Here is an 84,010-nt window from a genome sequence, read left to right on the forward strand (position 1 = left end):
AATGGCGCCGGGCGTACCCCGCCGGGCGCCTCGTCTGTGAGAGAAAATCAGGCTCCTGTGACAAGGTGTTCCGCGTCTGCGCCGCCGAACGGCATCGGGTTGCCGAAAAGGCCGAGCAGTCCGGTCACCCAGAGTTGCCGGTGAGCGAACCGGCTGGGCCGGGTCACGATCAGCTTGACCTCACTGACGGCAGCGAGCTGGAACGCAGCGACGAGCGCGCTGATGCCCACGGAGTCGATGAAGGTCACGCTCTGCATGTTGAGCTCAATGCGCTCGGGTAGCCGGCCCTCGGTGAGCTGGGCGGCCACGGCTTCGCGGATCTCGTACGCGTTCTCAACGTCGATCTCACCGCTCGGTGCGACTTCCACCACGCCGTTGGCAAGCGTCGACATCGTTATCGACAGCGTCACGCCACTTCCCTCCACCCGCCCGGAACCGCTCCGAGCGTCTGCTCCTTGTGTGCGCGGGCCGCGACGCAGCGTAGTGCATGACGCGCACTGCCCAACGCCGGGGGCTGCCGGAGCCACCCCCGAAAGGTTCGGTGAAACTGCCCGAAAGGTTAGGCGCCGAACCTGTCAGTCACCTGAGTGACCCGTGTGAACCGCGTCAAGACTACCCACCTCTGTCCAGTCGATTAGCCGAACGTGATGGCGTCCACACCGGACACGTTTGCCGAATAATGCGCCTGGGCAGGGGTAATGGCAACAGGTGAAGAGAGGGTGACCGAGATGTTCTCGAGCAGGAGCAAGGCCGAACGTACGACGGCGCAGGCCTGGGACTACTTGTCGTCGGCCATGACCGCGGCCGGGGACACCGCCCAGGAGCTGGGCGGGCACACCGCCGACGCCGCGGCCCGGTTCGCCGACCAGGCCGGCCGGATCGCCGACCGGGCCGGCCGGCGCGGGGAAAACCTCGGGAAACGCGGTCAGAAACTGGCCGGAAAGGCCCAGAAGCGGGGCCGCAAGCTGGCCAAGAAGGCCAACAAGCGCGGAACCGCCCTGGCCGGCGTCGCAAGTGACAAGGCCGACGTGGCCTGGAGCCGGGCGAACGCGGCGGCCGACGCGCTGGCCGGGCGCAAGCGGCGCCCGTGGGGCCTGCTCCTCGGGGCGGGCCTGCTCGGCGGGGCGGTCGGCTTCGCGGCCGCCGGGGCGATGCGGGCCGCGAAGGAGCGCGAGGCCGAGACCCACGAGCTGGAGATGGCCGGCAACACGGTGATCGTGACCCCCTCGTACGACGAGTGACCCGCTCGGGCCGCCGGACGGAGCCCTTGGCCGCCCGGTGGCCCGACCGACGCGGGCCCGGCGACTTGCGCAGCTCATCGTCAATTCGGCCGAGGAGCGGAAAGTGCCACCGCTCATCCCCCGATAGGGACACAGCTCTGTACAGTTGAGCGTCGTTCGCTTGCCACCCGATCAGATAAGGTCCGTCGGTGCTCACTGCGGGACAGCTCCTCGGCAACCGGTATCGGTTGGACGAGCGCATCGCCACCGGCGGGATGGGTGATGTGTGGAAGGGCACCGATGTCGTGCTCGGCCGCGTCATCGCCGTGAAGGTGCTGCGCACCGCCATGCTGTCCGACCCCGAATTCGCCGCCCGGTTCTACGGCGAGGCCCGCATGATGGCCGCCTTCCGGCACCCGGGAGTGGTCGAGGTCTACGACTACGCGAGCGCCGACGACACCGACGACGAGCAGGTGGCCTACCTCGTCATGGCGTACGTGGAGGGCGAGCCGCTCTCCAACCGGGTCAAGCAGGGCCCGATGGGCGTCACCGAGACCATGACGATCGTCGCCCAGGCGGCCGACGCGCTGCACGCCGCCCACGAGGCCGGCACGGTGCACCGCGACGTGAAGCCGGGCAACCTGATCGTCAAGCCGACCGGCGCGGTCGTGCTGGTCGACTTCGGCGTCGCCCGGTCGGCCGCGGTGACCAGCGTGACCCAGGCCAACGCGATCGTCGGCACCGCCCTCTACATGGCCCCCGAGCAGGTCGCCAAGGGCAACGTCTCGCCGGCCACCGACATCTACGCGCTCGGCGCGGTCGCCTACCACTGCCTGGCCGGGCACCCGCCGTTCGACGGCGACAACGCGCTCCAGGTCGCGCTGCGCCACCTCGAGGACGAGCCCGAGCCGCTGCCCGCCCACGTGCCGCCGCAGGTCCGGGAGCTGATCGCCCGGGCCATGGCCAAGCAGCCGACCGACCGGTTCCACAGCGCGGAGGAGTTCGCCGAGGCGGCGGTCGCCGCGGCCGGCCCGCTCGACTGGAAAAAGCTGACCGGCACCTCGCTGAACGCGCCGATGAGCCCGGCCGGCATCAGCGGAACCCGGCTGACCACCCCGATGAGCCCGGCCCCGGCACCCCCGACCCGGCCGGTGTCGCTCCCCCGTGAGCTGCTGGTGCCGGCCTCGGCGCCGCAGCAGGCGGCCTACACCACCTCGGCCTCGCTCAACCGGCGGCCGCCGCGCAGCCAGACCGCGCTGCTGATCGGCGTGATCGCGATGATCGTGCTGGCCGGTGGCCTCGCGCTGGCGATCGCCCTGCGCCCGGGCAACAAGCAGGATCCGAGCTCGAGCACGCCCACCACCACCCCGTCGGCCACGCCCGGCGACTCCGCCCCGGCGGGGCCGTCCCTGCCGGTCGTGCCGCCGCCGGAGACGACGAGGGCGCACAACACGCCCAACGGGCAGAGCCAGCGGCCGAGCCGCTCGGCCTCGGCGAGCGCGTCGTCGAGCAAGCCGACCACGACGCCGCCGACGACCGCGCCGACCACCGCACCCACGACCGCGCCGACCACCGCACCCACCACGGCCCCGACCACCGACCCGACCACGCCGCCGGCGGTCAACAACGCGCCTTGACCCTGACACGGTGTCAGAGCGGAAGGTGAACACACCATGTTCACTATCGGAGACTTCGCCGGCCTCGGCCGGGTGTCGGTGCGGATGCTGCGTCACTACGACGCCATCGGCCTGATCCGCCCCGCCCACGTCGACCCGCACAGCGGCTACCGCTACTACACCGCGGCCCAGCTGCGGGTGCTCAACCGGGTGATCGCCCTCAAGGATCTCGGCTTCACCCTCCAGCAGGTGAAATCGATGATCGAGGACAAGGTCGAGCCGGGCGAGCTGCGGGGCATGCTGCGGCTGCGGCGGGCCGAACTGGCCGCCCAGGTCGAACGGGACGCCGCCCGCCTGGCCCAGGTCGACGCACGTCTCCGCCTGATCGAGACGGAAGGCCACATGGACACCGGAGACGTCATCCTCAAGAACGTGCCGGCGCTGCGGGTCGTCGAGCTGTCGGCGACCGCCGCCAGCTACGACGACGCCGCGTCGATCTCGGAGAACCTGAGCCCGCTCTACCCGCGGCTGATGGAGCTCATGAAGCAGCACGGCATCGCGATGACCGGGGCGCCGATCGGATACTACGAGCCGGCGCCGACCGGGCCCGGCGACGAGACGATCTCGGTGCACGCGGCGTTCCCGGTGGTGTCCGGCACCGGATCGGAGGGCCTCGGCTTCGACGTGATCGACCTGCCGCCGCTCGGCCCGGCCGCGACGGCGCTGCACATGGGCAGCATGATGGAGGCGATGGGTACGGTCCAGAAGATCGCGAACTGGATCGACGACAACGGCTACCGGCCGGTCGGGCCCGGCTTCGCCCGCGAGATCTACCTCGAGTGCCCGCCCGGCGACTTCGACCGGTGGATCACCGAGCTGCAGGTGCCGGTGAAAGCACCCGAAAACTAACCTCAGGTCGGCATCCGGGCGGCCGATCAAAGCGGTGCTGCAACCGAGCCGCTACCCGCGGAGGCCTCCTCGCGATGACCACCCAGATCCCGTACGACTCCGGGTCGGCGCAGCCGATGCCCGAATACCCCGCGTCCCCGCCGTGGGCCGAGCCCGCACCACCGGCCGCCCCGGAGCCGCCACCGTGGGACGGCGCCCCGCCCACCCGGCACGGCGCTCTGATGGTGCCCTACCCCGAGCTGATGCACGGCGCGGGACGGCCGGCCCCGCCGACCTGGCTGCCGGTGGCGCTGGTCAGCCTGTTCCTGGCGCTGGCCGGCGGGATCGCCACGTCGGCACTGGCCACCGACCACCTCGGACTGATGTGGGGGGTGCTGGCCGGCGCCTGCGGTGGTGCCCTCGGGCTGCTCGGCGCGCCGATGGCGGCGCGGCGGGCCCGCCGGGCGAGGCGGCACGGCAACCCGCGCTATCCGTACTGGCTGGCCTTCGGGCTGACGCTGGTCGCGGCCGCGGTGCCCGGGCTGTACGCGGTCGGAGTGACCGCCGGCATCGTGCAGTCGCAGGTGGTCGAGCCACGGGTGCAGCACACGATCGAGCAGAGCCTGGTGCACAGCGGACGCGTCGAGGTGTCGGACGGGGCCACCGTCGAGAGCGCCGAGTGCCTGCCGATCGGGGCGCGGCGTACCAACGACGGGTTGCGGGAGTACACGTGCTCGATCGCGCTGAGCTCCGGACGGCCCGGGACACTGCGGGTGACGGCGGACCGTAAGGGCAACTGGACATCGATCGGCGCAAAGTAGACGGGGCAGCGGGCCGGACGGATATCGAGGTAATCTCACGCGCCCGAAAACATGCTTCCACGAGGTGAGACGTGTCCCAGCCGCAGCCGCCCGCCGTGCCCCCCACCTACGGGCCGCCGCCCGGTTACGGGCAGCAGCCCGCCTACGCCCCACAGCCCGCCTACGCCCCACAGCCCGCCTACGCCCCGCCGCCCGGCTACGGGCAGCAGCCGGGCTACCCGACGTCGCCCGCGCCGGCCTACCCGGCGCAGAACTTCGGCGGCCAGCCCGCCACCGCCCCGGCCTATCCGGCTCCGGCCGGCTACGGCGGCGAGCTGCCGATGGTCTCGTGCCGGTTCTGCGGCAGCGTCCCGGCCGTCTCGATGACCTTCCGTGGCCACCAGGGCATGATCGTGATGATGCGGTTCCTGCGGATGGAGGGCCCGTTCTGCCGCGACTGCGGCCTCGGCACCTTCCGCCACATGACCTCGCGCACCCTGGTCCAGGGGTGGTATGGCTATGGCTCGTTCATCGCCACGCCGATCACCGTCCTGGTCAACCTGATCAAGCGGGGCAAGGTGGCCCGGCTGCCGGCGCCGCAGCCCAACCCGTTCGGGCCGAGCCGCCCGCCGATGAACCCGGGGCCGCGACTCCTGGCCCGCCCGATGACCTGGCTCGGCCTCTGCATCCCGATCGTCGTGCTCGGCATCTTCATCGCCGCGATCGCGAACAGCAACGGCTGACCGCCGTCGCGAGCGACAGCAGCCCCCGAGCCGCCGTCGCGAGCGACAGCAGCCCCTGAGCCGCCGTCGCGAGCGACAACAGCCCCTGAGCCGCCGTCGCGAGCGACAACAACCGCTGAGCCGCCGCCACGGCAACAACTGGACCGCCGTCGCGAGCGACAACAACCGCTGAGCCGCCGTCGCGCGCGAACGGCGGGGGCTGAAGCGGCCTACATCGAGCTCGGCAGTTCGATGCCGAGCAGTGTGAGCCCCCGTTCGAGGGTCCGGGCGGTCCGGTCGGCCAGCGCCAGCCGGCTCGCCCGGGTCGCCCCTTCCGACCGCAGCACCGGACAGTTCTCGTAGAACACCGAGAACGCCGCCGCCAGGTCGTGCAGATAGGCGGCCAGCCGGTGCGGTTCCCGCCGGTCGCCCGACGCCCGCACCGCCGGCTCGAAGCCGAGCAGGGCCAGCGCGAGCGCCCGCTCCGCCGGTTCCCCCAGCACGACCGGGCCGCCCGTCGCCGCGTCGTCGCCCGCCCGCTGGAACATCGACCGGATCCGGGCGTACGCGTACTGCAGGTAGGGCCCGGTGTTGCCGGTCGACGCCAGCATCCGGTCCCAGTCGAAGACGTAGTCGCTGCGCCGGTCCGACGAGAGATCGGCGTATTTGATCGCGGCCGTCCCGACCGCGTGCGACGACGCCCGCGCGTCGGCCTCGTCGAGCAGGCCGCTGAGCTTGACCGACGCCCCGGCCCGGGTCCGCAACATCTTGCCGTCGGTGCCGAGGACCGATCCGAAGTCGACGTGCTCGGCCGGCACCTCCGGTGTCAGCCAGCCGGCCATCCGGGCGACCGCGAACACCATCGCGAAGTGGGTGCTCTGCGGGGTGCCGACCACGTACAGCAGCCGGTCCGCCTTTAGTTCCCGCACCCGGTAGCGCACCGCGGCGAGGTCGGTCGCGGCGTACCCGAAACCGCCGTCACTCTTACGCACCAGAAGCGGCAGGGGCTCGCCCTCACGACCGGCGAAGCCGGGCGGGAAGGCGCAGAGGGCGCCCTCGCTCTCCACCAGCAGGCCCTTGGCGCCGAGTTCGTCGAGCACCGACGGCAGCTGGTCCTGATAGAAGCTCTCGCCGACGAAGTCGTCCGGCCGGAGCGTGACACCCAGCCGGCGATAGGCGTCCATGAACGCCTCCTCGGACTGGGCGACCAGCCGCTGCCACAGTTCCCGCGAGAGCGGGTCGCCGCCCTGCAGCGCGACCACCCGCCGCCGGGCCCGCCGCTGAAAGTCCTCATCGGAGTCGAACCGCGCCCGGGCCTGCCGGTAGAGCCGGGTCAGGTCGCCCAACGAGTGGCCCGAGCCCTCGCCGGTGTCGACCAGATATTCGATCAGCATGCCGAACTGGGTGCCCCAGTCACCGAGGTGGTTGACCCGGACGACGTCGTGGCCCTGCCATTCGAGGATCCGGGCCAGCGCGTCACCGATGATCGTCGACCTCAGGTTGCCGACGTGCATCTCCTTGGCCACGTTGGGCCCCGAGTAGTCGAGCACGATCCGTTCGCCGCCGGCCGGGGGCGGCTCGGGAAAACCGGCCGCCGCCGAAGCCAGGAAGTCGTCGTCGACGGTCAGGTTGAGGAAACCCGGGCCCGAGACCGAGATCGCGGCCAGGCCGGACAGATCGGCGGCGGCCACCACCTCGGCCGCCACCTCTCTCGGCGGCCTCCGGAGCGCGTGTGCCAGCGCGAGCACCGCGTTGGACTGGAAATCGGCGTGCTGGGACGCGCGGATCACCGGGTCGGCCGGCCGGCCGGCGACCACGGTCAGAGCAGCGGACAGCCGAGCGGCGAGGAGCGCTTCGAGATTCATGACCATTCCCGTCGATTTTCAGGACGGGTCGTCGGTCGATGTCACGAGCGGGCACCGGCGGAATCGACCCGCCGGTGGAGGTGCAGCAGTCAGCGGCGGTCGTCGGGCCGCCGGCGTCGCTCGCTGAAGAACTGCATGGCGCAGACTGTAACTCATGTCGTGGGAACCAGAGGACGCCGGCGCGTTCCCGCTGCCGTCCGGCCGGCTGATCCGCGGACGCGGCCTGCGCGACCCGATGCCGTCCGGGCACGCGCCGACGTTCGGGGTCTACCTGCTCGGCACGGAGCCGCCCGAGTTCGGTTGGACGAGCCGGTGGATTCGCTGGCCCGACTTCCGGTTACCGGTCGATCCGGCGTACGCCCGAAAGGTTTTGATCGAAGCGTGGCGGCGCAGCGAGAGCGAGCGGGTCGAGATCGCCTGCGGCGGCGGCCGCGGGCGCACCGGAACCGCCCTGGCCTGCATCGCCGTGCTCGACGGCGTGCCGGCCTCCTCGGCGGTGGAGTTCGTGCGCGAGCATTACCATCCGCGCGCGGTCGAGACACCGTGGCAGCGCCGATTCGTGCGGCGTTTCGCGGCGAACGGAAACTAGGGCAACGATCAGAAGCGGCCATTAATCTGGACCCGGACGCCAGTGCCGACCCTGGGGGCATCATGATCGTCGTCGAGCGCACGTTCACCGTCGGGACGACCCCCGAGTCGGCGCTCGCCTACCTCATGGACTTCGGCAACACCCAGGAATGGGACCGGGCCGCCCAGCACACCGTCCGCAGCGGCTCGGGCCCGCTCCAGCCCGGAGCGACGTGGCGGCAGGCCTGCCGCATCCTCGGCATCACCGCCGAGCTGACCTGGACCCTGATCGAGGCGACCGGCGAACGACTCGTCTTCCACGGCCGCAACGAGGGCGCCACCTGCGTCGACACCGTCTTCGTGCGACCGGCGCCGGGCGGCACCGAGGTGACCTACCGGGTCGAACTGGAGATGCACGGCCTGGCCAAGCTGGCCACCCCGGTCATGAAAATCGAGTTCGAGAAGCTCGGCACGGAAAGCGCGGCCGGTCTCAGCCAGGCGCTCAACCGGCTCTCCGCGCCGGCCTGGCGGCCGTCGGCGATTCCCCCTCCGGCGCCGGCTTAGCGGGCCACCAGCATGTGGGCGTACGCGGCGGGGACCTCCACGTCGCGTCCGGCCCGTCCGGCGAGCGCCAGTCCGCGACCGGCCGCCGCGGCGGTCCGGGCATGTTGCCCGCCCAGCCAGAGCGTCTCGGCCAGGGCGAGTGCGGCCGGGCCGACGAACGGCGATTCGCCCGTCCGGTAGGCCCATTCGGCGGCGAGCGTCGCGTCCTCCAGCGCGCCCGGCTCGCCGCGGCGGCCCCGCAGCTGGGCGCGCACCGACCGGGCCGGGACCAGGGCCGGCTCCGGCCGTGGCCAGCAGCCGGCGGGGCCGATCGCGTCGTCGCGGAAGGTGAACACCAGCCGGGCCCGGCGACCCGGCCGCCGGCGACGCTCTCGGCGTCGGGCCGTTCGAGAAGCTCCATTCGGGACGACGCTGGGCCGGGTTCGCGACAGTCACCAGCAGCTTTTGGACAGTCGGGTGGGTTAGGGTTCGGCCCGTGTCGGTGATGACTGTCGCCTCCGAGCGAACCCATGCGCGCCGTGGCCTGGTTGCCTGGCTGTCGACCGTGCTGGTGGCGCTGACCTGCGCGGCCGCCGCCGCGGCGGGTGCGGCCTGGGTGGGCTGGCGGGCGGCCGGGCCGCTGCCGTCCGACGTGCGGGCGCGGGAGATCGTGGCTCCGCTGGGGTCGGGGGTGCCGGTGCGGCTGGGCGATCGCGACGACGCGCTGTTCGGCTATTCCGGCGGCGGTTCGCTGCGCTGGCTGCTCGGCGACGACCGCTTCCGCGGTGGATATGTCGACGTCTCGCTCGGTTCGACCACGTCGGAGCAGGTGCAGGCCGCGATGAAGGGCGACGGCTGGCAGGTCGACGCCGACGACCAGTTCGGCGTGAGCGCCCGCAAGGGCCCGGTCGCGGCGCTGCTCTACCAGCAGGGTGAGTCGGTGACGATCGAGCTGGTGCGGGCGCGGCCGGGGCCGGTGCGCCCGCTCGAGCTGGCCGGCTGGGTGGCCGGGCTGCTCCTCGGGTGGGCGGCCGCCCGGCGGTTGATCGCGGCCCGGCGGGCGGCGTGGATCGTCGGGGCCGGTTCGGCGGTGCTGCTGTTGCCGGCCACCGTGCTGACGACCGGGCAGCTGTTCTCCGAGGCCGTGCTGCCGCCGACGATCACGCCACCCGCGTTGTGGGGCGACTACGCGTCTTCCGTGGTGCACCCCCTGGCCCTGGTCGGAGCCCTGCTCGGGGTGCTGGCCCTACTGGTCACGCTGCTGCCCTCGCCGGACAAAAGCGCGTCACCCGGCAAAAGCGCGTCACCCGGCAAAAGCGCGTCACCCGGCAAAAGCGCGTCACCGGGCCGAGACCCGTCATCGGCCGAAGCAGCTCAGGACGGCGGCGCCGGCGAGGTCGGTCGATAGGGTTCGCAGGTGGGCCGCCGGCCGGTCGCCGGTGAAGAGCCGCCGCCCGGAGCCGACGACGCTCGGGAAGGTCAGCAGCCGATACTCGTCGATCAGATCGTGATCCGCCAGCGTCTGCACGACGCCGAGGCTGCCGGGGACGACCACGTCGCGCTGCTCGTTCTTCACGGCGTCGGCCAGGTCGCCGTCGAGCAGCCGTGAATTGGGCCAGGCCGACGTGTCGGTCAGGGTGCGCGAGGCCACCAGCTTGGGCACGGCGTTCATCCGCCGGGAGAACGGGTCGTCGCGGTTGGGCCAGAGCCGCGAGAACAGCTCCCACGTGGTGCGGCCGAGCAGCATGACGCCGTCGTCCAGCAGGGGGCCGAGGCGGAACTTGTCGCCGGCGACCGATTCGGGGCCGTGCCGGAAGGCCCAGCCGCCGGCCGGGGTGCCCCCGGAGCCGTCCGGGTCCTCGACGACGCCGTCCAGGGTGATGAACTCGATGACGATGACGCTCACGATGTTTCCCTTCGGTCGATGCTCACCGGTACATACCGGCCGCGGCGGCCGAACTCATCGCGGCGGCAGCGCGAAAATCTCGAAGACCTTCGGGTCGGCGAAGACCACGTTGTGCGCGACGCGGCCTCCGACGATCTCCAGCACCTGCAGCGAGTGCGGCCGATGGGCACCATCGGCTTCCGGGGCGTACGCGGCGAGCGCCGGCTGCCCGTTCGCGGAAACCGGCCTCGTCAGCCAGCCCGGGCCGCGCATCCGGAACACCCGCTCCATGAACTGGCCGTAGTGGCGGCGGCCCTGGTACCAGAGCGCAACCGGCGGCATCTCCATGATCGCGTCGTCGGTGAGCAGCTTGACCAGGGCCGGAACGTCGGCCGCCTCGAACGCCCGCGCGTACTGCTGGACGGTCTTGCGGACCTGCGGGTCGTCCGGTTCGGCGATCTCGCCCGGGTCGCCGACACCGGTGAGGGCGGCCTTGGCTCGCTGCAGGGCGCTGTTGACCGCCGGGACCGTGGTGTCGAGCTGGGTGGCGACCTCGGCGGCGCTGAAGTCGAGCACCTGCCGCAGCACGAGCACGGCCCGCTGGCGCGCCGACAGGTTCTGCATCGCCGCGACCAGGGCCAGCCGCAGGTCGGCCCGGGCCTCGACCTCGACCCGGCCGTCGGGGAACGGCTGCAGCCACGGAATGTCGAACGCCGGGGTCAGCGGCGCTCCCGGATCGTCGCTCCGCTCGACCAGGCCGGACGGCAGTGGCCGTTTCGCGGCGCGTTCGAGCGCGGTCAGGCAGACGTTGGTGGCGATGCGGTAGAGCCACGTGCGGATGGAGGCGCGGGTCTCGTCGTATCGGTCGCGGGCCTTCCACGCGCGCAGCATCGTCTCCTGCGCGAGGTCTTCCGCCTCGTGGAAGGAGCCCAGCATGCGGTAGCAGTAGGCGATCAGCTCGCCGCGGTAGGGCTCCAGGTTCACGCGTCCAGTGTCCCGCTCGCCCTGGCTACTGTCCCGCGCCGTACGGGAAAAGGCCCTTGATCGTCACCGGAAGGTGACCGCTGGTTTTGATCTTGCCTTGGAGGACCGCGGCGAGCGCGGTGACCGAGACCGGCTGGTAGTCGTAGGCCGCCAGGTACGCCGGGGCCGACGGGAACGACGCGATGTCGTAGGGGCCGCCGACCGAGGCGACCACGATCGGCTTGCCGGTGGCCAGCAGTGCGTTGACCAGCTTCTGCTGGGTGGTGTCGCCCCACGCGTTGTAGGTCGTCACGACCGTGACGTCGGCGGCCCGGGCGGCGGTCACCGCCTGCGCGATCACCGCGTCGCTCGGCGAACCGGTGTAGAAGCGGGTCGCGCCCAGCGCGGCCGCCAGGTTGGTCGTGGTGCTGACGCCCCAGCCGGTGACCAGCACCTTCTGGTCCGGCCGCAGCGGAAGGCCGGCGCCCCGGAGCGTGGTGATCGAGCGGGCGGCGATGTCGGCCATCGTCGCGAGATGAGCCGGAGTTCCGACCACCGGCGAGGACGGGACCATCGGGTCGTGCGTCTTCGTGGCCAGGATCCGGCGGACCGACTGGTCGATGCGGGACTCGCTGATCGTGCCGTTGCCGACCGCGTCGATCAGGGCCTGGATCGCGCCGGGCACGTCGCGCGGCATCAGCAACTGGTCGACGCCGGCGTTCACCGCGTCGACCGCGATCTCCGCGTTGGTGTAGTCGTTCAGTGCCGCCGCGTCGAGCGCGTCCGTGATCACGACGCCGTTGTAGTGCAACTGGTTACGCAGCAGCCCGGTGATGATCGGCTTGGAGAGGCTGGCCGGCGCCCCGGACGGGTCGAGCGACGGTGCCACGATGTGCGCGGCCATGATGCTGGTCGTGCCGGCCGCGATCGCGGCCACGAACGGTGGCACGTGGGTTTTGACAATTTCGGCGCGGCTCTGGGAGGTGACCGCGACCCCGTTGTCGGTGTTGACCGTGGTGTCGCCCAGCCCCGGGAAGTGTTTGGCCTGGGTGCCGATGCCGGCCGCGCGGTAACCACCGATCGCGGCGGCCGAGTTGAGCGCGACCGGGACCGTACGGTCGCCGAACGAGCGCACACCGTCGGCGGCGTTCTGCGGGTTGGTGTTGACGTCGACGACCGGCGCGTCGACCTCGGTGATCCCCAGGGCGCGCAACTCGGCGCCGCTCACCTGGGCCGCCCGGTACGCGTTGCGCGGGTCGAAGGTGGCGCCGATCGCCATGTTGCCCGGGCCGACCGCGAGCGGCGCGCCGATGCGGTTGACCACGCCACCCTCCTGGTCGGTGCTGATCTGCAGCGGAACACCGGTGTCGGCGAGCGCGGCCGTCTGCAGCCCGTTGGAGAGGCCGGCGATCTGGGCCGGATCGGCGAGGTTGTCGCTCCAGGTGAAGTAGATGACGCCGCCCAGATGGTATTTGGCGACGGCCTGGGCGGGGGTGGTCACGTCGGAGCCGAACTTCGCCTGGTTGGCCGCGGCGTCGGCGGCGCTCACGCTGGTCGCATTGGTGCCATAGACGTACGAGACGACCATCTGGCCCACCTTTTCGGCCAGGGTCATGCCTTTCAGTCCGTCGGCGTGCGCCGCTGTCGGCCCGGTCAGGACCAGCGTCGCTGCCAGCGTCCCCGTCAACCACCGTCGCATGTGAGAGGCCCTCCTCGTTCCGGTTGCCCGCCCACCGTACCGCCCATTGACACCGGTCACTGGGCGGTACGGGGTTCGTACCTAACTCGCCGGCGTGACCGTCCAGTCCGGGTGACCGGGCATCGGCGGCGTGGTGGTGCCGTAGAGCCAGGCGTTCAGGAACGGGCGCAGGTCCTGGTGGGCGACCCGCGAAGCGAGCGCGATGTAGTCCTGGGTGGAGGCCGACTTACCGCGGTAGATCGAGACCCAGTCCCGCTCGACCTGCTGGAACTTCGCGGCGCCGATCTTCTGCTGGAGGGCGTAGAGCGCCAGCGCGCCACCGTCGTAGACGTTCTGGTTGAACACGTCCCACACCGAGTCGGAGTCGAGCGGGGCGGCCACCGGGCCGAACGCGGCGCGGTACTTGTCGCCGTTCGCGTAGACGTGCTTGAAGTACGCCTCGCGGTCGGCGTAGCCCCGCTCGTACTGGCTGAAGGTGCCGCTCTGCTCGGAGTAGAGAAGTTCGTACCAGGTGGCGTGGCCCTCGTTCTGCCAGACGTCACTCCACGACTTGGGTGCGACGCTGTCGCCGAACCACTGGTGGGCCAGCTCGTGCACCATCACCGGGCCGAGCACGTATTCGGGCGCCGCGAACAGGCCGGTGTCGTAGAGCGACAAGGTCTGCGTCTCGAGCGCGAAGCCGAGATTGGCGTCGATGACCAGGGAGCCGTAGTCCTCGAACGGGTACTGCCCGACCTGCTTCTCCATCCAGGTGATGTGGTCGCGCTCCTGGGCGGCGAGGGGGAACAGCGTCGACGCGAGCCGGCGCGGGACGACGTCACGGATCGCCGTACGGCCGACCGAGGGGAGCGTCCGCACGGCGAAGTCGCCGACCGCCACCTGCACGAGTTCGCTGGCCATCGGCTTCGACTCGCGGTAGGTGTCGCTGACGTACCCGTTGCGGACCCGGTTCTGGACCCGGACGCCATTGGCCGTGCCGGTCCAGCCGACCGGCTCGGTCAGCGTGATCGTGTACGTCGCCTTGTCGCTCGGGTGGTCGTTGCTCGGGAACAGCAGGTGCGACTCATTGGGCTGCCCGGCCAGCACCGTTCCGTCCTGAGTGGTCACGAAGCCGACCGGCGAGTCGGCGTTGGCCTCGATCGGGGTGGCCTGGAAGCCGCTGACCGTGACCCGGAAGTGGTGCCCCCGGGGCAGGTAGCGGCTCGGGGTGATCACGAGTTCGTCGCCGCTGCGGGTGAACGTGGCCCGGTGGCCGTCGACGTCGACCCGCGCGACCGAGTCGCCACCGAAGTCAAGGTCGAAGCGGGAGAGGCTCTGGGTCGCGACGGCGGTGATGGTGACGTCACCGGAGACCGCCTGCTTGGGGTCCTTGGCCGCGTAGCGCAGGCTCAGATCGTAATTTCGCACGTCGTATCCGCCGTTGCCGAGCAGCGGGTAGAGGCGGTCGCCGAGGCCGGCCGATCCGGGCGACGGCCGGGATCCGCCGGCGTACGCGGGTGCGCCGACTCCGGCCACGGCGACCACCGCGGCGGCGCCGACGATCAGGAGACGGTTACCTATGGAAGCGCTCATGACACCGGACGCTACGCCCGTGCATCGAGCGATTTAAAGATCCCGCTTTCCATTGTAGATGTGAGAGCTTACTCTCGAAACATGTCTCTCACGAATCCGCTCGGCGACATCCCGATCTCCGACCCCCAGGCGATGCGGGCGCTGGCCCATCCCGTACGCCTCGCGGCCCTCTCGTTCCTGCAGCGCAACGGGCCCGCCACCGCGACCATGCTCGCGCCCGAGGTGGGCGCCACCCCCTCGGTCACCAGCTGGCACCTGCGGCACCTGGCGACCTTCGGCCTGGTCACCGACGCCGACCCGGACGAGGTGCCGGGCGACAAGCGGCAGCGCTGGTGGAAGGCGGCGGCCCGCGGCTTCCGGATCGAACCGGGCGAGGGACCGGAGTACGAGGCGGCCTACGAGGTGCTCGGGCGGCAGTTGATCGAGACCGCGCGGGAGCAGGTCGACACCTGGCTGCGGGACACCGCGCCGCGGCTCTCCCCCGAGTGGCGGCAGGCGGCGAGCGTGTCCAACACCGGCGTCTGGCTCACCGCCGACGAGCTGCGGGACCTCGACGAACAGATCGACGAGCTGCTCGGGCCGTACGTCATGAGAGCGGAAGCGGACCGCCCGGCCGGCGCCGCGCCGGTCCGGGTCCTCCGGCACTTCCTGCCGTCATGAACGACTTCCGCAAGCTCTGGACCGGCGATCTGATCTCGCAGTTCGGCGACCGCGTCAGCGAACTGGCGCTGCCGCTGATCGCGGTCGCCACGCTGGCCGCGAGCCCGGCCCAGGTCGGCCTGCTCACCGCCGCGGTCTGGGCACCCAACCTGCTCGGCGTGCTGGCCGGCGCGTGGGTCGACCGGCGTCCCCACCGCCGGTCGATCATGATCGGTGCCGACCTGCTGCGGGCGGCGGCGCTGTTCAGCCTGCCGATCGCCCACTGGTTCGGGGTGATCACATTGACCCAGCTGTTCGCGGTGGCACTGCTCTCCGGGGCCGGCCAGGTCCTGTCGATGGCCGCCTACCAGTCGTTCTTCGTCACGCTGGTGCCGCCCTCGCGGTACGTCGAGGCCAACAGCAAGCTCAACATCAGCCGTTCGGCGTCGTTCTCGGCCGGCCCCGCGATCGGTGGCTATCTGATCCAGCTGCTGACCGCGCCGGTCGCGGTGATCGTCGACGCGTTCTCGTTCCTCGCCTCGGCCCTGTTCCTGTCCCGCATCCCGTCTTCTTCGACCCCGGTCCACGCCTCGGCCGGCGGCGTCCGGCACGGCGTGCGCTACGTCTTCGAACACCCCTATCTGCGGGCCGCGCTCGCCTGCGTGACCACGCTCAACTTCTTCACGTTCATCGCACAGGCGCTGGCGGTGCTGTTCGCCAGCCGCACGCTCGGCCTGCCGGCCGGCGTCATCGGCCTCGCCTTCGGCCTCGGGGCGCTCGGCGGTCTGGCCGGGGCCGCGGTCGCGCCGCGGCTCGCCCAGAGGTACGGCGTGGGCCGCCTCGTTCTCCTCGGCTCGATCCTGTTCCCCGCCCCGATCGCGATCATGGCCCTGGCCACCGGCCCGCACTGGCTGGAGGCGACGATCATCGCGGCCGGCGAGGCGCTCAGCGCGGCCGGCGTCATGATCTTCGACATCAACCTGAACTCGATACAGACCGCGGTGACCGCCGACCACATGCGCAGCCGGGTGTCCGGCGTCTTCAGCACGATCAACTACGGCTCGCGCCCGCTCGGGGCGGTGATCGGCGGCCTGCTCGGCTCGTGGATCGGGGTGCGGCCGACGTTGCTGCTGGCGGCGGCCGGCGGCGCCCTGTGCTGTCTGTGGCTGTTTCCGTCGCCGATCCCGCGCATTCGGAGCCTTTCGGAGGTCGGCTCGCCGCCGGTGCTCGTTCACAATGAGGCGTGACCGCCGGGGTAATCGATCTCGACGCCGCGCCGCGCGTGGCCGCGGCCCGGCGCCCCCTGGCTCCGCTGCTGCTCAGCCTGGTGCTGGTGCTGTTGCTGGGGGCGTCCGCGCCGCTACGGCAACCAGACCCGGCGGCCACCGTCCCGGCGACGTTCCTGGACGACATGTTCATCGACGGCACCCGGCTGTTCGTGGTCGGGCCCGGCGGTCTGCTGCGGATCTTCCGGCTGCCCGACGCGCATCCGCTCGGACAGATGCGGATCGGCTCCCCGGGGTCGATCAGCGGGGTGCGGCAGGTCGGCGACGTCCTGCTGGTCATGGCCAGCGGACCCCGCGTGACCACGGCCTTCGACGCCGGGTCGGGGCAGGAACTGTGGTCGTCCGGGGCCGATCTGGTCGCGGCCACGGCCGACACCGTGGTGCTGACCGACGACCTGGCGATCTGGGCGGTCGACGCCCACAACGGGAGCGTCGGCTGGCGGGTCGACCAGCCGACCCTCGGTTCGCGTTACCTGGTGACCGCCGGACTGGACAGCATGACCAGTTACGACGGGCAGACCGGCTCGCCGATCTCCTCCCGGAAGATCCACCTGTCCGGAATCATCTACAGCTACATCTCCGAGGACCGCTTCGTGATCGGCGATTCGTCGGGTCTGTCGGCCTACCGGCTGCCCGCACTGACACCGCTGTGGCACGTGCCGGCCGACCCCCGGGAAGACCGGCTCGAACCCGGTTGCGTCCAGGTCCTCTGCTCCTACCTCGGCGTCCAGGGCGTCACCGTCCGCGACCCGGCGACCGGGCGCACGCTGCTGGAGCAGTTCCCGATGGGCGGCGCTCACCCCGCTCGGCCAGGACCTGGTCGGAACGACCACTCACACCCCGCTCGACTCCGCACACCTGTTCCTGCTCGACCCGGCCACCGGCGACCCTCGCGGCGACTTCGGCGACTGGCGCGCGGTCATCGGCCCCGGCGGCACCCTCCGGTACGCCCTCCACCCGGCCGCCACCCCGAACGACTACTGGTTCGGCGAACTCGACCCGGCCCACGCATCGGTCCGCATCCTCGGCCAGGCCCCCCGCGTCTCCGGCCACTGCGACGTGAGCGCGGGCGCACTGATCTACCACCGCATCGACGGCTCCATCGCGGTCTGGCGCTTCAGCTGACCCGGTTCCGAGCCCCGGGCGGCGCTACCCCTGGTCGGGCTCGGCGTGCCGGTCTGTTTCGACCGGCGGCGGGCCCGGCGAGGGCTCGGTCGAGTCGGCTGGGTGGGTGCTGCCGCGGTGGTGTTTCTTGACGAAGGTGTAGCCGGGCGCGAGCGGCATCTCGGCGATCTGCTCGTGCAGGCTGACCTGCCGCTCCGACGGCTGGGCGCCGGCCGGGAGGCGGCGCACGAAGCCGCTCACCCAGTGCTCGCGGCGTTCGGCGCCGGCATCGTCGTCGAGGAGGTCGAAGTCGGGGTCGCCCGGGTAGGGGGCCGGCTCGACCATCGGGGCGTAGAACAGCATCTCGGCCGTCTTCTGGCCGGGAACGGCCGGATAGCTCGCGTAGCCCGACGAGTCGACGCTGCCGTCGACCCGGGTCAGGAAGCCCTCGCGGATCAGCTGGTCGAGCGCGTTCTTCAGCAGGAACGTGCCCTTCGCTCCGCGGCCCAGACCGCAGTGTTTCGGCAGCTCCGAGTCTGCGAGCACCGCGCTGCCGTCCTCGAAGACCCGGCCCACCCGGCGGACCGAGCGCAGCACCTGCCCCCGGTTGGATTTTCCCGGGTCGAACGAGCGGGTCACCACCCGCGGGTCGTACTCGTGGTAGTAGGCCACGCCGTCGACCCGGACCGGTTCGTCGAGTGCGGCCGTGCGGACCACGATCTCGTCCTTGGCCGCCTGCCAGGACACCGTGACCAGGGCGCCGGGGCGGAGGTCGGGCGGCCAGACCAGCCCGGTGAACTGCCACTCCACGTCCTGCCGGAGCTCGGCGTCGAAGACCTGGGTGGTCGCGTTCAGCCCGAATTCGCGGTGTTCGAGAACCACCTTGACCTGGTCACTCTCGCGGAGGAACTCCACGCACTCCTCCGGTACGGCGCACACCCCACCGTCGAGGTCGGCCTGCCAGAGAGCGAACCGCCGAGTCCCCTTCCGCATCCGACGAAGATACCCGCCCGTTCAGGACGATGATCGGCAGTAGATTGGCGCGGTGACGTTCCGTGGCTGGCCGAGCGAGGCCCTCGAGTTCTACGAGGGGCTGACCGCCGACAACTCGAAGTCGTACTGGACGGCACACCTGCCGGTCTATGAGAACCAGGTGCGCGCGCCGATGGAGGAACTGCTGGCGCGGCTGGAGCCCGAGTTCGGGCCGGGCAGGATCTTCCGGCCCTATCGGGACGTGCGGTTCAGCAAGGACAAGTCGCCGTACAAGAACCACCTGGCGGCGTCGCTCCCGGAGGCCGGCTACGTCCAGTTGTCGCAGGACGGGCTGGCGGTGGGCGCGGGGATGTATCAGATGTCCCCCGAGCAGTTGGACCGCTATCGCCGCGCGGTCGCCTCCGACGCGACCGGAACCGTGCTCGCGGGGATCATCGCGAAGATCGAGAAGGCGGGGATCGGGGTGCTCGGGCGGGACACGCTGAAGACCGTGCCCCGCGGCTACCCGAAGGATCATCCGCGCATCGATCTGCTCCGGCACAAGGGCCTGGTGTGCTGGAAGGAGTGGCCGCCGGCGGCCTGGCTGGGCACGGCGGCGGCCGCGGACCGCGTCGTCACCGTGCTGCGGGCGGCCCGCCCGCTGCGGGAGTGGTTCGCCGACCACGTGGGCCCGGCCTAGGCCGAGTGCACCAAGGGCTTGTGGCCGGGCCCTCCGACGTGTACCTCTGTCCGATGCCGGACAGAGGTACACAAGGGAGGGCCACATTGAACCCGTCACGCATCCGGAGCCGTACTGGCCAGCGAGCGAGCGTAATCAACGTGCGTCTATCGCCAGCTCCGCCGTCGCGGCTTGCTGGCGTCGTAGGCGCATCGCTACGGTGTGTGGAACGCGCGCCCCGCGCTGTAGCGATGTTCGGAGACGACTGAGCCCAACCGTCCAACCGCCTGAGGGACCGCATGGTCACTGAGAACGTGACAGATCCGCTTGAGAAGGCCCTCGGCGGACCGGCCCACGCCGCCCTCCTGGACTGGGCATCACAGCAACGGCGCACCGTTCGGCTGACCAATCCTCCGTGGATGGCGCACGGCTACACCGGCGCCATGCTCGCCGCGGTCGTCGTCACCACTCCCGGCCAGTCCGATCGTCAGGTGATCGTGAAGGCCTGTCCGGCCGGCCAGTACGCCGACGAGACCGGAGCCCACCAGGAGGCGCAGGCGCACTCCAGCCGTGATTTCTTCCAACGGCACCTCGTCGGCCAGGCCTACGATCCCTATCCGATTCCGGGCGGCGGCCGCCTGATGTTCCAGGACATCGCCGGCGCCAGCCTCGACCTCGCGCCGCTGTCCGGGGTGCCGGACGAGCGCTTGCCCGCCGCGTGCCGGAGCGTGATCGACTCGATCGTCCGGAGTTGGAACCCCACCCTGGTCAGGTCCGTGCAGACAACCGTCGGCGACTATCTGACGCGGGAGTTCACTCGCACACTCAGCGCGGGTGTTTCGCCCGAGTCGCTGGCGACCTCCCTGGGCCTGCTGGGCCCCGGGTTCCGCTACCTGAGGGACGAGACGCCCCGGGGACCGGTCGACACACCGAATCCGCTGTTCATGATGTCCGACGAGAAGCTGGGCGCCGGGATGCGTATCGACGCGGTCGTCGGCCTCGCCCACGGCGACCTGCACACCGAGAACGTCCTGATTCCCAAGGCCTACGGCGAGTACGGGATCGACGAGTTCCGGCTGGTCGACCTGTCCAGCTTCGAGCCTGGGGCCCCGGTGACGCGAGATCCGGTCACCTTGATGATGTCCGTGGTCGCACCCACGATCTCCGAGCTGCGGTCGGACGAGCAGGAGGCCCTGCTGTCGTTCGTGCTCGAGCCCTGGAAGCCGCCCGCGCGCCTGAGCGCGCTCTTCGCGCAGACGCTGGAGACCATTCATCGCACGGGCAACGAGGCCATCAAGTCGATGAACCTCGGCGACTGGCGCTCGCAATACCTGTTGTCGGTGATCGCGACGGCACTGCAGTTCACCGCCTTCACGAGCATCGGCGACGAGGGCCGCTGGTGGTTCTTCCGGCTGGCCGGCCGCGCCGGCGGGGAGTTCCTCCGCCACCTCGGCGTCTACGACCCACAGGACGCCGTGACGATCCGCCGGCCCGTCTCGTGGCCGCCCGCGGTCGCCGCGCTGGCGGCGCCCACCTTCGACCTGGACGAGGCCGGCTACGAGTCGCTGGTGACCCTCCTCGGAAACCTGCCGCCGGATCAGCTCCGGCACGCTTACACGGAGATGGCGACCACCTCGGAGCCGACCACTCAGCCGAACTGGCGGGACCCGCGGGCCGTCATTCTGGCCGTGGACCGGGACGCGGAGCCGTGGGCCGGAATCGACCCGCTTCTCGTCTACGCCGAGCGGCTGGCCCACGCGCTGGGCGGCGGCGCCGGACTGCGGCTCCACGGCTGGGTCACCGAGTGCGGCCGGCTGCACTATCCGGAGGAGCACCTCCGGGGCCTCTGCGCGGCCGTGAGCAGGCATTTCTCCGATGATATCGCGGTGTCGCCGGCCGGTTCGATGAGAGAATCGACCTCCGATTCCTCCAGCTCTCGGGATCTAAGTACGATTTCTTCCGGAAATGACCTTTTGCCAGGAGGCTCCACCGTGTTGGCCACATCGGTTTCCGCACCGTCGTCCGAGACGGCTGCGGCCGTGCCACGTCCGATCCGCGGTGGTCTGCCGCCCAAAAATCCGGACTTCACCGGTCGCGAGGCGCTCCTGGCACGGCTGGAGCTCACCCTCCGGGCCTCCAAGTCGATCTCCGTCGTGCCGCAGGCCCTGCACGGCCTGGGCGGCGTCGGAAAGACCCAGCTGGCGACCGAGTTCGCCTACCGGCACCTGGATGAATATCCCGTTGTGTGGTGGATGACCGCCGAGACGCCGGGCCAGGTCCGGACCTCGCTCGCTCAGCTGGCGCAACGCCTGGGCACGCCGGTCGAGTCGGATATCCGGGTGACCACCGCGCTGGTCCTCGAGGCCTTGTCGACCAGCGGTTTCCCCTGGCTGCTGGTCTACGACAATGTGGAGAGTCCAGAGATCCTGAGCGATCTCGTACCGTCCACCGGCACCGGACACGTCATCATCACCTCGCGCAACACCGCGGCCTGGTCCACGCGCGGCGAGGCGATCGAGGTCGACGTGTTCGAGCGGGCCGAGTCGATCCAGCTGCTCCAGCGCCACGGCCGGAGCATCGCCGAGACCGATGCCGACCGGCTGGCCGACAAACTCGGCGACCTTCCGCTGGCTCTCGAGCAGGCGGCCATCTGGCACGCCACCACCGGCATGCCGATCGCGGAATACCTGGAACTGTTCGATGCCAACGTCCGCGACCTGATGGACGAGGGTAAGCCGGTCGATTACCCGCACACGATCTATGCCTTTCTGAAGCTGGCCGTCCATCGCCTTCGCGACGAGTTCCCGGCCGCCGCGGAACTACTCGAACTGTTCGCCTACCTCGGCCCGGAACCGGTCTCGGTGACCCTGCTGCGAGCCGGCCGGAGTGGTGGCCTCAGCGAAGCACTCACCCGCGCACTGGACCGTCCGATCGATCTCAACCGGGCGATCCGGGAGGTCCGTCGCTTCGGCCTGGCGCGCGTCGACAAAGGCCAGCGCGTTCAGGTGCACCGGCTGATCCAGCGCGTACTGAGGGAAGAACTGATCACCGACCGTGCCCAGCAGAGTCGCCGGAACGTTCAGCGGCTGTTGGCGGCGGCCAATCCGGGCTATCCCGACGAGCAGATCAACTGGCCGGTGCACAACGAGATCGCCCCGCACGTCGAGGCCGCTCAACTCGTGGACGCCGACGACGACGGCGCGCGCATGGTCGTCGTCGACCAGATCCGGTATTTCTTCGTCATCGGTGACTACGAGTCGAGCCGGCACCTGGGTGAGATGGTCGTCGACAAGTGGCGGAGGGCGGCGGCCGCGGGGACTCTCGATCGCGACGACGAGCTGACCCTGATCGCGCAACGCCACCTCGCCAACGCCTACCGGCTGCTGGGGCAGACCTCCCAGGCCCGGCAGCTCGACACCGACACCTTCGAGCGGCTGCGCGACAATCCGCTGTTCGGCGAGGACCACGAGCACACGCTCTACACCGCCAACAACCTCGGCGTAGACCTTCGCCTGGAAGGTCAACTCATCGACGCTCTGCAGGTGGAGAAGGAGAACGCCGCCCGGCACCTCGAGGTCCGCGGCGAGGACGACGAATCGACGCTGCGCGCGCAGAACAACCTCGCGGTCAGCCTGCGCCACCTCGGCCGCTTCACCGAATCCCGGCCGATGTCCGAGGAGATTCTCCGACGGCAGCGCAAGGAGATCGGCGAGAGCGACCCCCGAATCCTGCTCTCGATCACCAACCTGGCCTGGGACAACTTCGGCCTCGGCCGGTACCGCCAGGCGCTCGAGATGATGCGCACGGCGTTGCCGCAGTTCCGCGACCTCCTCGGCCCACGCCACCGCGACCTGTTGGTGGCGACGCGGACCCTGACCATGGCGTTACGCAAGAGCGGCTTCTACGCCGAGGCCCGGGACAACGCCCGCCAGAACTACCGCGACCACTTCACCCGCTTCGGGCCGGCGCACGAGCACACCCTGGCCGCCAAGAGCAGCTACGCACTGGCTCTGCGCCGCTGTGCCTCCTCGCCGTCCGAGGTCAACGAGGCGCGCACGATGCTGCGTGAGGCCACCGACGTCTATCGCGATGTGTTCTCCGACCTTCACCCGTTGACCCTGGCCGCGAGGGTCAACCTCGCGGTCGCGTTACGCGCGGCCGGCGACCGCAACGAGGCCCGGCTGATCGACGAGGGCAGCCTGGCCCGGCTCACCAGCCAACTCGGTGACGAGCATCCCTACACTCTCGCGGCCGCGACGAATCTCGCCGAGGACCTGCGGCTCGCCGGCCAGCTCCAGGAGGCCTCCGAGCTGTCCTGGTCGACCTACCGTCTCGCCGTCGACTCGCTGGGCGCCGACCACCCGGACACGCTCGCGAGCGCGATCAACGCGGCGCTCAACAAGATCCAGTCGGGCGAGGACAGTGGTCAGACACTGTTCGACGAGTCGATCAAAATGATGTCGGCGGTCCTCGGCACGGATCATCCGGCCACCTTGGACGCGGTTCGGGGGCAGCGATCCGAATGCGACATCGAGGCGCCGCCATGCTGACCTATCCGGTGGGCCGAATCCCGTACTGATCCACCCAGGCCGCCTTCTGCCCGGCGAGCCGGGCCACCGCTTCGGCCGCGACCTCGGGGCGTACGTACGTCTCGAGGAGCGCCCGGTGGCGCTCCCGCAGCATCACGACGAACCGCCGGCCCTGCTCGGTGAGGCCGGCGGATCGGAGCAGCGCCTCCAGAACCTCGCCGACCTGAAGGCGGCACAACGCGAACTCAGCGGCGGCCCGGGCGTGCCAGGTTTCCTCGGCCATCAGCGCTCGCCAGGTCTCGGCGACGGTCAGGAACGCGAAAGATCCGTGAAGGGTGCCGCCGAGCGGGCGCGGATCGCGGCGCCACGGTGCGAAGAAGAGCTCCGGCGACTCCGGGTCGTACAGGCGGCCGAAGCCGAGCACGCCGTTGAGCAAGGTGTGGCTCCACTCGTGAACCAGCGTGATCGCTCCGTCGGCCGCGTTCATCGGCATCGTCGTGGCAAGCGCGCCGAGAGCATCGACGCAGCTGACGCTGGCGCCGTCGCCGTTCGGTGCCGGGGCGAGCGGAACAAGCACCCGGAGGCCCTGTCCGACCTGTTCCGCCAGTTCGGGTGTGAACCGGGTGAGCAGCGCCCAGGACTCGGTGAACAGATCGCGCCACCGTGCGAAGTCGGCGGCGGACAGCGCCTCAGCGAGGGGCTTGCGAAAGCAATCCCGGTCCGGGTGCTGGTCATCGACGAGGAGCCGCAGGCCGGCGAGGGCCATCTCCCGCACCGGGGTCCAGTTCGGACCGCGCTCCGCCGGGAGACGTAACCGCGTGCCGTCCACCTCGGCCACGAGGCCGTCGGCGACATCCAGAACCACCTCGGCCTGGGCAGGCACGGTCAGCGCACCCATGGTCGGCAGATGGAGACGCCCGCCGGAGGCCCGCACGACAAGGCGTGTCCGCACGCCCGTGCGCACGGCGGCCACCGCGGCCAGGGGAACGAGCCGGCTCTCGGCGCTGCCCGCAGCGTCCGGACGGTCCAGAAGCCGCGCCACCCAGGGCCCGAACCATCCGGCCCGCAGCAGGCCCGCCACCTCGCGCTCATCGCGTCGCTGAGCCTCTCGAAGAACCGCCAGCGCTTCGACGATCCGGGAATCGCGAGCACCGGCCCGCTCCAGCGCGTGAGCCGCCAACAGCCGGTTCCGGCTGTCGTCGGCCGCGTACAGCACCCGGATCACCTCGGGCCGGACCCGGCCCCATGCGATTTCCCCGAGCTGGCCGGACGACAAACGGTGGCGCCCCACCCCCGCCGTCATCGCAGGAAGCTGCTCCAGCCGGACACGGTGCCCGCTCTCCAACTCCGCTCCTCGAGGAGCCGGCCGAGCGACGCGGTCAGCTCAGGATCCGAATCCTCGAGCAACAACTCGAGCAGGCTTCGATCGGTGACGTCCGCCGCAACCGACTCCGACGGTTCCAACGGAAGGGCCTGCTGCTCCCGGGGGCCTTGGTCGTGCACGGAATCCTCCTTGTGGATGCGCTCGCCCGGCGGCATCCGAATGGAAGCAGTGGATATCACTCCGTACTGTAACCATCACCATGCGTCTATGGCGACGGCAGCGGCGGGGATCCCGGCCCCTCCCGCGCGATCGAGTGGGCGAGTTCGCCGACCTCACGCTGGAAGTCGACCCGATCCTGCCTGCGGAATCGTTGGAAGAACCACGCGGGCACGCGGGCCTGGGTGCGTCGCGTGACAAAGATGACGTCCTGCACCTGGCGAGCCATGATCATCAGGTCGTCGCTCGGGCCCGGCCGGCGCAGAGAATCCCTGATCCGCGCCCGGACCAGGCTCAGCACCCGGGATCGGGTGGCGGTCGTGTCCCGCTGCCGGCGGTAAATGTCGGAAGCCATGAGCAGCGCGCCGAGCGCCGGCAGATACCAGATCAGCAGAAGGCGCCCCAGGGACAAATCCAGCAGCACACCCACGGCAATGCCGGCCAGCGACCAGCCGACCACGACCGCCAGCAGCCCGGACGCATACCGCCGGCGGATGCGAACGCCCCAGTTGAGGTTCTGCATCTGGCACGCCAGCACGTCGAACGGCGACGGAAGATCGCGGTAGTCACCGATCTCGTAGTAGTCGGTGACCATGTCCTCCGGACCGCGATAGCGCCGCGCGAGACCGCTGACCTCGGCGGCCGACGGCTGATCACCAGCGAGGACCGTGTTCCACTCCATCCGGAACAGGGTCACGTCGAACAGCTCCTGCATGGTGGCGGCGCGCAGCACCCCCTGCTGGATCCACACCGACACGCCCAGCCCGTGCAGAAGAGCCCACCCGGCGCCGACCGCGGCGACGGTGGAAGCGGCGGACGGCACCACCGCGCCGACCACCGAGCTGAGCGCGACCAGCGCCGAGACCAGCAGCCGGCCGGCTTCCAGCCGCTGCACCCGGGCATGCGCCGCGGACATGGCACGGATCAGCGAGAGGATCTCGGCCGAGTTCTGCCGATCGGCGATGACGGACATCGGCACCTCCGGCCACCGAACGCGTTCATCTCTACCTTCGGTGACATCTCCCCCCAAGACAAGTCACCGAGGTCAGGCCGGAACCCGTTCGGGGAACCGGTGCCGCACGAACGCCGCGGCCACCGCCCCACAGCCCACGATCACCGAGCCGGTCAGCAGTGCCGAGCTGTAGCCGTCGCGCAGCAGAGGGGCCACCACCAGGGGCCCCGCTATCTGGCCGACGGCGTACGCGGTGGTCAGGACCGGGGCCGAGCGGGCCACGCGCAGATGCGTGCCGACGGCCAGCGCGAGCGTGACCGCCCCCAGGAAGGTGCCTCCGAAGAGGACCGCCGACACCAGCGCGGCGAGGACGCTGCCCGAGAACACCGGCAGGGCTATGCCGATCGCCTGCGCGATCAGCACCGCCAGCAGCAGAGTGGGCCGCGACCGGCGGCGGCCGAGATGGGCCCACAACGCCGCCGAGGGCACGGCGGCCACCCCGACCACCACCCAGGCGCCGGCACCGAGCGCGCCCGGCGCCCGCTGGTCGATCGCCGCCACCAGGAACGTCCCCGCGATGATGTAACCGACACCCTCGAGCGTGTAGCAGACCACCAGCGCGACGAACCACCTCGACCGCCCGTCCGACGCGGTCGACGCGGTCGGCCTCCCGGGCGTCAAGGGCCAGGAAAGCGCGGCGAAAACCGAAGCCAGCGCGGCCGCGGCGAACCACGCCGACTGCCAGCTCCCGGAAGAGCGCAGCATCAGCGCTCCGGACAGGGCGATGCCCAGGCCGATCCCGCCGAACGCCCAGCCCACCAGGTGCGCGCGGAACTCGGCCAGCACAGCCTGAGCGGCGATCACGAAGACCACGGCGCTGGCCACCCCGGCGATCAGGCGGAGGGTCAACCAGGCACCCGCGTACGGGAAAACCGGCATGAGCGCAAGCGTGCTGACCAGGGTGACCAGAGACCCGCGAAGCGCCATCCTGGATCCCGTCAGAGCGGGCAGCGCGATCCCGGCCGCCGCGCCGAGCAGATAGCCGGCGTAGTTCGCCGTGGCGAGCGCCGCGCCGAGATGTGGGCTGAGCCCGGCCTGGGCCTGCATGAGAGGGAGGATCGGAGTGAAGACGAAGCGGCCGACGCCCATTCCGGCGGCCAGCGCGGCCGCGACGGCCAGCAGTTTCGGCATGCTCCCGAGCCTGCGCCGCATAGTGGCGACCATCCACGACCGGCTTCCTCCCGACTGGAAGGCGCCGGCTCTCAGGGCCCTAAGCTGGGCGAATGGAGCTTCGGCAGGTGCGCTACTTCGTCGCGGTGGCGGAGGAGCTCAGCTTCACCAGGGCGGCCACCCGGCTGTGCATCGCCGGGCCGTCGCTGTCGCAGCAGATCAAAGCACTCGAACGCGACCTGGGCACGCGGCTGTTCGACCGCGACCGGCGGACGGTCACGCTGACCGCGGCCGGCACGATGCTCCTCCCCCGGGCCCGGGCGCTGCTCGATCAGGCCGACGAGCTCCGGCGCACGGCCGCCGGTCTGGCCAGATCCGAGCCGGTGCGCCTCGGCTATGTGAACTGGAAGCCGCCCGATCTCGAACAGCGCGCCGCCGGCACGGCCCAGCTCCTGGTCGACGCCTGGGTGATGCCGTCGCACGCGCAGGCCGCCCGGGTCGCCGACGGCAGCATCGACCTGGCCATCTGTTGGGTGCCGGCCACGGCGATCGGCGATGGGTCACTGCGGGCGCGCCTGCTCGGCGCCGACCTGCTGTACGCGGTGAGCACCGGCCCGCAGACCACCCCCGTCCCGGCCCGCGACACCATCGTGCTGATCGACGCCGACGAGACCTCGTGGTCGTCCTGGAATCGCTACGCGCACGAGATGGCGGCCGAGACCGGCGCCCGCCCGGTGTCCATCTCGGACGGCGGCGTGACCGGCCCGGCATTCTTCGAGCACGTACGCCGCCTCGGCCGTCCCGTGGTCAACTGCCCGAAGGGCCAGACCACGCCGGTGCCGCCCGACCTGGTGGCCCGGCCGATCGAGAAGCCGTCGCCCTACTGGACGTGGTCGCTGGTGTCCCGGCGCGACGAGCAGCGGCCGGTCGTGCACGCGGTCGTGGAGGCCCTCACCCGCGACGTGGGCGAGCGCGGCCGCACGCACCTGGGCCTCGACGACCCGGACGCCTGGCTACCGGCCGACGACCCCTATCGCCGCTGGACTGCTTTGGGGTGGGGGTCTGTGTCTGATCCACTGTGAGTCTTGCGGGCGATCGTCTCGGAGCAAGTTTCGGTTCGGCGTCACTATGCTTCACCCGTGGTGAACTGGGGCCGTTCTGCAGCCGTAGTTTTGGGCTTGGTGGCGGCCGTGTCAGGGGTTGTCCAAACCTGGGACATCCTCGACCGACGGCTCAGAGATAGACCCCCGCGCGAACCACTTTCCGACGGGGCCCGACGCCGCCGGCGTACAAACATGTTCACCGCATCCGCCGCTGTACTCGTGATCCTTGTCGGAGTTGCGGTGGTTGGGGTCGCCTACTCCCACCAACCGGCCTGGCTATGGCACTTCATTGAGGCTCACCAGGACAAGCATGCTTGAGCTACCGCCCTTGATCACAAAAGGTGTCTAGAGGTGTCGACGAAGTCGGCGTATCAGTGGCGGCCGGCCTGGTTCGCCAGCGGCACGCAGGCGTTGGCCTCGCGTGGCCCGGCCGCACGATGCTGCCGAACACCGAGAAACGACTGCGGGCGTTGTTCGGCGAACACGGCCCGAACCGGGCCGTTGTCGACCAGCGGGCCCGGATCGGTGTCCCCCTTGGTATTGGCGACGGGCCGCAGGGGTAGGTGATGTCCCGGGTGCTCCGATCCACTCTGGATCGTGCCCGAGCCGTTTTCGGGAAGGTGGCCATACCGAACAGTCACAGCATCGTGCCCGACTTCACCCGCGCGGATGCCGGCCTGGTGCTGGTCACCGAATGGCACACCAGCGGAGCTGACCAGCAGCGCCGTGCGGCCGCCGCGGCGCTCGACGCGTGGCGGGACGACGGTGGGTGGCCCGCCGGTCTGCTGGCCGACTGCAGCCTGCCGGGCGAGGACGAGAGCACCGTCCTGCATTACGCCCAGTGGTCGAGCGAACCGCGGCGGGTGGAGCGTGTGGACGCGGCCGTACCCGGCATCGAGCATCGCGAGGTCACCGCGTATCGCCGCTACCGCAGCACCACCCCGACGACTGCTGCGTCGACCACCGGCTGCCTCGTCACCCTGACGGTCGACTTCGACGCCGCGCACACGCGGTAGCGGTTCTTCGAGGTCCTCGCGCTAGACGCCCCGGCTCCGCAGCACGCGCCGCATCAGGTCGGCGCGGCCCAGCAGGCTTTTGCGGACCACCGGGGCCGACTCGTCGGACGCCTTCACGGCCCGGTCGATGAAGGCCTCGTCGATCGCGTACTGCGGGAAGAGGCGGCCCGTGTAGTGCATCGCCGAGATCATGCCGCGCTTGTCGAGGTCGCCCAGGAGGGCGATGTAGCGGTCGCCGTAGCCCGCCAGCACCGCGTCCTGGCCGGGCCGCCAGAACGACTGGCTCACCGAGTTGAGCAGGCCGATCGGCACCTCGCGGTCGTCGGCCATCGCCCGCCACGCGTCGGCCTTGCGGTCGGCGTCGGGGGCGGCCGCGCGCATCGCGACGGCCCGGAACTTGGCGTCGGGGTCGGGGTCGACGGCGAGCAGGCGCTGGGCCTCGTCGTCGGTGTCGGCGCCCAGTTCGGACGCGCGCACCAGGATGCGCCACCGCAGGTCGACGTCGTCGCCGGCCTGCGCGCGGATCTCGTCGAGTTCGGTCGCCGAGGCGCCGATCGAGGCGAGCATGCGCAGCGCGACCCGCCTGCGGTCGGCGTTGCCGAGCATCGCGCGGGCCACCCCGGCGACCTCGGCCAGCAGGGCCGGCCGCTCCCGGTCGGACGCCCACAGCTCGGCCGCCTCGTGGGCCAGCTTCAGATAGGGCTGGACCAGCGCCTCCGAGGTCTCGACGGCGAGCACCCGGCCGATGAGGCCGACCAGTTCGGCCGCGGTCGCCTCGCCGGTGGTCAGCATGTCGCGCACGTCGGCGACCGCCACGCCGCGCGAGATCACGTCGGGCAGGCCGGGCGCGGCCCGCAGGAACCGTTCTTTGCCGACGACATCGGGACGGGTCGTGGCGAAGGTCAGGTCGCGGTCGTTGACCAGGTAGAAGTCGGCGTCGGTGGGCAGTTCCACCCGTGTGGTCGGCGCGGCCACCTCGACGGTGACCGACGCCGTACGCTCGAGCCCCGCACCCCGCGTGCGGAAGGCACTCACCGCGAGCACCTGCGGCCTCGGCGGGCCGTCGGGCCCGGCGCCGGTGAGCACCAGGCCGTCGCCGTCGGCCGCCAGCGTGAGCCGGTCGGTGCCGGCGGTCTCCAGCCAGCCCGAACGCCACGCCTCGAGGTCGCGACCGCTCGACTCGGCCAGCGCGTCGATCAGGTCCTGCAGCGTCGTGTTGCCCCACCGGTGCCGCGCGAAGTAGGCCTTCATGCCGGCGACGAACTCGCTCTCGCCGACGTAGGTCATGAGCTGGTGCAGCACCGACGCGCCCTTGGGATAGGTGATCGCGTCGAAGATGGACGCCGCCTCGGCGACGTCGCGCACGGGGAGCCGGATGGGGTGCGACACCGGGCCGCGGTCGGCCAGGTAGGCCCGCAGCTTCTCCTCGATCAGGAAGGTCGCCCAGGCGTCGGTGTACGCGGTGGACCGTTCGGCCGCCCAGTAGCAGGCGAACTCGGCGAACGCCTCGTTGAGCCAGAGGTCGTCCCACCAGGTCATCGTCACCATGTTGCCGAACCACATGTGCGCCATCTCGTGCAGCAGGACGCCGGCGGTGCTCTCCCGTTCGGCGGCCGTCGGCGGGGTGCGGGTCAGCACGGTGTCGGTCCAGGTGACGCAGCCGAAGTTCTCCATCGCGCCGCCGAACTCGGGCATGAAGACCTGGTCGTATTTGGCCTGCGGGAACGGCAGCCCGAACACCTCACCGAAGAAGCCCAGTCCCTGCTCGGTGACGGTGAACAGTTCGTCGGCGTCCCGGTCGAGCACGTCGGCGAGCGACCGGCGGGCGAAGAGGCCGAGGTCGTAGTTTCTGGTCTGCCGCCTCACCTCGCGCAGCGGGCCCGCGTTGACGACCGTGTTGTACGGCGACAGGCGCGGCGTGTCGGGGAAGGTCCACCGGCCGTCTTCCCGCTCCGGGTTGCCGCTGTTGCTGACGACGATCCAGTCGCCGGGGGCGGTGACGACGAAACGGTGCGGCGCCTTGAGATCGGGCTGGTCGAAGCAGGCCCACACGTGGTGCGCCTGGTCGGGCTCGAAGGTCGTCCACAGATAGACGGCGCCGTCGGCCGGGTCGACCGCCCGGTGCACGCCCTCGCCTTCGGTGGTCTCGTCCTGAACCGACTCGACGCGCAGGACGTTGCGCTCCTCGAGCGCCGGGAGCACGATCCGCCCCTCGGCGGCGGCCGGCAGGGGCACACCGTTCAGCGTCGCCGAAAGCACGCGGGCTCCGCAGTCGACGAAGGTTTCCGCTCCCGGCTCCCGGCACGTGAACGTCACCGTGGCGACGCAGCGGACCTCGGGCCCGCTCGGCAGGGCGGTGAGGTCGACCTCTATGTCGTACCGTTCCACCGCAATGAGCCCAGCCCGCCGGCGCGCCTCATCCTGCGTAAGACTGCGAGTGATCACCGCATCCTCCTCAACGAGGTCCGTCCCGCGCTCGATCGTAAGCCTTCCTACCGATCGATCCGACCCCGTCCGGTTCCTGATTTCCCGCCCGTTTTGGGAAGCCCGCGCGGTCAGCGGGTGGGCGGCCGGCCGCCCCACCCTGAAGTGCCGTTACTTCGCGGTGAGGAACTCGTGCGGGGCGAGCGGGCGGTTGACGATGCGGAGGTCGCCGATCCAGCCGTGGAAGACCTGGTCGACGGCGCCGGCGTATTCGTGGCCGCCGAGGCGCCCACCGGCTCCTGCGGGTCGGTGTTCCGGCCCTGCTTACCGGCCTGGCCGGCCGAGCCCCGGCGCGAGATCACCGACATCCAGCCGTTGTTGCCGGCGTCCCAGTCGAGGGGGAACTTCACGAACGCCTCGACGGTGTAGCCGCGGGTGAACGTCTCCTTGTTCAGGACCGCCGCGGCGGCTGTCGTCAGGTAGGCACCGTGCAGCGGGTTCCGGCCGCCGGCGAAGCGCAGGCTGCCGTGGCCGGGCTGGTCCGGGTGGTGGTCGTTCGACCAGGTCAGCGCGTCGGCGGCGGAGCCCGGCACCACCGCCGGTGACAGGTCGTTGCCGTGGCCGGACCGGTCGCGTACGGACTGGGAGGAAGCGAACGGCGTGCCGTTCGCACCGCCCTGGTCGAACCGCCAGTACGCCAGCGTGCCCGGGACGAGCACCGACGCGGCCCGGGCGGGACGGCCGGACCGGCACCGGGATGAAGCCCGAGAAGCGCGCCGAGAAGTCGATCGGTATCGAGAAGTCGTCGACCGGCGTGGTCAGGCGGGATTCCTGGGCGGCGAGGGTGTTCCGCGACGCCGGCGGCTGGGCGAGGATCCACGGCGCCAGCGTCTCCACGTCGATCGTGTTGCGCGCCAGGTCGAAGTGGTAGAGCCGCAGCATCGCCCCGCCGCCGAAGTAGCGGTTCTGGTAGTTGGCGATGTGCAGGTGCACGTCGTGGCCGGCCGCGTTCTGCCGGGTCATGCGGCCGGGCGGCCAGTAGTGGCCGGGGCGGCCGCCGGTTTGAATGCCGCGGCGCCGGCGCCGCCAGCGCGGCCGACTTCAGAAATCCGCGCCGGCTCGGTCCAGAGGATTCGTGATCACTCATGGGTTCGGAAACTAGGAGCCCGATCTCCATCCACAGCAAACCGGCTATGAACGCCCGCGGACAAACGCCGTGCGCAGCCGGTATCTCTCCCCGTGGTAGCTGATCGTCGACGTGAAGATCGGCCGGTCGGCGTCGTTCAGGGCGACCTGGTCCATCCGCAAGATCGGCTCACCGGGCGACATGTCCAGCAAATCGGATAGATCGGCGTCGGCGGCGCGCGCCTCGATCGAACATTCCGCCCGCGCCAACTCGATCCCGGCGTCGAGCACCTGCTGATAGAGCGATGCCGTCGCGAAGTCGGCGTCGACTATGCCCGGCACCAGGTCGAGCGCGACCGTCGAGTGGTCGACCGCGATCGCGACGTCGTCGAGCAACCGCACGCGGCCGAGCCTGAACACGCGGGTGCCCGGCGCGACTCCCAGCTTCTCCGCCTCGTCGAGACCGGCCGGCGAGACCTCCTTGCGCAGCACCGTGGAGCTGGCACTCAGGCCCATCCGACGGGCCGTCTCGGTGAACGACTCGAGCCGGTTCGGCCAGTCCCGCCGCCGGGCGGGCAACGAAGCCGCGCCGGCCACATACCACCCGCGCCCGTGCGACGACTTGAGGACGCCGTCGTCGACCAGCTTGGTCAGCGCCCGCCGGAGGGTCACCCGGCTGATGTTGAGCTGCTGGCAGAGGTCACGCTCGGCGGGCAGGCGCATGCCGGGGCGCAGCCGCCCCTCGCGGACGTCGGCCATGATGGCGTCGACCGCCTGCATCCACAGCGGCGATGGGTCGTCGGGGCTGAGGTCGGTCACTGGTCATCCAATCGCACCGGCTCCCACACGCCGGACTTCATCGAGCGGTAACAAGCATCGAGGATGCAGTTCACCACATGTCCATCGTGGAAGGTCTCGAGGGGCGGCACGCCCTTGATGAAGCAGTCGACGAAGTGCCTCATCTCCTGGGAGAAGCCGTACGCCCGGGCCTCCTCGGGCACCGGGTAGACCCAGCCGGTGTCCGCGTCCGCCTTCTCGACCAGGTAACCGGCCGAGTTCTGGATGAAGCCCCAGACCGGCGTCGACGAGGTGTCGGTGACGAGCCGGCCCTCGGTGCCGACGATCTCGTGGCGCAGCTGCATGCCGCCCTTCTCGATCCACGACGACTCGACGGTGGCCATCCGGCCGTCGGCGAACTTCAGCATCGCGACCGCGGTGTCCTCGCCGGTGGTCTTGTCGGCGTGGGCGAGCGTCGCGCCCCACGCGAAGACCTCGGTGATCGGGGTGTCCTTGCCGAACAGGTGCCGGGCCGACTCGACGGTGTGGCAGCCCATGTCGAGCAGCGCGCCGCCGCCGGCCGTCTCGGCGTCCCAGAAGTGCGGGGCGTGCGGGCCGGAGTGCGCCTCGCGGGCCCGCATGGTCAGGACGCGGCCGATCGCCCCGGACGCGATCATCTGGTGGGCCTTGGCCAGGTTGGGCGAGAAGACCGAGCTCTCGGCGTAGCCGTGCCAGACGCCGGCTTCCTCGGCGATGCGGAGGATCTCCCGGCTCTCGGCGCCGGTGCGGGCCAGCGGTTTGGTGCAGACGATCGCTTTGCCGGCGGCGGCCGCGATCCGTACGGCCTCGACGTGCACCTCGTTCGGAAGTCCGATCACGACCATGTCGACGGCCGGGTCGGCGCAGAGGGCGGCCATGTCGTCGTACTGCCGGGCGATCGGGCCCCACTTGTCGGCGAGTTCCTTGGCCCGGGCGAGGTCGCGCGAGTAGTTGGCCACGATCGTCGCGTCGCGCGTGTCGCGCAGGGCGTCGGCATAGGTGTCGCCGATGAAGCCCGATCCGAGCAGTCCGATACCGATCACGTCAGCGTCCTCTCCCAGTGAACGGACCAGAGAATACCACTTATACCTCTCGACGGTAACTGGTATTCATTGGTAACGTGCGGTCTATGAGTGAAGACCTGGGCGTACAGCTGTTCAGCGTGCGCGAACACCTCGGCGCCGAACTCGGAGACACGCTTTCCAAGATCGCCGCTATCGGATACACGCACATCGAGCCGTACGACATCCTCACCGACCCGGACGCGCTGGCCCGCGCGATGGCCGAGAGCGGGCTCAAGGCCTCGGCCACCCACGCGAGCATCCAGGGCCCGCGCCGGGACGACATCATCGCGAGCGCCCGGAAGCTGGGCATCGGAACGGTCATCGTCCCCTGGGTCGAGCCGGCCACCTACGACGACGAGAAACAGGTCGAGAAGCTGGCCGCCGACATCAACGACGCGGCCGCGAAAGCCGCCCAGCACGGCCTCCGCGTCGGCTACCACAACCACGACTTCGAGTTCGCCAGCGGGATGTACCAGGCCTTCGCCGAGAGGCTCGACGACCGCGTCATCCTCGAACTCGACTGCTTCTGGTCGAGCGTCGGCGGCACCGATCCCCTGGTCCAGGCCCCGGCCCTGGGCGAACGCCTGCGCTACCTGCACGTCGCGGCGGGGCCGCCCGAGCCCGGCAAGCCGCCGCTGAAGGGCGGCCCGATCCGGCTGCCCGAGATCATCGCCGCGACGAGGGCGAGCGTGGAACTGGTCGTGGTCGAGGTCGTCACCGAACGGGACGTCTGGGAAGTGCTGCGCGAGAACTACGAGTATTTCCAGGGGGTGCTGGCATGAGCGGCGGCCGTTTCCGCGTCGGCCTGATCGGCGCCGGCAACATCTCCGACGAATACCTGACCAGTCTCGGCTCGTACCCGGACATCGACGTGATCGGCGTGGCCGACCTCGATATCGCCCGGGCCGAGAGTCAGGCGGCGAAATACGACCTTCCGTTCGCGGGCCCGGTCGGCGATCTTCTGGCCAGGGAAGAGCTGGAACTGGTCGTCAACCTGACCATTCCGGCCGCCCACGCCGAGGTGTCGATGGCCGCGGTGGCGGCCGGCAAGCACGTGTGGACCGAGAAGCCGATCACGGTCGACCGCGCGTCGGCCGAGAAACTGCTCCAGGCGGCGACCGAGCACAACGTCACGGTCGGCGGCGCCCCGGACACCATCCTCGGCGACGGCATCCAGACCTCGCACCGGCTGCTCGCCGGCGGCCGCATCGGCGAGGCGCACACCCTGCTCACGCTGATGCAGGGGCCGGGGCCGGACGCCTGGCACCCGCGGCCGCAGTTCCTGTTCGCCCGGGGCGCCGGCCCGCTGTTCGACATCGGGCCCTACTACGTCGCCACGATGGCGATGATGCTCGGGCCGATCGAGTCGGTGCAGGCTCTCGGGCATACGTCACGCTCCACGCGTACGGTCATGGCCGGCCCCGACGCGGGGGCGACGTTCCCGGTCGAGGTCCCCACGCACGTCTCGGTTCTGACCCGGTTCGCGTCCGGGGTCGCCGGCACCTCGATCTACAGTTTCGAATCGCCGGTGCGCCGCCAGACGTTCGAGATCTCCGGCACCGACGGCACGCTGCTGGTGCCGGTCAGCGGCTTCGACGGCCCGAGCGAGATCATGCCGATGACGGGCGACGATCCGGAGTGGGAACGCGTCGAGCGCGACGGCGAATCGCGGGCGCGGGGCGTCGGCGTACTGGAGATGGCCCGGGCCCTCCGGGCCGGGCGGACGCCGCGGGCCAGCGGTGCCCTCGCCTACCACGTGCTCGACACCATGCTGGCGATCGAGGAGTCGGTCGAGTCGGGCGCTCCGGTCGCGGTGCGCAGCCGCTTCGAGCCGGTGGCACCCCTGGCCGCGACCTGGAGTTCGACCGCGGCGACCCTGTCGTGAAGGGCTACATCCCCTGGGTCTCGGCCCGCGCGACGCAGGCCCTGCGGCTGCAGGTGGCGGTCAAAGACTGCACGGCGCAGATCCTGGCCTGGCAGGACGCCGGCGAACTGCGCGGGCCCGGCCCGCTCTTCGTCGGCATCGGCAACAGCCTGGCCGCGGCCGGCGCGGCGGTGTGGACGCTGCGGGAACGCGGCATCGAGGCGTGGCGGGCCGGCGCCGGCGACTTTCCGGTGCCGTTCCCGCCCTCGGCCCATCCGGTGGTCGGGATCTCGCAGAGCGGACGGTCGACGGAGACGCTGGCCGTGCTGTCCGCGGTGCCGTCGCCCCAGCGACTGGCCGTGGTCAACGCCGGCGGCTCACCCCTGTCGGCCCTGGCCTCCCGGTCGCTGCACCTGGGCGATGTTCCGGACAGCTACGCCTCGACCATCGGCTACACGGCCACGGTGGCGGCGCTCGGCCTGCTCGCCGACGCCTGGGACGGCGGTCGCATCGACCCGGGCTGGGCCTCGCTGCCGTTCGTCGCCGAGGATCTCCGCGAGGTGGTCGCGGGCCTGGGCGCCGACGCGGCCTACGCCGACGTCGTCGCCGCGGCCCCTTCGGTGGGCTCGGCCGAGTGCGGCGCGTTGCTCCTGCGGGAGGTCGCGCGCCTTTCCGGTACGCCGATGACCACTCGTTCCTACCTCCACGGGGCGATGGAGTCGGCCGGCCCGGGATGGCACATCCTGCTCGGTGACGACCGCGAGATCCAGGTCGCCCGCACGCTGTCGGAGAGCGGCCGCAAGGTCCTGCTGATCACCACCGCCGTGGTCGCCGGCGCCCCGAACCTGTGGACCGTCCGCATCCCGTCGCTACCGGCCGGTCAGCGGGCGGTCGTCGAGTCGATCGTGCTGCAGTCGCTCGCCGAGGCGGCGGCCGCGGCCCGCGGCATCGACATCGAGGAGTTCGTCTTCCATCACGAGGACACCAAGGTCGCAGCTCAGTAGGTGTTAATCTCGGGCCCGTGCTCTTCGGCCGGGGCGATCAACTGGACCTTCTGGCGGGCATGGTCGACGGCGTGCGCGCGGGCCGGGGCCGAGCCGTCGTCGTCCGCGGTGCGGCCGGCGTCGGCAAGTCCGCCCTGTTGACCGCCGCCCGCGCGCACGCCGACACGGCCGGGGTGCAGATCCTGTCGTGCGCCGGGGTGCGCTCCGAGACGCATCTTCCGTTCGCCGGTCTGCTGCAGTTGTTGCGCCCGGTGCTCGGGGCGGCCGACCGGCTGGGCACGCTGCGGGGCACCGCGCTGCTCGGCGGCCTCGGGCTGCGCGAGGTGACGGTCACCGAGCCGCTGGTGCTCGCGACCGCGGTGGTCGACCTGATCGTGGCGGTGGCCGGCGACCGGCCGGCGCTGGTCGTCGCCGACGACGTCCAGTGGCTCGACCGGTCGTCGGTCGACGTGCTCGGTTTCCTCGCGCGCCGGCTGGGCGACCAGCCGGTGGGCCTGATCGCCGCGGTCCGCGACGACGACGACGTCATGTCGGCCGCCGACCTCCCCGAACTCCGGCTCGGACCGCTGTCGGCGCCCGACGCCGAGGCGCTGCTCACCGGCCGGTTCCCCGACCTGCCGGCCGACGTCCGCGACCGGGTGCTCGACGAGGCCGACGGCAACCCGCTGGCGCTGCTGGAACTGCCGCTCGCCATCGCGTCGGCCGGCTCCCTGCCGCACGGTCTTCCCCGGGTGCTGCCGCTGACCGACCGGCTCGAGCGGGCGTTCGCCGCCCGGGCCGGTGAGCTGCCGCCGGCCGCCCGGGCGGCGCTGCTCACCGCGGCCCTCGACGACGGCGACCAGATCGGCGAGATCCTGGCCGCCGCCTCGGTCGTCCACGGCGAGCCGGTGACGATGGCCGAGGTCGGCCTGATCGTCCGGGCCGGGCTGATGGACGCCGACGAGGCCACGCTGTCGTTGCGGTTCCGGCACCCGCTGGTCCGCTCGGCCGTCCACCAGACCGCGGGCATCGCCGAGCGCCACGCGGTGCACACCACCCTGGCGGGGCTGCTGGCCGGCAACCCCGACCGGGCCGCCTGGCACCGCGCCGCGTGCAGCGTCGCCCCCGACGAAGGGGTCGCGCTGGCCCTCGAGCAGGCCGCTGGCCGGGCCCGGGCCCGGGGCGCGCTGGCGACCGCGGTCACGGCACTGGAACGGGCCGTACGCCTCACGCCCGACCGGCAGCGCGCCGGCGGCCGGCTGCTGATGGCGGCCGACACCGAGTTCGAGGGCGGCCGCAACGTCGCCGCCCTCCGGCTGGTCGACGAGGCCGAACGCCATCCGCTCGGCGTCATCGACCGCAACCGCGTGCGCTGGCTGCGCGAGGTCTACGGCGACGACGCCTGGACCGGCACCGACAGCATCTACCTGTTCGCCGACACGGCCGAGCGGATGTGGCGCGACGGCGACCCCGAGCGCGCGGTCAGCGCCCTGGTCCTGGTCTCGATCCGCTGCTACTGGACGGCGGCCGACCCGGCCGCGAGCGCGCGGGTGGCCGCGGTCGCCGCCGACATCGGCGACCAGGTGGACGACGTCCGCATCCCGGCGGTCCTGGGGCTGGCAGCGCCGGTCGACCACGGCGTCGAGGTCCGGGCCCGCATGCGCCGGCTCGCCGATCAGGGGCTCTCGGCGCGCGACAGCTGCCTGCTGGCCGCCGCGGCGACCGCCGTGGGTGACCCCGCGCTCGCCACCCGCATGCTCGACGACGTGGTGAGCGGCCTGCGGGACGAGGGCCGCGCCGGCCGCCTGACCGAGGCGCTGGTCCAGCAGACCTGGGCCGACGTGCTGATCGGGGCCAGCGCCAAGGCACTCCCCGCGGCCCGCGACGCCGCCCAGGGCGCCGTCCTGGTCGGGCGGCCCCGCTGGGGAGCCGCCGCCGACGCCGCCCACGCCGTCTGTCTGGCCCGCGCCGGTGACCTCGCGGGCGCGGCCGCGATGGCCGACCGGGCCGAGCGATACTTCTCGTCCACCGGGGCCTCGCCGATGCTCGCGCTGGTCCAGCTGGTCCAGCTGGTCCAGCTGGCCCGCGGCGCCGCCTCGCTGGCCGCCGGACGACCGGCCGAGGCGCTGACCCACCTGCTGCGGATCAGCGACCCGTCGGACGTCGCCCACAACCCGCACCTGACGGAGTGGGGCCTGGTCGACCTGGTCGAGGCGGCGGTGCTGGGCAACCGCCCGCAGGCCGTGTCGGAGGTCATCGCGTCGCTGACCGCCCAGGTCGCGGTGTCCGGTTCGCCGATGCTCCGGGCCGGGCTGGCCTTCGCCCGGCGCGTACTCGACCAGGACTTCGCCGATCTGGAGTTCTCCGGGCCGCCCTCCTTCGGACCCAGCGATCTCTGTCTGGCCGACTGGCCCCTCACCCGGGCCCGGCTGCTGCTGGCCGCGAGCACGTGGCACCGGCGGCAGCGACGCGTGGCGGCCGCCCGCGACGCCCGGTCCGCCGCCGAGCAGATCTTCACCGCGCTCGGCGCCACGGCCTTTCTGTCCCCGGCCCGGCCCCGGCGCGCCGGCGACCTCACCGACCAGGAGCTGCAGGTCGCCGAACTGGCGGCGGCCGGCCACTCCAACCGGGCGATCGGCGAGCGGCTGTTCATGTCCCCCCGCACGGTCAGCACCCACCTCTACCGGGTGTTTCCCAAGCTGGGCGTCACGTCCCGCGCCGACCTGACGGCCGCCCTGTCCGATGACGTAGATGACGCGGCCCGATGACGTAGTACCGGCGGGTAGTGACGGATTCGCCGGATCCCCGGTCGGCCGCAGGATGTCGGACAGTCACGCCACCCGGAGGCGCCCCCGCGGGCGGCATGACGGATCGCCCCGCCGGACCCCTGGAAGCCCCCCGCTCGGGGCACGGCGGGGCGACATCGACCGCGGCGCGTGAGGGGGCTTGACGTGGATCCGCCGATCCCGGAGTCGATCCGCGAGCAGCTGGGACATCCCGTCCTGGTTCGCCGGCTGGACAGCAGTCCGCGTTCCGAGGTGTTCCTCCTGGAGTTCGGCGGCCGGCCCGCGATCGTCAAGCACATCACCAGCGGTCCCGACCGCACCGAGAGATATCAAATCGAGGTGGCTGCCCTGCGGCTCGCCGGCCGGGTCGAGCCCCGGCCCGTAGCCGCCCTGCTGGCGACCGACGCGACCGCTCGCGTGCTGGTCCTCGAGTATCTCGGGGGTGCCCGGGCGGCCACCGAGCCGTGGGCGGTGCGGTATGCGACCGCGCTCGCCCGGCTGCACAGCACTCCTCTGTCGGCGGGAGGCGCCGAGATTCCCCGCTATCGTGGCCCCGGGCCCGACGATGTGGAGGCGTTTCTGCGCCTTGCCCGCCGACTGGGCGTCACCGTTCCGCCGTCCGCGGAGACCGAGCTGATGGCCGCGCTGGAGCGGCTGGCCGACAGCGGGGACGAGGTGCTGCTGCATGGCGATCCCTGCCCGGACAACGCCGTGGCGACCGACGAGGGCATCCGCTTCGTCGACCTCGAAGGAGCGCGACGAGGACCGGGCGTGCTGGAGCTGGCCTACCTGCGCATCGGGTTTCCGACCTGCTGGTGCGTCAAAGCGCTCCCTTGCGCGCAGCTCACCGCCGCCGAGAACGCCTACCGCGACACGCGGCGGTCTCCCGCGAGCGGCATCGAAGACGCATGCGTCAGCTGGCTGATCCAAGGGGACGCTCTCGTCGAGCGGGCCCGCCGCCGCGGCGCCGACCATCTGGCACAGTTGCCGAGCCGGGACTGGGAATGGGGCACCGCCACCGCCCGCGAACGGCTGCTCCACCGGCTGAGCGTGGTCGCCGCTCTGGCCGGCGACCACGGCCCCCTCGCGGCGACAGCCACCTTGACGAGCGAGATGGAATCCGCGGTCAAGCGGCAATGGCCGCGCCTGTCCGCCCTTCCGGCAACCAACGACGATCCACTGACTGATCCCGGTCTCAGGCCCAATCACTGCGCATGATGAGCTGGCCGACCTCGGTGAACTGGCTGCGGGTCAAGCCTTGGATGGCGACGTCGGCGCCGGCGTTGCGGGCGATCGCCAGCTCCTCGGGGACGGCGACCCGGTGCACCACGACGAGGTTCCGGTCGGGGACTCCGAGCAGGAACTGGCCGAAGTTGCCGATCGACATGAAGGCCTGGCCCTGAGGTAGCCGCGGCAGCCACCACTGATAGCCATGGTTCTTCGCGTACGGCGTCAGGCTCTGGTCCAGCCACTCCCGCGGGACCAAGCCGCGTCCTCCCTCCAGCACGAGCAGCCCGATCCGGGCCAGGTCGCGGCCGGAGAGGAACAGGTGGTGGGCCAGGTGCCGGGAGATCTCCGGGCGGCCGAGCAGGCGTTGGCGGGCGGGGTCGAAGTCCTGGAACCCGAGCGGCTCGGCCAGAGCCTGGGCGACCGCGTCGAACACACGCCGGCCGGTCTTCAGCTCGTAGATCGTGCCGAGGGCGTTGGCGTCCCACGCGGTGTAGTGGAACTCGGTGCCGGGCTCGACCGTGCCCCGTTCCGGAAGTAGCACCTCGAGGCCGGTCGGGCTCGCGGCCGGGTGGTAGACGCCGGAGCGACCGGTCAGCAGGTCCTGGACGGTGGCTCGGCGCTCGCGCGGCAGCAGGCCCTGGACGTGTCCGTCCCCTCCGCGCTGGTTGCGCCGGCCTCCCCGGCCGACGCGAGCAGCACGGTGCGGAGCGGCCCGGGCGGGGCATCGAGGGCGGTGAGCGCCTTGACGGCGAGGAGGAGGTCAGCCGGCCAGGCGGTCGAAGGCGGCCGCCAGCTTCTCGTCGATCTTCTGGCGGGACGGGTCGGCGTCGTAGTGGGCGATGATGTCGTGGGCCGCCCGGGCGAACGGAATCCGCGGCGTGAAGCCCGGGACCAGCCGCTTGAGCTTGGTCGTGTCGTAGATGACGGTGTGGCCGAAGTCGTGGGTCAGCACCGGGTTCCAGCCCGGCACCTCGGCCTCGACGGTCTCGCTCGCCCGGTGTACGAGCTTCGGCGACCGCACACCGGCCGCGGCGGCCAGCGCCAGGTGGATCTGGTCCCAGGTCAGCAGCTCGTCGGAGCAGACGTTGACGCTCTCGCCGATCGTGTGGGGGTTGGCCAGCAGCGGCACGAAGGCGCGGGCGAAGTCGGCGCTGTGGGTGAGGTTCCACAGCGAGGTGCCGTCGCCGTGCACGACGACCGGCTTGCCCTGGCGCATGCGGTCGATGGCGGTCCAGCCGGGCAGGACCGGGATGACGGTGTCGTCGTAGACGTGGGTCGGGCGGACGATCGTCATCGGCAGGCCGCGCGAACGGTGGGCCGCCTCCAGCTCGAGCTCGCACGCCACCTTGCCGCTCGGATAGGGCCAGGCGAGGTTGGACCGCGGCGTCGACTCGGTGATCGGCAGGAGCGCGGCCGGGCGGGCGAAGATCGAGCAGGTGCTGATGAAGACGTACTGGCCGGCGGCGGCGTCCAGATGCAGGTCAGCCGGGGAGTAGCCGACCCAGTTGACCACGCTGTCGTAGCCGTCGAGATCGGCGACATCACGCGCGGCGGCCTGGATGTGGCGGACGCCCTCGGGAACGGAACGGGCGGTCCGGGTCACCACGGTGACATCGAGACCCTGGCGTACGGCCTCGGCCGCGCACGCCGAGCCGATCATGCCGGCGCCGCCGAGGAAGAGAACGCGGATCACCTGGCACCTCGCGAGAAGCCGTTGGAGGTCAGGTAGGAGTAGCTCTCCCGGAGCGCCTCGATCATGTCCATCTTGGAGCGGTCCAGCTCGACGATGTGCCAGTCGATCGTGTCGGAGGCGTTCAGGGCCGACGCGATGTCGAGCGTCCCCTGGCCGACCGGAACCATCCAGTCGTCCTCCTGGCTGATCGCCGGACCGTCCTTGACGTGCAGGAACTTGACGCGTGAGCCCAGGGAGCGGATCACCGACGCGGGGTCGGCGCCGCCCATCCGGGCCCAGTACATGTCCAGCTCGATCACGACCGACGGGTCGAGCAGGTCGAGCAGGAGGGAGTACGCCGAGCGCCCGCCGAAGGTGTTGGCGAACTCGGCGTAGTGGTTGTGGTAGCCGACGGTCATGCCGTACGCACGGGCATTCGCGACGCCCTCATTGATCCGCTCCACGCCGCGTTCCATCGCCGACGGGCTGTCGAACTCCTCCCGCTCGAGGCTCCACACCAGCGTCGAGGCGCCGAGGGCCGCGTTCTCGTCGAGGATCGCGGAAGCCGAAGGACCGGCCGGGAACGGGGCGTGCGCGCTGCACACCGTCATGCCCAGCGAGTCGAGCAGCGCGCGGACCGCCAGCGGGTCGCGCCCGTGCAGGCCGAGGGGCTCCACGGCCAGGTAGCCGAGCCCCGCGATCTTCTCCAGGACGCCTTCGAAGTCGGCGGCCGCCACCTCGTGGAAGGTCCACAGTTGAGCTGCGATACCGGGAAGCACTATTTACCCCTTATAAGCCCATTGAAACGCCTGGCGGACCAGCGTGCGGAACGCCGGCTGACCCCAGGCCCGCATGTCGTGCCCGAGCGCCAGGTAACACACCCGCCCGGAGCCGACCGTGCGGGCATAGAGCACCGGAATGACGGCGCCGTCCGAGACGCGCCGGCGGGTGGCCAGCACGTCCACGGAGGCGTCGGCGAACTCGAACTCGTAGTACTCGTCGAAGAGCGTGAAGTCCTCGACGCCCCGGGTGATCGGATGGTCGCCGCCGATCAGAACCTCGAAGGTCCCCTCGTGGTGATCCGGCCCGTGGGACAGATACCGGTTGCCGAGCAGCTCGAAGAGAGGCTGGTCGTCGGGGCCGAGCACGTTGCTGCAGTGGATCGCCACCAGGCCCTTCCCGCCGGCCACCGCGGCGGCCAGCGCCTCCTGCTGGGCGGTCGAGGAGAGACCGCCCGAGGTGTAGAGCAGGTAGACGTCGGCACCGGCCGTACGGGGCGCCGGGCCGGCGAAGCGGCCCATGCCCATCGCCGCGGTGGTCGCGAAGCCGGCTTCCAGGCCCAGGGTCTGGAAGACCGACGCCGCGTTGAGCAGGTCGTGATGGATGTCGTCACCGCTGACGATCACCATCGCGGTCCCGGTGGCTGCGCTCATGTGTTCAGTTCCCGCTCGTCGGCTTGAGGTTGAGGGCGACGACCTCGCTCGGCGCGGCCGTCCAGTACGGGTCGGCGTCGGTCGGGAACCCGGTCACCTTGGTCGCGTTCCAGTCGCCGTACTGCTGGTAGTACGAGAGCACGATCCACGGGATGCCGTCGATGAAACGGCCCTCGAGTCCCGAGATGGCGGCGTCGCGCTGCGCGTCCGTGGTCGCCGACAGGTAGTCGGCGAAGAACTGGGCGGTCTGCGGGTCGTTCCAGCGCTCGATGTTCTCCATGGTCTGGTCGACCTTGCCCACCGGCTGGTAGTACTTCGGGTTCATCCAGGCGTCGTAGAGCTGGTAGGGCGTCTGGAACTCGTTGATCGGGTAGCCGATGGTCGCCTGGTACTGCCCCTTCTGGGTCAACGGGTTGATCGCGTCGACCGAGACACCGTTGATGTCGACCTTGATGCCGGCCTGCTTGAGGTTGGCCTGGATGACCTGGGCCGCGGCCACCTGCTCGGTGAACGCCGACGGGATCGTGATGGTGAACGAGAGCGTCTTGCCGCCCTTGGTGAAGTAGCCGCCGGAGCCCTTGGTGTAGCCGTCCGCGGTCAGCGTCTGCTGAGCGTCGGCCACGCTGTAGGAGTAGGTCGACGCCTTGTGCTCGGCCGCGATCGCGTCGTCGAACAGCGGCAGCGGCAGGCCGCCGGCGAAGGTCGCCGCCGGGCGGTTGGCCGAATCGGCCACCTGCTTGCGGTCGATGCCTAGGCTGACCGCCTTGCGCACCTGAAGGTCGTTGAACGGCGCGCTGGCGTTGTTGGTGATCAGGCCGTCGGCGCCGATGATCGGCCAGAAGTGCTGGAACTGCTTGCCCTTGGCGGTGAAGGTCTGGTCGACGTTGGCGATGTACGTGCTCGACCAGTCGATGTCGCCCTGCACGAGCGCGTTCGTGACCGCGGTGTTGTCCTTGTAGACGACGTACCGCAGGCCGCCGATGCCCGGCTTCCCGGGTTGCCAGTAGCCGGGGTTCTTGTCGATCTCGTAGCCCTGCGGCGTGAAGCTGGTCTTGTTGAGGACGAACGGGCCGGTGCCGACCGGGTCGGGGTCCTGATATTTGGTCGGGTCGCCGACCGTGCTCCAGATGTGCTGCGGCACGATCTCGAGGTTGACCAGCTGGGTGAAGCTGGGCCGGCCGTTCTGCGCGAAGTGCATGACCACGGTGTCGTCGCCCTGGGCCTCGATCGAGTCGAAGTCGATGCCGACCAGGTTGAGCGCCGGGTACTGCTTGAGCAGGTTGTAGGTGAATACGACGTCGGCGCTGGTGAACGGCTTCCCGTCGGACCATTTGACGCCCGGCTGCAGCTGCAGGGTGAGCGACTTGCTGTCGGCCGACCAGGTCCACGACTTGGCCAGCCAGGGCTTGAACGAGTTGGCCGTGATCTTGTTGATCTGCACGAGCGGCTCGTAGATCTCGAACTGGGAGCCGACGGCGTACGCGGTGACCGGCAGGAACGGGTTGAACACCCGCTGGACCGGGTCGCCGGTGCTGGCCACGTTGAGCACCAGGCCGGACTTGTTGGTGGTCGGGGCGTCGTCGCTGCAGGCCGCGACGAGTGAGGTGGCGAGGGCGGCGACGCCGGCTATTGCGACGGCACGCACGGTCTTCAGTCGCATCGGGGGGTCCTATTCCTTGGAGGAGGAGTGCAGCCAGCAGCGGGCCCATTGACCCGCGCCGAGATCGAATCGGGGTGGCGCCTCGGTCGAACAGCGAGGCATCGCGAAGGGGCAGCGCGGATGGAAGCGGCAGCCGGTCGGCGGCGAGATCAGGCTGGGCGGCTGCCCGTTGTCCTTGATCCGGTCGGCCGGCGCCTTGCCCGGGTCGGGCGCGGAGTCGATAAGCAGCTTGGTGTAGGGGTGGGCCGGTTTCTGGGTGACCGCCTCGGCCGGGCCGCCCTCGACGAGTTCGCCGGCGTACATGACCGAGGCCGTGGAGGCGAAGTAGCGGGCCGACGCGATGTCGTGGGTGATGTAGAGCAGCGCCAGATCGCGCTCGGTGACCAGGCGTTCGAGCAGGTTGAGCACGCCCAGGCGGATCGAGACGTCGAGCATGGACACCGGTTCGTCGGCCAGCAGCACGGTCGGCGAGGCGGCCAGCGCACGGGCGATCGAGATGCGCTGCCGCTGCCCGCCCGACAGCTCGTGCGGATATTTGGCGGTGAACTGGCGCGGCGGGGTCAGCCGCACCTCCTCGAGCAGCGCGCCGACCCGGGCGTCCAATTCGGACGCGGGCAGCTTGCCGTGGTGGATGGTGACGGCCCGCCGCAGCGCGTATTCGATGGTGTGGACCGGATTGAACGAGCCGAACGGGTCCTGCAGGATCAGCTGCACGTCCCCGACGTACTTGCGGAGTTGGCGCCCGTTGCGCACCTCGACCGGTTTGCCGTCGAGCTTGATCTGGCCGGACGTGGGCTTGTAGAGCTGAGCCATCAGCCGGGCGATGGTCGACTTGCCGGAGCCGCTCTCGCCGATGACCGCGGTGATCTTTCCCCGGTGCAGCGTCAGGTCGACGTGGCTGACCGCGTGCACCTCACGACGCCCGGGGTGGGTGAGACGGCGAGCCAGCGGGAACGTCTTGCTGACGTCGACCATCTCGAGTGCGGCGGTCATCGTTCCCCCTCGTAGAGGTGGCAGGCGGTCTGGGTGGGGCCGAGCGGCAGGAGCAACGGGCGGGTCGACAGGCACGAGGGCATCGCGTGCGGACAGCGCGGATGGAACTCGCAGCCCGAGGGCAGCGCCTGCAGGTCGGGCGGCGAGCCGACGATGCCGGTGAGCTCGCGCTTCGGCCCGGACAGCGTCGGGAACGACCCGAGCAGGCCCTGGCTGTAGGGATGGGTGGGCCGCTCGTAGAAGTCCTGCGCCGCGGCCAGCTCGACGACCCGGCCGGCATACATGATCGCGATGTCGTCGGCCAGCTCGATGAGCATCGACAGGTCGTGGGTGATGAAGATGACCGAGAAGCCGAGCCGCTTCTGCAGCTCCATGATCTTCTCGACGATCTGCCGCTGGATGACCACGTCGAGGGCGGTGGTCGGCTCGTCCATCACGATGATGTCCGGGTCGAGGGCGAGCGCGATCGCGATCATCACCCGTTGCCGCATGCCGCCGGAGAGCTCGTGCGGATAGGCCGACGCCCGGTCGAAGGAGATGCCGACCAGCGACATCAGCTCGCGCACCCGCTCCTGCCGCTCGCTGTCACTCATGCTCGGCCGGTGCGCGGCGAGCGCGTCCTCGATCTGCGCCCCGACCTTGAGGATCGGGTTGAGCGCGTTCATCGCCGACTGGAAGACGATAGACAACTCCTCCCAGCGGAACGCGGTCAGCTCCTTCTCCGACATCGTCAGGATGTCGCGGGTGGCGCCGTCGGCCCCGGTGTAGAGCAGCTCGCCCGAGGCGACCGAAGCCGCGCCGGAGTGCAGCCGGGTGATCGCGTAGGCCAGCGTCGACTTGCCCGAGCCGCTCTCCCCCGCGATACCGAGGACCTTGCCCCGCCGCAGCGTGAGCGACACGTCGTTGACCGCGCGCACGGTCCGGTCACCCGACCGGTAGTCCACGCTCAGATCACGGATCTCAAGAACCACGTCCGACCTGGGTCCGGCCGCATCGGCCGCCGCCGGCTTCGCGCCGGGAGACGCCTTTCTCGTACGCGCCGGCTTCCTCAACGACCGCTTCGTCGCGATCCCGGCGGAACGAAGACGCGGGTTGATGAACTCGTCGATGCCGAAATTCATCATCGAGAGCCCGGTCCCGACCAGCGCGATCGCCAGTCCGGACGGCACGAACCACCACCACGCGCCGAAGCTCAGGGCGGAACTGTTCTGGGCCCAGTAGAGGATCACGCCCCAGGACCAGTCGGTGACGTCGGTCAGCCCGAGGAAGGCCAGCGAGGCCTGGGTGAGGATCGCGCCGATCACGGTCGAGAGGAACGTGGCGGCGACGATCGCGGTCTGGTTGGGCAGGATCTCGCGGAACACGATGCGGACCGTGCTCTCGCCGGTGGCCCGGGCCGCCTCGACGAAGTCGCGGCGGCGCAGCGAGAGTGTCTGGGCTCTCAGCACGCGGGCGCCCCAGGCCCAGGCGGTCAGCGAGATGACGATGACGATCGCCAGCTCGCCCGCGTCGGGCAGCGTGCCGGCCAGGATGACCACCAGCGGCAGACCGGGGATGACCAGGAAGATGTTGGTGATCAGCGAGAGGATCTCGTCGGTGATACCGCCGATGTAGCCCGCGAGCAGCCCGATGACCAGCGAGAGCACGGTCGCGACGACGCCGGCCGCGAAGCCGACCAGCATCGACGTGCGGGTGCCGTAGATCATCTCGGCGAAGACGTCCTGGCCGGTGTGGGTCGTGCCGAGCCAGTGGTGGACCGACGGGCCGGCCAGCACGTCGTAGCTGACCGCGGACGGGTCGGTGCTGATGACCAGCGGGCCGATCAGGGCCACCAGCGCGAAGAACAACACGATCGCGGTGCCGGCGATGACCTTGCCGGAGCGGAAGCCGCGCAGCCACTTGGCCCGCCTGGATTCGCCCGAGTCGGGGGCGTGCTCGGCCGGGTCGAGGGTCGCCTCGGTTGCCAGGGTCGTCATCTAGGCCCTCCGGATCCGCGGGTCGAGGACCACGTACACCAGGTCCGCGATCAGGTTGGCGCCGAGCACGGCGACGGTGATGATGAAGAAGACGCCCTGCATGAGCGGGTAGTCCTGGGCGCCGATGGCCTGGAAGAGCGTGTAGCCGAGGCCCGGGTAGTTGAAGACGACCTCGGTGATGATCGAGCCGCCGACGATGAAGCCGAGCGAGAGCGCGAAGCCGGCCAGCGAGGGCAGCACCGCGTTGCGGCCGGCGTACGTGTTCATGACCCGCCGCCGCGACAGCCCCTTGGCCCGGGCCAGCAGGACGTAGTCCTCGGCCAGCGTCGTGATCATCATGTTGCGCATGCCGAGCAGCCAGTAGCCGATCGACGAGACCACGATCGTCAGCGCGGGCAGCAGGGCGTGCAGGAAGACCGAGTGCATGAACGGGTAGTTCCAGCCCATGCTCAGCCCGGGCCGGTAGCCGCCGGCGAGCGGGAACCAGTGCAGCTCGACCGCGAACAGGTAGACCACGATGAGGCCGAACCAGAAGTAGGGCACCGAGGTGAGGAACGTGGTGACCGGGATCAGGCTGTCGACCCAGGTGCCGCGCTTCCAGCCGGCCAGGGTGCCGAGGCCGATGCCGATGATGAAGCTGAGCACCGTGCAGACGCCGATCAGCCCGAGCGTCCACCACAGGCCCTGGCCCATGATCGTGGTGACCTTGGCCGGGTAGTTGCTGAACGAGATGCCGAAGTCGCCGTGCAGCAGGCGCCCCCAGTAGTCCAGGTATTGCCGCCACAGGCCGTCGTCGGTGTCGCCGTAGAGCTTGCGGAGCGCGAAGACCGCGTTCGGGTCGAGCTTGCCCTGGAAGCGCTGGAGCATCCGGGACACCGGGTCGCCCGGGATCAGCCGGGGCAACAGGAAGTTGAGGCTCAGCGCGGCGAACGCGGTGAGCAGGTAGAAGAACACCCGGCGCAGCAGAACCATCATGGCCGAACCGCCATACCCTTAGGCGCCATACCTGTAGAAATCACTGCATACCAATCGTGGAACCACAGGTTACCGGAGTTAACCGGCCCGCAACAGTGTTTCCCGTGTTCAACCCCGCAAATTTCGGAGACCATCTGGTTCTTGAGGTATCGTGAGGCGCTATGCGATTCAGCCACGTGACAGGCCCCCGCTCCTCCGAGATCGTCGAAGCCGAGATCGCGCCCCCGGGCCCCGGCCAGGTGCTGGTCGACGTGCTCGCGTGCGGCGTGTGCACGTCCGACCGCACCACCTGGGCGGCCCGGGCCACCTCCGAAAACCCGATCCGCCTCGGCCACGAGATGGTCGGCCGCATCGCCGCGGTCGGCGACCAACACTCCGGCTGGGCGGCCGGCGACGTCGTCACCGGGCTCGGCGGCGACGGCTTCGCCACCCAGGCCCTGCTCGACAGCCAGACGATCCTGCCGGTGCCGGCCGGCCTGCCGCCCGAGCTGTGCCTCGGCGAGCCGCTGGCCGTGCTGGTCGAGGCGCTCGGCCGCAGCAACGTGCGGCCGGGCGACCGGGTCGCGATCGTCGGGCTCGGCTTCATGGGCCAGGCGCTGGTCCAACTGACCCGCGCACTGCTGCCCTCCGAGATCATCGGCATCGACCCCAGCCCGTACGCCCGGGAGCGCGGCCTGGCCGCGGGCTGCACCCAGGTCCTCGCCCCGGGTGAGGTGCCCGCGGAGGCGATAGCCGACGTGGTTCTGGAGGCCTCGGGGGCCGACGCCGCGCTGGCGACCTCGGCCCGGCTGGTGCGGCAGCACGGCACGCTGTCCGTGATCGGGTACCACCACTCCGGCGAGGCCAGGCTCGACATGGACCTCTGGTACAAGGGCGTCACCGTGGTCAACGGCTTCTCGCCCCAGCGGCCCCGGGTGATCGCCGCGATGCGCCTCGGGCTGCGCGAGATCGCCGACCGGCAGTTCAGCTTCGCGCCGCTGATCACCCACCGCTTCGGGCTCGACGGCGTCGACGAGGCGTTCCGGCTGATGGAGGCCGCCCCGCCGGAGTTCGTGAAGTCGATCATTGTGCCGTGACCGCGGCCGCCTGCCCCGCTCATCGTCGCGTCGCTCATGGCGCCGGGACCTCGGTGGCGGCCAGCGCGAGCGCGCCGAGTACCGGAGGCCGGTCGAGGAAGTGGACCGTGCTCTCCGGGTGCCGGGTCGCGACCGCGTGGGCGAAGACATCGCGCAGCAGCGGCTGGGCCAGGATCACCGTGCCGCCGGCGACGATGTCGCGGCCGGCGACGCCCCGGGCGATCAGGCGGTCGACCAGCGTGGCCAGCTCGGCGCCGGCCCGGCGGACCACGTCACCGGCCAGCACCGAGCCCTCGTCGGCGGCCCGGAAGATCTCCTCGGCGTGGCTGCCGACCCAGGCCGTCGAGTCGGCCGTGCTGACCTTGAGGGCCAGCTCGGGACCGCCCTCGACCTGCACGCTGTCGAGCAGCCGGCGGCCCAGCTGATCAAGACGCTCGCCCCGGTCCATCGCGCCGAGGACGGCCCGCGCGGCTTCGCGTACGAGACCGGCCGCGCTCCCCTCGTCGCCGAGCACCCAGCCCCAGCCGCCCGCGGTGACCAGCCGCCCGCCGGCCCGGGCGACCGCGATCGAGCCGGTGCCGGCGATGACCCCGATGCCGTCGGCGAGGCCGAGCGCCCGGGTCAGCAGCTCAGCATCGTTAACCACCCGAACCGGGCCGGTGAAGATCTTGGACAGCTCGGCGGCGAAGAAGTCGCACAGCTCGGTGCTGTCGCAGCCGTGCGCGCCCACGCCGAGGGACCAGCCGAGGGCCTCGTCGCCCAGCCAGTCACGCACCAGGCCGCTCAGGCCGATCGCGTTGGACGCGTGCGAATGAGTGCGCCAACTTGGCGTTTCCACCGTCAGCTCGCGCTCGATGGTGCCGCCGTCGGCCAGCACGAACTGTGTCTTGGTGCCGCCGATGTCGACGCCCAGAGTCTTCCTAGGGTCCATGCCGCGCGCCCCTCCGTTGTAGCTTGGTTCGGAAGGTTAACGAACTCTCGACGGGCACACAATGGTCGGCGGCGTTACTATGCTTCGCACTTGGGCCCTCGGCCCGGGAAGAGGAGAACGATGAGACGACGCCCCGACGCCGCGGACTACGACCTGGCCACCAGCTCGCGGGCCGTGTTCAGCACGCTGGCCTCCATCGGCCCGGCCACGCGTCCGCAGCTGGGCGAGGCGCTCGCGCTGTCCAAGCCGACGATGTCGGCCGCCATCGCCGAGCTGGCCGACCACGGCCTGGTCACCCACCAGGGCGCGGTCCGCGGCACGACCGGGCGCAGCGCGCAGCTCTACTCGATCGCCCCCTCGGCCGGCCACGTGCTCGGCGTCGAGGCCGGCTCGACCCGCATCCGGGTGAGCGCCCACGCCCTCGACGGCCACCAGATCGCGACCGCCGAGCGGCGGCTCTCCAGCCGGGCCCGCCGGGTCACCGAGGCCGTGCTCAGCGCGGTCACCAGCGCCGGCGAGGAGGTGCGGGCCGCGGTCGGCGAGGCGAGCGGTCCGCTGCGCCAGGTCGTCATCGCCGCGCCCACGCTGCCGTCCGAGGGCCGCGCCAAGGAGCTCCGGCCGGACGGGCTCGACATGCTCGACAAGGCGCTGCCCCTGCCGCCCGAGGTGCCGGTCTCGATCGAGAACAACGTGAACTGCGCGGCCATGGCCGAGCACCGGGTCGGCGCCGCGCGCGGCCACGACGACTTCGTCTATCTGCAGGTCGGCGTGAAGATCGGGCTCGGCGTGGTGATCGGCGGCCAGTTGATGCGCGGCTTCCACGGCGCGGCCGGTGAGATCGCCATGCTGCCGTTCCCGTGGGCGCCGGGCGGCCCGTCGCCGCACCGCGCGGGCCTGGAGGAATACCTGGGTTCGACCGCGCTGATGTCCCGCGGCTCGGCCGAGTGGCCGGACGGCCGCGGACCGGCCCCGCGCACCCCCGAGGCCCTGTTCGAGGCCGCGGCCAGCGGCAATGAGGTCGCCCGCAAGATGGTCGACGCCCACGCGCAGGACATCGGCCGGGTGGTCGCGGCCGTGCTCAGCGTCGTCGATCCGGGCCTGGTCGTGCTCGGCGGCGGCGTCGGCCAGAACCAGTTGCTGCTGCCCGAGGTGCGGCGGGCGGTCGAGGAACTGGCCTGGCCGGTCGACGTCACGATCGGCGCGCTCGGCGACCACGCGACCATCCAGGGCGCGGTGCACACCGCGATCACGAGGGCTCTCGACCGGATGATCTGAGCACTGCCGACCCGGGCCACCACGGGCCGCCGGAGTGTCAGGCCCGCGACCAGCGGCGCCGCCGGCGGGTCCACGAGAAGCCGACCAGGCCGCCGACCGCGGCGAGGATGCCGCCGGCCGCGGTCCAGATCCAGCGCGACGAGAACTCCGGCAGGGCGAACGTGTCGCGGTCCGGTTCCGCCGAGACAGTCGGTGAGGGCTGGTCGGTCACCACCGCGCCGGGCCGGTTGATCTGCGTCAGCGGCGCTGAGAGTTTGCCCTGGTCGTCGCCGGTGGACCCGGTCGGGGCGGCCAGCGACAGCTCGACCCGCACCGGCAGCCCGAGGTCCTTCTCGGGCAGCTCGGTCGACGAGAGCCGGACGAAATACTGGCCGGGCAGCGGGTCCTGATCGGACGGTTCGGCCCACGACCGCACCTGGCGCAGGCGGCAGCCCAGCGTCACCTCGGTGGCGTCGGCCGCGGCGACCGGGCTCTGGTCGCCGGCCACGCACGGCTGCCGGCGGCGCAGCCCGTCGAAGACCTCGACGATCCACGACTCGGGCCCGCTGCGGTCGGCCGCCTGCGGCAGCGTCACCTTGGCGGTCAGCTCGGGCTGCTGCCCGGCCTCGGCGGTGAACGACCAGTACAGGTAGTCGCCGGTGACCGCGGCGACCTGGGCCGGTTGTCCGGGCGTCAGCGGCACCGCGGTGAGGAAAGTGGTTCCGGCGCTACCGGCCGGGACCGCCAGCAGAACGGCGGCAAGGGCGGTGAACATCAGTTCTCCCTCCAGGTGGCGACCCACCAGCGGGTCAGCCAGCCGGCCAGGACGCCGGCGATCAGTCCGGCGACGGTGAGCACGAGCAGCAGGAGCCAGCCGCGGCCGAGGCCGGGCGCGTCGGGTACGTCCGAGGCGGCGACGGTGTCGACGCTGAGCTCGATCGGCATGCCCGGGGCCGCGCCGGACGTGGCCGAAGCGAACGAATTGCTCACGATCAGGCACACCGTCGGCGACGCGCCGGTCCCGGCGCCGGACTGAGCGGCCGCTGTCTCCCCCGACCACCGCAGGCCCGAGGAGACCACATCGGACCGGCCGCTGCCGGCGTCCAGACCCCGGACCAACTCCCGGCCGTCGTCGGTCACGGCGTTCAGGAGTACGCCGTAATCCCGGTTGACCGGCCGGTCCAGTGCGACGCTGACCGACGCCCGCAGTTCCTGGCCGGGCTGCAGTGGAACCCGGTAGTAGCGGTGCTCGCCGATCTTCTCGCGGTCGCTGTAGACGCCCGGGGTGAGCTGGGGCGCCTTGTCGCACGACTCCGCGCCGGCGACGGTGGCCGGGACGACCGGCGGCGGCAGGGCGGCCCGGCCGACCAGCTGTTGCACGCGGCCGGAGAGCTCCTGCTCGCTGTCGGCCGACGCGAACGTCCCCCCGGTCGCGGTCGAGATGCAGACCAGCTGCTTGCGGGTCTTCTCGTCCGGGGTCAGGCCGAGCGTGTCGATGACCAGCCGGGTGCCCTGGGCGGCCAGGTCGCGGGCGACCTCGCACGGGTCGGGCGGCGTGCAGGTGTCCTCGCCGTCGGTGATCAGCACGATCCGCCGGGCCGACCCGCCCTCGCCGAGGTCGTCGGCCGCCTTGCGCAGCGCCAGCCCGATCGGGGTGAACCCGTGCGGTTTGAGCGTCGCGATGGCGTCCTTGGCCTGCTGCGCGTCGACCGGTCCGACCGGAACGATCTGCTGGGTGTCGGTGCAGCCCAGCTTCTTGTCGTCGTTCGAGTATCTGGCGCCGAGCACCCGGATGCCGAGCTGGGTGGTCTCCCCCAGGCCGTCGACGACCTCACCGAACGCCTTCTTGGCCACCGAGATGCGGGTCGCGCCGTCGATGTCGGCGGCCGCCATCGAGCCGCTCACGTCGAGGACCAGTTCGACCTTGGGCGGGTTCCCGGTGTCGTCGGCCTGCGCCGGCGCCCCGAACAGCACGGATATCCCGATCAATCCGGAAGTCACCACTATGGACAGTCTTTTGTGGATCACGCGGCAAGATCATAAAGCCTAGCGGAGTGACCAGGGCCCGGTCAGGAGGCGATCGCACCAGCGCTGGAAGGGCTCGCGATCGCCCCGGCCCCACAGGATGCGGTTGCTGAGGATCACCACGCCGTAGCCGCGCGCGGGCTCGATCCAGATGCGGTTGCCGACGAACCCGGAATGGCCGAAGCTGCCCGGGCCGGGATGCGGTCCGCCGAGCCCGCGGGTCGGGGCGAGCCACCAGCCCAGGCCGTAGCGCTCGCCGTCCGGGCCGGCCGACCAGCATTCGGTCGCCCGGGACGGGGTGTTCAGCCACGACCGGGCGGCCCGGGTCACCAGGTCGAGCGTGCCGAAGGCACCGGCGTGACCCGACGATCCGCCCATCGCCCAGGCGTTCTCGTCGTGCACTTCGCCGACGATGAGGCGATTACGGACCGGGCACTGTTCGGTGGGGACGGCCGGGCCTTCGGGCACGCCGAAACGCAGGTGCGTCCGCCGTTGGGCGAGAGCGCCTATCGGCGTACGGGAAAGGTCCTGGACCAAGGCTCCGAGAAGGAGAAAGCCGATGTCGCTGTAGACGGCGGCCGGCCGTTTCTCGATTCCGGTGTTCAGCGCCGCCTCGACAATGGTGTCGTAGCCGGTGAGGTGCTCGAAGAAACGGACGGTCGCCGGGAGTCCGGCCCGATGGCTGAGCAGATCGGCGATCGTCGCCGCGCCGATCGGGCGGCCGGCCGCGCGATTCCAGACGTCGCCCAGCCGAACCGACGGATCGGGGAACATGTCGAGCACCTCGGGCAGCGTGACCAGCACTTTCGTGAGACTGGCGAGATCCCACCAGGCGTCGCGGCCCGCGCCGCGAACGGTTGCCGCGAGCACCCCGCGCCGGTCGAAAACGCTGATCGCGACGGCCGGAACCGGCGCCTCTTCGGCGAGTTCCGCCAATGCCGCCTTCATGGCAGCGCCTGGTGCAGAGCCCGCATCGACACGATCGCCGAGCGCATCTCCTGCAGGTAGCGGTCGGGATTGGTGGCGCCCGGCGCGAACGGCACCGTCACCCGCGAAGGGTCGACGCCGATCGTGTCGATCCCGCAGCCGTGACGCAGGCCGAGAATGCGAATCGCATCACCATGCTGGAACGGCACGTAGATCGGCGTGGTCACGACGAGAATCCGGTCGGTCGCGCGCAGGCGCATCCGCCCGGCCCAGAATTCGTAGGTATCGGCGGTGTTGGCGCGCCGGATCGCGGGTTCGCTCGACGGCGCGGCGAGCACGTGAATCTCCGGCTGCCCGGGCCACCGATAGGTGCGCACATCCCATTCACCCTCCAGACCCTCCCGCTCGACCGGCCGGGTCAGGTCGAAGCCGGCGCGCACGCCCACGTCCATGGCGTCGACCTCGAAGGCCGCCCCGCCCAGGCCGGGCAGCTCCCTCTCGGCGTGGGTGAGCGGCCGGAAACTGCCCAGAGCAGCCACCTCGCCCACCTTCACCGCCCCCGAAAGCGCCAGCTCGGCGGCGTATCGCGACCGCTGCAGGCAGGCCCGCCCGAGCCCGCCGAGCACCAGCATGTGGTCGTATTCCGAATGAGGCGGCGGGGCCGCCTCGACGAGCCGCAGGGCGGTCGCCGCGGCGACGATCAACTCGGTGCGCCCGGCGTCGAAGGCCGGCGCGGTCACCTGGTCGCGCTCCACCCGGCCATGGCGCCGGAAATCCCAATGCACACCCGAGAAGGCGTCGAGCCAGGCCAGGAGGTCACCGACGCCGGCGTCGGGCAAGCTTTCCCCGTACGCCGCGACCAGCGCTTTCATCGGCTCGGAGGCGACCCAGCGGTGAATCTGGTCGTCGAGCCGGCCGGGCCGGAACCCGGGCTCGCAGGCGGGCAGAGCCACCGGCGGGAACGTCACCACGCCCCGGATCCTAGGGCGATCGGCCACCCCGGCCGGCGGGTAAGGTGTCCAGCGGTAGTCGACAGGGTCGGAGGAACAGCGGTGCACCTGCAGGAACTCACGGGCCGGCGGGTCGCCGTCTGGGGAACGGGCCGCGAGGGCATCGCCGCCGCCGAGGCCATCCACCCGCACCGGCCGAGCCGCCTGATCGCCGTGCAGGACAAGGCGACCTTCCTGGCCACCGACTGGACCGGCCGCCTCGCCGAGATCGCCCCGCTGTTCACCGACGCGGACGCGCACCGCGAACTCCAGTCGATCGACGTGATCGTCCGCTCGCCCGGGATCGCCCAGGTCCACCCGTGGATCGTCGAGCACCGCGCCCGCGGTGGCATCGTCACCGGCGGCACCTCCCTCTGGATGGCCGATCACGCGTCGCGCACCGTCGGCGTCACCGGCAGCAAGGGCAAGAGCACCACCACGACCCTGATCCACCAGCTGCTCGCGTCGGCCGGGCGCCCGAGCACACTCGGCGGCAACATCGGCATCGCCGCGCTGTCCCTGCCCGAGTCGGAGCACTACGTGCTCGAGCTCAGCGCCTACCAGTGCGCCGACCTCGACGACTCGCCCCGGGTGGTCGCGCTGACCTCGCTGTTCCCCGAGCACCTCGACTGGGCGGGCAGCGAGGAGCGCTACTACCACGACAAGCTCAACGTGGCGATGCACGGCGCCTCGGCGATCGTCTACAACGCCCAGGACTCCCGGCTGATCGCCCGGCTCCCGGCCGACCTGCCGCTGATCCCGGCCAACTCGCCGGAGTCGTTCCACGTCGCCGACGGCTGGGTCTTCCGGGGCGGCGAGCGGCTGTTCGAGCGCTCGCTGCTCAAGCTGCTCGGCCGGCACAACGAGGCCAACCTGTGCATCGCCCTCGCCGCCGTCGAGGCGTCCGGCATCGACGTCGTCTCGTCGCTGCCCGGCATCGTCGCGGGCGTCGCCGCCTACGAAGCACTCGATCAGCGACTCACCCCGCTCCGCGACCCGTCCGGCCTGACCTTCGTCGACGACTCGCTGTCGACGATCCCGCAGTCGGCCATCTACGCCATCGAGGCCTACGCCGGCCGCCCCCTCACGGTCATCCTGGGCGGCGAGAACCGTGGCGTCGACTACGGCCCGCTGCGCGCCTTCTTCGAGGAGAAAAAGGTCGAGGCCACGCTGATCGGCATCCCCGACAGCGGCAAACTCATCCTCGACACCCTGCAGGGCCTGCCCGGCGTCCGCACGATCCTCGCCGAGGACCTCCCGGCCGCCGTCCGGCTGAGCCGCGAAACCACCCCGGCCGGCGGCGTGGTCCTGCTTTCCCCGGCCGCCCCGAGCTACGGCCGCTTCGACAACTGGCAGCACCGCTCCCGAGTCTTCCGCGAGGCGATCGAGGCGACCGCGCCCTGAGCGGCCGCCGCAAGCCCTGACCCCGGTCGCAAGCCCTGACCCCGGCTGCAAGCCCTGACCCCGGCCGCGGGCGCTGAGATCGGCCCGGGGCCATAGATCACATGACCGGCGGGTAGGACTGACCAATCGTCCAAAGTGTCTAGCTTTTTGTCTCGTTCTGTGAGCGCCACCTCGACGATCCGTGGATCATCCAGAACCCTGGGTCCGCCGCACTCACCGCGAGATCAGGGACGATCCGATGACCGATTACGTTCCCGGCACGAACCCGCCCGAATCCGCGCCAAACGTCCACCGGCCGGCCCGTCGTCGCCGCGCCTGGCCCTACCTGGCCGTCATTGTCGTCGTCGGCGCCGCACTGGCCGCGGTGTTCATCTGGCCCCACATGAAGGGCAACGACCCCGCGACCCCGGCCGCGGCGGCCGGCGCCACGGTCTTCACCCTCAACGGCACCCTGGCCCTCGGGCCCGGCCAGTTCGTGCCGGTCGACGGCACCAGTTGCGCCGGCACCGCCGCCTACAAGGACCTCACCGTGGGCGCCACGGTCACGATCACCGACGGCGTCGGCGGTGTGCTCGGCGCCGGCAAGATCGAATCGCTGGACCTCAACGGCGGCGGCGAGACCGGCACGTGCGACCTGAAGTTCGCGGTGCCCGGCATCCCGACCGGCAAGGGGTCCTACGGCATCGAGGTCGCCCACCGCGGCATCACCAAGTACGACGAGTCCAAGGTGCGGCTCGGCCAGCTCCAGCTCTCGGTCAGCTGAACGCCGCGCCGATGCGGGTGATCGTCGACTGCGACCCGGGCCACGACGACGCCCTGGCCCTGCTGCTGGCCCTGGGCGACCCCCGGCTGGAGCTGCTCGGGGTCACCACGGTCGCCGGCAACCAGACGGTCGACAAGACGACGCGGAACGCGCTGAGGATCCTCGCATCGGCCGGTGCCACCGGCGTACCGGTGGCGGCCGGTTGTGACCGGCCGCTCGCCGGCCCGCTCTCCGTGGCCGAAGACATCCATGGGTTTTCCGGCCTCGACGGGCCCGACCTCGACATTCCGACCGCCGAACCCGCGAACGTCCACGCGGTCGAGCTGATCCGCCGGCTCGTCATGGCCGGACGCGAGCCGGTGACCCTGATCGCCACCGGCCCGCTGACCAACGTCGCGCTGCTCCTGCGCACCCACCCCGAGGTCGTCCCCGGCCTGGACCGCATCGTCTTCATGGGCGGCTCCACCGACCGCGGCAACACGACCCCGTACGGCGAGTTCAACATCGTCACCGACCCGGAGGCCGCCGACATCGTGCTCCGGGCCGGCCTCCCGACCACGATGATCGGCCTGAACGTCACCCACCAGGCCCTGGCCACCCCCGAGGTCATCGCCGGTTTCCGCGCCCTCGGCACCCGCCTGGGCACCGTCTGCGCCGAGCTGATGACCTTCTTCGCGGGCACCTACCGCCAGGTCTTCGGCTTCCCCCACCCACCGGTCCACGACCCGGTCGCCGTGGCCGCCGTCATCGACCCCGCCATCGTCGAGACCGTCCACGCCCCGGTCGCGGTCGAGCTGATAGGCGCACACACCCGCGGCGCCACGGTCGTCGACCTGCACCGCCGCACCGCCCGGCCCCCGAACGCGGACGTCGCCGTGGGCCTCGACGTGGACGCCTTCTGGCGCCTGCTCACGACCGCGGTCGCCCGAATCGGCTGATGGAGTCGCCGGGTGCCCGGCCCGCACGCCGCTCGGCGCCGCGACGGCCCCGACCGCGATGTCCGAATCCCGCCAGCACCGGCGCCGGCCGCGCCGCACAGTTGGACCATGAGCGCGTACACGACCATCACCAGCCCGCTGGGTGACCTGCTCCTGGTGGGCGACGGGACCGCCCTGACCTCGCTGTCCATGCCGGGTCAGCGGAACGCCCCGGCCGTCCGGCCCGGCTGGCGCCGGGACGCGACACCGTTCGCCGAGGTCATCCGCCAGCTCGCCCTGCAACCGGCCCTCCTCCAGCCATGATCACCGACGACCTCAACGCCTACGGCCACGCGCTGACCGGCCCGATCCTCACTCCCGCCGAGTGCGGCGAGATCATCGCCCGGTACGACGTCCCGGCCCAGTTCCGCTCGACCGTGGACATGGCCCGCCACCGGTTCGGCGCCGGCCAGTACCGCTACTTCACCCACGACCTGCCCGACCGGGTGCGAATTCTGCGCGAGACGTTCTATCCCCAGCTGCTGCCGGTCGCCCGCGACTGGGCGGCCAAGCTCGGCCGGCCGGCCCCGTGGCCCGACGACCTGCGGGAGTGGCTGCGGATGTGCCACGAGGCCGGGCAGTCCAAGTCGGCCCAGATCCTGCTGCGCTACGGGCCCGGCGACTGGAACGCCCTCCACCGCGACGTCTTCGGCGACATGCTCTTCCCGCTGCAGGTGGTCATCGGCCTGAACGCGCCCGGCACCGACTTCACCGGCGGCGAATTCCTGATGACGGAGCAGCGCCCCCGGGCCCAGTCCCGCGGCTACGCCGCCACCCTGCCGCAGGGCCACGCCCTGATCTTCACGACCCGGGACCGTCCGGTGCAGACCAAGCGAGGCTGGTCCAACGCCCCCATGCGGCATGGCGTGAGCACCGTGCGCTCCGGCCACCGCCACACTCTGGGCCTCGTCTTCCATGACGCCGCTTGAGGAGTCCGGCGCGCTCGCCAACCTCCCGGGTGGCGGGACGATTGCTCACGAGCTGTCGAGCCACGCCTTGCCGCCGGCCCAGTTCATCGACGCCAACATCGGATTCACCGTGTTACTGCGGACCGCCGCGGCCGCGGCCAGTTCGTGGAAGGCTGCCCGCACTGCGCCCGGCCGTTCGATCCACGGGAAGTGCGCGGCGCCCTCGATCCGGCGGCGCCGGACGTGGCCGCCCTGGAACCGCGGCTCGTCCCAGAGCCGCTGGGCGACGATCCGGTCCTCCGCCCCGCTGACGATCAGTGTCGGCGTCGCGGCCGGCCACCACCGCAGCCGATACGTACGGTCGAAGTTCCGCGCCGACCAGTCGACCGCGGCGGTGTTGTACGGCATCCGGGCGAGCAGTTCCGCACCGGCGGCCACACCGGCGGCGGTGAAGTTCCACGGCGCGGACGCCACCGCGACCCGCCCGAGGTTCACGTCGGTCGGGTCGGCCTCATAGGCGGCGGTGGCCGCCTCGACCTCCGGCAGCGGGTGTTCCGCGGTCATCCGTTCGAAGTCGGCCAGCCATCCGGCGTCGGGCGCCGAGCTGACCAGGACGAGCCCGGCCAGCCGGGGTTCCAGCTCGGGCACGGACAGCAGGTACATGCCGCCGGTGGAATGTCCGACGAAGACCGCGCGGGGCAGTGCCTCCGCGGCCTCGACGAGTACGCCCGGCCAGCCCGCGAAAGCGTCGTCACCGGCGGCGGCGTTGGAGCCGTCGCCGGGCAGGTCGACCAGCCACGTCACGCCGGGCACGTCGATCGCTTCGGCCAAGCCCCGCAAGCTCTCCGACCCGATGCCGAGCCACCGGGCAGCAACAGCCAGTTGAGGTCGCCGGGCCGCTCGGCCACCGGCCGCAGCCGCACCCCGGACGCGGTCCGGAACTCACGTGTCGTCACGACGTGGCATGTTTCCCGCCGCCGAGGCCGCACGCCAGGCATTTCCGGGGCGGCATGCCCCGGATCCATTGATCCGGCCCGTTTGACGGCGATTGGTAGCGTCGCGGCCCGACATGATGATCATGGGGGAAACATCGATGTACTGGACCCGGCTTGTCCTGACCGGCTCGGCCGTCGCGGCGGTGATCGCGATGTCGGGTTGCGACCCGCAACCCGGCGCGGAGGGTTCCACAACCTCGGCGGCGCCGGCCACGTCAAGGGCCGCCGCCTCGGCGGCCCCGGTGGCCTCGAGCGCCGCCCCGGCCGACGACGCGGCCACCACCAAAGCCTGCGGCGAGATGAAGAACGACATCAAAGACAACGCGGCCAAGATTGCCAAAGCGAAGAAGATCGGTCCGCCGGTCGGGAACGTCGCGGTCAGTGCCCAGTGGGCCGCCGGCTCGGCCGCCGTCATCGCGCACTCCATCGGCACGGCCGAGACGGTCAGCACGGCCGCCGACGAGGTTCAGAAAGAAATGATGAATCTGAGCGAGCAATACAACAAGTCCGCCAGTGCCAAGCCCAGCGAGAAGAAGCTGGAAGCCGCCATCAAGGGTCTGAACACCGCCTGCGCGGCGGCCTGACCGGGTCTGATCGGCCGGACGGCTCCTGTGGCGGGCGCCGATCCGGTAGAAAAATCTCTCGTAGGAGCTGTCGATAACGCCGTGCCCGATCGTCGTCACGGTGAAGGCGGCCAAACGGCAGCTACCCGACGTGAGGGAGACCCATCATGCGTTACCTGTTGCTGATCTACAGCGAGGAACCCACCGCGGCGCCCGACCCGGCCGAGGCCGAGACGGTGATGAACGAGTACTGGGCATACAGCAACGCGATCAACGAGGCCGGGGCCAGCAAGGGCGGGGAGGCGTTGCAGGACAGCAAGACGGCCACCACCGTACGGGTCAAGGACGGCGAGCGCGTGGTCACCGACGGGCCGTTCGCCGAGACCCGGGAGGTTCTCGGCGGCTACTACCTGATCGATGTGCCGGACCTGGACGCGGCGATCGACTGGGCGGCGAAGTGCCCGGGCGCGAAGTACGGGTCGATCGAAGTGCGCCCGATCATGGAGTTCGACAGCGCGTCCTGACGTTGGGGGTCACCGATGGGTACGGCGGCCGACTCGGTCGAGGCGGTCTTCCGCGAGGAGTGGGGGCGCCTGCTGGCCACGCTCGTGCGTACCCTCGGTGACCTCGACCTCGCCGAGGAGGTCGCCGCGGACGCCGTCGCCGCGGCGTTGCAGCGGTGGCCTCGCGACGGGGTGCCCAGCCGTCCGGCGGCGTGGCTGCTGACCACGGCCCGCCACCGGGCGGTCGACCTGCTGCGCCGCGACAAGGTGCTGGCGGCGAAGCTGGCCCTGCTGCAGGTCGAGGCCGACCGCTACGAGCCGCCACCGCCGGAGCCCACCGACCCGGACGACGTACCGGATGAGCGGCTGTACCTCTTCTTCACCTGCTGCCACCCGTCGCTGGTGCTCGAGGCGCAGACCGCGCTGACCTTGAATTGCCTCGGTGGTCTCACCACCTCGGAGGTCGCCCGCGCGTTCCTCACCCCGCAGGCCACGATGGCCCAACGGCTCGTGCGGGCAAAACGCAAGATCCGCGAGGCGCGGATCCCCTTCCGGGTACCCCGGGTCCATGAGCTTCCCGTACGCCTGCCGGCGGTGCTCCGGGTGATCTATCTGATCTTCACCGAGGGGTACGCGGCGACGAGCGGCGCTGCCCTGATGCGCCCCGAACTGGCCGACGAGGCGGTGCGGCTGGCCCGGATCCTGCACCGCCTCATGCCGCAGCAGCGGGAAGTAGCCGGCCTGCTCGCCCTCATGCTGCTCATCGACGCCCGCCGGGACGCGCGGGTGGACGTCCGCGGCGACCTGGTGCTGCTCGACGACCAGGACCGCTCCCGGTGGGATGCCGGCAAGATCGAGGAGGGGCGCCGGCTGGTGGTCGGCGCGCTGACCGGTGGCCGGCCCGGACCGTACGCGCTGCAGGCCGCCATCGCGGCCGTGCACGACGAGGCGGCGACCGTGGCGACCACCGACTGGCCGCAGATCGTCGCCCTGTACGACGTGCTCCGCACGGTGGCCCCCTCCCCGCTGGTCGAGCTCAACCAGGCGGTGGCGGTCGCCATGGTCGACGGGCCGGCGGCCGGGCTCGCGCGGCTGGACGCCTTGACGGCGGACCGGCGGCTGGCCGGATATCACCTGCTTCCGGCGGCCCGTGGTGACCTGCTTCGGCGGCTGGGCCGGACGGCGGAGGCCGCGGACGCGTACCGGCAGGCGCTCGATCTCGCCGGCAACGGGCCGGAGCGGGCGTTTCTGCACCGCCGCCTGCGCGAGACCGGCCCGCCGGACGCCGATTGACGGGGCCCGGGAACGCGTACGGTAAATCGGCGTAACCAGCGACGGCGCGTCAGCGCGTCGCCGGGCTCAGCCCGAAGGTCACCCGGTAGTCGCAGCCGCCCTTGCAGGACATCGTGGCGGAGTCGTCGAAGGCGTACGAGTACGCGAACGGCTCGGCCTTCTTGAAGACCTGCGTGTAGTCCACCGGCCAGCGCGACGGCACGCATTTCTCCCGCCCGGCCCAGGAGCCCCGGCAGCAGGTCGCGTCGGTATCGAACGCCGCGCACGGGTTCTTGCAGGCCACGACCGTCCCGCCGCGGGTCACCCGCATCGCGGCCGGGCAGGTGATCGGGCGGGTGCAGCCGGCGGACGAGCAACCGCGGCTGCTCAACGGGTCCTTGGTCGCGGTGTGGAAGACATTGATCCACATGGGCAGGTTCGCCCCGTCGACCATGCTCACGTCGTAGAAGTCGAGACCCGACCAGGCGTCCAGCGCGAGTTCGGCCAGGGTGGTCGGGGCCGGGTCGGGCTGCACGCATGCTTCCGAGTCGGCGCAGTATCCGGACTGGCACACGTTGCGGCCGCTGCCGTCGGTGTGGCATCCGGTACGCGCCCAGATCCGGCCGCCCCACCCCTTCGGCAGGAGCACGCTGGTGGACGCTCCGGGGGCGAGCTTCCATCGGGTCCGCGGGACCGGATGTTCTTTCTGCTGGGTGACCGCCACCCACAGGGTCTGCTGGGTGGCGTTGACGATGAGAACGGTGTGACGTCCGGCGGTGTGTGCCGGCTTGGCCGGGGCCGTTGGGTGCGAGGCTTTCGCCGTCGGCTTGCCCGTGGCCGACGCGCTGACGTGGGGAGCGGCCGAAGCGGGGGCCGAGGCCGGGCCCGGGGCCGCGGTACTGGCCTCGATGCTTGGTGCGGGCCCCGCGCTCGCCCTCTGGTCGGCGCCGCCCGAGCAGCCGGCCAGCGCCGCGACCAGCAGCCCGCCCGCCACCAGAGCCGATGCCCGCCCGCGCCCACGAAGCGAACCTGCCATCCCGCACTTCCTCTCGGCCGCGGGCGCCCCACGACGCCACACCCACGGGAGAGCGCCGCCCACTTCGCGGATAACAGAAACCCGCGCCGGCTCACACGGTGGTCAGGGCCGGCGCTGCTGCGATCTCGGCATCCAACGGCGGGCCACGGCGTCGACCTCATCGCGGTTCAGCGGCGGCCCGAGGTCGTCCGCATCGGGGGAACGGCGTAGCCCGTCGATGAGGAGTTGGAGGTAGCGGGCGTACGCGTCGGGGCGCACGGTGTGGCTGTGGTGGGCGACCTCGCTGACCATCATCAGCAGCAGGGGCAGGTCTTCGATGGTGACATCGGGCCGCAGCGAGCCCTCGCGGTGGGCGCGGTCGATGACCTGCCGGATGGCCGGCTCGATGCGGTCGCGGGCCCGGGCCTTGTGCCGGGCGTGGAAGTCGGCCCCGAGGACGAGGTCGCGCAGGCCACGGTCGGCGGCCTGCATCTCGGCCGCGCGGCGCAGGAACTCGACGAGACCCTCCCAGCCGGTCGGTGCGGCCAGAGCGTCCTCGGCCGCGCGTACGTGCTCCTCGAACCGCTCGTCCAGGGCGACCTCGAGCAGGGCCTCCTTGGTCGGGAAGCGGCGGTACACCGTGCCGATGCCGACGCCGGCGTGATGGGCGACGTCGTCGAGCGAGGCGTTCAGGCCCCGCGCCGCGAACACCTCGCGGGCGGCCGCGATGATGCGCTCGCGGTTGAGTTGCGCGTCGCGGCGCAGCGGTCGCTCGTCGTTCACGTTCACCCCACCCGGAGTTAATAATTGGAGAAGATACCTCAACTTATGTGATCTCCCCAACAGCGGGTAGCTGGAATCCGCCCCCGGTCCCGGGCGTTCGATGTGGAGGACACACCTCCGCTTATGTTTCGAAACGGTTTCCAAAAATCGAGGGACTCATGACGACGACCGCAGAACCGCAGCTCACACCGGTCGCGCCACCGGCCGGCCAGAAGGACACCGGCCGCTGGTGGGCGCTGGTGGTGCTGGCCCTGGCCCAGCTCATGGTCGTGCTGGACGCCACCGTGGTGAACATCGCGCTGCCGACCGCCCAGCATGACCTCGGCTTCTCCGACTCCGGCCGGCAGTGGGTCGTCACCGGCTACGCCCTCGCGTTCGGCAGCCTCCTGCTGCTCGGCGGCCGGCTCTCCGACCTCATCGGCCGCAAGAAGATGTTCCTGATCGGCCTGGTCGGCTTCGCGCTGGCCTCGGCGCTCGGCGGGGCCGCCAACGGCATCGAGATGCTGATCGCCGCCCGGGCGCTGCAGGGCGCGTTCGGTGCCGTGCTGGCCCCGGCCGCGCTGTCGCTGCTGTCGATCACCTTCACCGAGCCGGCCGAGCGCGGCAAGGCATTCGCGATCTTCGGCGCCATCTCCGGCGCCGGCGGCGCGGTCGGCCTGCTGCTCGGCGGGGTGCTGACCGAGTACGCCTCCTGGCGCTGGTGCCTCTACATCAACCTGATCTTCGCCGTGGCCGGTGTCGTCGGCGGCCTCCTCAAGCTCAACGACGAGCGCGTCGCCAACCGCGACCGGCTCGACTGGCCCGGCATCGTCACCGCCGTCCTCGGCCTGGTCTCCCTGGTCTACGGCCTCGGTAACGCCGAGGCGGACGGGTGGCACAGCCCCAAGACGTACGGCTTCGTCCTCGCCGGCGTGATCATCCTGGCCGTCTTCACCACGATCGAACGCCGGGTCGCGCACCCGCTGCTGCCCCTGCGCGTGGTGCTCGACCGCAACCGCGGCGGCGCGTACGCGTCGATGGCGATCGCCGGCATCGGCATGTTCGGCCTCTTCCTCTTCCTCACCTACTACGTGACCAGCATCCTCGGCTTCACCCCGGTCCAGTCCGGCCTGGCCTTCCTGCCCATGCTGGCCACCGTCATCGTCTGCGCCACCACGCTCGGCGCCCGGCTGACCCCGCGCTTCGGCCCCCGCCCGATGGTCACCGCGGGCGCCCTGATCGGCGCCGCCGGCATGGTCTACATGACCCGCCTCGGCCTGCACTCCACGTACGCCGCCGACGTGCTGCCCGCCCTGATCATCATCGGCTTCGGCATGGGCCTGATCTTCGCGCCGGTCCAGAACGCGGCCACCTCGGGCGTCAAGCACCACGACGCCGGCGTCGCCTCGGCCACACTCAACACGGCCCAGCAGATCGGTGGCTCCATCGGCACCGCCCTGCTCAGCTCGTTCGCGGCAAGCGCGGCGACCAGCTACCTGCACGGCAAGGTCCCGAACGCGCAGACCGTCGCGCTGGCCTCCCTGCACAGCTACCACACCGTGTTCTGGTGCTCGGCCGGCTTCTTCGTCCTCTGCGCGCTCGTCGGCGCGCTGGTCTTCCGCAGCGGCCCGCTCGCCGTCGACCCGGACTCCGAGCCGGTCCTCACCCACTGAATGCCGAAACTATGGGACCGGCCGACTTCCTGTCGGCCGGTCCTTTTGCCGTGCCGGCCGGGCACGGCGGGCCAGCTCTTGACCGGATCGGCATCGAAGCGCTTCGATGACCACGGCGACACTCGTCGCCGGGCGCGGACTGGAGACACCGCCGGTTCCAGCGCTCGAGACCGTACGGGAGGAAGGTCCATGAATTCGACAGTAAGGAAGGCCGGGCTCGCATTCTTTGCCGCCACCCTGGCCTTCGCCGGAGCCGTGTACGGCGTGACCAGGCCCGCCTCGGCCGCCGTCACACCCCAGCTGACCGCTCCTCAGCTGGTTGCCGACATGGGTGCCGGCTGGAATCTGGGAAACCAGCTGGAGGCCAACGCCAACGGAATCCCCAGCGAAACGGCGTGGGGCAACCCGGTCGTCACGCAGGCCCTCATCGACCGCGTGAAGGCGGCGGGCTTCAAGACGATCCGCATCCCGGTCTCCTACCTGGGGAACATCGGGGCCGGCCCGAACTACACGATCGATCCGGCCTGGCTGACAAGAATCGCCGAAGTCGTCAACTACGCCTACAACCAGGGCCTCTACGTGCTGATCAACATGCATGGCGACGGCTACAAGTCCGTCACCGGCTCCTGGCTGATCTGCGATTCGTCCGACCAGACGACGATCAGGAACAAGTACCAGAAGGTCTGGCAACAGGTAGCGACGAAATTCCAGAGCTACAACGAGCACCTGATCTTCGAATCCATGAACGAGGAGTTCGACGGGCAGTACGGCAATCCGACCTCGGCGTGCTATTCGAACATCAACGCCTACAACCAGATCTTCGTGGACACCGTCCGAAAGACCGGCGGCACCAACACCTCGCGCTGGCTGCTCGTCCCCGGCTGGAACACCAACATCGAGTACACCGCGGGCAACTACGGCTTCGTGCTACCCACCGACCAGTACCGGTCCGCCTCCATCCCCGGTAGCGAACAGCGGATCATGATCTCCGTTCACTACTACGACCCGTGGGACTTCACGGGCCAGGAGGACGGGAACATCACGCAGTGGGGATCGGCCGCGACCAATACGGCAAAGAAGTCGACCTGGGGACAGGAAGACTACATGGACACCATGCTGAAGAAGATGTACGACGCCTTCGTCGTACGCGGATATCCCGTTTTCGTCGGTGAATACGGCTCGATCGACAAGACGTCCTTCGACTCGGCGAACAACACGTACCGCACGAACTTCGCACGCGCCCTGGTGTCCACCGCCAAGAAATACGGTGCGGCCACCGCGTACTGGGACAACGGCTTCAACGGCCAGTACGGCTTCGGCCTCTTCGACCGCAGCTCCGCCACGGTGACCCAGCCGGGCATCATCAGCGCCATTGTCAACGCCGCCGCCGGCGGTGCCGGCCCGCCGACCACCACACCCACCACGCCGCCGACCACGGCACCGACGACAAGCCCTGGTGGGGGCGGGACCTGCCGGGTCAACAACACGGTCAGCGCGTGGAACACCGGACTGACCAACAACATCACCATCACCAACACGGGCACCGCCGCCATCAACGGCTGGACCCTGACCTTCACGCTGGCCTCCGGACAGACGATCGTCTCCGGCTGGAGCGCCACCTACTCCCCGACCAGCGGCACAGTGACCGCGACCAACGCCGGCTACAACGGCGCCCTGCCGCCGGGAGGCTCGGCCACCATCGGATATCAGGCCAGCCACACCGGCAACGCGGCCGCCCCGACCGGCTTCAAACTCAACGGCACCACCTGCAGCTGACCCACCAACGACGGGCCGAGGCCGCTCACCGGCCCCGGCCCGTCGTGCCTAACCTTCCGCGCTTCCGACGTTGTCGGCATCGGCCACGACGTCCGGCTGCAGGACGCGTCCGCCGGCCAGCCTGCAACACAAGCGGCTGCTTGAGTCGCGGCGCCCGCCACAACCCCGGCCGACACCGCGGCCGCGTCCTCGGCCAGCCGTTCACCCAGCCGGTTCTGCCGTTCCGCAGGCACCACCCGCCGCGCGGCACGCTCGGCCCAGAACTTCCGGAAAATAGTCGGTATTTTCGGTTGCGCCCTTGCTCGCACAGACTCCGAGCCAGGATACCCATCGGTCACGATGGATCTCGAACCGGCATCACTCCGCTACGAGCTGCAGAAACCTAGTAGAGCGCGGTCATCGGCGAGACGTAAGTACCGAAGTATCTCCGGAAGTTGTTGACACCCGGACATCGCTCGGCAACACTTTTGTCATCGACAGGGCTCAATAGATTCGGGCGGATCCGCCGGCTCCCACGTGTGGTGCGCCGTGGTCGTCGACCATGGCCGCCGGCACCGGCCGACCGGGCCGCATCACCGAGCCGGGCTTCCCGGCCGTCTTCATCAAGGAGGGCACCCGCACATGGACGACACTTCCACCCGTCCGGCGAGCCGGAGACGTCTGGGCGCCAGGCTGTTGCATGCCGGTGTGGCGCTGGCCGTGGGCGCAGCCGCCGTGGCGATGGCGAGCCCCGCGCTGGCGGCGACGCAGATCTGCTCGAACCAGACCGGGAACAACAGCGGCTACTACTACCAGATGTGGTCCAACGGCCAAGGGTCGGCCTGCATCACCCTGAACTCGGGCAACAGCTACTCAACCTCGTGGAACGGCATCGGAGACTTCGTCGCCGGCGCCGGCTGGGGCACCGGCAGCAACAACGCGGTGACCTACACCGGCAGCCTCAACGCATCCGGCGGCACAGCGCTGATGTCGCTCTACGGCTGGACGACCAACCCGCTGGTCGAGTATTACGTGATCGAGAACTACGTCGGCTCGCCGCCCACCCAGGGCACCAACATGGGCACGATGACCAGCGACGGCAGCACGTACACCATCATCGAGCACCAGCAGGTCAACCAGCCCTGCATCACCGGCAACTCGTGCACCTTCAACCAGTACATCGCGATCCGCAACTCCCGCCGCAGCAGCGGAACCATCACGTTCTCCAACTTCGTGAACGCCTGGGCCAGCCACGGCATGAACCTCGGCTCACGCAATTACGAGATCATGGCGACCGAGGCCTGGGGCGGCGGCAGCGGCAACTCCAGCGTCACCCTCAACTCCGGCGGCAGCAGCGGCGGCGGCGGTGGCGGTGGCGGCGGTGGTGGCGGCGGCGGTAGCTGCACCGCGACACTGTCGGCCGGCCAGCAGTGGAGCGATCGCTACAACCTCAACGTGAGCGTCAGCGGATCCAGCACCTGGACGGTCACCATGAGCGTCCCCTCGCCGGAAAAGGTCCTCTCCACCTGGAACATCAACGCCACCTACCCGAGCGCCCAGCAACTCGTCGCAAAACCCAACGGAAGCGGCAACAACTGGGGAGCGACCATCCAAACCAACGGCACCTGGACGTGGCCCACCGTCTCCTGCAGTCCCAGCTGATCCCGGTCCACAAACACCATCAGCGGCGCGGCGTCCCCTGGGCGCCGCGTCGCGCTGCCGCCCGCCCTGAACAGCCAGCCCTCGACACCGCGCTCGACGATCTCCGCCAGGCGCTTATCGGGCTGATCGAGGAGTTCGGCGTTCCTCGGGAGCTTTCGGTCACGCTGGCTGCCTAATGGCTCCGCTTCCTTCCGTCTCCGGAGCGCGTGTCGTTCGCGCCTTGGAAGGCACGGCTTCAAGGTAGCGAGGGTCAGCGAAAGCCATCACATCATGCGCCATCCGGACGGGCGCGGCACGACTGTCCCGGTGCACGGCGACCCCGACATCGCCAAGGGCACTTTGCGAGGCATCCTCAGCGATGTCGGCATGACAATCGGTCAGCTCGCGCCCCGACCTCGACGGGCTGCAACATCAAAAGCAGCACCTCCCGACGGTTCGTGCATCGTGGTGGGCGAAATTCGAAGCGCAGCTCGGGCGAGGTGAGCGGCACGGCGCTTCGTCGAAGTCCTCGGTAAGGGCGCTGCCGACATCCGTACGGGCGCTGCCGGCGAGGCGCACTACATCAGCCAGCTCGTCGTCCACGACCTCGCACAGTCGCGGAGCCGCCCGCACCACGCTGCGGCGGCGTACTGCTTTCGACGGTTGGGCACCGCCACGCGAGCTGTGTACCGAAATCGACGTGCCCATTGTCGACGGGACGAAGTCCACCCACGCGCGGCTCATCCCGTACGGAAAGGGGGCGCAACCAGCGACGGCCCGTCACCGACCCGCTCAGGGTGACCACCGTAACGTGGGGTCTGGGGGTCGCCCTCAGGCTGGTTGGGTGGACCGAATGTCGCACCATGCGAACCGCTTCAATCTTGTCGCCGGCGGTCCGCTGCCCGCAGCCGTGGCAGGCACGAGCGTCAGGCGCTTGTTGCCCGGGTAAACCGTTTGCCACGCGCCGAAACGCTGGTTTTCATGGGCCGGCCGGCCGCGGTACGGCTACGACCTTGACCAGCTGATCCAGTCCGACGAAGTCGCCGGGGTTGGTGGTGTACAGCGGCAGCCGATTCGCGGCCGCGACCGAGGCGATCATGAGATCCGCGACGCGGCGACGCGGTGTTCGTCCGGCGGCCAGGACCGCCGCGCATACCATGCCGTAGGTCCGGGCCGCCTCGGCGTCGAACGGCAGCGGATCGAAGGTCGCCTCGGTGTGCTGCAGCACGCTGGTCCGCCGGGCCCGCTCCACAGGATCGTCAGTGTGATGGGGGCCAGCGGATAGTTCGGCCAGAATGACCGCGCTGACAACCATCTCGTCGGGCAGCAGGGCCGGATCGAGGGCGGCCAGATGAACGACGATATTTGTGTCGATCAGACCGCGCGTGGCTTCACCAGTCACGATCGAAAGGATCCTGCTCGACGGCGGCGTCAAGATCAGCGCGCAACCGGTCGGGATCGACGACCGCGGCCGTGGCGAAGGCGGCCATCACCTGCTCGCGAGGCACGTAGGTGCGCCGCCGCAGCGGGATCAGCCGACCGATCGGGGTCCCGTTCCGCGTGATCGTGTAGGACTCGCCGCGTTCGACCCCGCGCATGATGGCTCCAGAGTCGTTACGCAGCTCCCGCTGAGTAATCTCATGACGCATAGGATCGACCATAAGTGCAGCTTAGCGGCGTGTGCTACGAAGTGCTACGCAGGTCGGCCCTGACGTTGGCACGTCGACCCGAGCCATACGGCGAAGGCGATGCCCGGGAGTGTTCGTCGCGTACTGGAAGAGCGCGAGCCGAGACGGCCCGGCGCCGGACCGCCCAGCGCGCCCACCGTAACGTGGGGTCTGGGGGGTCGCCCCAGGAAGATACGGTGGGGCGAACGTTGCACCATGCGAACCGCGTCGTAGCCGTTGCCCGCGTTGACCTGCCGAGGAAAGTGATACGGGCGCACAGGCGCTCACGCACCCGTTGAACCATTGCTTCAGTCGCGGCGGCGTCGATCCAGCAGTGAAGCTATCTCCAGCTCGAAGGGAAATGGCTCCGCGGAGGCGAGCGCCTCGCCGGGCGTGGCGACCGCAACCCGGGCGTAGTGGTCACCGGCCAGTTTCTCCAGGTGCAGTTCCACCGAGTCCTGCGGCTGCTCGACCCGCAGATACCATCCAATCCCGGCCGCCGCGTACAGCTGAGGCTTGAGAAGGCGATCCGTCCCGGCATTGCTCGGCGATACCACCTCGATGACGAGCTTCACCTCGGCGGCCTCAACCGCGTTTCCGATGTCGTCGGTGTCGGCGACAACCACGTCGGGCTGGAGTACGCGTCCGCTCACCAGCCGGAGATTGACGTCCTGCAGCACCAGCAGACCCGCTCGCTCCGCCGAGTCGTAGAGTCCCTTTGCAAGCAAGAACGCGATGTGTTGATGGCGCTTGCTCGGCGCGGGGCTCACCCACAGGCTCCCATCGATCAGCTCGATTCGGTTCGCGGTCTCACCGAGCGAGAAGTACTCCTCCTCGGTCCACGGCTCTGGGTGCTCTAGCGCTGACACGCTCATCGGATCGCCTCACCTCTCGGCGGATGCTGTCGTAAGCGTGCCATGTCAAGCCCCGCACCTGCGACACCAACCGCCGCAGCACGCCTACCGACCGGGCGGCCCAATCTTGATGTCTATTGTCGTATAGCAAGACGTCATGCGACTACCTTAGCAGCAAGCGGCTACGGTGATTTGGCCGAGCCTTCTGCCACCGAATTCGACGCCCTCGCCATGCGGCCAGACGAGTCCGCCGATGCCATCGAGGACGAACCGGCCACTTCGTCACTCGCCACGGCCGTCGGATCGGGGATAACTGGCCTGCGCGATCATCAGCGGCCCCAGCCGGAACGCACGGCAACGTTGGCGAATCCCTCGCGTCAGCGAGAAGCGCGAGCAGCGACAGCGCCGGACCGCCCAGCGCGCCCCCGTAACGTGGGGTCTGGGGGTCGCCCCTGGCTAGTACGGTTGGCCGAACGTTGCACCATGCGAACCGCTCGGTCACGGTCGCCGGCAGTCCGATGCTGAGCCGTTTGACCAGCTCGCGGAGCGGATGGGCCGCCTCCGACGTCGCTCCGCAGTCGGCAGCGGAGCTTATGGCATAGATAACGATCATTTTCTTGCGCAGAATCGCCATCATGAGCGACCAAGCCGCCGCAGTGCGGGACTACGATTTATTCACGCTTGAAGCGACCGCGGACCCCAACGGCTTTCTCCATCGAGTTCGCGCGGAGAGCCCGCTCTCGTGGCTGCCCCAACTCGACGCCTACCTTCTGACCCGGTACGCGGACATCAACGCGGCACTTCGGAGCAGCCGGATGGAGAGCGCCGACATGTCCCGGACCCTCAATCGCCTGACGCCGGCCGAGCAGGAGGAACTGGCCCCGGTCCGACGCTCCATCGAGATGTGGATGGGGCACACCGTCCCGGCCGACCACCTCCGTTTCCAAAAGCTGCTCAAACGCTATTTCACTCCGGGGATGGTCGACCGGCTCCGGCCGCGGGTACGCGCTTTCACCGACGAGCTCCTCGACGTCGTCGCCTCGAAGGGCCAGATGGACGTGGTACGCGACCTGGCCTACCCGCTGCCCGCGAACGTGATCGCCGAGCTGCTCGGGATGCCGGTCAGCGACCGCGAGCAACTCCAGGCCTGGTCGCGGGGCATCCTCCCGATCTTCGGCAACGGCGACCTCGTGCAGTTGCGCGAGGCGCAGCGCAGCATGGTCGAAATGCACGAGTACTTGCGGCTCATCGCGGCCGAACGCCGCCGCACCCCCCGCGAGGACGTATTGAGCATGTTCATGGCCGCCGAAGCCGAGGGGATAGTCACCGAGGACGAGGCGGTCGCCAACTGCGTGCTGCTGCTCTTCGCCGGCCACGAGACCACGGCCAACCTCATCGCCAACGGCCTTGTCCTGCTCTTCGGCAACCCCGACCAGTTGGCCCTGCTTCGTGCCGATCCCGATCTGACGCCACTCGCCGTCGAGGAGATGCTGCGCTGCGACGGACCGGCCGGCGTCGTCGGCCGGGTCGCCTGTGAAGCCGTGGAACTGGCCGGCCAGACCGTACCGGCCGGAAAGCACGTCTATCTCGCGCTGATGGCCGCAAATCGCGATCCGGACGTCTTTCCCGACCCGGACGTCTTCGACATCACGCGCGAACGGAACCGGCATCTGAGCTTCGGCATGGGCGCCTACTACTGCCTGGGGGCGGCGCTGGCGCGGATGGAGACCGACGAATGCCTACGAATACTGTTGGATCGCTGCCCGAACCTCCGGCCCGCATACGAGACACCGGACTGGCTGCCGACCGCACCGATCGGCCACCGGCTCGGCTCCCTACCGGTGACCTTCTGATCAACAAGACCGGGCGCCGACGGCGCGGTAAAGGTCCGAGGAAGGTGCGGCGGCCCGCGTCCCCGGACGGTGGTTGGCCATCCCGTGTTCGGGCCTTCGGCCATCGGTCGGGCGGGGGAAATTGTTAGCATTCGATGGTGATCTCCGTCGCCCAGCTGTACCGGTTCCCGTTGAAATCGATGCTTGGCGAGCGGCTGGACACCGTCGAGGTTACCGGCGACGGGCTGGCCGGCGACCGAGCCTTCGCGGTGACCGATGGGACAGGTCGCATCGGCAGCGTCAAGCATCCGCGCAAGTGGGGACCGTTGCTGCACTGCCGGGCGCGTACCACCGGGCCCGGCGCGGCGGCTGTCACGCTGCCCGACGGCGGCACCTACGACGCCCGCGACCCCGAACTGGCCGACCAACTGTCGAAGCTGCTCGATCGGCGGGTGTCGGTGCGCGACACGCCTCCCGACGGCCTGGTGCTTGAGCGCCCCATTCCGGGGTTCGACGGTACGGCCGGCGACGGCCCGATCACCACGGATGAGACGGGCACGGCGTTTACCACCGGCCGGTCGAACGGCTTCTTCGACTTCGCGACGGTGCATGCGGTCACCACCGCGTCGTTGGGGAGCCTGGGCCGGGCGTACCCGGGCGGCAACTTCGATGCCCGCCGGTTCCGCCCCAACCTGGTCATCGACATGCCGGAGGACGGCTTCCCCGAAGACGGCTGGGCGGGGCGGCAGATCGCCGTCGGGGGCGATGTTGGAGGGCATCATCCCGACGCCGCGGTGCGTGATACCCACCCTCACGCACGACGGGTTACCGGCCGATCCGAACATCCTGCGCACCGTGGCTCGCGAGCACCGGGTGTCAGCGGTCGGGCGGATGGCATGCCTGGGCATCTACCTCAAGGTGGTGTCGCCGGGCCCGGTCTCGCTCGGCGACACCGTGTCGCTGCGGTAACACCCCCGGCCCGGCCGGAGGGCGGTCAGGGTTCAAGGCCGGTGACTGCCTGGCCGGTGGCGACGTCGAACGGGACGGAAGCCTGGTCGTGAGCGATCAACCAGGTGCCGTCGAGCTTCCGGAAGCAGAAGGTGCCGCGGACCCACATGCCGGCGGTGGCCGTGCCGTTGCCGAGCCTCCCACTGAGCCGGCCGAAACAATGGCCGAACGCCACCTCATCCCCCACGGTGAGAGCCAGGTCGCGCACCTCGTAGCTCACCTCCTGGAAGAATGTGAACACTCGGGCCCAGTTCTCCATCTTCGCCTCGATCCCCACGTGCTGGAGCGGCGGCTCGACGTCGAAGGAAACCACGTCCGGCGCATAGGCTCGCCGCAGCGCCTCGAGATCCTTGGCGGCGATTCCGTCGACCATCCCCTCGATCTGCCGCCGGATTTCGGCCTCGTCGACCTCGCGTTGGTTAGGCATTGACCCCGTCCTTCCTGCGTTGTGGCGGTTACCAGTACGACGACGCAACACCGGCGAATGTCAGGTGATCGGCCGGAGCCGGGGCGGAAAGGTCTGACCCGAGGGTGTGTCCTAGACCGTTGACGGAAATCGGTGCTGGTAGCGATACGTGCGCTTGGTGGGCGCGAACCGCCTCGCCGTCGTCACAGCTGCCGCCCGACCGGGGCGTTTGGCAGCTCACGGCCGTTCGAAGGCGGCCGAGCCGCGCCCACCGCGCGGCGCCCACGATCTAATCATCGCGCCCCGCGCCGCCGAAACCGGCCGGACCGTCCTAACCCGCGACGTCAAAACTGGCTTCGCCGGACTGCTGGGCGTCCTCGCCATCGACACTCCCTGAGCGAGCGCCGACGCCGCGCGACTGATCGCGTACAAGAGAGGCGCAACCAGCGACGGCCCGTCACCGACCCGCCGAGCGCCACCACCGTAACGTGGGGTCTGGGGGGTCGCCCCCAGGCAAGCATGGTGGGCCGAACGTTGCACCATACGAACCGCTTCACCGTCGTCGCCGGCATGCCGATGTTGACCCCTTCGTCAAACTCGCGGCGCGCACGAACGGCTCCACGACCCCTGGTCGGGCGCTGTACGGCGGATCACCAAGCTGACTCAGCGCATGGATTGTGCCGGTATCTCGCGGCTGGAAGGTAACCCCGTCATGACTTGTTGGACTGAAGCCGAAAGATCGACAAACTTCACGGCCCCCACTCCGTTGGGTAACGTTGCGACCACTCTACGAGTCGCAGTGAGGGTGGCATGGCATCAGGCTCGCGATCGGACAACCTTCAGCGAGACATAGCGGCGCAAAGGCGAGCCGCCGAGCAGGCGGCACGACAACAAGCGCGCGAGCAAGCTTTGGCCTTAGAGCAGAGCCGCAAGGACCAAGCCGCACAGATGACGACGGCCGCTTCCGCTCGAGTAAGCGAATTGACCGGCATACTCGCCAGATCACTCGCTTCGCCGCCGCCGCATGTAAGTCTCGACCGACTTATGAGAGCACCGGTGACGGTGCCGCTCGAACTGGGCTCCGACGCGCACCCTGAACCCGCTCCACGTTGGCAGGATTTCGAGCCCGCGCCGCCGGGACCTGTCGGTCGTCTGTTCGGCGGTGAGGCACGGTATGCGAGAGAACGAGAGGCAGCGGAACGGACGTACGTCGCAGCAGGCGAGAGACATCAAACCGCCGAGTTGGCCAGGCAACGCCGTGTCGCCGCGGCTAGAACTGCGCATAGGCAGCGACAAGGTGAAGTTGATGCCGAAGTCGCTAGATACAACAGCAGTATCGCTGCATTCGCATCAGCCGTGAACAACGGCGATCGGCATGCAGTCAGCCGGTACTTTCAGATAATGATCGACCAGGTCGCTGATCCGGAAGGATTTCCCCGCCAGCGCCTGGCCGGCTACGTTCCCGAGTCCACGCTATTGGCCCTTGAGTGGCGCCTTCCCACACCGGACATCGTGCCGGCGAAAAAGATCTTCAGGTGGGTTAAGGCTCGAAACGAGATCGACGCCACGGCGCGCCCAGCCGCTGAGACGAGGGCGATCTATCAGACCCTGGTCGCACAGCTGGCAATCCGTGCCATACGATCAATTTTCGCAACAGAGCACTCAGGTCTTGTCAGCACCGTTGTCTTCAATGGCATCGTTGACGCAATTGACCGTACCTCTGGACAACCGGTCCAGCCTTGCCTGATCACGTTGCGGGCCACACGAGAACAGTTCGAAGGTCTCGTACTGGAGCAACTGGACCCGGTAGCTTGCATTCGCAAATATTTTGCCGCCGACGTTTCTCGCAACCCCGAAGAATTGGAGCCCGTCACGCCGGTCATGGAATTCAAGATGGCTGACCCGCGCATCATCGATCCAGTAGACATAATGAGCGGACTGGACAAGAGGCCGAACCTTCTTGAACTTACTTCCAAAGAATTCGAGTATTTTGTCCACAATCTCTTCGATCGGATGGGCTTCGACACCAAGCTTTTCAGGGCCGACGGGGACGGCGGCGTCGACTGCGTCGCCTACGATCCGGCCCCTATCCGCGGTGGAAAGTATGTCATTCAGGCCAAGCTGTACCGAAAGACCGTGCCCCCGACCGCCGTGCGCGACCTGTACGGAACGATGCAGCATGAAGGCGCCAAGAGCGGCATTCTGATCACCACAAGCGGCTATGGCCCGAGCAGTTACGAATTTGCCAACGGCAAGCCCCTCCAACTCATTGACGGCAGCGGGCTATTGGCGATCTGTCAGGAGTACAACATTCCTGCACGTATAGTCCGTAACTCCGGAAAATAGGAGATACGTCTCAGATCCTGCCGACCGCGCCGCCTGCCTCCGGGCACGCGCGGTTTCATTCAAAGACCGTTGCCCTCGCGGCCGACTGCCGTTCCGCTGGACGCCGAGCCGCTAGGCCACGACAGGCCGCGTACACGGAATGCGCGACCAGTAACGGCCCGGCACTGACCCGCCCAACGCGCCCACCGTAACGTGGGGCCTGGGGGAGGCCTGGGGGTCCGCCCCCAGGGCAGTACGGGTGGGCCGAACGTTGCAGCATGCGAACCGCTATGGCGGCCTAGTCGGGGATGCCATGCCGGGGCGTTCACCAGTTCACGTCGCATACGGCGGCCCATGACTGGTCGCTGACAGCTCACCTGCGCTAGCATTGCTATCAGTCGTGAAAGGCGAGGAGGCGAGGCAATGGCGGCCCTGAGCATCAGAGAACTTGACGACTCCGTCAAGGAGAAGCTCCGCCTGCGTGCCGCCCGGCACGGCCGTTCCATGGAGGCCGAGATCCGTCTCATCCTCACCGAGGCCGCCACCGAGGACGAGCGTCCGCGGAACGACCTTTTCAGCGCGCTCACCGAGCGGTTCGCGCAGCTCCGTGGCGTGGACCTGGACGTTCCGGCCCGCACCATGCCACCCCGCGCGGCGGACTTCAACGAGTGATGATCGTTCTCGACACCAACGTCGTTTCTGAGCTCATGCGCGCCGCGCCAGAGCCAGCAGTGCTCGCCTGGCTACAGCAGACTTCCAGCACCGGGCTGTACACCACGGCGGTAACCGTCGCGGAGATCCGCTATGGCATCGCACGGTTACCGGAGGGTCGACGCCGGCAGACGCTGCATCAGGCCGCCAACGAGATCTTTGCCGCGTTCCCACGACAGGTCTTGCCCTTCGACCTCGCCGCAGCCACCGCGTATGCGGACGTGGTCGCGGACCGCGAAAGCGATGGCTACCCGATCAGCGGATTCGACGCCCAGATCGCCGCGATCTGCCGCTCTCAGGCGGCGACCCTCGCAACGCGGAACACGAAAGACTTCACTGGCATCGGGATCTCCATCATCGATCCGTGGCAGGAAACAACCGCCTGAATCCGCGCCAACCACGGCTCGGCGTAGCCGGCAGACGGGCGCAACCAGTCACCCGCGCTCCCGTCCTGTTGGGTGTCCTTCTGGGTGGGCCGAACACCGCCCGGAGCGACCGCCGCATCGTCGTTTTCGGCGCTCCGTTGGCCATTCGTTGGACCAGCTCGCGCGCCCGCTGCAGCGGCAACAAGGGCTAACCGGCCGGCGACGAATGCCCCCGCGGATAGGTCACACCCGGCGTACGACCGACCCTTCGTCTTCGGTCGTCCGTTGTCTGTCCATTTGACCAGCCCGCGCGCCGGTAGCAACGGCAACAAAGGCAACCCAGGGCCAATCCCTCGGTCGCCCGGACACGCCACACACAGATCTTGAAAATGACTCGGGTTTAAGGTTGCCAGGATCAGCGGCGCCACACATCAAGCGTCGCCCGACGTTCGCAGCACCACCGTCACGAGGTGGTCCAGTTGACGTCGGTGCGCGAAATCGATGAGCCCGAGCCGCCGTGCATCCACGGCCTGGGGACTTCAGGTCGGGCAAAACGGCTTGCACGCAGCCGCCACAGTGGACCTGTGAGCCGACGAACAGCCGTTACACCCATGAGTTGGCGCGACCGACTGTGGCAGATTCTGACCACGCTACTGTCCGGAGCGGCCGGCAACGTGCTTACCAATATATGGAGCAACGACTATCGCTACAGAAGTCTGTTTTTGTTTCTCATCCTCGGACTGGTAACTGCAACGACCAAGTGGATGCGCCAGTTGCCGCCGCGGGCCCCGATCGTTCGCTACTTCCGCATAGGTTCGCTTTCCTGCGCGCTGGGCTGCGCTGTTGTCGCCGCCACCAGCCCAGCTGTGTGGGTTGGTCCCGCAGCAATCGCCGCTGCCTGCCTGGTTGGCGTGGCAGTAGTTATTCTTACAGATCTTCGAGAATTCACTAGAACGCTGTTCGGCGCCGCACTTACGGGCCTTGTGATAACTATGCTTCAGGAGGGATTCCATTCTCTACAGGAAGAGAGGCGGATTGCGGGGATCCAGGCGTTGGTCTTGGCCGCAGTGGGCTCCATTTCGTGTCTTGCGATCATGCGTGACAGCCGAACGCTTCGGCGCTCAGCCCTTGGGCTGATGCGGGCCTGCTTCGCAATAATGGGGTTTGTACTACTATTTGCGCGTGAACCGATAGGAAGCTTCGGTTTTGCAGTTGGCGCCGCTATAGCGCACAGCTTTCACGGCCGGGCACCAAAAGACGAGGGCACGAGTTGGGATGTGGTTCCGGGCGTGTTGACCGCAGCTCCTTCGATGCGGAAATCCCACCGATTCCGTCAATTCGTCGATCGGCGCGTGGCGACCTCGATTGGGCTGGGCTTATTCAGCATTTTGATGAGCGTCTTCGCATTCGTCGCAGAAAAAGCTCTGATCGGGTTCATCTTCGCGGTGGGAGGACTTGCATGTCTCGTACGAAGCGCGCAAATGGCTCCTCACGGGAATTGGTGGCCCGCAGTGCAACGACGCTTACTAGCGTTAACGAGGGATAGTCACTCGGCGCCGCCGGCCCCCGCGAAGGAAGAGCCGACGACTCGTCGCTTGGTTCCGGTGGCGTCCAACAGCGGCGGGAAGACAAATCGGGCGCGAAATAACACGCGATCTAGTACTAGACGACGAAGAAGCCCCCGTCGCTGAGGCAGATCGATGAAGTTGAGATGCACTTCAGCCAAGGCTCCGGAACTTCGACGCGGGTCGTCACCGCGTACGGCAAAGGCACGGCCCACGGCGGCCCGTCAGCGAACCGCCCAGGGGCGCCCACCGCAACGTGGGGTCTGGGGGTCGCTCCCAGGTAGGTGGAGTGGAGCCGAGGTTACGGCATACGAACTCTTTGATCATGGCGCAGGGCTGTGACCTGGAGCTTCCTCTGGTTGGTGACCTTCCGTCTGCGCTGCCGCCGCGCGGGCATGTTCGAGGTGTTGCTCCTGGCGCCAGCTGACGATCATGTCGGTGAGCAGCGAGACGAATGCGGCTCGCTGCTCAGGGGTCATGGCGGTGATCTTCGGGGTGGTCAGGGTGAGCTCGGTCAGAGGCGGCCGGCCGGGGCTGCGCCGTTGCGGGTCGGGTTCGGCCACATGTCGTTTATATGGTGCTTAGCCGGGGTCGCGGGGCGTTTCGCGAGATCAGGAGGGTGGCGCGCTTGCGCAGCAACCGTCCTGACAGTGGTCGGCTGGTGCCGCCGCGCTCCTTTGAGATGGGGTGCAGCAGGTGTCGCCGCGCCAGGCTTCGCGGCCTTCCTTGACGGCAACCGCGGCGATGACCAGGGCCGCAGCCGGGTCGGCCCAGCTCCAGCCGAAGAGGATGTTGACGGCGAGGCCGGCGAGCAGGACCGCGGACAGGTAGGTGCAGAGCAGGGTCTGTTTGGAGTCGGCGACGGCGGTACGGGAGCCGAGTTCGCGGCCGGTTCGGCGCTGCGCCCAGGACAGGGCGGGCATGACCGCCAGCGAGGCCGCGGCCAAGACGAGACCGACGCTCGAGTGCCGGGCTTCGCCGCCACCGAGCAGAGCGCGTACGGATTCGACCGTGACGTAGGCGGCGAGCGCGAAGAACGAGAAGGCGATGATCCGCAGCGCGATCTTCTCTCGCGCCTCGGGGTCGTGGGCGGCGAACTGCCAGGCGACGGCTGCGGCGGACGAGATCTCGATGATCGAGTCGAGGCCGAACCCGAGGAGCGCGGTCGAGTTGGCGGCGGCGCCGGAGCTGATCGCGACGACGGCCTCAATCGCGTTGTAGGTGATGGTGGCGGCGACCAGCAGCCGGATCCGGCGGGCGAGGAGCGTGCGGCGCTGCGCGGTCGGGCCGGATGGGGTGAGGGAGATCAGGGGCAGGCTCATCAGCAGCAGTCCTTGTCGGCGGCGTCGGGGCAGGCGGTCGGGTCGACGGCCAGGACGAGACCGAGCAGGTCGTCGAGGGCGTGCCGGATACGGACATCGGCTAGTTCGTAGCGGGTCCGCCGGCCCAGCCGCGCGGGGACGAACACCCCGCAGCCGCCCCCGCACCAGGGCGGGGTGGAGAGGTACAGCCA

79 protein-coding genes and 1 pseudogene are annotated in these 84,010 nt (G+C 70.1%); 40 read left to right on the top strand and 40 right to left on the bottom strand.

Annotated features, from left to right (window positions below):
* Positions 1–47: 47 nt before the first annotated feature.
* Complete coding sequence (locus AB0M88_RS16885; RefSeq protein WP_364102148.1) at positions 48–410, bottom strand: STAS domain-containing protein; 363 nt, start codon at positions 408–410, stop codon at positions 48–50.
* 318 nt (positions 411–728) lie between these two features.
* Between AB0M88_RS16885 and AB0M88_RS16890 the strand changes: the two genes are divergently transcribed.
* From AB0M88_RS16890 to AB0M88_RS16910, 5 genes are all read left to right on the top strand, one after another.
* Positions 729–1,241, top strand: a complete 513-nt coding sequence (locus AB0M88_RS16890) for a hypothetical protein (RefSeq protein ID WP_364102151.1) — start codon at positions 729–731, stop codon at positions 1,239–1,241.
* 188 nt (positions 1,242–1,429) lie between these two features.
* Complete coding sequence (locus AB0M88_RS16895; protein WP_364102154.1) at positions 1,430–2,857, top strand: serine/threonine-protein kinase; 1,428 nt, start codon at positions 1,430–1,432, stop codon at positions 2,855–2,857.
* A gap of 36 nt (positions 2,858–2,893) precedes the next feature.
* Positions 2,894–3,745, top strand: coding sequence for a MerR family transcriptional regulator (locus AB0M88_RS16900; RefSeq protein WP_364102157.1), 852 nt, complete (start codon positions 2,894–2,896; stop codon positions 3,743–3,745).
* 74 nt (positions 3,746–3,819) lie between these two features.
* Positions 3,820–4,545 (top strand): hypothetical protein, encoded by a 726-nt coding sequence (locus AB0M88_RS16905; RefSeq protein WP_364102160.1) that lies wholly within the window; start codon positions 3,820–3,822, stop codon positions 4,543–4,545.
* Positions 4,546–4,616: 71 nt separating this feature from the next.
* Complete coding sequence (locus tag AB0M88_RS16910; RefSeq protein WP_364102162.1) at positions 4,617–5,267, top strand: hypothetical protein; 651 nt, start codon at positions 4,617–4,619, stop codon at positions 5,265–5,267.
* Between the two features lie 209 nt (positions 5,268–5,476).
* Here AB0M88_RS16910 and argS read toward each other — a convergent pair whose 3' ends face one another.
* Positions 5,477–7,111, bottom strand: a complete 1,635-nt coding sequence (gene argS / locus AB0M88_RS16915; RefSeq protein ID WP_364102165.1) for an arginine--tRNA ligase — start codon at positions 7,109–7,111, stop codon at positions 5,477–5,479.
* Positions 7,112–7,265: 154 nt separating this feature from the next.
* Here argS and AB0M88_RS16920 point away from each other — a divergent pair, with 154 nt between their 5' ends.
* Both AB0M88_RS16920 and AB0M88_RS16925 read left to right on the top strand, forming a co-directional pair.
* The gene (locus AB0M88_RS16920; protein WP_364102168.1) at positions 7,266–7,700 is read left to right on the top strand and encodes a protein phosphatase; all 435 of its coding nucleotides are present in this window, start codon (positions 7,266–7,268) and stop codon (positions 7,698–7,700) included.
* A 62-nt stretch (positions 7,701–7,762) separates the two neighbouring features.
* Positions 7,763–8,242, top strand: coding sequence for an SRPBCC family protein (locus AB0M88_RS16925; protein WP_364102171.1), 480 nt, complete (start codon positions 7,763–7,765; stop codon positions 8,240–8,242).
* Here the strand turns inward: AB0M88_RS16925 and AB0M88_RS16930 are convergent.
* Positions 8,239–8,577 carry a hypothetical protein gene (locus AB0M88_RS16930; RefSeq protein WP_364102174.1) on the bottom strand — a complete coding sequence of 113 codons (339 nt, stop codon included), beginning with the start codon at positions 8,575–8,577 and terminating at the stop codon, positions 8,239–8,241. The genes AB0M88_RS16925 and AB0M88_RS16930 overlap by 4 nt on opposite strands.
* 140 nt (positions 8,578–8,717) lie before the next feature.
* Here AB0M88_RS16930 and AB0M88_RS16935 point away from each other — a divergent pair, with 140 nt between their 5' ends.
* Entirely contained in the window at positions 8,718–9,629 is a 912-nt protein-coding gene (locus AB0M88_RS16935; protein ID WP_364102177.1) for a hypothetical protein, read from the top strand.
* Here the strand turns inward: AB0M88_RS16935 and AB0M88_RS16940 are convergent.
* The 4 genes from AB0M88_RS16940 to AB0M88_RS16955 form a co-directional block, all read right to left on the bottom strand.
* The gene (locus tag AB0M88_RS16940; protein ID WP_364102180.1) at positions 9,579–10,127 is read right to left on the bottom strand and encodes a dihydrofolate reductase family protein; all 549 of its coding nucleotides are present in this window, start codon (positions 10,125–10,127) and stop codon (positions 9,579–9,581) included. The two genes, AB0M88_RS16935 and AB0M88_RS16940, sit on opposite strands and share 51 nt — an antisense overlap.
* Positions 10,128–10,181: 54 nt before the next feature.
* The gene (locus AB0M88_RS16945) at positions 10,182–11,090 is read right to left on the bottom strand and encodes a sigma-70 family RNA polymerase sigma factor (protein ID WP_364102183.1); all 909 of its coding nucleotides are present in this window, start codon (positions 11,088–11,090) and stop codon (positions 10,182–10,184) included.
* A 25-nt stretch (positions 11,091–11,115) separates the two neighbouring features.
* Positions 11,116–12,768 (bottom strand): glycoside hydrolase family 3 N-terminal domain-containing protein, encoded by a 1,653-nt coding sequence (locus tag AB0M88_RS16950; protein ID WP_364102186.1) that lies wholly within the window; start codon positions 12,766–12,768, stop codon positions 11,116–11,118.
* A gap of 81 nt (positions 12,769–12,849) precedes the next feature.
* The gene (locus tag AB0M88_RS16955) at positions 12,850–14,340 is read right to left on the bottom strand and encodes a M1 family metallopeptidase (RefSeq protein WP_364102189.1); all 1,491 of its coding nucleotides are present in this window, start codon (positions 14,338–14,340) and stop codon (positions 12,850–12,852) included.
* A gap of 81 nt (positions 14,341–14,421) precedes the next feature.
* On the opposite strand from AB0M88_RS16955, the gene AB0M88_RS16960 reads away from it, so the two are divergent.
* The 3 genes from AB0M88_RS16960 to AB0M88_RS16970 are packed head-to-tail and all read left to right on the top strand — an operon-like array spanning position 14,422 to position 17,521.
* On the top strand, positions 14,422–15,000 hold the full coding sequence (locus AB0M88_RS16960) for an ArsR family transcriptional regulator (protein ID WP_364102192.1): 579 nt from the start codon (positions 14,422–14,424) through the stop codon (positions 14,998–15,000).
* The gene (locus tag AB0M88_RS16965) at positions 14,997–16,226 is read left to right on the top strand and encodes an MFS transporter (RefSeq protein ID WP_364102195.1); all 1,230 of its coding nucleotides are present in this window, start codon (positions 14,997–14,999) and stop codon (positions 16,224–16,226) included. The genes AB0M88_RS16960 and AB0M88_RS16965 overlap by 4 nt, the downstream gene beginning before the upstream one ends.
* A complete protein-coding gene (locus tag AB0M88_RS16970) occupies positions 16,223–17,521 on the top strand; it encodes a hypothetical protein (protein WP_364102198.1) in 1,299 nt (432 codons plus the stop codon). Before AB0M88_RS16965 ends, AB0M88_RS16970 begins: the two co-directional genes overlap by 4 nt.
* Here AB0M88_RS16970 and AB0M88_RS16975 read toward each other — a convergent pair.
* The gene (locus AB0M88_RS16975) at positions 17,415–18,362 is read right to left on the bottom strand and encodes a hypothetical protein (protein ID WP_364102201.1); all 948 of its coding nucleotides are present in this window, start codon (positions 18,360–18,362) and stop codon (positions 17,415–17,417) included. The genes AB0M88_RS16970 and AB0M88_RS16975 overlap by 107 nt on opposite strands.
* A 52-nt stretch (positions 18,363–18,414) precedes the next feature.
* Between AB0M88_RS16975 and AB0M88_RS16980 the strand changes: the two genes are divergently transcribed.
* Positions 18,415–19,041 (top strand): DUF2461 domain-containing protein, encoded by a 627-nt coding sequence (locus AB0M88_RS16980; RefSeq protein WP_364102204.1) that lies wholly within the window; start codon positions 18,415–18,417, stop codon positions 19,039–19,041.
* Between the two features lie 293 nt (positions 19,042–19,334).
* The gene (gene fxsT, locus AB0M88_RS16985) at positions 19,335–23,570 is read left to right on the top strand and encodes an FxSxx-COOH system tetratricopeptide repeat protein (RefSeq protein WP_364102207.1); all 4,236 of its coding nucleotides are present in this window, start codon (positions 19,335–19,337) and stop codon (positions 23,568–23,570) included.
* Between the two features lies 1 nt (position 23,571).
* Here fxsT and AB0M88_RS16990 read toward each other — a convergent pair whose 3' ends face one another.
* From AB0M88_RS16990 to AB0M88_RS17005, 4 genes are all read right to left on the bottom strand, one after another.
* Positions 23,572–24,852: an HEXXH motif-containing putative peptide modification protein gene (locus AB0M88_RS16990; RefSeq protein WP_364102210.1), complete on the bottom strand. Its 1,281-nt coding sequence runs from the start codon at positions 24,850–24,852 to the stop codon at positions 23,572–23,574.
* Complete coding sequence (locus AB0M88_RS16995) at positions 24,849–25,052, bottom strand: hypothetical protein (RefSeq protein WP_364102213.1); 204 nt, start codon at positions 25,050–25,052, stop codon at positions 24,849–24,851. Before AB0M88_RS16995 ends, AB0M88_RS16990 begins: the two co-directional genes overlap by 4 nt.
* An 86-nt stretch (positions 25,053–25,138) precedes the next feature.
* Entirely contained in the window at positions 25,139–26,062 is a 924-nt protein-coding gene (locus AB0M88_RS17000) for an S-4TM family putative pore-forming effector (RefSeq protein ID WP_364102216.1), read from the bottom strand.
* 72 nt (positions 26,063–26,134) lie between these two features.
* Entirely contained in the window at positions 26,135–27,232 is a 1,098-nt protein-coding gene (locus AB0M88_RS17005; RefSeq protein WP_364102219.1) for a YbfB/YjiJ family MFS transporter, read from the bottom strand.
* A gap of 92 nt (positions 27,233–27,324) precedes the next feature.
* On the opposite strand from AB0M88_RS17005, the gene AB0M88_RS17010 reads away from it, so the two are divergent.
* On the top strand, positions 27,325–28,293 hold the full coding sequence (locus AB0M88_RS17010) for a LysR family transcriptional regulator (RefSeq protein WP_364102222.1): 969 nt from the start codon (positions 27,325–27,327) through the stop codon (positions 28,291–28,293).
* A gap of 641 nt (positions 28,294–28,934) precedes the next feature.
* On the top strand, positions 28,935–29,330 hold the full coding sequence (locus AB0M88_RS17015; RefSeq protein ID WP_364102225.1) for a hypothetical protein: 396 nt from the start codon (positions 28,935–28,937) through the stop codon (positions 29,328–29,330).
* Between the two features lie 21 nt (positions 29,331–29,351).
* On the opposite strand, the gene pepN is transcribed toward AB0M88_RS17015, so the two are convergent.
* Positions 29,352–31,775: an aminopeptidase N gene (gene pepN / locus AB0M88_RS17020; RefSeq protein ID WP_364102228.1), complete on the bottom strand. Its 2,424-nt coding sequence runs from the start codon at positions 31,773–31,775 to the stop codon at positions 29,352–29,354.
* 110 nt (positions 31,776–31,885) lie between these two features.
* Positions 31,886–32,473, bottom strand: a complete 588-nt coding sequence (locus AB0M88_RS17025) for a hypothetical protein (RefSeq protein WP_364102231.1) — start codon at positions 32,471–32,473, stop codon at positions 31,886–31,888.
* Positions 32,474–32,511: 38 nt separating this feature from the next.
* On the opposite strand from AB0M88_RS17025, the gene AB0M88_RS17030 reads away from it, so the two are divergent.
* A complete protein-coding gene (locus AB0M88_RS17030) occupies positions 32,512–32,685 on the top strand; it encodes a hypothetical protein (RefSeq protein ID WP_364102234.1) in 174 nt (57 codons plus the stop codon).
* Positions 32,686–32,945: 260 nt separating this feature from the next.
* Here the strand turns inward: AB0M88_RS17030 and AB0M88_RS17035 are convergent, their stop codons facing one another.
* The gene (locus AB0M88_RS17035) at positions 32,946–33,698 is read right to left on the bottom strand and encodes a GntR family transcriptional regulator (RefSeq protein ID WP_364102237.1); all 753 of its coding nucleotides are present in this window, start codon (positions 33,696–33,698) and stop codon (positions 32,946–32,948) included.
* Positions 33,695–34,738 carry a Gfo/Idh/MocA family oxidoreductase gene (locus AB0M88_RS17040; protein ID WP_364102239.1) on the bottom strand — a complete coding sequence of 348 codons (1,044 nt, stop codon included), beginning with the start codon at positions 34,736–34,738 and terminating at the stop codon, positions 33,695–33,697. The genes AB0M88_RS17035 and AB0M88_RS17040 overlap by 4 nt, the downstream gene beginning before the upstream one ends.
* 86 nt (positions 34,739–34,824) lie before the next feature.
* Here AB0M88_RS17040 and AB0M88_RS17045 point away from each other — a divergent pair, with 86 nt between their 5' ends.
* The 5 genes from AB0M88_RS17045 to AB0M88_RS17065 all read left to right on the top strand — a co-directional run bounded on the left by AB0M88_RS17045 (position 34,825) and on the right by AB0M88_RS17065 (position 41,610).
* Positions 34,825–35,541, top strand: coding sequence for a sugar phosphate isomerase/epimerase (locus tag AB0M88_RS17045; protein WP_364102242.1), 717 nt, complete (start codon positions 34,825–34,827; stop codon positions 35,539–35,541).
* Positions 35,538–36,644, top strand: coding sequence for a Gfo/Idh/MocA family oxidoreductase (locus AB0M88_RS17050; RefSeq protein WP_364102245.1), 1,107 nt, complete (start codon positions 35,538–35,540; stop codon positions 36,642–36,644). Before AB0M88_RS17045 ends, AB0M88_RS17050 begins: the two co-directional genes overlap by 4 nt.
* Positions 36,641–37,627, top strand: coding sequence for an SIS domain-containing protein (locus AB0M88_RS17055; RefSeq protein ID WP_364102248.1), 987 nt, complete (start codon positions 36,641–36,643; stop codon positions 37,625–37,627). Before AB0M88_RS17050 ends, AB0M88_RS17055 begins: the two co-directional genes overlap by 4 nt.
* A gap of 17 nt (positions 37,628–37,644) precedes the next feature.
* Positions 37,645–40,374 carry a LuxR family transcriptional regulator gene (locus AB0M88_RS17060; RefSeq protein WP_364102251.1) on the top strand — a complete coding sequence of 910 codons (2,730 nt, stop codon included), beginning with the start codon at positions 37,645–37,647 and terminating at the stop codon, positions 40,372–40,374.
* 183 nt (positions 40,375–40,557) lie between these two features.
* Entirely contained in the window at positions 40,558–41,610 is a 1,053-nt protein-coding gene (locus AB0M88_RS17065; protein WP_364102254.1) for an aminoglycoside phosphotransferase family protein, read from the top strand.
* On the opposite strand, the gene AB0M88_RS17070 is transcribed toward AB0M88_RS17065, so the two are convergent.
* From AB0M88_RS17070 to AB0M88_RS17105, 8 genes are all read right to left on the bottom strand, one after another.
* The gene (locus AB0M88_RS17070; protein ID WP_364102420.1) at positions 41,588–42,256 is read right to left on the bottom strand and encodes a serine hydrolase; all 669 of its coding nucleotides are present in this window, start codon (positions 42,254–42,256) and stop codon (positions 41,588–41,590) included. The two genes, AB0M88_RS17065 and AB0M88_RS17070, sit on opposite strands and share 23 nt — an antisense overlap.
* 126 nt (positions 42,257–42,382) lie before the next feature.
* A complete protein-coding gene (locus AB0M88_RS17075; protein ID WP_364102257.1) occupies positions 42,383–43,315 on the bottom strand; it encodes an NAD-dependent epimerase/dehydratase family protein in 933 nt (310 codons plus the stop codon).
* Positions 43,312–44,073 (bottom strand): sugar phosphate isomerase/epimerase, encoded by a 762-nt coding sequence (locus AB0M88_RS17080; RefSeq protein ID WP_364102260.1) that lies wholly within the window; start codon positions 44,071–44,073, stop codon positions 43,312–43,314. The genes AB0M88_RS17075 and AB0M88_RS17080 overlap by 4 nt, the downstream gene beginning before the upstream one ends.
* A gap of 3 nt (positions 44,074–44,076) precedes the next feature.
* On the bottom strand, positions 44,077–44,727 hold the full coding sequence (locus AB0M88_RS17085; protein ID WP_364102263.1) for a ThuA domain-containing protein: 651 nt from the start codon (positions 44,725–44,727) through the stop codon (positions 44,077–44,079).
* Positions 44,728–44,731: 4 nt separating this feature from the next.
* Positions 44,732–46,387: an ABC transporter substrate-binding protein gene (locus AB0M88_RS17090; RefSeq protein ID WP_364102266.1), complete on the bottom strand. Its 1,656-nt coding sequence runs from the start codon at positions 46,385–46,387 to the stop codon at positions 44,732–44,734.
* Between the two features lie 9 nt (positions 46,388–46,396).
* On the bottom strand, positions 46,397–47,380 hold the full coding sequence (locus tag AB0M88_RS17095; protein WP_364102269.1) for an ABC transporter ATP-binding protein: 984 nt from the start codon (positions 47,378–47,380) through the stop codon (positions 46,397–46,399).
* On the bottom strand, positions 47,377–49,356 hold the full coding sequence (locus AB0M88_RS17100) for a dipeptide/oligopeptide/nickel ABC transporter permease/ATP-binding protein (RefSeq protein WP_364102272.1): 1,980 nt from the start codon (positions 49,354–49,356) through the stop codon (positions 47,377–47,379). Before AB0M88_RS17100 ends, AB0M88_RS17095 begins: the two co-directional genes overlap by 4 nt.
* Complete coding sequence (locus AB0M88_RS17105; RefSeq protein ID WP_364102275.1) at positions 49,357–50,331, bottom strand: ABC transporter permease; 975 nt, start codon at positions 50,329–50,331, stop codon at positions 49,357–49,359.
* Between the two features lie 161 nt (positions 50,332–50,492).
* Here AB0M88_RS17105 and AB0M88_RS17110 point away from each other — a divergent pair, with 161 nt between their 5' ends.
* Positions 50,493–51,407, top strand: a complete 915-nt coding sequence (locus AB0M88_RS17110; protein WP_364102278.1) for an alcohol dehydrogenase catalytic domain-containing protein — start codon at positions 50,493–50,495, stop codon at positions 51,405–51,407.
* A gap of 34 nt (positions 51,408–51,441) precedes the next feature.
* Here AB0M88_RS17110 and AB0M88_RS17115 read toward each other — a convergent pair whose 3' ends face one another.
* Positions 51,442–52,338 (bottom strand): BadF/BadG/BcrA/BcrD ATPase family protein, encoded by an 897-nt coding sequence (locus AB0M88_RS17115; RefSeq protein ID WP_364102281.1) that lies wholly within the window; start codon positions 52,336–52,338, stop codon positions 51,442–51,444.
* Between the two features lie 120 nt (positions 52,339–52,458).
* Between AB0M88_RS17115 and AB0M88_RS17120 the strand changes: the two genes are divergently transcribed.
* Positions 52,459–53,613: an ROK family transcriptional regulator gene (locus AB0M88_RS17120; RefSeq protein ID WP_364102284.1), complete on the top strand. Its 1,155-nt coding sequence runs from the start codon at positions 52,459–52,461 to the stop codon at positions 53,611–53,613.
* A 37-nt stretch (positions 53,614–53,650) separates the two neighbouring features.
* Here the strand turns inward: AB0M88_RS17120 and AB0M88_RS17125 are convergent, their stop codons facing one another.
* Genes AB0M88_RS17125 through AB0M88_RS17140 form a run of 4 tightly spaced genes read right to left on the bottom strand, consistent with a single transcriptional unit; the run spans position 53,651 to position 57,515 of the window.
* Entirely contained in the window at positions 53,651–54,367 is a 717-nt protein-coding gene (locus tag AB0M88_RS17125) for a peptidase (protein ID WP_364102287.1), read from the bottom strand.
* Positions 54,367–55,620: a VWA domain-containing protein gene (locus tag AB0M88_RS17130; RefSeq protein WP_364102290.1), complete on the bottom strand. Its 1,254-nt coding sequence runs from the start codon at positions 55,618–55,620 to the stop codon at positions 54,367–54,369. Before AB0M88_RS17130 ends, AB0M88_RS17125 begins: the two co-directional genes overlap by 1 nt.
* Positions 55,621–55,638: 18 nt before the next feature.
* Entirely contained in the window at positions 55,639–56,565 is a 927-nt protein-coding gene (locus AB0M88_RS17135; RefSeq protein ID WP_364102293.1) for a serine hydrolase domain-containing protein, read from the bottom strand.
* Entirely contained in the window at positions 56,562–57,515 is a 954-nt protein-coding gene (locus tag AB0M88_RS17140; RefSeq protein ID WP_364102295.1) for a hypothetical protein, read from the bottom strand. Before AB0M88_RS17140 ends, AB0M88_RS17135 begins: the two co-directional genes overlap by 4 nt.
* An 81-nt stretch (positions 57,516–57,596) precedes the next feature.
* On the opposite strand from AB0M88_RS17140, the gene murD reads away from it, so the two are divergent.
* From murD to AB0M88_RS17165, 5 genes are all read left to right on the top strand, one after another.
* Positions 57,597–58,937 carry a UDP-N-acetylmuramoyl-L-alanine--D-glutamate ligase gene (gene murD / locus AB0M88_RS17145; RefSeq protein WP_364102298.1) on the top strand — a complete coding sequence of 447 codons (1,341 nt, stop codon included), beginning with the start codon at positions 57,597–57,599 and terminating at the stop codon, positions 58,935–58,937.
* A 238-nt stretch (positions 58,938–59,175) separates the two neighbouring features.
* Positions 59,176–59,700: a hypothetical protein gene (locus tag AB0M88_RS17150; protein ID WP_364102301.1), complete on the top strand. Its 525-nt coding sequence runs from the start codon at positions 59,176–59,178 to the stop codon at positions 59,698–59,700.
* 11 nt (positions 59,701–59,711) lie between these two features.
* Positions 59,712–60,638 carry a nucleoside hydrolase gene (locus AB0M88_RS17155; RefSeq protein WP_364102304.1) on the top strand — a complete coding sequence of 309 codons (927 nt, stop codon included), beginning with the start codon at positions 59,712–59,714 and terminating at the stop codon, positions 60,636–60,638.
* A gap of 108 nt (positions 60,639–60,746) precedes the next feature.
* Entirely contained in the window at positions 60,747–60,941 is a 195-nt protein-coding gene (locus tag AB0M88_RS17160) for a hypothetical protein (RefSeq protein WP_364102306.1), read from the top strand.
* Entirely contained in the window at positions 60,938–61,606 is a 669-nt protein-coding gene (locus AB0M88_RS17165) for a 2OG-Fe(II) oxygenase (protein WP_364102309.1), read from the top strand. Before AB0M88_RS17160 ends, AB0M88_RS17165 begins: the two co-directional genes overlap by 4 nt.
* A 45-nt stretch (positions 61,607–61,651) precedes the next feature.
* Here AB0M88_RS17165 and AB0M88_RS17170 read toward each other — a convergent pair whose 3' ends face one another.
* Together AB0M88_RS17170 and AB0M88_RS17175 are read right to left on the bottom strand one after the other, a co-directional pair.
* Positions 61,652–62,416, bottom strand: coding sequence for an alpha/beta hydrolase (locus AB0M88_RS17170; protein WP_364102312.1), 765 nt, complete (start codon positions 62,414–62,416; stop codon positions 61,652–61,654).
* 111 nt (positions 62,417–62,527) lie between these two features.
* A complete protein-coding gene (locus tag AB0M88_RS17175) occupies positions 62,528–62,893 on the bottom strand; it encodes a hypothetical protein (RefSeq protein WP_364102315.1) in 366 nt (121 codons plus the stop codon).
* Here AB0M88_RS17175 and AB0M88_RS17180 point away from each other — a divergent pair.
* The 3 genes from AB0M88_RS17180 (at position 62,880) to AB0M88_RS17190 (ending at position 64,939) form a co-directional block, all read left to right on the top strand.
* Positions 62,880–63,164 carry a hypothetical protein gene (locus AB0M88_RS17180; protein ID WP_364102318.1) on the top strand — a complete coding sequence of 95 codons (285 nt, stop codon included), beginning with the start codon at positions 62,880–62,882 and terminating at the stop codon, positions 63,162–63,164. The two genes, AB0M88_RS17175 and AB0M88_RS17180, sit on opposite strands and share 14 nt — an antisense overlap.
* A gap of 146 nt (positions 63,165–63,310) precedes the next feature.
* Positions 63,311–63,667, top strand: a complete 357-nt coding sequence (locus AB0M88_RS17185; protein ID WP_364102321.1) for a YciI family protein — start codon at positions 63,311–63,313, stop codon at positions 63,665–63,667.
* Positions 63,668–63,682: 15 nt separating this feature from the next.
* On the top strand, positions 63,683–64,939 hold the full coding sequence (locus tag AB0M88_RS17190; protein ID WP_364102323.1) for an RNA polymerase sigma factor: 1,257 nt from the start codon (positions 63,683–63,685) through the stop codon (positions 64,937–64,939).
* A gap of 49 nt (positions 64,940–64,988) precedes the next feature.
* Here the strand turns inward: AB0M88_RS17190 and AB0M88_RS17195 are convergent, their stop codons facing one another.
* Positions 64,989–65,954 (bottom strand): thaumatin family protein, encoded by a 966-nt coding sequence (locus tag AB0M88_RS17195; RefSeq protein ID WP_364102326.1) that lies wholly within the window; start codon positions 65,952–65,954, stop codon positions 64,989–64,991.
* Between the two features lie 102 nt (positions 65,955–66,056).
* Positions 66,057–66,716, bottom strand: a complete 660-nt coding sequence (locus tag AB0M88_RS17200; protein ID WP_364102329.1) for a helix-turn-helix domain-containing protein — start codon at positions 66,714–66,716, stop codon at positions 66,057–66,059.
* Positions 66,717–66,874: 158 nt separating this feature from the next.
* Here AB0M88_RS17200 and AB0M88_RS17205 point away from each other — a divergent pair, with 158 nt between their 5' ends.
* The 4 genes from AB0M88_RS17205 (at position 66,875) to AB0M88_RS17220 (ending at position 72,268) form a co-directional block, all read left to right on the top strand.
* Positions 66,875–68,368 carry a DHA2 family efflux MFS transporter permease subunit gene (locus tag AB0M88_RS17205; protein WP_364102332.1) on the top strand — a complete coding sequence of 498 codons (1,494 nt, stop codon included), beginning with the start codon at positions 66,875–66,877 and terminating at the stop codon, positions 68,366–68,368.
* A 189-nt stretch (positions 68,369–68,557) separates the two neighbouring features.
* Complete coding sequence (locus AB0M88_RS17210; protein WP_364102335.1) at positions 68,558–70,144, top strand: cellulase family glycosylhydrolase; 1,587 nt, start codon at positions 68,558–68,560, stop codon at positions 70,142–70,144.
* A 621-nt stretch (positions 70,145–70,765) separates the two neighbouring features.
* A complete protein-coding gene (locus AB0M88_RS17215) occupies positions 70,766–71,785 on the top strand; it encodes a glycoside hydrolase family 11 protein (protein WP_364102338.1) in 1,020 nt (339 codons plus the stop codon).
* Positions 71,786–72,055: 270 nt separating this feature from the next.
* Entirely contained in the window at positions 72,056–72,268 is a 213-nt protein-coding gene (locus AB0M88_RS17220; protein ID WP_364102341.1) for a type II toxin-antitoxin system HicA family toxin, read from the top strand.
* A gap of 475 nt (positions 72,269–72,743) precedes the next feature.
* On the opposite strand, the gene AB0M88_RS17225 is transcribed toward AB0M88_RS17220, so the two are convergent.
* The 3 genes from AB0M88_RS17225 to AB0M88_RS17235 all read right to left on the bottom strand — a co-directional run bounded on the left by AB0M88_RS17225 (position 72,744) and on the right by AB0M88_RS17235 (position 74,306).
* Positions 72,744–73,199 (bottom strand): type II toxin-antitoxin system VapC family toxin, encoded by a 456-nt coding sequence (locus AB0M88_RS17225; protein WP_364102344.1) that lies wholly within the window; start codon positions 73,197–73,199, stop codon positions 72,744–72,746.
* Positions 73,156–73,413, bottom strand: coding sequence for a type II toxin-antitoxin system prevent-host-death family antitoxin (locus tag AB0M88_RS17230; RefSeq protein ID WP_364102347.1), 258 nt, complete (start codon positions 73,411–73,413; stop codon positions 73,156–73,158). The genes AB0M88_RS17225 and AB0M88_RS17230 overlap by 44 nt, the downstream gene beginning before the upstream one ends.
* A gap of 326 nt (positions 73,414–73,739) precedes the next feature.
* Positions 73,740–74,306 (bottom strand): Uma2 family endonuclease, encoded by a 567-nt coding sequence (locus AB0M88_RS17235; RefSeq protein ID WP_364102350.1) that lies wholly within the window; start codon positions 74,304–74,306, stop codon positions 73,740–73,742.
* A gap of 614 nt (positions 74,307–74,920) precedes the next feature.
* Between AB0M88_RS17235 and AB0M88_RS17240 the strand changes: the two genes are divergently transcribed.
* Positions 74,921–76,138, top strand: coding sequence for a cytochrome P450 (locus tag AB0M88_RS17240; protein WP_364102353.1), 1,218 nt, complete (start codon positions 74,921–74,923; stop codon positions 76,136–76,138).
* Positions 76,139–76,272: 134 nt separating this feature from the next.
* A complete protein-coding gene (locus tag AB0M88_RS17245) occupies positions 76,273–77,178 on the top strand; it encodes an MOSC N-terminal beta barrel domain-containing protein (RefSeq protein WP_364102356.1) in 906 nt (301 codons plus the stop codon).
* On the opposite strand, the gene AB0M88_RS17250 is transcribed toward AB0M88_RS17245, so the two are convergent.
* Complete coding sequence (locus tag AB0M88_RS17250; RefSeq protein WP_364102359.1) at positions 77,112–77,552, bottom strand: nuclear transport factor 2 family protein; 441 nt, start codon at positions 77,550–77,552, stop codon at positions 77,112–77,114. The two genes, AB0M88_RS17245 and AB0M88_RS17250, sit on opposite strands and share 67 nt — an antisense overlap.
* 1,380 nt (positions 77,553–78,932) lie before the next feature.
* Between AB0M88_RS17250 and AB0M88_RS17255 the strand changes: the two genes are divergently transcribed.
* From AB0M88_RS17255 to AB0M88_RS17265, 3 genes are all read left to right on the top strand, one after another.
* Positions 78,933–79,877: a restriction endonuclease gene (locus tag AB0M88_RS17255; RefSeq protein WP_364102361.1), complete on the top strand. Its 945-nt coding sequence runs from the start codon at positions 78,933–78,935 to the stop codon at positions 79,875–79,877.
* 402 nt (positions 79,878–80,279) lie between these two features.
* The gene (locus AB0M88_RS17260) at positions 80,280–80,528 is read left to right on the top strand and encodes an Arc family DNA-binding protein (RefSeq protein ID WP_364102364.1); all 249 of its coding nucleotides are present in this window, start codon (positions 80,280–80,282) and stop codon (positions 80,526–80,528) included.
* Complete coding sequence (locus AB0M88_RS17265) at positions 80,528–80,953, top strand: type II toxin-antitoxin system VapC family toxin (RefSeq protein WP_364102367.1); 426 nt, start codon at positions 80,528–80,530, stop codon at positions 80,951–80,953. The genes AB0M88_RS17260 and AB0M88_RS17265 overlap by 1 nt, the downstream gene beginning before the upstream one ends.
* A 1,867-nt stretch (positions 80,954–82,820) precedes the next feature.
* Here the strand turns inward: AB0M88_RS17265 and AB0M88_RS17270 are convergent.
* The 3 genes and pseudogenes from AB0M88_RS17270 to AB0M88_RS17280 all read right to left on the bottom strand — a co-directional run.
* Positions 82,821–83,060, bottom strand: coding sequence for a hypothetical protein (locus AB0M88_RS17270; RefSeq protein WP_364102370.1), 240 nt, complete (start codon positions 83,058–83,060; stop codon positions 82,821–82,823).
* A 48-nt stretch (positions 83,061–83,108) separates the two neighbouring features.
* Positions 83,109–83,819 carry a cation transporter gene (locus tag AB0M88_RS17275; protein ID WP_364102373.1) on the bottom strand — a complete coding sequence of 237 codons (711 nt, stop codon included), beginning with the start codon at positions 83,817–83,819 and terminating at the stop codon, positions 83,109–83,111.
* Positions 83,819–84,010: pseudogene (locus AB0M88_RS17280) on the bottom strand (transcriptional regulator); the annotation flags it as partial. The gene AB0M88_RS17275 and the pseudogene AB0M88_RS17280, both read right to left, overlap by 1 nt.

The sequence above is a fragment of the Actinoplanes sp. NPDC051411 genome, from assembly GCF_040682075.1.
In the GTDB taxonomy this organism is placed as follows: Bacteria; Actinomycetota; Actinomycetes; order Mycobacteriales; family Micromonosporaceae; genus Actinoplanes.

Excerpts from the sequence above, each read along its gene's own strand:
- AB0M88_RS16890 (WP_364102151.1), top strand. The coding sequence starts at position 729 with ATGTTCTCGAGCAGGAGCAAGGCCGAACGTACGACGGCGCAGGCCTGG.
- AB0M88_RS16900 (WP_364102157.1), top strand. The coding sequence starts at position 2,894 with ATGTTCACTATCGGAGACTTCGCCGGCCTCGGCCGGGTGTCGGTGCGG.
- AB0M88_RS16905 (WP_364102160.1), top strand. The coding sequence starts at position 3,820 with ATGACCACCCAGATCCCGTACGACTCCGGGTCGGCGCAGCCGATGCCC.
- argS (WP_364102165.1), bottom strand. The coding sequence starts at position 7,111 with ATGAATCTCGAAGCGCTCCTCGCCGCTCGGCTGTCCGCTGCTCTGACC.
- AB0M88_RS16920 (WP_364102168.1), top strand. The coding sequence starts at position 7,266 with ATGTCGTGGGAACCAGAGGACGCCGGCGCGTTCCCGCTGCCGTCCGGC.
- AB0M88_RS16925 (WP_364102171.1), top strand. The coding sequence starts at position 7,763 with ATGATCGTCGTCGAGCGCACGTTCACCGTCGGGACGACCCCCGAGTCG.
- AB0M88_RS16950 (WP_364102186.1), bottom strand. The coding sequence starts at position 12,768 with ATGCGACGGTGGTTGACGGGGACGCTGGCAGCGACGCTGGTCCTGACC.
- AB0M88_RS16955 (WP_364102189.1), bottom strand. The coding sequence starts at position 14,340 with ATGAGCGCTTCCATAGGTAACCGTCTCCTGATCGTCGGCGCCGCCGCG.
- AB0M88_RS16960 (WP_364102192.1), top strand. The coding sequence starts at position 14,422 with ATGTCTCTCACGAATCCGCTCGGCGACATCCCGATCTCCGACCCCCAG.
- AB0M88_RS16965 (WP_364102195.1), top strand. The coding sequence starts at position 14,997 with ATGAACGACTTCCGCAAGCTCTGGACCGGCGATCTGATCTCGCAGTTC.
- AB0M88_RS16975 (WP_364102201.1), bottom strand. The coding sequence starts at position 18,362 with ATGCGGAAGGGGACTCGGCGGTTCGCTCTCTGGCAGGCCGACCTCGAC.
- AB0M88_RS16990 (WP_364102210.1), bottom strand. The coding sequence starts at position 24,852 with ATGACGGCGGGGGTGGGGCGCCACCGTTTGTCGTCCGGCCAGCTCGGG.
- AB0M88_RS17000 (WP_364102216.1), bottom strand. The coding sequence starts at position 26,062 with ATGTCCGTCATCGCCGATCGGCAGAACTCGGCCGAGATCCTCTCGCTG.
- AB0M88_RS17005 (WP_364102219.1), bottom strand. The coding sequence starts at position 27,232 with ATGCCGAAACTGCTGGCCGTCGCGGCCGCGCTGGCCGCCGGAATGGGC.
- AB0M88_RS17010 (WP_364102222.1), top strand. The coding sequence starts at position 27,325 with ATGGAGCTTCGGCAGGTGCGCTACTTCGTCGCGGTGGCGGAGGAGCTC.
- AB0M88_RS17030 (WP_364102234.1), top strand. The coding sequence starts at position 32,512 with ATGAAGCCCGAGAAGCGCGCCGAGAAGTCGATCGGTATCGAGAAGTCG.
- AB0M88_RS17045 (WP_364102242.1), top strand. The coding sequence starts at position 34,825 with ATGAGTGAAGACCTGGGCGTACAGCTGTTCAGCGTGCGCGAACACCTC.
- AB0M88_RS17050 (WP_364102245.1), top strand. The coding sequence starts at position 35,538 with ATGAGCGGCGGCCGTTTCCGCGTCGGCCTGATCGGCGCCGGCAACATC.
- AB0M88_RS17085 (WP_364102263.1), bottom strand. The coding sequence starts at position 44,727 with ATGAGCGCAGCCACCGGGACCGCGATGGTGATCGTCAGCGGTGACGAC.
- AB0M88_RS17090 (WP_364102266.1), bottom strand. The coding sequence starts at position 46,387 with ATGCGACTGAAGACCGTGCGTGCCGTCGCAATAGCCGGCGTCGCCGCC.
- AB0M88_RS17095 (WP_364102269.1), bottom strand. The coding sequence starts at position 47,380 with ATGACCGCCGCACTCGAGATGGTCGACGTCAGCAAGACGTTCCCGCTG.
- AB0M88_RS17100 (WP_364102272.1), bottom strand. The coding sequence starts at position 49,356 with ATGACGACCCTGGCAACCGAGGCGACCCTCGACCCGGCCGAGCACGCC.
- AB0M88_RS17105 (WP_364102275.1), bottom strand. The coding sequence starts at position 50,331 with ATGATGGTTCTGCTGCGCCGGGTGTTCTTCTACCTGCTCACCGCGTTC.
- AB0M88_RS17110 (WP_364102278.1), top strand. The coding sequence starts at position 50,493 with ATGCGATTCAGCCACGTGACAGGCCCCCGCTCCTCCGAGATCGTCGAA.
- AB0M88_RS17115 (WP_364102281.1), bottom strand. The coding sequence starts at position 52,338 with ATGGACCCTAGGAAGACTCTGGGCGTCGACATCGGCGGCACCAAGACA.
- AB0M88_RS17120 (WP_364102284.1), top strand. The coding sequence starts at position 52,459 with ATGAGACGACGCCCCGACGCCGCGGACTACGACCTGGCCACCAGCTCG.
- AB0M88_RS17125 (WP_364102287.1), bottom strand. The coding sequence starts at position 54,367 with ATGTTCACCGCCCTTGCCGCCGTTCTGCTGGCGGTCCCGGCCGGTAGC.
- AB0M88_RS17135 (WP_364102293.1), bottom strand. The coding sequence starts at position 56,565 with ATGAAGGCGGCATTGGCGGAACTCGCCGAAGAGGCGCCGGTTCCGGCC.
- AB0M88_RS17150 (WP_364102301.1), top strand. The coding sequence starts at position 59,176 with ATGACCGATTACGTTCCCGGCACGAACCCGCCCGAATCCGCGCCAAAC.
- AB0M88_RS17155 (WP_364102304.1), top strand. The coding sequence starts at position 59,712 with ATGCGGGTGATCGTCGACTGCGACCCGGGCCACGACGACGCCCTGGCC.
- AB0M88_RS17160 (WP_364102306.1), top strand. The coding sequence starts at position 60,747 with ATGAGCGCGTACACGACCATCACCAGCCCGCTGGGTGACCTGCTCCTG.
- AB0M88_RS17165 (WP_364102309.1), top strand. The coding sequence starts at position 60,938 with ATGATCACCGACGACCTCAACGCCTACGGCCACGCGCTGACCGGCCCG.
- AB0M88_RS17180 (WP_364102318.1), top strand. The coding sequence starts at position 62,880 with ATGAAGAACGACATCAAAGACAACGCGGCCAAGATTGCCAAAGCGAAG.
- AB0M88_RS17175 (WP_364102315.1), bottom strand. The coding sequence starts at position 62,893 with ATGTCGTTCTTCATCTCGCCGCAGGCTTTGGTGGTGGCCGCGTCGTCG.
- AB0M88_RS17185 (WP_364102321.1), top strand. The coding sequence starts at position 63,311 with ATGCGTTACCTGTTGCTGATCTACAGCGAGGAACCCACCGCGGCGCCC.
- AB0M88_RS17190 (WP_364102323.1), top strand. The coding sequence starts at position 63,683 with ATGGGTACGGCGGCCGACTCGGTCGAGGCGGTCTTCCGCGAGGAGTGG.
- AB0M88_RS17195 (WP_364102326.1), bottom strand. The coding sequence starts at position 65,954 with ATGGCAGGTTCGCTTCGTGGGCGCGGGCGGGCATCGGCTCTGGTGGCG.
- AB0M88_RS17205 (WP_364102332.1), top strand. The coding sequence starts at position 66,875 with ATGACGACGACCGCAGAACCGCAGCTCACACCGGTCGCGCCACCGGCC.
- AB0M88_RS17210 (WP_364102335.1), top strand. The coding sequence starts at position 68,558 with ATGAATTCGACAGTAAGGAAGGCCGGGCTCGCATTCTTTGCCGCCACC.
- AB0M88_RS17215 (WP_364102338.1), top strand. The coding sequence starts at position 70,766 with ATGGACGACACTTCCACCCGTCCGGCGAGCCGGAGACGTCTGGGCGCC.
- AB0M88_RS17220 (WP_364102341.1), top strand. The coding sequence starts at position 72,056 with ATGCGCCATCCGGACGGGCGCGGCACGACTGTCCCGGTGCACGGCGAC.
- AB0M88_RS17230 (WP_364102347.1), bottom strand. The coding sequence starts at position 73,413 with ATGCGTCATGAGATTACTCAGCGGGAGCTGCGTAACGACTCTGGAGCC.
- AB0M88_RS17235 (WP_364102350.1), bottom strand. The coding sequence starts at position 74,306 with ATGAGCGTGTCAGCGCTAGAGCACCCAGAGCCGTGGACCGAGGAGGAG.
- AB0M88_RS17240 (WP_364102353.1), top strand. The coding sequence starts at position 74,921 with ATGAGCGACCAAGCCGCCGCAGTGCGGGACTACGATTTATTCACGCTT.
- AB0M88_RS17245 (WP_364102356.1), top strand. The coding sequence starts at position 76,273 with ATGGTGATCTCCGTCGCCCAGCTGTACCGGTTCCCGTTGAAATCGATG.
- AB0M88_RS17250 (WP_364102359.1), bottom strand. The coding sequence starts at position 77,552 with ATGCCTAACCAACGCGAGGTCGACGAGGCCGAAATCCGGCGGCAGATC.
- AB0M88_RS17255 (WP_364102361.1), top strand. The coding sequence starts at position 78,933 with ATGATCGACCAGGTCGCTGATCCGGAAGGATTTCCCCGCCAGCGCCTG.
- AB0M88_RS17260 (WP_364102364.1), top strand. The coding sequence starts at position 80,280 with ATGGCGGCCCTGAGCATCAGAGAACTTGACGACTCCGTCAAGGAGAAG.
- AB0M88_RS17265 (WP_364102367.1), top strand. The coding sequence starts at position 80,528 with ATGATCGTTCTCGACACCAACGTCGTTTCTGAGCTCATGCGCGCCGCG.
- AB0M88_RS17275 (WP_364102373.1), bottom strand. The coding sequence starts at position 83,819 with ATGAGCCTGCCCCTGATCTCCCTCACCCCATCCGGCCCGACCGCGCAG.